This window comes from Sphingomonas sp. Leaf208, from assembly GCF_001421415.1.
In the GTDB taxonomy this organism is placed as follows: domain Bacteria; phylum Pseudomonadota; class Alphaproteobacteria; order Sphingomonadales; family Sphingomonadaceae; genus Sphingomonas.
This window is the reverse complement of record NZ_LMKH01000012.1, coordinates 458188-571553: the sequence shown is the minus strand read 5'-3', so window position 1 is coordinate 571553 and position 113366 is coordinate 458188. Positions and strand designations below refer to the sequence as shown.

The following is a 113366-nucleotide window of genomic DNA, read 5'->3' as shown; positions in this document are numbered from 1 at the left end:
AGAAATGCTGGACCTCGAGATCGCCGACCTTGGGGTCGTAGCCATAGGTGCCGTGGTTGCGCTGTTCCTGGTACAGAACGGTCGGCGTCACGGTCCAGTTGCTGTCGAGATCGACCTTCAGCGCCGCGCGGCCGCCATAGGTCTCGGTATCGTTGTAGTTCTTCTTCACGAACGCCGCATTGTCGACGACGACCCCGCCATTCGCCGACGTGCACGAGGTCGGGGTCGGTTCTGGAAGGTAGCTGCGGCACCCGGCGACGTTGTCGATGTAGCCAGCATCGCGTTGATAGAAGCCGACCACGCGTAGCGCTGCGGACTGCGACAGCGGCATGTTGAGCATGCCTTCGACCTTGCTGCCGATGCCGCCGGATCTGACGCTGTTCACCTCGCCATCTACGCGGCCGTAAAAGTCGCTCGTATCGGGCTTGTTGGTGATGATCCGGATCGTGCCTGCTTCGGACGACGCGCCGTACAGCGTGCCCTGTGGCCCGGCGAGGCTCTCAATCCGGGCGACGTCGTAGATGTGGACGTCGAGCGTGCCGCCGATCGTCGTCACCGGCTGCTCATCCAGGTAGGTGCCGACCGAGGGCAGGGGGCCCGAATGGTTGCCATCGCCACCCGATGCGACGCCGCGCATGTAGACGACGGTCGATCCTGGCTGCGCCGTCTGGAACGATACCGACGGCAGTAGCTGCGTATATTGGTTAAAGTTCGAGATGTTGAGATCGTCGAGCCGCTTGGTGCCGATCGCCTGGATGCTGATCGGGACGTTCTGGATGTTCTGATCGCGCTTCTGCGCGGTGACGACGATGTCGCCTTCATACTCGCCAGCGGTCTGCGCGGCAGGGGCGGTTTGCTCGGCAGGTGCTGGTGCCGCGGCAGGGCCGGTCTGAGCGTGAGCGGAAGACACTATCGCCGAAGAGGCCAAAAGCGAGCCGATCAACAACCGACGATCGAATATGTGCATGCGCGAGCCCCCAAGCGATTATGCGCAGAGACTGTGGTGCAGTGCAGCGAACGTCAAACGAAGCTGGCCTATTTTGCAGCTTTATTACGTGAGCGTGACGTTTTTACCACGGATCATGTGCGTATCAGGTCGCCAAGTGCGGTTTTCAGTGGGTCGAGCCACAATTCGTAGGGTCTCCAAGCATCGACGCCGTCACGATTGATCGGCCGACGCACCTGTTCGGAACTGGCGGTGCGGACCGCGCGCTCGGTCTCGTGGAAGGCAAGGCAGGCGGGCTCGAACTCAAGTCCACAGGCCGTAAGCAAGGCGCGGACTTCGACCTCGGTATTCTCGAGCAGGGCTTCGTGATCGACGCGGTGGACGCGGCCCGGCAGCACCGCGTCGACATGCGTCATCAGCCGGACATAGTCGCGGTAATAGCGGCCGAGATCGTCGAGCGAATAGCTGAACGTCTGCCCCCGCGCGTAATGCTGCTTGAAGTTCGAGAAGCAGCAGTCGAGCGGGTCGCGACGCGCGTCGATGATCCGCGCATTGGGCAGTGCGAGGTGGATCAACGCGGTATGCGCCCAGTTGTTGGGCAGCTTGTCGATGAAGAACGGGCGATCGGTGCGCCGCTGGATCGCGGCACGACGCAGATACTCCTCGCCGATCTCGCGAAGCGCATCCGCAGAGAGGGTGGCGATGCCCTGCGGATAGTCGGCGATGCGGCGGGCGAGCGCGGGCATGTCGGGTAGTTCGGTGGTGCCCTCGACGAGGCTATGGCTGGCGAGGATCTGCTCGATCAATGTCGAACCCGCACGCGGCATGCCAAGGACGAAGATCGGGTCGGGTGCCTCGCATCCCTGGCCGCGGCGCGCGTCCAGGAAATCGGGCGTCAGCAGCGCGATGCTGCGGTCGACGAATATGCGCGTTTCGTCGGCGTCGTACACGATCCGGGTCCGGCGCAGTGCGTTACCCGCCGCGTAATGCGCGAACGACTGCACAGGTTCTCGGCGATCCTCGAATGCCTTGCCGAGCGCGAAATCGAGATGGAAGCGATCCTCGTCATCCAGATCGTCCCGAGCGAGGCCAGCCTCCATCGATGCGATATCGGCATCGTCGAACCGTACCGTCTTGAGGTTGGCGAGGCTCCACCACGCGTCGCCGAGGGTCGGTAACAGCGCCAGCGCGCGGCGATAGGCGGCAATACCGTCGTCGCGACGCCCGACCGTCTTGAGCATGTGACCGTAGCTCAGCCACACGCGCGGCTGGCCCGGCGCATCGTGCAGCACTTTTTCATACAGCGCGATCGCGTCCTCGAACCCGCCGAGCCGCCCAAGGGCGGCCGCCTTCAGGTTCGCATGCCCGGGATTGTCCGGCTCGTCGGCGATCACCGCGTCGAGCAAGGTCAGCGCTTCGGGCGCGCGGTTCTGGCGGTAAAGCACAAGCGCAAGGTTCGCGCGCGCCGCGGTAAAGCCCGGCGCCAGTTCGACCGCGCGGCGCAGCAATGCCTCCGCATCGCCGTACCGCCCGATCCGCCCGGCCAGTTCGGCCAGCATCCGGATCGCCCGCGCATCGAACGGATCGCGCTTGAGATACGCCTTCAGCAGCGGTTCGGCGACGTGAAGCTGGTTGTCGTGGAGCGCGAGCGCGGCCTGCATCAGGTCGCTCGGCCAACGATGGTTCGGGGTGGCTGCCATTGCTCCAACTTTCAGTGCCCGCCATGTCGGCGTCAAGCGCGAAGGTAGGACGGAGGTTTTTCCACCGTCACGTCGTGTCGTCGGCAAAGACATCGCGGTCGCAGATTTCGTCTCGTGAGGATCAGTCGCGATGAAAGCTGGTGTCTATAAAGGGATGTTCGCGGCTTCTCGTCTTGAAACAGCAGTTCGCAGGCATGAGTGCCGAAGGCTTCATATGGAATGGATGTAATGACTTAAAGTCAAAGTCTTGTCTGTTCGTTACGTCGTGGAACGCAAAGGTGGGGACGCACTCGCGCCCCCACGTCCATTTCAATATTTTACACGAAGGCGCGTGTAGTAGAAGCCGCCGTTAAAGCCGAACGGGCCACCACCGCGCGGGTAGACCTGGCCGTCGGACGTGCCGCCGGTCAGGGGATAGATCTGCACCGTTCCGTTCGCCGCGAGGCGATCGGGGTGTTCGTCGGTAAAGTTCTGTGCGCCGATCGACAGAGTGAAATGCTCGGCGAAGACATAGCTTACTTCGAGATCGGTGACGAACTTGCCGCCGAAAACCTGGTTGGGCGTCGCCCCGGTCACGATGCCGTTGGTCAGGATGTTGGTGACGCCGTAATCCTGCGCCGCGGTGAACGAGCTATAGTAATTTTCGCGGACATTGAAGCTCAGATTATCCAGCGACCAATTGGCATTAAAGACGATACGGTGCTTCGGCGCCAGGTTTTCCGCATCGATCAGGATGGGGAAATTGATCACACGAGAATCGTAGTCGGTAACCTTGGTCTTGTTGTAGTTGTACGCCAGCGAGAAGTTCAACTGCGCATCACTGAGCTTCGTGCGGTAGGTGGCGACGACGTCGATGCCGCGGGTCTGCGTCTTGAAGCCATTGGTAAAATACTGGACCTGACCATCGACGCCAACGGCTTGCAGTGCCGGTTGCGCCGCGACCGCCGCTGCGGTGACGATAAAGGGCGAGGTAAGGCCGATGCGGTTGCGGAGGTCGATCTGGTAGCCGTCGACCGTGATCGTCATGCCCCGGACAGGCTCCAGGATGACCCCCAAGCCATAGTTGGTCGACTTTTCGGGCGTCAGAGGTTCGGCGCCGTAATATTGTGCGGGCGCGCTGTTGACCGGATAGGTGCCCGCCTGGAACGCATTGCCGCCGTTGAACGAGGTCGTGACGATCGAGACGTTCGATTGGCCCGGGGAAGGCGCATGGAAGCCGGTGCCGAAGCTGCCGCGAACCGAGAACCCTTCGACGAACTTGTAGAGTGCGTTGACCTTGCCGACCCAGGCATCGCCGAACGTGTTGTAATGCTCGTACCGCCCTGCCGCGCCGACCGTTAGCGCGTCGGTGAGATCGGTTTCGAGACCGACATAGGCGGCATAGGCTTTCTGGTCGAACTTGCCCGCGGTGGCCGGGCTGGTACCGGCATAGCCGCTCGCGCCGACGCCTTGCGCCGCGGTCGTACCGGAGGCGGTATACACGCCCGGCGCGGTCAGCGTGTAGAGCCGTTGCGCGACGGCATAGGGACCGGCCGCATAGGACTGCGTATCGCCCGCGGTCTGCTCGTAGGTTTCCTTGCGGAATTCACCACCGGCCGAGATCGTCAGCGGCGCCGCGAGCCCGAGGTCCGCCGCGTAGGTGAAGTCGGCGTTGAAGTTCACTTCCTTCTGGATCAGGTCGCCGAAATCGAAGCTCGTCTGGGTAGCCGGCCCGTAGGAAAAATTGGCCGAGTTATACATCGACAGCGACAGCTTGTTGCGGGCCAGCGTGCCCGACAGGTCATAGCTGAAATCGCCGCTGGTGCCCTTGTAGCCGAGCACGCCGTAGAGTTCCTGGCTCTTGCCGACGAAGCGCGGCGTGAAGCCGGCCGGATAGAGCTGGTTGAACTTGAAGGTGTTGCCGTCCCGTACGAAGCCCCCGGTCGGGCAGGTCGCGTTGCCGGTCGGGCAGGGGGTCAGGAAGAACGTGTTGTTGAACGCGCCGTTCGCACCCTGATTGCGGACCACCCCGGCTGAATCGACGGCGGTGCTGCTCACCGGCGCACGGTAGTTGAAGCTCTGGTTGCCTTTGTTCTGCGCGAAGTTGCCGAAGAAATAGAGTTTGCTGTCGGGGGTGACGTTGATCGCCGTGTTGAGCACCGACTTGAAGCCGTGCGAGGGCGAATTTCCCCAGATCTGCACGGGGCCGGGGAAATTGGGTAGCTGCGTCGCGAGCGCCGGGAAGTTCTGCGCGAAGTTCGCCGCGGATGGGCGGGTTCGACCACGGCTGGTCTGCCCCTCGTCGACATATTCGCCGGTCGCGTTGATGAAGCCCCAGTCGCCCTTCAGGCCCGCATTGCCCGCGATCTGGTAACTTTCGCCGTCTCCCGCATAATATTGCCCGGTGCGACCGACCAGTTCAATGCCCTGATCCTGGCGCAGGCCGTAGTTCAGAACGCCGGCGATCGCGTCCGAGCCATATTGCGCGGTGGCGCCTTCGCGCAGCACCTGGAGGTTGCCGATCGCCAGCGACGGAATTGCCGAGATGTCGGGGCCCTGCGCACCGCGGCCGAGCCCGGTATCGCTGCCGCCGTAGACCTGCACCAGTGCCGACCGGTTGTAGCGTTTGCCGTTCAGCATCACGAGGACCTGGTCACCCGACAGGCCACGAAGCGATGGCGAGCGAACGAAGGTCGATGCATCCGAGATCGAGTTCTGGCCGGCATAGAAGGACGGTACGATGTTCTTGAGCGCATCGATCATGTTGGCGGCAGGCTGCGTGGTCAGGTCATCCGCACTGATGATGTCGACGGGCGAGGGCGAGTTGGCCAGCGTACGGTCGGTACGTCGCGTACCGAGTACGAGGATCTCGCTCGTTGGTTCGGCCTCCACGGGCGCAACCCCTTGGGGAGTGGTGTCCTGAGGGGAGCCTGTAGCCGCGTCCTGTATGGTATCTCGTTCGGCTGCGAAGGCGGCGGGGCACGATAGTAGTGCAACCGCCAGTGCGACGGTCGAAGTCGTGTATCTGATCATCTAAAGCCCCCTTGGAAAACCTAGCTCTTCAAAAGTCTTCTCCAGATGTTCCCGTTCTCGATCGTCGATTGTGTTCGGCGTATCGAAACGCTTTTTGACCAGCCCTGCGAATGTCGTGACGGTGTCATTTCACTGCATCGTCATCGTGCACCAAACGGCCACAACGGACGTGTTCTAGCAATCGAAAACTTCGTACGTCGTCACGCATATGCAACAATGTTGCATTTTTGCCGCATTTTGGTGAGTTGGAGCCAGTGCTGGGCGGGGGCTGCGAAGCGCGATTCACCCAATGAACGAATGGCAGAAGTCAGAACGCCGGAAATCTTTAAGATGTCCGTGATCAAGTCCGACTAGAAGTTTTTTCTAGGGACGCCCTTGTCGACAGTGGATCCAAGGTTGGGGCCAGTGCCCAAGCACCGGCCCACCACACCATTACGTCAGACGACAGCGCCTTTGGCTCGCTTGCGACCCAAGATCGACCGTAAAGCGCTCAGCCCGGCGTCTTATCTCAAAATGCGACCTTGAACTGACCGCCGATGATCCGCGGCTCGTTGATCATGCCCGTCAGGTTGTTGAAGTCGATCGCGCTGATGCTGCGATACTGGTTGGTGATGTTGCGGACGAACGCGCCGACCTCATACCCTTGCGGCGACTTGTAGCCAACCTTGAGCCCGCCTTCGAGCGACGACTTGCCGGTGAACTCGACCGCTTCATATAGGAAGAAGTTGATGCGGCTGCGGTAGACCCAGTCGGTGTAGGCATAAACCTCGCCGCCATTGCCGAGCGGGATGCCGTAGCGCGCGGTCCAGTTGGCGATCCATCGCGGCGCCTGGGGAAGGTCGTTGCCGTCGATCACCGCGAACCCGCCGACGATCTGATCCAGCACGGTGCAGGTCGCGCACACGCCTACACCGATGCCCCGGTCGCGGATCTCGGTGAAGTTGTAGCTGCCGGCCGCGGTCAGCGTCAGTTCGGGGAGCGGCCGCGCCTCGAACTCGCCCTCGACGCCGTAGCCGATCGCCTTGTTCGCGCTGATCAGGCGTGCCGAATTGCTGCTGCCCCCGACCGCGGTGATCTGCAGGTCCTTGGTGCTGTACCAATAGGCGTCGAGCGAGAAGTTCACCTTCCGGTCGAGCAACGTGCCCTTGAAGCCGCTCTCGCCCGAGAACGTGGTCTGCTTGGGTGCGGTGCTCTGGACGCTGCCGAAGGTCACGCGGTCCTGGATCGCGGGGCCCTGATAGCCGGTCGCGAGCCGCGAATAGACGTTGATCGCCGGCGTCAGTTCGTAGGTCGCGCTCGCGTCCCAGGTGACGTTCGAGCCACGGACGATCGCGCGGGCCGGCAGCGTGTCGCTGATCCCGGTGCCGGGAATCGGCGCGGTGACGAGGTCGTTGCGATAGTCGTGCGAATAACGAACGCCCGCGCGCAACGTCAGCAGGTCGACGGGCTTGGCCTCGATCGAGGCGAACGCACCGTAATTCTCGTTGCGGTTGTCGTGGTAGATATCTTGGTCGAGGTCGGTCGCGCGCGAACCGGTACCGCCGAACGCATAGTCGTACTGGTGATACCGTAGCGTCTGGTGGAAATAATACAGCCCGCCCTGCAGGCGGATGCCATTCATGTCCTCGCTGGCGTAGCGCAGCTCCTGGCTGAACTCCTTGGGCTTGGTCAGGCCACCGGTGTTCGACGGGAACAGCCCGACGCCGATCGCGCCGATCGTTCCGCCGAGGAACGTGTAGTTGTTGCCGCCGTCGACATCGCCGGTGCTCTCGACCTTGGCCTGCTCATAGCCGGTGACCGAGTAGAAGGTGCCGATGCCGTCGAGATGATAGTCCAGCCGCAGGTTGGTGCCCCATTGCGTCAGGCTCTGGCTGGTATAGCCGTCGAGCGTGACGTGCTTGGGGTCGAAGCCGGTGTTGAAGTCGTTGGTGCCCGGCTTGAACAGCCCGGCGCGGAAGATGCGCGGTGAGCCCGTCAGGTCGCGGACATGGACGTTCAGCAAGGCGTTGAAGTCGCTGCTGGTATAGCCGAGTTGGAAGCGGCCGGCGACGTCGCGATAGCCTTCGAGCTTGCGGTCGGCATTGCCCGTCGTGGAATCGTTCTTGACCCAGTCGTCGCGCGACTGGACGATGCCTGAGGCGCGGAACGCGAAGCCGTTGCCGATCGGCAGGTTGAGCGCTGCCTCGCCGTTGATCGTGTTGTAGGTCGCCCAGGATCCGGTCGCATAGCCCGAGACCTTGTCCGGGTTCGGTTTGGCGGAATCGATTTTCACGACGCCCGCGGGCGTGTTGCGCCCGAACAACGTGCCCTGCGGCCCGCGCAGCACTTCGACGCTCTGCAGATCGAAGACCGGGAACGACTTCAGCATCGGGTTTTCGAGCGCGACGTCGTCATACACCACCGACACCGGCTGTGCCGCGTTGGGATCGAAATCGGTGTTGCCGAGACCGCGGATGTAGAAACGTGGGAAGGTGCGGCCGAACGACGATTCGACCTGGAGGCTTGGCGTCCGTCCGGCGAGGAAGCGGATGTCGAGGCCGCTCGAATTGAGCACATCGAGCTTGTCGCCGCTTATCGCGGTGACCGCGAGCGGCACGTCCTTCGACGATTCCCGGCGGCGGGTCGCGGTGACGACGATCTCGCCGACGCCTTCGCCGGTCACCGTATCGCCGGCCGCTTGACCAGCCGGTACCTGCTCCTGCGCGACGGCGGGTGTGGCAAAGGCGACTAACGGCGCGCTGGTGGCCAGCAAACGGGCGATGGCAGCGGTACGAACGGGCAAGCGAATCATGGATGGTCCCCCCTTGGGCTTCGAACATCCTCCTGCGTCGATCCGTGTGACCCGGATCCGTCACCAACCGGTAACATCACTGCAACGCGCGGCAATAGACACGATCAGGTGCGATGCATTTTTCCTGGCACCGCGACATCTTTGCCCCAATCTCTGTCCGTGCCCTGCAACCGTTGCGGATCGCGCATCGGCTTGTCCTGCCCGACTTCGGATTTTGGGAAGCCCCGCCCGATCCCAAAAGGCGTAAATACATAGCCGTCATCGCTCCGCGCGAGTTTTAACCCATCGCGGTCCTCATCCTAGTCGATGAAGTCGCTAAGCAGAAAGATGCTAGCCCTGCGCTGTCGTGCAGAGGCGGGCCGTGCAGAGGCGGGCCATGCAAAGGCGGACCGTGCAGATGCGGGCCGCCGCCCACGCCTGCCAGAACCGTGCGTCGCGATAATTCTTACGTCATGCGCCTGCAACGGGACGATCATGCTCCCTGCCAGACCCATGTCGGCTTGATACCGCTCCGGACGGATGCTTTACCGTTGCTCGGGTATAAGCGCCTTGCGTATCGGCTCTACCCAACGACCCTTGTCGATGTCGTACAGGATGAAGTCGCTGTCGAACTGCCAATACGCCCATGGGAAGCCATGCGCCTCGGCCTCGCGGCGGACGGTCGCCGTGTAACGGGCACGTGCCTCGATTGGCGTGCCGCTTTTCTCATACGCGCCGAACTCCCCCATCAGTACGGGACGGTCGTTCGCGCGCGACCATGCACCGACCTTGTCGTAATCGGCCTTGATCCTCGCCTCGTCGGCGGCTGTGAAGGGCACGTCCTTCAGTCCGGCGGTTTCCGACGACCAAGGTGCCCCTTGGTGGGTGAATCGGAAAGGCTCGTACGAGTGGAAGGTGACGAGAATGTTCCGGTCGGATTTGGGCAGTTCGAGTCCGGGCAGTTCTTCCAGATTGTTCCAGCGGGTCGGCCCCACTACCAACGTCCGACCCGGATTGGTCGCGCGTACAGCAGGGATGAGCCTGCTCAGCATCGCGTTCCACCGGGGACCATCCAGAGGCGCGTGCGGCTCGTTCAGCAATTCGAACAGAACGCTGTCCGGCGCGTCGCGATAGCGTGCCCCGATCTGCTGCCAGAACGCGATCAGCCTGGGTTCGCACGCGTCCGGCGCTTCCGAGCACAGGTTGAAGTCGTGCTCGTCGAGAATGACACTCAAACCGGCGGCGGTCGCGTCCTTGACGACACCATCGAGCGTTGCGAGCCACTTCGGATCGAGGCGGTTTCCGGCATCCATGTGCTTGAAGGACTGGAGCACGACCCGGACGAAATCGAACCCGCCCTGCTTGATGATCCGGAAATGACGCGGCTTGAACCGTGCCTTCTGGGGATCGTCCCACAGCGGATCGTATCCGATGATGTTGACGCCGCGGTGCAGGCGCGACGCGGTGCGCCATGCCGGCCTGGTCGCCGTCGCCGGACTGTCGGAAGTCCGTATCGACGCTTTTGCGACGCCGTCGTGCGAGTAAGCGACCGTCGGAGCGGCGAGGGCTACAGCCGCACCCAACACATATCTGAAGAGCACGGATGTCTTCCTTTCGATAACGTATCGCAAACTGCAGCGCCCTCTTGCGAAGGCAATGACAGGAAGCTGCAGCATTGACGACGGTGTCAGGCCTGCGCCTGGGTTAGAACTTCAGCCGTGTGGTCAGCGAGAATCGACGATCGTTCTTGAAGTAACTGCGCGGCGCGCGCAGCCCCTCGGCATTGATGACCGATTCCGTCTTCGTCGTGCTGTCGAGGAGATTTACCCCCTGGAAGCCGATCTTGAAGTTGTCGTTGACCGAGTACAGGATCGTCCCGTCGAGCTGTCCGAACGCACTGGCATAGATCGGCAGGAATGGCGCGATCTCGTCACGGATCGTCAGCAGATACCTCGATCGCCAGTTGTACGCGGCGCGCAACGACAATGGTCCCTTTTCATAGAATAGCGTGCCGTTGATCGTATGGCGCGAAAGCCCTTCGAGCGGCAGGCGAGAGACGTCGATCGTCGTGGTCGGCGAAGTGGCCTGTGCGCCGCGGCCCTGCGGGATGTTGGACGGGTCGACAAAGGTATAGTTGGCCTGCACGCCGAGCCCAGACAGCAGCCCCGGAAGGAAATCATAGGTCTGCTGATAGGCGAGTTCGAAACCCTTCACGTTGCTGTGGCTGTCCGCGTTCTGTGGCGCCACGAACAACACGTTCTGGGTGATGCCGTTGTTCGTGATCGAGCGGGTTTGCGCCACGTTCGCGACGATGACGTTCGACAGATCTTTGTAAAACGCTGCCGCGGTCAACGACCCGACCTTTGCGAAATACCATTCCGCGGTGAGATCGAACTGGTTCGCCTCGACGGGTTTCAGGAACGGATTGGAGTTCCGGCTGCCGCCTTCGAGCTGGAACACCGAAAGCCCGCTGGTCGGTGCGATCAGGGTCGTGCTCTGCAACTGCTCGAAGCCCGGCCGCGAGATCGCCTTCGAATAGGCGAAGCGCGAGATCAGGTTCGGCGTAATGCCAACCTTGAGGTTGAAGCTCGGCAGGAAGTGATCGAAGCGGTTGCGCGTCGTCTGGTTGATCGCGGTTCCATTGGAAAACGTCAGAACGTCCTGCTGCTGCGCCGATGTAAGGCCGCAGAACGGGCTCGTCTGTGCGGGCTGGCCACAGAAGGTCGCGACGCTGGCAGCGCTGCCGATGATCTGGTTGCGCGTCGGGAACGTGAAGAAGCCGTTCGCCTTGTCCGTCGTCTGGATGTAGCGGAGGCCGACGTTACCCGAGACCTTCAGGCCTCCGAACAGGTCGTTGCCCTGCGTACCGAAGTCGAGCCGGGCGTATGCAGCTTTGGTCTCTTCGGAATTGGTGTAAACCTCGCTCGGCAGGAAGCTGGTGCCGGCGACCACGCCGGCGCGCTGGCCGGCAGGCGTCCATCCGCCCGAATTCGCGCCCTTCTGGTTGCGCCAGATCGCATTGACCGCCTGTGCCTGTGCGGTGATGGCATCGTAGCTGGATGCCGGATTTCCGTTGATGTAATTTGCGCCGAGCCCGGACGGACCGTCGCCGCGGAACACATTATCGAAGCTGAACAGGCCGTAGCCGTTCGAGTTGGTGTCCGCAAAGGTGACGGGACCCGACCCATCCCAGACTTCGCTCAGCACGCCCCAGTTATACAGCGAATACCGCACCGTCTGGTCGCGGTCGGCATAGCGTGCACCGACCTTGGCCTTCTTCAGGAAGCTGTCGTCGCCGAAATCATACGTCGCGTCCGCCTTGAACGCCCATTCATGGCCCTTGTTGTCCTCGAAATGGTCCATCGCAGCACGATAATAGCTGTTCGCCGGATCCGCGAAATACGCCTGGCTGTTGGCGCCGTTAGGGGCGAGGAAGCTGATGTCAGGCGTGTTGCCGGTGAGGTCGAGCGCGACGTCCGAGAACGTCGATCCATAGACCGAAAGATCCGTTTGCTTCGTGGTCGATTTTACATACTGGCCATCGAAGTTGAAGGACAGCTTTTCGGTTGCCTGCCACTTCACGTTGCCGCCAAAATCATTGGTCACCGCACGTGTCTTCACGCCGCGATTCGAAAGCTGCGTAACCATGCCGCGTTGCTGTCCACCGGCCGGTACGTAACCGCGGTCGAGCGAAATCGTACCAGTTTCGAAAAGGCCGTCGTCGCCAAAGGTATAGTTGGTCCCCGGCCGCGGCGCGGTGGCGCGGTCGATGCCGTCGGACACGGTTTCCACGGTGCGCTCGCCCCAGGTCTGGCGTGCGTCGCTGCGCACGAACTGCAGCGTAGCGAGCAGCGACTTGTCGTTCGATTCGAACTGCAGCGCGCCTGCCGCACCGATGCGCTCGCGGTTGAACTCCTGCGTCCGTACGCCGGCGCCCACTGGCGCGTACGCCACCTGGCCCGGGGCAAGCCCTGCCAGGGTGTCGGTTTCGTTAACCCCGTCGCCGTTGATGTCCTGCGAACCGTTGAAGCGGGCCTGGTAGTTCGTGACCTGCAGGCCGTCTGCGCGGCTGAAGAGCTGCGAATACGACCCGCCGACGAGCACGCCAAAACGACCAATGCTCGTGTCGAAGTTCTTCGACGCAAGGCCTGAGATGGAGGGTGAGCCCTTCTTGGAAAAATCGCCGTAGTTCATGTCCGCGGACACGTAGACGACCGGTTCCTTGCTATCGAAAGGCTTGCGCGTGTTGAGGACGACCGTTCCGGCGATCCCGCCCTCGATCTGGTCGGCGGTCATGTTCTTGTAGACTTCGACCGAGCCAAGCAATTCGGGCGAGACGTCCTGGAAGTTGAGCGCGCGGCCGCCATTCACCGAGAAACTGTCGCGACCGTTGAATTCGGAGCGGACGTAGTTCAGTCCGCGAATGACGATCCCGGAACCTTCGACCGAGAAGTGATCGGAGTCGTTGCCGGCTGCGAAGCGGCTGATCGAGACGCCGGGAACGCGCTGGAGCGCCTCCGTTACCGAGCGGTCCGGCAGGGCGCCAATGTCTTCGGCAGTGATCGCGTCGACGACGGTGTCGGCATCGCGCTTGATACCCTGCGAGTTCGCCAGGCTGGCGCGGATGCCGGTAACGACGATTTCGTCACCGGTTGCTGCGTCGGTCTGGGCTGCAACGGGATCCTGCCCCGTAGCCGGCGTCCCCGTCTGCGCGTCGGGTGCGGCGGCGCCGGATACTACGGGATCGGTCGACCGCGATATGCCGCCGTCCTGGGAATTGGTCGTGGGCGCGGTCGGCTGCGTCACCGTCTGCGCGAAGCCTTGCACACCGGACGTGAGTGCCAACGCGGACACACCGATACCCAGCGAGCGGACGAAAGATAGGTGCGCGCTACGCGAGGCAATGACGTGCATTCAGTTTCTCCCCCGAGGTCGAGCTGCGAATGTGCGCCGACTCTCTTTCTCGCAAAGACGCGAGTGATGGTGCTCGGTAGCTCGCGTTCCGGCGGCGGGACAATGGTTGACGTGTGGTCTTGAGGTATAACTGTTTTGATTTTCATTCATATGTTGCCTACAGGTCACAGTCGCTGAGATCGGCATAACCGTACCGGCCAAACTGGAGAGGATATCGCTATCAATTCGGCTTCGCGCCCTCCTATCAAGGTAGTCGTCGTGGGCGGCGGTACCGCAGGCTGGATGACTGCCGCTGCGCTTGCGGCCGTTGCCGGCCGATCGGTCGCGGAGGTCCACCTCGTCGAGTCCGAAGAGATCGGCATCGTCGGTGTCGGCGAGGCTACGCTGCCGCATATCCGCGCCTTTAACACGCGCTTGGGTATCGACGAGGCGGAGTTCATGCGAGCGACCGGCGCGACGTTCAAGCTGGGCATCGAGTTCTGCGACTGGGCGCGGATCGGCGACAGCTATACCCATCCGTTCGGCGCCTTCGGACACGATGTCGACGGGGTAGGATTCCACCATTATCTCAGCCGAGCCGGACAGATTGCCACGCTTCCGGATTATTCGCTGCCGGTCGTCGCCGCCCGCCACGCGAAGTTCGCGCCGCCCCTGCACGATCCGCGGTCCCTGTTGTCGACGTTTGGCTACGCCTATCAGTTCGACGCGACGCGCTACGCTCCGTTTCTCCGCGCTCGGGCCGAGCGGCAGGGGGTGACGCGAACCGAAGGACGCGTGGTCGATGTCGAACGGAGCGCCACGGGTGATGTCGTGGCGGTCATGCTCGACGACGGCCAACGAATTACGGGCGACCTGTTCATCGACTGCTCGGGGTTCCGCTCGCTGCTGCTCGGACAGGCGATGGGCGAGCCGTTCGAAGACTGGTCGCATTGGCTGCCGTGCGACCGTGCAGTCGCGGTGCCCTGCGCCGACGCGGGAACGCTGAAGCCCTACACCACGGCAACCGCGATGCCTGCCGGCTGGCGATGGCGTATTCCGCTCCAGCACCGGGTCGGCAACGGCTATGTCTACTCCTCCGCGCATATCGACGACGGCGCCGCGCAGGACGCCTTGTTGCGGTCGATCGAAAGCACGCCGCTGGCGGACCCGCGCATGCTGCGTTTCAAGGCGGGCCGGAGAGCGCGCAGCTGGGTCGGGAACGTCATCGGTGTCGGGCTGGCCGGCGGCTTCCTGGAGCCACTGGAATCGACGAGCATCTATCTCATCCAGTTGGCGATCACCCAGTTGCTCGAGCTGTTCCCCGCGACGCCGATCTCGCCGATCGACCGCGATGCGTTCAACCGGGTGGTTGATCTGGAATATGACCGTATCCGCGACTTCCTGATCCTGCATTACCATGCGACGACGCGCGACGATTCACTGTTCTGGGATCATGTACGAACGATGGACGTACCCGACACGCTCGCGGAGAAGATGACGCTGTTCCGCCAGCGGGGGCGGGTGATGACCTACCGTGAAGGCGTCTTCCTAGAGCCGAGCTGGATTGCGGTGTATCTCGGGCAGGGCGTGGTGCCGAAGGGATATGACCAGCGTGCGGACCGGCCGTCCGATGCCGCGCTGGTCCAGGCGCTGGCACGGTTGCGCACCGAAACGCGGGACGCTGTCATGACCATGCCCGATCACGCCGCCTATATCGCGCAATCGGGGGCGGCGGCTGCATGAGCGACAAGCGCATCAGGACGATCGCGGTGGTCGGTGACGGCGTTGCTGGCTGGAGCGCCGCGGCTGCGTTGAAGGCGCGTGTCCCCGGTATCTCGGTCGCTTTGATACCGGTCGCGGAACTGCGTCCCGGCTTCGTCGATCTGTTCGGCGGCGCATCGCCGTCGATCGGGGAGTTCCACACGGACATCGGGTTGGACGAGCGCGATGTCCTGACGCGGACCGGCGCGGCCATCCGGCTCGGCACCCGGTTCTCAGGGTGGGGCGGGGCCGACTATATCCATGCCTATGGCTCCGCCGGCATGCCCGTCGATGGCGTACCCTTTGCCACGCTCTGGGCAGGCCTGGGCGGCACCGAGGCCTTCGATAGCTTTGCACCGGCGGCCGCGTTGGCGGCAGCGGGTCGGTTCGTACCGCCGCGCGCAGACATACTTGGCGGCTATGCCAACGGGCTACAGCTCGATCCGCCGGTCTATCGCCGGTTCATCGAAGCCTATGCCCGACATTTGGGCGTCGTGGTCACGGCCGGCGGAATGCGACACGCCGAGACAAACGGCGATCGCGTAACGGCACTTCACCTGGACGATGGAGGGCGTCTGGAGGCGGACCTCTACATCGACGCGACCAACGCCGATGCGCACCTTATCACCCAGTTCGGCGACGATTGGCAGGATTGGTCGCCGTGGTTGCCGTGCGACAGTTTCGTTCAGAGGCGCGGGACATCGGATGCCGAGCCTGGTGATCGGTTCCTGTCACCGCTTGAGCAGGTCGAAGCGATCGATGGCGGATGGCGCCTGACATCGTGCCTGCCCGGCAGAACCGATACGGCCATCGTCTATGCAAGCGGCGCTCGCCATGAACCGGGCGACGTTTCACGGTTCCGGAGCGGAAGGCGATCGCGCGCCTGGATCGGCAATGTCGTGGCGATCGGCGAGGCTGATTGCGTCGTCGAACCGCTCGAAGCCGCACCGCTCCACGTCTTGCATACGCAGATCGACCGACTGGTCGCGTCGCTGCCCGACCGCGATTTCGACGAGGTCGAGCTGGCTTATTATAACCGTGAGACGGGACAGGAGGCGGATCGCCTCCGCGATTTCCTGATCCTGCACTACACGACGTCCGATCGACCCGAGCCGTTTTGGCAGGCGGCGCGAGACGCCACGTTGCCGCCGGAGCTGGCCGAGGCGCTCACCCTGTTTCGCGAGCGCGGGCGTTTGCCGATCCGCGATGGCGAAAGCTTCGATCGCGATAGCTGGCACGCGGTGCTGCTTGGACAAGGTATCCTGCCCCGACGCGGGGACGTTTTGGCCGCTGCTGTCGATCCGAAACGTGCGCGCGCCACGATGGTCGATTTTCGAGCGCGGTTGTCGAAGGCGGTCGCCGCCGCGCCGACACACCGCGCGTATTTGGCAAGTCTGAGGACCAACGCATGAGCGAACACACCATCCGCGAGGTCGTCATCGTCGGCGGCGGCACCGCCGGCTGGATGGCAGCGGCGGCGCTCTCCAAGTTCCTCGGCGGCGGGCAGGGGCAGGGGCAGCCGCGTATCCGCCTGATCGAGAGCGAGGAAATCGGGACCGTCGGCGTCGGCGAGGCGACGATCCCGACGATCGCGACGTTCAATCAGATGCTGGGCATCGACGAGGATGATTTCGTCGCGAAGACGCAAGGCACGTTCAAGCTCGGCATCGAGTTCGTCGACTGGCGCAAAATCGGCGAACGCTATTTTCACCCCTTCGGCCAGTTCGGACACGATATCGAAGGGCTGAACTTCCATCAGTTCTTCCTCAAGCTCGCCAAGCAGGGCAAGTGCGCCGACATCTGGCATTATGCGCCGTGCGCGGTGGCGGCGGCGGCGGGGCGGTTCGCGCGGCAATCGCCTGATCCGCGGTCACCGTTCGGCACGTTGCCGTACGCGTTCCATTTCGACGCCGGGCTCTACGCGAGATATTTGCGCTCCTATGCCGAAGCACGCGGGGTCGAGCGTATCGAGGGGCGGATCGTCGATGTCGCATTGCGCGGCGAAGACGGGTTCGTTGAGGCGCTCACGCTCGAGGACGGACGTCGCATCGAAGGCGAGTTGTTCGTCGATTGCTCGGGATTCCGCGGTTTACTGATCGAAGGCGCGCTGAAGACCGGGTATGAGGATTGGCGCCACTGGCTGCCGTGCGACCGCGCCGTCGCGGTGCCCACGGCGAACGTCGGCGACCCCGTGCCGTTCACCCGCGCGACCGCCCGAAGCGCCGGCTGGCAGTGGCGCATCCCGCTCCAGCACCGCACCGGCAACGGCTATGTCTATTCGAGCGCGCATATCTCCGACGAAGACGCGCAGGCGACGCTGCTCTCTACCGTCGAAGGATCGCCGATCGCCGATCCTCGCCGCCTGTCATTCGTAACGGGGCGGCGAAAGCGGTTCTGGAATCGCAACGTGGTCGCGCTTGGCCTTTCCGGCGGCTTTCTGGAACCGCTCGAATCCACCTCGATCCACCTGATCCAGACCGGAATCGCCAAGCTTCTCGCGCTGTTTCCGGATCGACGGTTTCTGCAGGTCGAGGCGGGCGAGTATGACCGCCTAATGGGCAGCGCATATGACGGCGTGCGCGACTTCATCATCCTGCATTATCATGCGACGACGAGGGACGATTCACCGTTCTGGAACCATGTGCGGACGATGACCGTGCCGGACAGCCTGCGCCGGAAGACCGAACTGTTTCAGGCGAAGGGCCGCTTCTTCCGCTATGACGACGAACTGTTCTCGCTCGCGAGTTGGGTCGCGGTGATGTTGGGGCAGGGGGTTACGCCCGAAGGCTACGACCCGATCGTCGACGGGCTCGACGAACGAAAACTCGTGGAGGCGGTGGAGCGAATGCGGCTGGGTATCCGCCAGACGATCGCGCAGATGCCGTCGCAATCGGACTATATCCGCGCACACTGCGCCGCTATCTGATGCGCGGTGCCCAGTAGCGGACATAGTCGATCCGCATCCGCTGGGGCAGGGCCGGGTCGTCGATACCTTTCACGCCGCCCCAGTCGCCGCCGATGGCGAGGTTGAGGATCAGGTCATAGGGGCGGGTGAAGGGCCAGGCTTCGGTCCCACCCGGCCGATCGTTCGCGACGCGCATATACGCCTTGTCGTCGACGCCGATGGTGATCGAGTCTCGGCGCCAGTCGAGTTGATAGCGGTGATAGGCGGTACAGGCCGTCGATACATCGATCTGGCCGCCGCGCTGGGTTCCCTTGGCGTGATTGAATGCCGCGGTGTGGAGCGTGGCGTGGACGATGTTCGGTTGCCAGCCCACCATCTCCATGACGTCGATCTCGCCCGCGTCCGGCCATTTCCCGGTCCGCGGCAACAGCCATAGCGCAGGCCAGGTACCCCGCGCGCACGGTAGCATCGCGCGAATTTCGTAGAAGCCATAGGCATGCGATACGCGGCTCACGAGCTTGGCGGATGTGTAGGTCTGACCGCCCCAGTCGGGCTTGTCCGGCAGGCTTTCACGCCGTGCTTCGATCACGAGCGCGCCGTCTTCGATACGAGCATTTTCAGGGCGATCGGCAGCATAATATTGCCGTTCGTGATTGAACCAGCCGGTCTTGTTATTGGCCGTATCGAACCGCCACTTCGTCTGGTCGATGGCTTTCGTTGTGAACTCGTCCGCCCAACTCGGCCTGGTCGACGGCGCAGGCATGGGGGCGGCGACTTGATAATTGGTCGCCGCCAAAGTCTGCATCGGCAGGACAAGAAGGATCGTGGCGATCGTCACCTCAGCTGGTCGGGCACGCGGCGACCGGTCCATCGGCATGCGCCAGACGAACGTCGGAAATCGAGAGCGTCAGTTTCCCTGCAGTCGAGATGATGAGCGGCTCGGTGACCTTGTGTGGATCGACCCCGGCGGCGACGAAGCATTTGAGCGGAATCGCCATCGACTTCCACTCGCCGATCGGTGCCGCCTGCAAAATGCCGGTGATCGGCACCGCAGCGGTTTTGCCGGGGCTGGCCATTGAGAGAGCGACGGCGGACACGGGCTTCGCGTCCATCCGGAACTGGACGATCATGCTCAGCTCGCCATTGGCCTCACGGGCAATGTCGAGCGGTGCGTTGGCCTCGATTCTGACGTCCGCCTCGCGCGTGCCGGTCCAGGTAAAGCGTCGGGCGTCTTCCTGGGCATTGCGATCGATACCGGTGATCGTCAGCGCGCCAGCCGGGCTCCGGCCAGTGTTGCCGACGATGCGGGTCGATCCCCGGTCGCCTTCGCCGAGCGACAGGCTCCACGCCTCGGGTACGCGCCCCTTCGTGAAGAAGACGCCGCCTGCGTCTACCGCCATCCCCGCGGGACGGGTCTCGTCCAGCGTGCCGACCACGGCGCGATCCGCATAGGTCAGGCCGTAACCGAACTTGAACAGCGGGTCGTAATTCGGATCGCGCGCATTCAAGACATACTGGTCGGGACGCTTCGGCCAAGAGAAGGATAGCTTGCCCCGGAAGTCATGAACGGGTTTGCCGTCCTTGCCGGCAAACAGCACGTCGGCGACGCCCGCGCCTTCGCTTCCCGGCAGAAACGCCGCGACGAAGGCATCCGAAGCGTTGAGTTCGGCATTCACCCACATCGGGCGGCCCGACAGGAAAACGGCGACGACGGGGATTCCCGCCGCTTTCAGTTTGCGGAGCAGCGCGACATCGTTCTTGTCGCCCGGCGCGTATTCCAGGGTCGGTCGGTCGCCCATGAATTCGGCATAAGGGGTCTCGCCGAACACGACGATCGCTACGTCGGGTTTCGCGGAATACGCGCCCGTCGGGGAGTAGGTGGCAGTACCGCCGCCAGCGCGCACGGCCTGGTCGATGCCGCTCCAGATCGACGTCGCATTGGGGAAACCGCGCTTCGGCACGTCCGTCCCCTGCCAGGTAATCGACCAGCCGCCGGCCTGCTGCGTCACATCGTCGGCAGCGACACCCGCGACGAGGATATTCGCCTTGGGCTTGAGCGGCAGAACACCCCCGTTATTCTTGAGCAGCACGAGCGATTCCTGGACCGCCTGACGTCCGATGGCATGGCCTTCCGGCGATCCGATCAGGCCGAACTGTCCGGCATAGCGTCGCGTCGAGGGCTTACCCGCGGTGAAGGTACCGGCCAGCATCTTCACGCGCAGGATACGACGAACCGCGTCGTCGAGACGCGCAGGCACGATTTCGCCCGACTTGGCCTGCGCCAGCGTGTTGCGATACAGCGCCTTCCAATCGCCCGACATCATGAACATGTCGAGACCGGCGTTGATCGCCGCAGCGCAGCTTTCGTTGGTGCATCCGGCAATCTGGCCGTGTGCGTTCCAGTCGCCGACCACGAAGCCGTTGAAGCCCATCCGGCCCTTCAGCACGTCCGTCAGCAACGTCTTGTTGCCGTGCATCTTCTCGCCGTTCCAGCTCGAAAAGCTGGCCATCACGGTCAAGGTGCCCGCTTCGATCGCGGGCGGGTATCCAGCCGCATGAACGTCGCGCAGCACGGCCTCCGACACTTTGGTATCGCCCTGATCTCGTCCACCCGTGCCGCCGTCCCCGACGAAATGCTTGGTGGTCGCGATGACGTGCCCCGGCGTCATGAAATCTGGCGAACCGACCTTGCCCTGAATGCCGGTGACGACCGGGCCCGCATAACTGGCCACCACGGAGGGCTCTTCGGAATAGCTTTCGTACGTGCGCCCCCACCGATCGTCCTGCACGACCGCCAGCGTCGGTGCGAAGCTCCAGTCGAGACCGGCGGCGGCCGTCTCGCGTGCCGTGATGCGGCCGATCTTCTCCATCAGCGCGGGGTCTCGTGCCGCACCCAACCCGATATTGTGCGGAAACAAGGTCGCCCCGACGATGTTGTTGTTGCCGTGAACCGCGTCGGTGCCCCAGATCGTCGGGATCTTCGGCCGACCATCGTTGCGTTGCATCGAGGCGTCGTAGAACGCGTCGGCCAGCTTCAGCCATTCCGCCGGCGGTGCCAGTTCATCGTTGTTAGGCGCCGAATTGCCGCCGTTCAGCACCGAGCCGAGCTTGTATGTCTTGAGGTCCTCGGGCTTCACGGTCGCGATATCGGCCTGGATGATTTGCCCGACCTTGTCCTCGATCGACATGGCAGCAAGGATCTTGCCGATTTTAGCTTCGAGCGTTGGATCGAGCGCCGGCTTCGCAGCCACCTTCGGCCATGTCTCGGGATGCGCGACGGGGGAAAGCGAGGCCGGCGTGGTCTGCGCCATCGCGGTGGCGCCACCGAGCAACGCCAGGACGCTGGCAACCGAAAGCTTCGTCTTCATCATTCTCTCCCCGGTTCCCGCCTTGCGGGATTGGCAGCGTTTCAAACCACTCGGGAGGTCTCGTCAATCAATATTGATTTTGATTTTCACAAAATGCGCTCAGTCGCGTCCGACGTTCATCAGGATAGCGTCCGAGGGCAGCATGAGATCGCTGAATGGTAACAGCGCGGCGCCAACCGCCGGCGCGTCGGCGGCCATGGCAGCACGCCTGATCGGCGCAATCGACGGCATATCCGCGGCGTGCTCGGCGAGCGCATGCGTCAAGGCCACGACCAGGGCATCGATCAGCGGTTCGGGCAACCGGCCTCCCACCAGCACAGCCTGCGGATTGATGAGGCAATTGATCGCGATCATCGGATCGACCAGCATCTCGGCAGCTTCGGCGATCCACGAGTCGATGACGCTTTTGGTACGAGCGTCGTCCAGGCCGAGCGCGGCGAGTGTCCCGCTCAGGCACCCAGCGTCCGACAGGCGATCGTACAGAGCGGAAAGCGAAACGCGGCTTTCGATGGACTTTCCGCTCGAAGCAGGAACCCGGCTCAAAATGTACCCGACTTCACCACTTCTTGCGGACGCGCCTCTATAATAGCTTCCATCGATCACTAGGCCGCCGCCAAGACCCGCACCGATCAACAGGTAGAAGAAATTGTGGCAATTGCGGCCCGATCCAAACTCCAGCTCGCCCAGCGCGGCCGTTGCGGCATCGTTGTCGACATGCAGCGGCCAGGGCATCAGGTCCGACAGCAAGCCTGCGACGTCGAGATCATTACATACCGAATAGCCGGCCGGTTGATCGTGAAAGCCGGCCTTGCTGAACGGTTCGGGAACCGCGATGCCCGCGCCGACGATCCGGTCGACCATGACGCGAGGGTTTTCGCAGCAGGTCTTTACCGCCCCGGCGACGAATGTTCGCACCTGATCAGGAAGGGCATAGGCAATGTCCTGGGAAACGCGCGCGCGAACATTTCCGGCCAGATCGAGAATGACAAAGGTCAAATGGTCGCGGTCGATATTGACCCCGATGCCGAACGCACCGTCGGGATCTATCCCCAATTGCACGGCAGGCTGCCCGCGTCCCTGTTGTAGCCGTCCGACGATCCGGACCAGGCCCGCGGCGATCAGGCGGCGGGTGATCGTCGCGATGGTCGGCGGCGTCAGACCCGTCACCGCGACGAGCTCCTGCCGTGTGGTCACCTCTCGCAAGCGGATCGCCTGCAATACCACGCGCTGGTTATAGTCCGCTGCCCGTTCGAGGTTCGTGCCTGACAGACTGACCGTCAGCCTCGCGTGTCGCCGGTCGTTCAAGACCTTCGTCCCAGTCCACGCTGGAGAAACTCGCGCATGAGCGCCGTTCTCTCCGGACTGCTGGGGCCAAGGATACCGCGTGCATGTTCGGGCAGATGTTCCGCGTCGGCAGCGTCAGCATCGAACACATAGTGATCGAAAAACGCCCGCCAGTTCTGGCGTTCCACTGCCGGCCGGTTGCGAACGGCCAACATCGCATAGATCAGCGCTTCGAACGCGGACGCATCGTTCGGCGGGCTCCACCAGTAATTGACGAGCAGGTTGAGGCGTTCGGTCGAGCGAACGTGATGCCACCACATCGTCGGCACATAGATCGCGTCGCCGGGCGCCAGCACCGCCGATCGCGCAGTCTCCGCCGCCAGAGCATAGCGAGGAAAGCGCTCCAGGTCGGGCGCCAACGGGTCGACCATGCTGACGGGTTGACCGGAAATCGTGTTTTCCAAAGGCCCGACATACAGGTTGGCGACCTGTGCGGGGGGGAACAGGGTAAAGTGGCGATGGCCTACAGCCACGCAGGCGATATTGTCGGCAGTGTCGTAATGCGTCGATACCGTCACCGCATTCCCGATCCACAACCGGGGTGTCGCCGTCGGCTCGAGCAATGGCATGGGGTTGTCGGCGGCGAATGTCGGGAAGTGTTCCACCGCGGATGCAGCGCCACTGTAGATCGCCGGACCCGCACCCCTCGCAAGATCGCCGAGCAACATATCGGCTACGGCGCGAAACGGCGCTGTCCCGCGGTCGAAGTTGAAGCCGTTCATGTCCTCCCGGTAAAAGAACCTGCCGGCGATGGCGGGTGCGCCGACATAGGTCGACAGCGGCGCGCCCGAGTCATGGGACGCCAAATATGTGACCAGTTCACGGCCCGTACGGCTGCCAGCGATGGTTGCCGGCCAATCCGCCACGAGACCGCGGAGTACCGCTGGTTCACCCATCGGTACGACCTCAGTCTCGAAAATCTGCCGCGTGACGCCGTGCCATTCGCGAACCGGTTTGCCGATCGTCTCCATGCGGCCGCTTTGCCTTGGTTGTCCCGGAAACGAAAGGCTGGAGCGCGGCAACCGCACCGAAACGTTCAATAGGACGATCTGCCGCGCGAAACTGGGACTGATTCCATTGCCGCGGTTGGCGATTGCTGACAGCTTTACCGGCACCGGTTTTGATCGCTCGCGACAATAGCAAGAACGGGTCTGGATCCCTGTCTTCGCTAACGGTAATACTGTGGCCAGAGAGGGGCACCGATCATGAGGTTACCGGGGTTGAAGTCGAGCAGCGGATTATGCTCGGCAAACCTCGACAGACTTTATCGTTCGTCGCGCCAATCCGGTTCGTTGGCTTGGTCCCCTTAGCGGAAACCGTTGAGGGAGTGCCGGTATCCGATGAGGATGGCGTGGTCGGCGTCCAAACCACGGACTACACAATGCCCGACCATAGCCTCGGCCGTCGCTGGACCGGCACGCGTGCCGTGTCGGGGCTGGTTACGGTGCGCTACCGGCTAGTCGTCGCCGTAAGATCTCTTTTACGCCTCGGCGTTCGCTGCGATCCTGTCAGAAAGAGCTAGTGACAGAAAACATCGTGCGGATGGCTTGTGAAGATAGGCAAGCAGATCATCCGCGGCTTAGATCCAAAACGATCTGATGATCGAGCGCTCCGTTTATATCATCATATATCCTGGCTCCAGATTGCGGGTATAGGATTACGGATCGTGCGTGTTAGGCGCGCGGCAAAACGAATTACCGATCGATGTCGAACGTGCCGCCTCGCTGATGGAAAAAACAGCGTGAGAGAGGACACTCTTCGTCCAGCACGACGATCGGCCCTGCGCTGCAAGGATTGAGCAATGACCGGTCGCGATCGTTACACCCTGCCGATGCGGGCCCTGCACTGGACCCGCGCTGGCTTGATCATCGGGCTGATCGCGCTCGGATGGCTGATGACCTCGCTACCCGACAGCACCGCCGTCAAATTCGAGTGGATGTATCCCGTTCACAAGGAATTTGGGGTCCTCGCGTTCATCATTGGCCTCACAGCGCTGGTAGTGCGAACGCGTTCGACGCTGCCCCCGCATCCCGCCGAATTGAGCGGCTGGGAGAATATGCTGTCGACCATTGTCCAATATGCAATGTTGACGCTGGCGGTGGTCGTTCCGCTGATGGGTTACGCAATGTCCAGTTCGTTCACTCAGAGTGACGGCGTCCCGTTTTTCGGCATCAATTTGCCGGAGATTTTAGCTAAGAACGACGATGCCTTTGCAATATTTGAGTGGGTACACAAGACCCTGGCTTACACGATGCTCGCGCTCATCACGCTGCATATATTGGGCGTCGTCAAACATCGCTTTTTCGATCGTGAGCGCGACACCGATGTTCTTCATCGAATGTTGTAAGGGCTGCTGACCGGGTCATGAAACTCTTAGTGATTTGCAGGCGTAGGATCGCATTTTCTTCGTCGAACTCGCCCCGAACGATTGCTGCCCATCAAAACGATGCAAAACCTTTGACGAGAAGGAACGGGACGTCTGCAGCGGAAAGGCTCACCAGGCGATAGCGTCCCAAGGAGTGACGGACGAAATGCCAGCTGGAGGGGGCAAGCCGGCGCATGGCGGCGCTTGCCCCCTCCTGTATTCCGCTAGAACCGCATGGTCCCGCCGAATGCGAACGTGCGGCCGCTCACCGTGTTGGTCATCACGCGTTTGGCGGTGCCGTCGGCATATTGGACGATGGGCTCGTCGGTGATGTTGATCACGTCCAGCGACAGCTTGAACTGCCGCGTCAGATTGACATAGGCGGACGCGTCCAGGTTCGTCGTGCCCTTGATGTATTCGCCGATGTTGCCGTTGCCGCCATCGCCCCAGCGATAGCGCGACCGCGTCGCCAGGGAGCCGCGCACCCCCCAGTGATCGGTATCGTAATAGAGCGTCGCGTTGGACGAGAATTTCGACAGCGTCGGCAAGGGCAGGCGGACCGCTACCCCCGAGTAAAACACGTCGCTCGATCCCCTGGCGAGGGTCACGTTGCCGAGCACGCCGAGCTTGTCGAACGGCGCGGGCAGGAAGTCGAAGTCGCGCTTCGCCGCGATCTCGATGCCCTTGATCGACGCGCCTGGCCCGTTGATCGGACGGGTATAGTTCACCAGTACGGATGGGCTGACGCCGGGGGGCAGCAGCGCGGCGGGGTATCCCGTGGTGTCGTAGGCGACGAGCCGCGTCTCCGAGGTAATGTACGAGTCCATCTTCTTGTAGAAGGCGCCTATCGCCAGCGAGCCGCGCTGCCCGTCATAATATTCCAGCGAGGTCTCGACGGAGTCCGCCTTGAAGGGCGCAAGGTTGGGGTTGCCGGCAGCGACCGTGCCGCCGAACGTGGCGAGGTTGAGCGTGCCCGCCTCGCGCATGTCGTTCAACGCGGGGCGGCTCAAATTGCGGTTGCCGCTCAGGCGGAAGACCAGCGACCGGCTGATATCGAACGCTAGGTTCGCCGCGGGCAGGAAGCCGTCATAGCTGTTGGTCACGTCTACGGGCACGAGCACGCCGCCGACCAGCGCCGTTCCCGACGAACCAAGGTCCGTATGGTAATAGCGCACACCGAAATTGGCGCGCAGCCCAACGCTGCCGAGCTGGGTGTTGAGGTCGTATTGCAGATACGCGCCATAGGTTTTCTCGAGCAGGTCGTAGGCGGTGCCGGTGACGGTGCGGCTCGCATCCACGGTCGTGCTCTGGCCGAGTAGCGCGTAGGTCTCCGCCACGTCGCCGATAATGTATGGGGCGAGGGTGCTGTTCGACAGGACGCTGGTCGGTACGTCGGGGTTGCCCGGCTTGTCCTCGTAGTTCGGGTTGACCTTGCGCTGCCAGCCGCTGTTCGTGAAGCGCTTGAACCCGGCTCCCGCCTTGATCGTCGAACCCGAGCCGACGGTCCAGGCGAGTTCCGCCTTGCTGTTGTAGAATTCGCTCGTGATGCGATCGGCGCGGGTTTCGAGGCCCTGCAGGTCCCATTGCGAAGCGTCGGTCGTGTCGAAGCCGTAGCTGGTGCGTGGCGACCCCGTGTTCAGGCCTGAGAAGGAGTAGCTCTTGTCGACGGACTCCAGCAACACCTGGGCATAGTCTGAACCGAACGTCGATTTCGACCAGCCGCCGAGGAAATTGACCGTCAGGTTGCTGCTGAGATCGGTGTGGCCGTTCAGCGCCGCCTGCCAGAAAGTCGTCTGGTCATGTGTGACCTTCGATTCGGTCCGCATGTCGACATGATCGAACGATGCGCCGACGATGTCGTTGTAATCGTCGAAGGTCACACCGGTCAGCACCTGCGTGCCGGTGACGTTGTTGGCGGCGATGCCGTTCGTTCCTGCGGCGCCGATCACGCCCGAAGTGCGATCGTTATTCAGCTTGCCGTACAGCACGTCGAGCGACACGTCGGTGCGGTCGTCGGGATGATATTGCAAGGCGGTGGTCAGGCCCAGTCGCTCGCGCTTGTTGAAGAAGGTCGCATAGGTCTGCGCACGGCTGTTCCAGATCCTGTTGGCGCCGGTCGCACCCACCAGCAGCGCGCGGTCCGCCGCCGAGACGGTCGGCCCGACATTGCGGGCACCGAAATTGATCTGCGACCAGTTCCAGTTGCGATAGCCGAATTCGACCGTGTCAGCCGTGCTGTACGCGACCGATGCCAGGAAGCCGAAATCTCCCCAGCGGTCCGATATCAGCCCTACCAACCGCGGCGTGATATCCTTGGTATACTGGTTCGTCTGCCCCTTTGCGGACGCGACGACTGTGAGCCCGGCATAGTCGAACGGCTTGGCGGTGTGCAGCCCGACGGTACCGCCGATGCCGCCCTCATCCTGCTCGGCCGCATAGGATTTCTCGACCACGACTTTGTTGAAGAGCTCGGAGGCGAATATGCTGTAATCGAAAGAACGCGAACGGCTGACCGACGATCGGCTGTCGAGCCCCGACGAGGTGTTGGTGAGCACCTCCATGCCGTTGAGCTGGGTACGCGTGAAATCCGCGCCGAGCCCGCGCAGCGAGATTTGCCGGCCTTCGCCGCTGTCTCGCGTGATCGCGACGCCGGGAATGCGCTGCAGCGCTTCCGCAAGATTCTGGTCGGGAAAGGCGGAGATGTCCTGCGCCAGGATGACGTCCTGCGATCCGGTCGCCGCTTTCTTGATCTGCTGCGCCTTGGCGATGCTCTCGCGATAGCCCGTGACGACGATATCGGTGCCGTTCTCGAGTTGCACGTCGGACGCGCTCGTTACCTGTGGGGCCACGCCGCCAAGTGCCACGGCAGGGACGGACGCCCCCGCCGTGGCGAAGCGCATGTGACGGACCACCGTTACCGTACCGTCGACGATCCGGCCGTCCAGGTCGCTACCCGCTGTGAGCTGCGCGAGGGCTTCTTCGGCGGTCATCCGCCCGCGCAGGCGCTGGCCACGGACGCCCTTCAACAGCGACGGCGACGAGGCGAGCTGCAGACCAGTCCGGCGCGAAAAGGCCAACAGCGCATTGCCGAGGTCCTGCGCCGGCACATCGAACGTGAACTGGCGCGGCGTCGACGCCGCCTGCGCGACAGCAGGCGCGCTGACGAAGACGGACAGCGCGACGGAACTAAACAAAAGATGCGAGCATCGAATTTTGTGGAACATGTCTTCCCCCAGATGGTTTGCGGGAAAGACGAGCCTCGGGCGATAAACCCGACAATCTATTTAGTTTCATTTATGTTACACGGATGTTGCAATCCGGTTGCTTACTCACGGGTCTGCAAACGCGTCGGTTTACTTGTCCCACTTTTGCCGATCTCACCGAGATTGTCACAAACGCGGTCTAGGTCGGCGGGACCAGCAACCCGGATACTCCATGCCCGCCATACTGCACCAGATTAAGAGCTGTAAGGGAGTTCCTTCTGAGGATTGGCGCGCAATCGCTGCGACGTTGAGCCGATACGTGAGGGCGCGCACCAACCGCACCGACGTGGTCGAGGACGTCGTGCAGGAGACACTGTCGCGGCTGGTGCACCAGAGTCGCGTGCAGACCTTGGTGAGCGTTTATGCGTTGGGCTTCCGGATCGCTGCGAACTTGCTGATCGACCATCATCGCCGCGACAGCCGCTATGTCTCTGAACGCGAGGAAGAGCCCGTCAGCCATGCGCCGCTGCCCGATCGGGTACTGGTCGGTCGGCAGGAGGTCGCGATCTTGCGGCAAGCACTGGCGGCGATGCCACCGCTGCGCCGCGACGTGCTTGTCCGTCGGCGATTGCAGGGGCAGAGTTGTGCCGCGATAGCGAGGGAACTGGGGTTGAGCCCGAAGGCGGTAGAGAAGCACATAACGCGTGGCCTGGCAGACCTCCACAAGGCGATGCCGGGAGAAGTGTGCGCTTCTGGAAATGTGCGATGAACCGTGAGAGCCAGATCGCGGAGGAAGCAGCCGCCTGGATCGACCGTATCAACCAGCCGGTATTCGACGCCGCTGCGGGGCCAGCCTTCGATGCCTGGATGGCAGCGTCGGCACGTCATCGGGAGGTCTTTGCCGATCTGCAGGCGTTGTGGCAGTCCGAAGCGCTAGTCGAGGCGCTAAACCACGCTGAAAGCGCACCCGCCGCCGGGCTCGCGCCACTGGCATCGGGCGCGCGACCCCGGCGAACGTGGCGCACCCTCCCGCAGTTCGCGGCCGCGGCCTGCGCGCTGTTGCTCGCGATCGTACTGATCTTGCCAGCGTTGTCGACGACGACCTATCGTACCCTTGCCGGCAAGAGCAGATCCGTTGTCCTGGCGGACGGATCTCGCGTCGACATGAGCGGCGATACCGAGCTTCGCGTGCAGATCTTGCCGTGGAAACGCAACGCCGAGCTCGTGCGAGGCGAGGTGTATTTCGACGTTCGCCATGAAAGTGCCCGAGCGTTCCGGGTCGAGAGCGGCTCCACCACGGTGCGCGTCCTGGGCACGGCGTTCAACGTCGATCGCCAGGGTCCGACGCGGACCGCCGTCGCAGTGTATCGCGGCGCGGTGGAGGTCGGCGTGGCCGATCAGGCCGACCTCGTGCTGCGCAAGGGCGACGGCGCGCGCGTCGTGGACGGCCATGTCACGGCGCAACCGCGTATCGCGGTCAGCGCGCCCGACTGGAAGTCCGGATGGTTCGAGGCGTCCGATATTCCGCTCGGGGTGTTGATCGGCAAGGTGCAACGGTATTCGGCGCGGCCGATCCTGTTGCAGGATGCCGCCCTACAGGCGCTCCCGATCAGCGGACGCTTCCATGTTTCGGATACCGACCGCGTGCTGAAGGCGGTGGAGACTGCCTATCACGTCGACGTCGCTTATGGTCCGAAAACGATCGCCATCCGTCCCGCAGGCAACGCGGACCGATAGTCCCGTCATTTAGCCTGTCGGGTTTCGCCCGGCTGCTCCGTCTTCCCGGCATACGTGGTCGCGACCCGCGCCTGCCGTGAGGGAGTGTCCTTGTGCCTCAGTTCGATCGCCGCAATCTGGTCAAGGCTGGCTTCTCGCTCCCGTTGCTGGGAAGTGCCCCCCGCCTGCTCGCGCGTGCAACGTTCACGCGTGATCCGTTCACGCTCGGCGTCGCCTCGGGGGACCCCTTGCCCGACGGGTTCGTGATCTGGACGCGGCTGGCGCCCGAGCCGCAAACGCCCGATGGCGGCATGCCGCCGCACGATGTCGCGGTCCGCTGGGAAGTCGCCGAAGATCCCGGTTTTCAAAAAATCGTTCGTGCAGGCCCGGCGATGGCCGAAGCCGCGCTGGCACACTCGGTCCATGTCGAGATCGACGGGCTGCGGCCGCATCGCCCCTATTGGTATCGCTTCCTCGTCACGGGTGCCAGATCAAGCCCGGTCGGCACCGCGCGCACCGCCCCTGCGGCGGGCGCATCGCTCGACCGGCTGCGGCTGGCGATGCTGGGCTGCCAGGATTTCGAGACGGGGTTCTTCACCGCCTATGCGCATGTCGCGCGCGAGCCCGATCTCGACGCGGTGTTCCATTATGGCGACTATATCTACGAGATGGCCCCGCGCACCGAACCCAGCCCGCGTAAGCACCTCGGCGCCGAGACCTATACGCTGGATCAGTATCGCCGCCGTTACGCCCAATACAAAGCGGATCCCAACCTCCAGGCGGCGCACGCCGCGGTCGCGTTCATCATGTCGTTCGACGATCACGAGATTGACGACAATTGGGCAGGCGAATTCGACAAGGACGGCAACCGGCCCGATGTGTTCGCGTTGCGCAAGGCGGCCGCGATGCAGGCCTGGTACGAACACGTCCCCGTGCGCCGCGCGCAACGCCCCGGGGCGGGGGTTGCCTATCGCCGGCTCGACTACGGCAATCTCGTTCGCATGCACGTGCTCGACACGCGCTCGTTCCGCAGCGATCAGCTCTGCGAGCATCCCGGTATAGGTCGCGCGGAACTCGACGCCTGTATTCCCGTCGATCGGCCAGAGCGCACGATGATGGGGGCACCACAGGAGAGCTGGCTGAATCGCGGACTTGCCAACGACGCGCGCTGGAACTTCATCGCGCAACAAGTGCTGTTCATGCCGTACGACGCCCGCAAGGACGGCGCCTCCACGCCCGTCATCGGCAAGGACAATTGGAACGGCTATCCGCTGTCGCGCCAACGGCTCGTCGACGGCATCGCCCACCGGGGCCTGACCAACGTTGTGATCGGCAGCGGCGATCTGCACCAGCATGTCGTCGGATCGGTGCCGCGAAAAATGGAAGACGTCGGCGGTCCGGCGATCGCGACGGAATTTCTCGCGACGTCGATTTCGTCGGGCGGCACGGGCGGTGCGCATTATGCGGGAGAAAGTCGCGCGCTGGACAATAATCCGAACGTCAGCCTGCTCAACAACCAGCGCGGCTATCAGCTCTTCACCGTGACGCCGGATCGGTGGCTGGCCGAAGTGAAGGCGATGGATCAGGTCGATCGGCCGGGTGGCACGATTGCAACGATCGCCAAATTCGTCGTGGATCCCAAGCAGCCTGGTCCGCAACCAGCCTGACGATCTGGACGCCAAGTCCGATCATGCATCCCGGTGCTGTCATGCTGCCTTCACGATCGCCTCATAAGACGCTCCAGAACGGCAGATGGGGGCTTGGTGAACAGCAGAGGATCTCTCGGCGAATGGCCGTCGCCTGCGCATGTCCTGACGCTGGAATATCCGGACGCGGCGCTGGCGGGGGCGTTGCGTCGGTTCGTGCAAAGCCGGTTGGATCACCATGCCGATGGCGACGACGTGGTGAAGGAGACCTATTTACGGCTGTTCGCGTACCAGGCGACTGCGCGGGTCAACGACATGAAGGCGCTGTGTTTTGCGATCGCGCGCAACCTGCTGCTCGACTATCACCGCACCGCGCGGCGCTCAGCGCATGTCGAACTGGATGACGCGATCGTTTGCCAGCAGCCGACGGCCGACAGGGTGCTGGCCTTCCGTCGTGCCGTGGTGATCATGGCGGATGCACTCGAGCGTATGCCGCCGCTGCGCCGCGAGATTTTCCTGCGCAAGCGGCTCGACGGACTTAGGACAGACACGATCGCCACGAGTTTGGACATGAGCAAGGCGGCCGTCGAGAAGCACGTCGTCCGCGCCTTTCAGGACCTCCGCGGCGCGCTTGCCAAGCGCGGCTTCACGATGGAGGCGGGCGCGTGACCGTAGCCGGCGGTGCAACACCGGTGAGCGAAGCCGCGCTTGCCGGTGTACTGCAAAAAGTGGCGACACGGTGCGGCCGGTTGTCGGACGAGCAGGTTCGGTCCCTCAGGCGTCGGCGGCGATCGGCCACCGCGGCCGTCGCGACCGCCCCGGTCGCCATCGCCCTGCTGTTCATGGCCAGTGACGGGTTCGTCGGGACACCGACCGCGCCGCGGGTTGCAACGCGTATGTTTGCGACTCGAGCGGGGGAACGCACTACAGTGACGCTGGCGGACGGCTCGACCGTCTCGCTCAACGGCGCGACTAGGCTTCGAATTGTCTATGCCGATGGGCAGCGCCGTGCCGAGCTACTCGCGGGCCAGGCGTTCTTCGACGTGCGGCACGACGTGGCGCGCCCCTTCGTCGTGCGCGTCGGCGCCACCGAGACACGCGTCCTCGGCACCGCGTTCGACCTCGACCTGACCCGGACACAGGTTGCGCTGGCCGTCTATCGCGGCGCGGTCGGCTTCGATCCGGTAGGGGCGCCGCGCGGCGTCTTGGTCCGGGCGGGGTACCGCAGCGCCGTACGCGGCGGCGTGGCGGCAGCGCCGACGAAGTTCGATCCGGTGTTACCCGACTGGCGCAGCGGTTGGATCGACACGGCGGGCATGCGCCTCGACGATCTCATCGAAATTCTTGATCGCCAGGGGGGTATCAGGATCGCACGCCCGGCGGAACCGCTGGCGTCGACGACGGTGTTCGGTCGGTTCCGCACGGATCATCCGCGCCAGCTTCTGAACGCCATCGGCAGCGGGTTCGGCTTCACGGTCGTCGAGGGGCAGGGGGCGTTGACGCTTAAAACTGCGGACTGACGAAAAACACTGTCCGGATTTGGCGGCCTTTACCGTCTTCCCTCCGGGTGGCGTCTGACGGCGCCAAGACGGGGGAAAATGATGACGCGGTTTCACGGAACGTCGGCACTGGCCTTGGTAGCATTCGCTCTAGTTGCACCGACGATGGCGGATGCGCAATCGACGGGCGCACGGATGTTCACCATTCCCGCAGGCGATCTCGCTCAGGCATTGTCGGTCTATTCGAGCGTCACCGGCATGCAGGTTATCGCCGCCCCCGCGCTCATTCGCGGCCAACGGACCAAGGGCGTCAGCGGAAGGCTTACCACCTCGGCAGCGCTCGTCATGCTGCTACGCGGGACAGGGCTGCGTCCGGTCGAAAGCAACGGCGTGACGATCCTCCGCCGGGACCAGGCAGTGCCAACGCCGAGCCCCGTCGGTACGCGCGCTCCAGTCGTTGCAGCCGCTGCGACGCAAGCTACCACGCTCACGCGGGAAACGCCGGAGGCCACCCCAGACATCGTCGTCAACGGCTATCGGAGCAGCCTGCTGGCTGCCCAAGACCTGAAGCGTCGCGCGGTCGGGACCGAGGACAACATCGTCGCGTCCGACATCGCGGCATTTCCCGACATGAACCTCGCCGAGGCGCTGCAACGTGTTCCCGGCGTCGCGATCACCCGCGACACCGGCGAGGGCCGCCAAATCGCCTTGCGCGGTCTCGGCCCCGATTTCACCCGCACGCAGCTCAACGGCATGGAAGTGCTCGGCAACACCGCATCCGGCATGGACAATCGCGGCAACGTCAGTCGCAGCCGCGGCTTCGATTTCAGCCTGTTCGCCTCCGAGCTGTTCAACCGCGTGAGCGTCCAGAAGAGCTATGCCGCCAATCAGGACGAGGGCGGCATCGCCGGCACGGTGCAACTCTTCACCGCGAAGCCGTTCGACTATGACGGCCAGAAGATCGTGCTGTCCGTGAAGGGGCAAACCAACGACCAGACCAGCGGCGTCACCCCGCGGCTCGTCGGCCTGTTCTCGCAGCGTCAGGGCGATTTCGGTGCGCTCGTCTCGGTCGCCTATTCGAAGGTTCGCAACAACGAATATGGCTATCGCAACTGGAACTGGGGCAAGGTCACCTACGGCGCCAATAACATCGGCCCAGAGATCGACGCGCCGACGCGGGCGCTGCTGCGCGGCGGCACGATCTTCGCCCCTCAGGCGCAATCGCCGTCGACTTGGTACACCGATCGCGAGCGGATCGGCGTCACCAGCGCGCTGCAATATCATCCCGGCGACAATTTCAAGATCGACGTCGACCTGCTGTACGGACACCTCGCCGACAAGCGCGACGACTGGGCGATCGCGGCGGGCGGTTACAATGCGCTGACCGGCAATGTCAGCGGTACGCAGGTCATCCGGTCCGCGACGATCCAGGGCAATTCGCTCGTGGCCGCCAGCTATACCGGAATCGATCAACGTACCGAGCATCACCGCGTCGAGAACCAGACCGATTTCTACCAGGCGGTGGCGAATGTGAGCTGGGACGTCGGCGATCGGCTGAAGCTGACCGCGCTGGGCGGGTACCAGAAATCGAATTTCGTCCAGCCGACGTTCGACAAGATCTTCCTGCAGGCGCGCAACACCGCGTTCAGTTTCGACATGCAGCCGACGATCCCCGTGAACACCTACGGCTTCGACCTGACCAATCCGGCGAACTGGAACGTCCAGCGGCTGGTCACGCAGGAGAACATGATCAAGAGCGACTATCTCAACGGTCAGCTCCAGGCGGTCTACGACCTCACGCCGATCCTGAAGCTCGAGGTCGGTGGCGAGTACAAGCGCTTCACCAACAGCGGGTATCAGTATCTCACCAACATCTTCTACGGCACCGCGGCGACCAGCGACCGCGCGATACCCGATGCGCTGAAATACGTCATCAACCGCGACAGCCTGCTCCCGTATATCGGCGGCGACATTGCCGGAATCTACGCGCTGCTCGGCAACAACCGGGACCTGACCGCCGCCAACCTGACCGCGGGCAGCGACTTTCGTATTCGGGAGAAGACCTGGGCGGGCTTCACGCAGCTCGATCTCGATCTCGATACCGATATCGGGTCGATGCGGCTGCGCGGTAATGCCGGCGTCCGCTACTATCACACCGACCTGGTCTCGAGCGGGTCGCTGGCCACCGCGACCAATGGCGTGACCACGCTCCAGCCGGTTACTGTCGGGACCAGCAACGACGATTGGTTGCCCGCGCTCAACGTCGCGCTCGACATCACGCCGAAGCTGATCGCGCGTGCATCCGCCAGCCGCAACGTCAACCGTCCCGGCCTCCCCCAGCTTGCCGCGGCGGGAACGCTGACCGTGGCGCCGTTCGGTGGATCCGTCTCCGTCGGCAACCCCAATCTCCAGCCGTTCCGGTCGACTTCGGCGGAGGCCGGTCTTGAATATTACATGGATCGCAACGGCTTCGCGTCGGTCGGCTTCTTCTGGAAGGACCTGAACAGCTTCATCACGTCGGAGACGTCGCAGGTTCCCTATAGCGCGACGGGCTTCCCGGTCTCGCTGCTGCTGCCGGGCCAGGACGGTACGACGCCGTACAACTACACGCGCCCGATCAATGGGGACGGCGCCAGCATCAAGGGTATCGAAGCGGCGTTCCAGCACGATTTCACCTTCCTGCCCGCGCCGTTCGACGGGTTCGGCATCGTTGCGAACGGCACCTGGATCGATGGTGACCAGACCGCGGTCTACAATGGCGTCGTCAAGAGCATCCCGCTCTACAATTTGTCGAAATGGGCGGCCAACGCCACGCTCTATTACGAGACCGAACGCTTCGGTGCCCGCGTCTCGACCGCGTATCGCAGCCGGTATCTGACGGGGGCAGGCGGCAACGCCAATGTCGGTGACGGCATCCGCCCGACCAACAACGTCGATTTTCAGGTCCGCTACAGCCCGGTCAAGAACCTGCGCTTCGTCGTCGAGGGGATCAACGTCACCGACCGGCCGATCGAGCAGTTTACCGACCTCTCGACCGACCGGACGCTCGTCTACACCCGGAGCGGCCGCATCTTCACCTTCGGTGTGACGACCAGTTTCTGAACTCCACGTCCGCGCCGGCAACGGCGCGGACGGCGTGCTGCCATATCTAGGACAACGGACGGTGTGCTATGCGGCTTGAGCTTCGGCGGTGCATTGCGCCGCGCTGGGTGCGGAGCTGGCCCCATGCCGAAGTTCCGTCCGTGCCGCATCCATGTCGCGTCGGAACTCGGCAGAGCCATGCAGCATCGCGACCAGCACCGAGCCCGCCATGTAGCCCGCCTCGACCGCGCTTCGGCTATGCGATCCGCAGATGTAGCGGCTTTCGCCATATTGGCGTCCGCGCCGCAGGATCTGCGTAGCGCGGTCGGGCATCAGTTCGGCGAGGATCAGCGCGGCGGACCAGCCCGAAGTCGTGTGGCCTGAGGGGTAATCGCCATTGCTTGCGAGATGCTCGGTCTTCGGTTCGCAGATCGGCAGATCGTCCTTCAGATACGGACGCTTGACGGCAAAGCCATCCTTGGCGCGGCCGACCATTCTTTGGTCGCCCATCCACGCGAAGATGCGGGTGAGGGCAGGGGATGACCTCGCATCGAGCTTGCGGCCGATCGCACACGCGAAGACGGTGAAGCGATCGTCGGTCACATCGCGCGTCGCCATGTCGCCGCGTGGCGTGCCGAGCATCGCGCGGGTCTGGCGGAACGTCGCGCGGTCGTCGAGGTCCTGCGGCGATCCGGGTTTGGGCGGGGCGGGAAGGACCTGCATCAGGTCCGGCATCGACCGGTTCCGCAGATAATCCGTCGATGCGGTCGCACCGGTGGCCAGCGCCAGCACGGCAATGAGTGCAAGCGACCGCATCACTTGGGACCCGTGTCGAGATCGCCGCAGCCCTTGGGTCTGCGTACGGGATTGCAGCGCGCGACCAGACCACCGGGCAGGGCGACGTGATACCCTCCGGCCAGGCGCGGATCGGGCCAGAGATAATCGGTCGATACAAACTGCGCCCCGCCCGCCAGCGCGGTGTCGCGAGGGACGATGTCGTTGGCACGGGCCTCGCGCGTGTTCGCGTCGGCACGCGTGCGAACGATGAACCCCGCGGCGACGTCGCGGCGGATGCGATCGGCATCGCGGACCGGATCGTTGAGCGTCAGATAGGCGGCGGCGGGCGAGGCTTCGTCGGTGTTGATGAAGAACACGCGCCCTTCGAGCGAGCGCCGCTTGCCGCGATACACCGCGACCTTGGCGGGGGGCTCGTCCAGCGCGAACAGGAATTTCCCGCGCGATGCCTCCAGCAACGGCCAGTTGTCCGCAAGCACCGCCTCCCGCAGCGTGGGATAGCGTCCCTGCACGTCGTCGGGCACGATCAGCTTGCCGGGCGCCATCACGGACCGGATCTCCGCATCGAGCGCATCATACGCTGCCGCGTCGAACGGTAGCGCATCGATCCCGCCCCGCGCTGCGTTCTGCTCGTCCTTCGCGTTGAACATCAGCAGGATCGGCACATGCCGCGGATGCTTCGCCGACCAGTCGCGGATGATCGTCAGGCATTCGGTCAGCAGGACGCAGCTCGATGCGTTGTCGATGCCGGGGATGTGCAGCACCTTGAAGCCCGGCCGTTGGAGCTTCGGATCGTCCGAGCCTCGCGCGTAATGCCCGCCCTGTGGATCGTAGTTTACGTCGATCTCGAGTTGCCGCGCACCGGCGTCGAGCTGCTCGGTCAAGCTGCGATGCGAATAATCGAGCGCATCGGCCATCGCCGGATCGGCCGCACGCACCTTCGCCATCGTCGCGGCTGGCATCGGCTGCTTGTAGCTGTTGTGCGTGCCGATCACCGCCACGTCGTTGATCCGCAGCGGCGACGCCGTGTCGCGTGCTATTACCGGCTGACAAAGAAGGCCAAGGCTCAGCCCCGCCACGATCGATCGCTTCACAGATACTCTCCCGATCAGAATTTGAACAACACCGAACCCTGCACCGCGCGGCCGAGGATCGGTCGCGCCAGGATCACCGCACCGTCCGCCGCGCCGGGTACGAGCTGCTGCCCGCCGCCCTGGCCGAGGCCGAGCGCGTTCGACAAATTGGTGCCCTTCACCTGCACTGTGACGTTCTGCGTCACGTCCAGCTCCGCGGAGGCATTGAAAACCGAGAACGCCGGCAGCTTCACGAGGTTGGAATCGTCGTTGAACTTGTCGCCCTCATACCGCCATTCGCCCAGCACGCGCAGACGTCCGCCGATCAACGATACGCGCGGCCGGATGCTCGCCATTACCTTCGGCATGCTCGACGGGCGGTTGCCGTCGAACGACGTCGTGACGGGCGCCCCGGCGACGATCGTGTTGTAGGTATAGTTCTTGAACTTCGGCTCCTGGTACGTCGCGGTCGCCGAGACGTCGAACCAGCGCACCGGCTTCAGGTTCGCCTCAAGCTCGACGCCGGTCGTGCTGACGTCGCCATAGTTGATCTCCTGGACGATCCGCAGCGATGCCGGGTCGATATACGTGTTGGTGAACTGCACGTCCTTGAACGAATTGTAGAACAGCGTGGCGTACAGACTGCCCCAGGGCTTCTGGAATTTCACGCCCGCCTCGGCCTGTTCGATCGACTGGCTGCGGATGCCGGTCGGCAGCACGTTGTCGCGGTACTGGCCGATCTGCGGCAGGCGGTAGGTGCTGGTGTAGCGGCCGAAGATGCCGGCTTCGGGCATGAATTGCCAGTTGGCACCGATCGTGTAGCTGTGGTCGCTGAACTTCGGGTCGAAGCGGTTGAACACGTCTGAGCCGTAGAGGACGTTGTCGTCGGCCAGCGTATCGGGATTGCCGAGATTGAAGCTCTTCACGCCTTCCGAATAGCCGTGGATCCAGATCGTCTCGTAGCGAAAGCCGCCATCGACGCGCAGTTTCGGCGTGATCTGCCATTCGTCGGAGATGTAGAACGCGACGTCCTCATACCCGCCATAGGAATGCGCGAACCGGGCCTCGTACCGCTGGATGCCCGTGTCGGTGACGCGCCCGACGACCTGACCGCCCGCGTTGACTGCGACGTTATCGAGCAGGCGCGCATTCGGCGCGACCTCGGTCAGGCCGACGCCGTCGTTCCGATCGTGCGCCCAGTCGGCGGTTGTGCCGTACAGCCCGAGCTTCACGTCGTGGCGACCGATCCCGGTCTCGTACACGTGACCGAGTTCGATCAGGCCCATCGTCTCCTTGATCGGGTTCTGGATCGACTGGAAGGTGTTGACCCCGACCAGGCCGTTGCCGTTCGCATTGGCGCCGTACGCGCTGCCGTCATCGTTATAGACCAGCCGCACGTCGGTCGCGCCGCGGCCTGCGAACGCCTTGACCGCATTGGCGCGGACCGAGGATAATTGCGCGGCCTTCGTGTTGAGGCTGTTCAGTCCGCGCGCATTGCGATCGGTGGTGGAATCGCGATAGCGGAACCCGCCGCTGACCGTCGTGCCATCGTCGAACTCGGTATTGCCCTTCAGCGTGAACTGCAGGTCGCTGGTCTGGTTGAACAGGTTGAACTGCGCCTTGCGGATACCGTCGGGCGTCTTGATCTGGACGCGGCCGTCCTGCGGTCCGGTCAGCGTGTCGTCATGGCCGTTGAACGGCGCGAGCGGCTTCAGGTCGTCGCCGTTTCGCACCAGCGGGATCGCGTCGAAGAAGAAGTTGTTGTCCTCCATGTACTTAACGCCGAACGAGATGCTCCCTCGCGCGAAGTCCTTGGAGATCAGTACGCGACCCTGGCCACCGTTGTTCGCCGCCGGGCCTGGATCGCGGATGCCCTGGTCCTTGTTGTAATAGCCGCCGACCGAAAAGCGCCAGCCGTCCGCGATCGGTCCGCCGAGCCATGCGTCGCCGCGGATCTGGCCATAGTCGGATGTCGTCAGCTTGAGCAGGCCGCTCAGTTGCGGCGTGCCCTTGCGCGGGATGAAATTGACGAGGCCGCCGGGCGCGTTGGCAGCGAAGATCGAGGAGGGGCCACCGCGAACCGCCTCGATCCCCGAATAGGTCTCGTCGATGCGCAGGAACTGGTCGACGTTGATCCAGTTGATGCCGGGATCGTGCTGGATCGGCAGGCCGTCCTCGTACACCGCGAGCGACTCGTAGCCACCGCGCGGGATGCCGCGGACCCGGGTGTTGTTCGCGCCGACGCCGCCCGAGGAATCCGCCCAGACGCCCGGGATCTGCTGCATCGCCTCCGCCAGATTGCCGATCGCACGCTCGCGGAGGTCCTTCTCGCTGATCGTGGTGATCGAATAGCTCGCATCGACCTTCTTCTGTGCGACCGTGCCCAGGCGTCCGGTGACCAAGATCTCATCGCCTGCGTTCGTGGCGTCGTCGGTTTCTCTGAGCGTCGATTCCGCCAGGGGGGTCGACTGGGCATGAGCGACGGATGCAGGGGTCAGAATGACCAGCGATGCCGCGGTCGCCCGCAGCATGGTGATGGTACGCATAAACATGAACCCCTGTAGTGAATCGGATTGTAACCGATTTGTCCGGGGCGTTATGAGCATCCTCGATGACGGCTGAGCGTCACCTTTGTTTCGGACGCGTGACGCCACTATAATGAAGCTATGATGTAGCCTCACGAGAGGGGTCGAATACCTGCTACGGCACAAGGGTAATGAAGCGCCTCCTCGACAGCTTCTGTTCGTTTGAGCGGATATCTAAACGATGATCGCAGACGGTCAGAGCGCAAGAACAAGGACTGCCGGACAAGTTCACTAGATAGCTTGCGAGCGTCCGCTTCTGGGTATTCGTAACCAGACCGTTGTCGGTCGGCTAGCGCCCAGACCTCGATACCCTGGCAAGCAATCAGAGCCACTGGAAGACACCAAGAACGTCACAGGTGTCACCGACACTTACTGAGCGAGGTTAGGCACATCCTGGCTTGGAACTACGCAGGAAGCCTAAGGTTCGGAGCCGGTCCAGGTCCCCATCTCTTTCGAATGGTGTGTGCGCGTGCGTTTCGAATATCGAGTGCGTCGCGATTGATACTTTCTCGCCGGGTATCCACGTCACGCCTAAATCCGGTTGCCTCGACCGTTATCGATAAGAGATCATCTGCAAGCTTCTCTGTCGAGACGATCGTTGCGCGATGGGCGATCATGCGGGCGAACACCCTGCTCAAGGCACCTGCGAAATCGGCCACAGGGTCGTGATCCTTGGTCTGCGCGATGGGTGGCATCGAACGGCTATGCGGCTGCATCGCTCGTCAGCCGTAGCCAGTTGCCATGCGCGAACGCCGCCTTGTCAGCATCGTTCAGACCGCAGCCTGCAAGGAAGCGACGTGCGTCGCCGCCTTCGCGGTATTGGTAGGGATAGTCCGTCGAGAACAGCAGCCGGTCCGGGCCGACGACCGCCATCGCTCGCTGCAGATAGTGGGGCAGGAACATGCCACTGGCGGTCACGTACAGGTTGTGTCGCAGGTAGTGCGCGATCGGGTTGGACAGGTTCGCGACGCGGTCCATGACCGCCAGGCGTTCCGCGTAGAAGAGAACTAGTTCGCCCCAATGGCCGAGGATCACCTGGAGGTTCGGCAAGCGATCGAACATGCCTGCCAGAACGAGGCGTAGGAACTGGATGCCGGCGTCATAGTGCCAGCCCAGTCCCACGGTCGCGAAGGCGGCGTCCACGATCGGCGAGAAGCCGGCGTAATAGGCCTCGCGTACCGGCGCTGGTGGCGTGCGGGGGTGCAGCAGCACGGGCACACCCAGTGCTGCTGCACGATCGAGAACGGGCGCGAATGCCGGGTCGTCGAGGTGGCGCACGCCAACCCGGCCACAGAGCATCGTGCCCTTGAAGCCTAGCGTCGAAACGCAGCGCTCGAGCTCGATCGCTGCTTCGTCAGGCATGGACACCGGCAGGGTCGCCATCGCCTGGAACCTGGTCGGGTGCCGTGCGACCGCCTCCGCCAAGGCGTTGTTGGTGCGCCGTGCCAACTCCACGCTTTCCGAGCCGAGATCGTGCAGCGCGGGGGTGGTCAGCGACAGCACCTGAACGTCGAGGCCGGTTTCGTCCATCAGCGCGAGCCTTTCGTCTGCGAGGTCGACGAGGCGCCGTCCGAACGCGCCTTGATGGTAGCTGACGCTCGGATCGGCCGCTTCCAGCCCGATCGCCTGCCATGCGTGGTCGATCGCCGGTGTCAGGAAGTGTTCCTCGATGCCGATCAGCGTCGTTGCTGGCTCGGTCACCATGGGACCGTTTTCCCGTCGCGATCGAGGAAGGCGAGACCCGGCTTGCCCTGACGGCCGAGCAGCACGTCCATGATCAAGGGCACGCTATCGTCTACACCGAACGGCGCCTTTGGCCCGCCGAGCTGGGTTCGTATCCAGCCGGGTGCCATCAGCACCAGCGCGCGGCGATCCTCTGCATGGCGCGCCGCGTAGCTCCGTACGAGTTGATTGAGCGCCGCCTTGCTGCTGCGATAGACCTCGTGAAGGCCGTTGGTGTTGTTGGTGATGCTGCCCTGGCCCGAGGACATGACGCCGATCAGCCCATCGGCTGCGACCAGATTCCGGCAGGCCTCGATCACGCGCATGGGACCGAGCGCATTCGTCACGGGCACGCGCGTATATTCCTCGGTCGCGATCTCGCCGGCGATTTCGTCCTCCATGTTCGCAGTGCCGGCGTTGACGAACAGCAGGTCGAACACCCTGCTGGCGAGACGGTCGCGCAGCATGGCGATCTGTTGCGGTTGCGCGATATCGACGGTCTCGATCTCGATACGATCGGGATGCGCCTCGGCCAGATCGTGCAGTTCGGTTCGGGCGCCCGCGCGCACGGTGGCGACGACATGCCATCCGCGCTTCGCGAACTCACCGGCCAAACCGAGGCCCAGGCCGCGCGATGCGCCGATCAGCAGGATTGTGCCGGGATTGGAGGTGTCTTGGGTCATGGGATGCTCCGAAGTATGTCGGGGCAATATCTACTCGGCCGCGATCAATGCGCCAGACGCAGTGGATGCACAGTATCATTGCACCAGAAGCCTATCGTGTTGCAGCTGGATCGAGCATGGTCGCGGCTATGACCGACCTCGATCTGAACCTGCTTGATGCACTCGACGCACTTCTGTCCGAGGGGAGCGTGACCGGGGCCGCGCGAAAGCTGGGACTGAGCGCGTCGGCGATGAGCCGGACCTTGACGCGGCTTCGCAACGCTACTGGCGATCCGCTCCTCGTCAGAGCAGGACGTGGCCTGGTGCCAACGCCGCGGGCGATCGAGCTGCGCGATGTCGTTCACGCACTCGTGCGCGACGTTCGAACGGTCCTCAAGCCGTCAACTGGCGAGATCGACATGGCGGAACTCGACCGCGTCTTCACCATCCGCGCGAGCGAGGGTTTCGTCGAGATGTTCTGCGGTCCGTTGGTGGCCGGCATCGCATCGGCGGCGCCCCGTGTCCGCCTGCGCTTCGCGCCGAAGCCCGATAAGAACGCAGAGCCGCTACGCGCGGGGCAGATCGACCTAGAAGTCGGCGTAATCGGCGTTTCCGCGCCCGAAATGCGCACGCGGCTCATCTTCCGCGACCGGTTTGTCGGGGCGGCGAGAACGGGGCATCCGCTGCTCTCGGGCGCGATCACGCCAGAGCGCTACGCAGCCTGCCGGCATGTCGCCGCGTCCCGCCGTGGCGCGTTCATCGGCCCGGTCGATGCCGCGCTGGCCGAGCTGGGGCTGAGCCGCGATACGATGGTGGTCGTGCCGGGCTTCGCCGACGCCTTGCGGATCGCCGAGCAGTCGGACCTGATCGCGCTCGTGCCCGGTTTGGGTTTTCGTCGCAAAGCACCGGGTGTGGAAGGAATCTGCACGTTCCCGCTTCCCGTTGCTACCCCCGAGATTGCCGTGTCGGCGATCTGGCATCCACGGATGGACGCCGATCCCGCTCACCGGTGGCTGCGAGAGACCGTGATCGGGATTTGCCGGAAAATGGTGCCGGACAGCTGAGGTGGGGGGCTCTGCCGAAGTTCCATCCTCAAGCAGCGCCTCCGACTAACCCACCGGCGCTCAGGCGGTCACGATGCGAAGCTGGTCGAACGGGAGAGCGCATCCCATGCGGCGATCTCGGCCTTCATCGCATCGAGCTTCTGATGGACCACGCCCAGCGCGTCCTCGCCCAGGAACAGGCGTACCGGTGGGGTCTCGGCATCGACTATCGCGAGCAAAGCCTGTGCGGCCTTGGCCGGATCGCCGGGTTGATTGCCGCTCTTGGCCTGGCGGGCTGCGCGGATCGGATCCATCACGGCGTCGTAGTCGGAAATACTGCGCGGGGTGCGATCCATCGAGCGTCCTGCCCAATCCGTCCGGAACTGGCCGGGTGCCAAGGCCGTCACCCGAATGCCGAAATCCGCCACCTCCTTACCGAGCGCCTCGGAGATGCCTTCCAACGCGAACTTGCTACCGCAGTAGAAGCTGATCCCCGGCATCGTGATAAAGCCACCCATCGAGGTCACGTTGACGATGTGGCCGCTACGACGCTTGCGCATGCCGGGAAGCACGGCCTTCATCATCGCCACCGGCCCATACACGTTGGCCGCAAATTGACGCTGAAGATCGTCCATCGAAGATTCCTCCAACACGCCTTCGTGACCGTATCCGGCATTGTTCACCAACACTTCGACCGCACCGGCGTGCCGCTCCGCTTCGGCCACGGCGGCTGGAATCGCCGCGAAGTCGGTCACGTCGAGGATCAGGGGATATGCACGGCCCGCTGCGAGCGCAGCGAACGTGTTGGCGTCGCCCTCGTTCCGCACGGTGCCGATCACGCGGTGGCCGGCGCCCAACGCACCCTCGGCAAACGCGCGGCCGAGGCCGGAACTCACGCCGGTGATGAGGAAGGTCTTGGCGGTGATGGTTGCCACGGGCTAACTCCATTATACTGGGTTTGTATATCATGATATAGATAGCGATATGGCACGGGACAAGACACGGGAGAACATTGCGATCCGGGGTGAGCCCGTGCGCCAACGGGTGATCGACGCTGCGGAACGACTGCTGCGGAGTGGCAAGGCCGACTTCTCCATGCGCGACCTCGCCGCCGAAGCCGGCGTCAGCTTCGCCACGCCGTTCAATCATTTCGGAAGCAAGGGGGCGATCATGCACGCCTTATCCGAACGTCGGACGGACACGATGGCAATGCGCTTCGCCGAGGCGCGGCTTCCGACTGACGCTGCATCCCGCGTGCTGCTCGCTGTCGACACGGCGGTAGCGGTGATGCTGGAGGAACCCGGTGTGAACCGCGCCGTGATGAGCTGGATCGGCACGACCGGTGGTTCGGCGGGTCAGGCCTGGGCGCGCTCTACCGCATTGTGGACGCTCGCGCTGGGAGCGGGCGAGGGCATCCCGGAGAATCGCCGGACCTACGCGTTGGACTGCCTGCCGAGGCAACTCGCCCTAGGGTTTCGCGGCGCCCTGTCGTTCTGGAGCGCCGGCGAACTGCCTGACGAGGCGCTCGGCCCCGACGCGCGCGCCGTCGCAAGCACCCTGCTACTGGGCTTTACCGAGCGATAGATGTCATTTGGCTAGATCTTGGCATGTCTATGTCGCCCTCCATCAACCCGTTTTCCAAAATCATCTGTTCGGGTACGCTCAAGAGTGCACCGTCTGGACGTGTCGTAAACGCGAACTTTCGGGCGGCAGCTGTCGAGAAGCGGTGTCAGGTCGACTGCGGCGGCGGCCTCGGCTACCCGCATCGACATGTTTGAAAGGCTCGATCAACCCTTCGATCTCAATCTCGACCAAGACGGCGCCGAATTCTTTCCGCAGGCGCTGGACGAACCAGCGCTTGTTCGCCTCGAGACTGCTTTGGCCGCGCTTCCGATCGACACGCCCTGGCTCTACGCTACGCCTATCGTCCACGCATCGCTCCCTGCCGACCAGCCGCGACGACGCCGCGTGCTCCAGGTCGACTATTCCGCTGACGTTCTGCCACACCCGCTCGCATGGCGCGGCATATAGGCGCCGGCTCGAGCGGGTAACGTGTCCGAACGGTCCTGTTTGTATGTAGCCAAGTGACGCTGCGAAGCCCGACGGCTGAGCAGGTGTTTCGTGGCGAGAAGATCTTGAGTGGACTCCGTCGTGAGAAACCATGACGTCGCAAATCCAATCACGACTGAACTGGACAGGTGGGCCGACTAGGATCCAGTCGGGGCTGGGACCGGCGATCGTCCTTGCCGTTGATGCGGTATTGCGGGACGTTATGGTCGTGGCGGACGTGGAACTTGCCGAAACCGTCCTGCACGACGCCGGGCGACTGGAGCAGGATCTGGTTGAACTGCTGATTTCGCTACCCGGCTACGGCAATCGCGCGCTCACTGAAATCCGACGTGGACGACAATTCACGTACGGTATGAGCGTTCGCTATCGACGGGGCAACGCGCTTTAACGAGGTCGCTGGAAGTTGGCTTTTCGGCATTGCCTGCCGGAAAACGTAGCTCGGGAGTGCGCTGTCGGCAGGCTCTTTCGCGTCGATCGCTAACCGACGCGCGCCGAATTGACGCAACCCGTCATCGGGACCAGCAGGCCACTGCCCAGCTATCAGGCTCAAGTACCTCGATACATCCGAAACGCGGTGAAGCGAGGGCAACACTATGCCCGCGCTATGCGATCCGCGGGGATCGATCTCGCAGCGCTATGTCGCGGCTCGTAGATCATGAGCGCGGGCACGACGCTCGCGATACGAAAGGCAATAAGGCGACATGTCGTCTGAAACCATATCGGAACCCGATCCTACCGGGCTCTATACTGGGCTCGTCATCTATGTCGGCCAGGATCGCGCAGGGCATTGGCTCGTCCAGGACAGCAGGCGCAATCTCGAAGGGCGTTTCATCTCCTACGGCGCGGCGATGAGCTACGCCCAGGCCGAGCGCGACATCTATCATGCGAGCGTCGAGATCGCCAACGCGCCGCTGGTCCCAGTCATTTCGTTCGCCCCCGTCGGGCGCGACGAGCGCGCACTGCCGCGGGCGGCATGACAATGAACACGCAAACTCGCCCGAACCGTCTTCACCCCGCCCCAAGCCCGAAGATCGCGACCAAAACCGCGATGCCAGGGTCGAAAGCCGCGATTCATGATCCGCGTTGGCCGGTCGTCACTGCCGCCCTTGCAGCGTTGCGTGATGACGGGCGTCACGCGGTCCGCATCGTCGATGCCGATTGCGGCGCGGGCTCGTTCCTCCTGCAAGCGGTGCATCATGCCCGATCGCTCGGTTTCACGGCGATTGAAGGGCGCGGGGTCGACGGATCGCCTACGCTGATCGGTCGCGCCCGCGCGGCGGCGAGCCGTTGCACCAACCTCGCGATCGGCACGACGTTCGAGGTGGCGGACATGGTCACCGCCTTGCGGGAGGAGCACGACCTGCCAGCCGATCTCGTGATCTGTCACGGCATGGCGAAAGACCGGCGGCCGGAGGTGGCGTCGGCGTTGGGGAATGCAGCGCGGATAGTCATCGGCGACGACGTGACGTGGCATGCTGTCGGTACCGAAGCATGACGAAGCGTGACATCCTATGGCGGGGGATCGGCCTGGCATTGTGCGTGGGCGCGTGCAGCGTCGCGGTTGCAATGGACGGCTCGGCACGCGCGATGTTCGTATTCCCCTTCGCACTGCTGGGTCTGACACTGGCAATCAACGGCAAGCGGGTCATCATCGCACTTCGCGCCGAACGCCACGGTCATGCACGAACCGCCGAAGTGATCCACGCCGTCCGCGTCCGTCGCTATCGCCGCCGCCTCGACCAACCGCATCCCTGACCTCGAGCCTCAAGGATCATCATGATGTATTTCGATCGGCGGGACGGTGTCCTGTGTGCCGAAGGCGTGCCGTTGCCGGCCATAGCCGAAGCCGTCGGTACGCCCGTCCACGTCTATTCGGCAGCTGCGCTGCGCGACGCGGCCCGGCGTTTCACAGCGGCGCTGTCGATCCTGCCGCGGACGCGGACGGCGTTCGCGGTCAAGGCAAACCCGAACAGCGCGGTGCTGCATCTGCTGGCCGGCTGCGGCTTCGGTGCCGACATCGTCTCGGGCGGAGAGATGCGCCGCGCGCTCGGAGCCGGTATCGCCGCATCGGACATCGTCTTCTCCGGCGTCGGCAAGACCGACCGGGAGCTCGCCGACGCACTCGACGCCGGCATAGGGCAGTTCAACCTCGAGCTCGAGGAGGAGGGGCGGGTGCTCGCCGCGCTTGCCCAGGCGCGTGGCAAGCGGGCGGTCGCGGTATTGCGCGTCAATCCCGACGTCGATGGCGGCACCCATGCCAAGATCTCTACCGGCCGGCGCGAGAACAAGTTCGGCGTGGCGATCGCCGATGCGCCCGCAATGTACGATCGCCTGTCACGACTCGATGGCCTCGATCTGGTCGGGGTCGCGCTCCACATCGGCAGCCAGCTCCACGATCTTGCTCCGCTGGAGGCCGCGTACGAGCGCATCGGTTCGCTGGTGATCGACCTGCGCGCGCGGGGGCACGGCATAACCCGCGTCGATCTCGGCGGCGGCCTCGGCATCCCCTACCGTGTCGACAACGTGGTCCCGACGCTCGACGCCTATGCCGCCATAGTCGCTAGGGTGACGCGCGACTGGGACGTCGACCTTATCTTCGAGCCGGGGCGGGTCGTCGCAGGACTTGCCGGCGTCCTGATGACGCAAGTGATCTGGGTAAAGCCCGGGGCGGACCGCCCCTTCGTCATCGTCGATGCCGCGATGAACGACCTGGCTCGACCAGCGCTGTACGATGCCTTCCACCGCTTCGAAGCCGTCGCGCCGGACGGCGAACGCATGGTCGCGAACATTGCCGGACCGATCTGCGAAAGCGGCGACGTGTTCGCGCTCGCCCGCGACATCGACCGGGTTCGCCGCGGTGACCTCGCGGTCTTTCATGCGACCGGGGCGTACGGGGCCGCGATGGCGTCGAGCTACAATTGCCGCCCGCTCAGCCCACAGGTCTTGGTCGACGGCGACCATTTCGAGATCGTCGCCGACCGCTTTCTGCCCGAAGAGTTCGCAGCGTAGATCGCGTTCAGTCCGAACGGGAAGAGGGCAAGTTGCGGCACCGTGACGCTGCGACGGTAACGATCGCCGCGCTGGCCACGGAACGTCGTGGCCGCTGCTTCGCTGTGATGTCAGCGGGCGGCGTGCCCGGGGATGAGGACGGCGAGCATGACCCAGAAACCGAGCGATGCGATCACGGACGAACGTGGCGGCGGCCTGTCCCGTCCGGCTGCGCTCGCGGTCGTCATGGGGGTGCTCGGTGCCAGCGCGGTGCTCGGGCGCCGTAACGCGCCAGATCCGTCGCATCCCGGTATTCGTCGCTGGTACAAACGGCTCGACAAACCTGCCTATACGCCGCCCGATGCCGCGTTCGGCGCGGTATGGCCGGTGCTCGAAACTGGCCTCGCGGTCGGCGGCTATCGGTTGTTGCGCCGCCCCGCCGATGCGCCGCGCAACTTGGCGGTCGGACTTTGGTTGCTGAATACCGGCATGGTCGGCGGCTGGACCGAACTGTTCTTCCGACGCAAGGCGCTTGGTCCAAGCGCGGTCGCATCGGGCGCCATGATCGCGAGCGGTGCCGGCTATGTCGCGGCCGCGGCCAAGGTCGATCGCACTGCGGCGGCCACTGCGGTCCCGTTCGTAGCCTGGCTCGGATTCGCGACCGTGCTTGCCGAGCGCATCTGGGAGCGGAACCGGTCCGACGGCCCGGACAAGGCATGACTCGCCTGACGGTCTGGCATGATGGCGGATGTCCGCTGTGCCGACGCGAGATCGCGCTGATGCGCCGTCTCGATCGACGTGGCGCGATTGACTTCGTCGATGCCAGCGACGGCGAGACGAGCTGCCCGATCGACCGAAGCGCGATGCTGGCGCGGTTCCACGCGCGCGAAGGGGACCGGATGCTGTCCGGCGCCGCGGCCTTCGCAGCGATGTGGCGCGCCATCCCGCTGCTGCGACCGCTGGGGCTGGCAGCGCGCAACCCGGTCGTCCTGGCTGGTCTCGAACGGGTGTATCGGGCGTTTCTCCACGTCCGGCCGCGCTTGCAGTCCTTCGCCCGGAAAGTGGATCGCACCGCATGAGGCCGGTCGTTCCCGATACCGCGCGACCGGGCCAGGAAAGCGTCTGGGATTATCCACGTCCGGCGATCGCGCAGCGCAGCGTTCGTCATGTCTTGATCGAGCACCGCGGGGTGACGCTCGCCGACACGCGGCACAGCGTCCGCACGATCGAGACGAGCCATCCGCCCAGCTATTATATCCCGCCTTCGGATATCCTGATGTCGGCGCTCCGCCGCTCCACGCGGCAATCCTTCTGCGAATGGAAGGGCAACGCGGTGTATTACGACGTCGAGATCGCGGGCGATGTCCTGCGCGATGTCGCCTGGAGCTATCCATCGCCGACGCCCGCGTTTGCAGCTTTGCGCGACCACATAGCGTTCTATGCGGGCCCGTTCGACGGCTGCTTCGTCGACGGCGAACGCGTCATCCCACAACCCGGCGAGTTTTACGGCGGCTGGATCACCGCCGATCTCGCCGGACCGTTCAAGGGCGTGCCGGGTAGCCGCTACTGGTAGTCGCCGCGCGACGACCCGTATGCGCTTGCCCGCCAATATGGGCGTACTCGGTTCATCGCATTTCGATGTTGTTTACGCCTTTGGCATAGCCGGACGCGTTAGAGGGGTGTGCCGGCTCGCCATCAACCTTTGGCTCGTCACCAAGGCGGGTCGGCACACCCTGTTCAAGATCAGTGGGTCGGATCAACGCGTTACGATGCCTCGGCGATCAGCTTTGCGGCGGCGGGGGTGTTCCATTCATAGCCGCCGGTCATCCGCCAGACTTCCTTGCCCGCCGAATCGTACAGGATCGTGGTCGGCAGGTTCGCTTGGTAGGCGAGGCTGAGGCCGAGCTTCGGGTCGAGATACGGCTTGAGCGTCGTGAACTTCTTCTCGGTGAAGAACGGCGTCACCTTCTCCGCGCCCTGCATATCCTGGCTGACCGCGATCACCTGGACCTTGCCCTCCAGCGACTTGGCGGCGGCATCGAGCGTGGGCATTTCCGCTACGCACGGCGCGCACCAGGTCGCCCACATGTTGAGCAGCAGCGGCTTGCCCTTGAACGAGGCGAGCGTGACGGACTTGCCGTCTGGCGCGGTGAAGGCGACCGTCGGGCCGGTCTCGCCCTTGTGGCTGCGGTCGAGCTTTTCGGTGCTGGCGGCAGGGCCGGTGGCTTCGTCGGGCGTGGGGCCGGACGCGACCTCGTCGGCGGACACGGTGTTCGCGGCGACGACGTTTGCTTGCTCCGGCGCGGGCGATTTCCTATCGCAGCCGGCGACCAGCAGGCCCATCCCGACGAAACAGATGATTGGGCGCGAATTGAACACAGGACGCGAGAACATGGACGGTTCCAATTCGATGTGGGGCGGGCGGTTCGCCGAGGGGCCGGCAGCGGTCATGCGCGAGATAAACGCCTCCATTCCCTTCGACAAGCGGCTCTGGCAGCAGGATATTGCCGGCTCGAAGGCGCATGTCGCGATGCTCGGCAGGCAGGGCATCGTTTCGGCGGAGGACGCCGCAACGATCTCGGCGGGGCTCGACACGGTGGCGGCGCATTATGCCGAGCACGGCGTCGAGGAGGATCTGGTCCTCGAGGATATCCACATGCAGACCGAGGCGCGGCTCGCCGATTCGATCGGGCCCGTCGCCGGGCGGCTGCATACCGCGCGCTCGCGCAACGATCAGGTCGCGACCGATTTCCGGCTGTGGGTGCGCGATGCGATCGACCAGGCGCTGGCGGCGCTGGCGGGGTTCAAGACGGCACTTCTCGCGCGGGCTGAAGAGCATGCGGCGAGTGTCATGCCGGGCTTCACGCATTTGCAGTCCGCGCAGCCGGTGACGCTCGGCCATCATCTCATGGCGTATCACGCGATGATTTCGCGTGACGTCGGGCGGTTCGCGGATGCCCGCGCAAGGATGAACCGATCGCCGCTGGGCTCGGCTGCGTTGGCGGGCACGGGTTTCCCGATCGACCGCGCGATGACTGCCGAGGCGCTCGGCTTCGACGGGCCGATGACCAATTCGCTCGACGGCGTCAGCGACCGGGATTTCGCGATCGAGTATCTCACCGCCGCGACGCAGACCTCGCTGCATCTGTCGCGGCTCGCCGAGGAGTTCGTGCTGTGGGCGTCGCAGCCGTTCGGGTTCGTGGCGCTGAGCGATCAATGGTCGACCGGCAGCTCGATCATGCCGCAGAAGCGCAATCCCGATGCCGCCGAGCTGGTGCGCGGGCATGCCGGGCGGATCCTCGGCTGCATGACTGCGCTGATGGTGACGATGAAGGGCCTGCCGCTCGCCTATTCGAAGGACATGCAGGACGACAAGCCGCCGGTGTTCGAGGCGCACGACCTGCTCGCGCTGTCGATCGCGGCGATGACCGGCATGGTCGAGAGCGCGACGTTCCGCACCGATCGGATGCGCGGGCTGGCGGAGAGCGGCTTTGCGACCGCGACCGATCTGGCCGACTGGCTGGTGCGCGAGGCGGGGCTCCCGTTCCGCGAGGCGCATCATGTTACCGGGCGCGCGGTGAAGCTGGCCGAGGACCGGAAAGTCGCGCTCGATGCGCTGCCGATCGAGGACCTGAAGGCAATCGATGCGCGGATCGACGAACGCGTGTACGGCGTGCTTTCGGTCGATGCGTCGGTCGCCAGCCGGACCAGCTTCGGCGGCACTGCGCCGGACAATGTGCGCGCTGCGATCCGTACGGCGCGGGGGGAGGTAGCATGAAACGGCTTTTCGGCATCGTGGGATTGGCACTGGCCCTGTCGGGTTGCGGCGCAGCGGACGGACTCGTGCCGGCGGAGGGCAAGACGCTCCCGATCGCGCCTTACGGTGCGAAAACGCCGCCGACTCCCGAGCAGTTGCTGACCCCCACGACGCAGCAACGCCCGCAGCGCAGCGACGAGCTGCTCACCACGTCCCAGCCGCGCCGCAGCGACGAGTTCGACCTGCCGCCGCCGAATTGAAGACCTGAACCATGGATCACTTCGCCTATCGTGACGGTGTCATGCACGCCGAGGACGTCGCCCTGCCGGCGATCGCCGAGGCCGTCGGCACGCCCGTCTACGTCTATTCGACCGCCACCTTCCGCCGCCACGCACAGGTGTTTCGCGACGCGCTGAAGGGCGCCGGGCGCGTCCATCTGGCCTATGCGATCAAGGCGAACCCCAACGTCGCGGTGCTGCGCGTTCTCGCCGACGAGGGATACGGCGCCGACGTCGTCTCGGCCGGCGAGATGCAGCGCGCGCTGGCGGCGGGGATCCCGGCGTCGGACATCGTGTTCTCGGGCGTCGGCAAGACGCGGCGCGAACTGGCGCAGGCGCTCGATGCGGGGATCGGCCAGTTCAATCTGGAGCTGGAGGAGGAGGGCGAAGTCCTTGCCGCGCTCGCCCATGCGCGCCGCGAACGCGCGCCGGCGGTGCTGCGGGTGAACCCCGACGTCGATGCCGGCACGCACGCAAAGATCTCGACCGGGCGCAAGGAAAACAAGTTCGGCGTCGCGATTGACCAGGCAGTGGCGATGTTCGACCGCCTGTCGAAGCATGACGGCCTCGACCTGCGCGGTGTCGCGATCCACATCGGCAGCCAGCTGGCGGATCTCGCGCCGCTCGAGGCCGCCTATGCGCGGATCGGCGAGTTGGTCGCGGAACTGCGCGCGGCGGGGCACGCGATCAGCCGGGTCGATCTCGGCGGAGGGCTCGGCGTGCCGTACAAGCCCGACGACGTACTGCCGAGCCCGGCCGACTATGGCGCGATGGTCGCGCGTGCGACCGCCGACTGGGACGTCGAACTCATGTTCGAGCCAGGCCGCGTGATTGCGGGCAATGCCGGCGTGCTGCTGACCGAGGTGATCTGGGTGAAGCCCGGTGTCGTGAACCCGTATGTGATTGTCGATGCGGCGATGAACGACCTCGCGCGCGTCGCGATGTACGACGCGTATCACGACTTCGTCGCAGTCGAGCCGACCGGCGATCGGATGACCGCCAACATCGCAGGACCGGTGTGCGAGACCGGCGACACCTTCGCGATGGGCCGCGATATAGACGCGGTGAAGTCGGGCGATCTCGGCATTTTCCGCACTGCGGGCGCGTACGGCGCGACGATGGCCTCGACATACAATAGCCGCGCTTTGGTCCCCGAGGTGCTGGTCGACGGCGACCGGTTCGCGGTGGTCGCCGACCGCATCCACCCCGAGACGATCCTGGCCGCTGAGCGCGTGCCGGAATGGCTCAAGCGGTGATACTCCAGAGCCTGCCGCTGTTCGTGAGGCTGGCAGGGCGCCCGGTCATTCTGCTCGGCGAGGGCGAGGCGGCGGATGCGAAGCGGCGGTTGCTCGATCGTGCCGGCGCGGACGTCGTCGGCGAGGATGCTAGCGCTTCGCTCGCGATCGTTGCGATCGACGATGAGGACGAAGCGCTCGCGGCCGTAGCGCGATTGAAGGCGCGCGGCATCCTGGTCAACGCGGTCGATCGTTCGGCGCTGTGCGATTTCACGCTGCCCGCGATCGTCGACCGCGCGCCGGTGTTGATCGCGATCGGCACGAGCGGTGTGTCGGCCGGGTTGGCGGCGGCGTTGCGGCAGCGGCTGGAGGCATTGATCCCCGCCGATCTCGGCAAGCTCGCGCTGGCGTTGCAGGCTGCGCGGGGGGCCTTGCGGAAGCGCTGGCCCGATATGGGGGAGCGTCGCCGGGCACTCGCCACGGCGATGGGGGCGGGCGGTCTGCTCGATCCGCTGTCGCCGACACACGATGTGGAGGCATGGCTGGCCCCGACAGCCGAGCCCGCTGCAAAGCGCGACGTGGCTATAACGCTCGTTCTGCTGTCCGACGATCCCGAGGACCTGACGCTCCGCCAGGCGCGCGCGCTCGCCAGCGCCGACCGGGTCTATCACGGCGCTGATGTCCCCGCGGCGATCCTCGACCGCGCCCGTGCCGATGCCGCGCGGCTGTGCGCGGCGATGCCCGCCAATCCCGGCACCGGCCTGTCGGTCGAAGTCGAGATGGCACGATGAGCGGTTTCGCGTTCCGGATCGTCGATGGGAAAGCGACGCGCGTCGACGTCAAGGAAGCGCTCACCTGCACCGCCGACCTCGTCTGGGTGCATTTGTCGACCACCGCCGAGCATGCGCAGGCGTGGCTCCGCGACGAGGCGAAGCTGCTCGACTATGTCATCGACGCGCTCACCGCGACCGAGACCCGACCGCGCTGCGAGGCGGTTGGCGATGGCGCGTTCCTCAATTTGCGCGGGCGATCGAAGGAGGAGCTCGACACCTCCGACCTGCTCGCGTCGGTGCGAATCTGGGCGGTGAAGGGCCGCGTCTTTTCGGTCACGCGGAAGCCGCTGATCGCGGTCGCGGAGGTTGAGAAGATGGTCGAGCGCCACGAGGTGCGCGATCCGGGCGACCTGATCGCCGCGTTCGCCACCGCGATCACCACCGATCTCGATCCCGACGTGGCCACGCTCGGCGACGAACTCGACGATTGCGAGGAACAGCTCGACGCCAACCGCGTGTTCGAACTGCGCCGCGCGGTCAGCAAGGTGCGCGTCGCGGCTATCGGCTACAAACGCTTCCTCAGCCCGCAACGCGCGGCGCTAGAGAAGCTGGCGGCGCTACCCGGCGACTGGCTGGCGGACGACGACCGGTTGCATCTGGCGGCGGCGGCGGACCGCGCCGCGCGGATGGCGGAGGAGCTGGAAGCGATCCGCGAGCGCTCGGCGCTGGTCCACGAGACGCTGACCGACCTGCGTGCCGAACAGATCGACAACCGCTCGCTAATCATCTCGATCGCGGCGATGGTGTTCCTGCCGCTAACGTTCCTGACCGGCCTGTACGGCATGAACGTGAAGGGCCTTCCCTATGCCGAGGAGCCTTGGGCGTTCGATGCGATTGCCGGAGCCTGCGTACTGATCGCGGTGGGTGTCGTGGCGTATTTCTCGATGCGACACTGGTTCAAGCGCTAGCGCTACGTGGCGCTTGCAGTCCGCCAGGCTTGTGCGATCTCATCAAGCATGTCGGCAGAGTCGCGGAACGGTCGCGGATCGTGGCCGATCGAGGCGTTGACGATGGTCTTCCGCGCACCGGCATATAGTCGCGACAGTGTCTCCGACACTTGGCCGCCATTCTCAAAATCGAGTCCGGCCTCCAGCGCGAACAGGATCGCGGTCGCCCGCGTGACGCGCTCGCTCTTTATCGAGAACTTGCGGTTTTCGCAGGCCCAACCCGCCGCGCGCAGGGCCGCGACGAGTTCCTTGTAGAGCAGCTGCACCAGCGCCGGGCCGTCCGCGGTCGCGGTACGACCGACGGCATCGATCTGGCGATAAGTGGCGAACGGGTCGCGCGCGAGAGTGGAAGCGTAGGCCATCAGTCGCTCTTGTTCCACGCTGCGATCTGGTTGGTGAGGAAGGTCTGCGTCGATTTATACGCCGACACGCGGGAGTTCATGCTCGCATATTGCTGGGTCAGCCGCGTCGTCATCTGATCGGCTTGCGCGGTGATCTTGTCCTGTTCTTTGGCGACATCGCTCTGCGCAGCGGTGTAGCGTGCGGTCGATGCGCCAAGGCCGGCGGTCGTGCTCGTCGCATTCTTTGCCAGCGCGCCTAGGACAACGGACAGCCCGGCCGGGTTGCTCGTCGAGGGTGCAAACATCGCTTCGATCCCGGCGGGGTTGGTGCCGATCTGCTTCGCAAGCTGCGCGGTATCCACGCGGAGCGTGCCGTCGCGGTTGGTCGCAACGCCGATCTCGGCAAGCGTAGTCGGCACGCCTGGTGCCGCCCCGGTCGCCAGCGGCTTGAGCGTCAACGCCTTGAGCGAGCGCAACAGCGATGCCGCGGCGGGATCGGCGCGCAGCACGCCGGTCACCGGGTCGGTCTGTTCGTTGATGATCGCGAGGATCTGGTTGTAAGTCTCGACCACGTCGTTGACCGCCTGTGTCAGGCCATCGGTCGGCGGCGTGCTCGACAGCGTGACGGGCGCCTTGGATATTGTGCTCAACTGGAGCTTCACGCCGTCGACCAGATCGCTGATCGTGTTGCTCGATCGCTCGACAGGGATGCCATCGACCGTCAGCTGCGCGTTCAGCGCACTGCTGCTGAGCTGCGTGTTGCTCGCACCCGAACCGGGAGGTCCGACATCGATCGCGTTCGAATTGGCACCCTTCAGCGTGAAAGCCTGCGCATCGCCCGTCGCACCCTTGACCGAAAGGAACGCGCCGCCCTTGCCATCCGACACGACCGAGGCGGTGACGCCGCTCTTCGTCGCGTTGATGGACGCGGCGACCATGTCCATGGTGTCGTTGGCGCCGACGGTGATCGTGAAGGCGGTGCGCTTGCTGACGTCTGGATCCAGGCCTGCCCAAATCGCCCCATCCGCTCCCGCCTTGACGCTGTTGCCTTTTGCATCGGTGTAGATTGCAGTGCCGACCGTAAGCGTCAGATTGCCGGATCCCAGCGGCTTGGTGCGATCGATCGCGACCTTCGTCCCGGCAACCTGAGCGGTAGCGAGGCGGGTTACCGAGATCGTCGACGACAGTGTCGAAACCTTCGCGCCGCTGATCGCCGTGGCGGAAATCGAGCTGATGTCCGAACTGGTCGGCTGCGTCTGCAGCGTGCCGCCCTTCACCAGGCTATCGAGCGCACTGGAGAAGGTGGTGATCGCGCTTTTCAGCGAACTGATCCCAGAGATCTGCGACGTCAACGCAGTCGATTTCGCCGTCAAAGCGGCGGTCTTGGTCGCGAACTGCGCGGTGACCAGTGCGGGAACGAGCGTGCCGGTATCGATGCCCGAACCGGCATTCAACGACGCCAGCAGCGATTGCGTTGCTGCGTTCACGACGCTTTGCGCATTGGCGGGAGTCGCTGCGGGTGTGGGAGTTGGCGTGGCCGTCGTGCTGGTGGTCGATGTTACCATGGTAGAGTCCCTGCACGTGCGCGCTCATCTGTAAGAACGGCTGCGCGGCGCGAATGTTTAGGCCTGCTTCATGCCGTTTTCGTCGAACCTCGCATCCTTCGGTACGGTGACGAAGGGTTGAACCCCGCCAGCCGTACCGCCCGCCGCCGCGTTCAGCCCGAAGACGAAAGCGAGCACGGTCGCGATCGCGGTGTAGAGGTCATCGCGGACCTCCTGGCCTTCATTGCTCGTATAATAGACCGCGCGGGCGAGCGTCGGATATTCGAGGATCGGCACGCGGCCTTCGCCGGCCAGTTCGCGGATCGCCAGCGCGGTCGCGCCGCGTCCCTTGGCGACCACCACCGGCACCTGGTCCTTGCCGCGATCGTAGCGCAGCGCCACCGCGAAGTGCGTCGGGTTGGTCAGCACGACATGCGCCTCCGCGACCGATTTCCGCAGGCCGCCGCTCGCCATCGCGCGCATCTTGGCGCGCATCTGGCCCTTCGCCTCACCATTGCCTTCGGTCGACTTGTGCTCGTCCTTCACCTCCTGCTTGGACATCCGCATCTTGCCCAGGCGGCGGATGATCTGGATCGGCAGGTCGATGCCGGCGATCGCACACAGCCCGAACGCCATCGCGATCAGGATGCCCTTGAAGATCCCGCCGAGCGTCAATAGCGCTTGGTTGAGATCCGCGGACGAGGCGAGCCCTATCGTGGAATGCGCGGCGTTCCACAGCATCCAGCCGCCGATCGTGCCGAGCAGGATCACCTTCAGCAACGACTTGCCAAGTTCGATCCAGCCGTTCGCACCGAAGATGCGCTTGAGCCCCGCCGCCGGATCGACGCGGCTGTATTTGGGGGCGAGCAGGCCGCCGTTGAAGCCGAGCGAGCCGAGCCCCGCCTGGCTCAGGATCGCGGCGCCGATGCTGACGATGAATAGCGTGATGAGCGATGGCGCGAGCTTGCCGCCGGCTTCCATCAGCGGGCGCCAGGGGGAGAAATCCTCGACGTCAGCGTGGGTGAACTGGAAGCTGGAACTCATGATCGCCTTGCACGCCGAGATCAGCGTCGGCCCCGCGTAGATCAGCCACGCGACGCCGGCGAGCATGCTCAGCGCGGTCGCGAAATCGCGCGATTTGAGGATGTCGCCCTTTTCGACCGCATCCTTCTTGCGCTTTGCGGTTGGTGCTTCAGTCTTTTCGCCCGAATCCTCCGACATCAGCCGAGCACCAGGTTTTCGGTCGCGGCGATGCCTTCGCGGACGATGACGAGCATGTAGTCGCCCATCGTCGGGAACGCGATCGCCAGCGTGACGACGCCCACCGCGAGGCTGGCGGGGAGCCCGACCGCGAACAGGTTGAGGGAGGGCGCGGCGCGGCTCAGCATGCCGACGACGATGTTGAGGCAGAGCAGCAGGAAGCCGACCGGGAGCGCAAGCAGCAGGCCGGCGAGGAACGCATAGCCACCGAAGAACGCGATCGCCTTCAACCGCTCGACGCCGATCCACGCGGCGCCGGGGGGGAGCACGTCATAGCTTTTTACGAGCAGGTCGATCAGGATCAGGTGGCCGTCGACCGACAGGAACAGCAGCGTCAGCATGATCGAGAAGAACTGGCCGAGGGCAGGGGATGACTTGCCGTTTTGCGGATCGATCGAGGACGCGAAACCGAGCCCCATCGCGCCGCCGATGATCTCGGCGGCGATGACGGGCGCGGCGAACGCGATCTGGAGCACGAAGCCGAGTGCGAGCCCGACGAGCGCTTCGGCGGCGGCGGAGAGGATCGTGGAGACCGCAAAGATGTTCTGCGGCGGGACGATCGGGTGGGCGGCAAGCACGAGGAACCCAATCGCGCCCGACAGCGTGACTCGTACGGTCAGGGGGACCGACACGGACCCGAACACCGGCGCGGCGATGAACGTCGCACCGATGCGGATCATTACGAACACGAGCGCCCAAAGCTGGGGCTCGATCAAGAGGCCGAAGCCTAGCATCTCAGTTGCCGTTCGTGCCGAGTTGGGACCGAGCGAAGTCGAGGGCCCGTATCGAGGTACCTGTCCCTCGATACGCCTTCTCGACGAGCTCGAAGTCTACTCGGGACGAACGGAAATTGTGGCTCACTTAACCAGATCCGGAATACGCTCGAAGATCCCGATCGTGAAATCGCTCAGCAGCCCCAGGATCAGGCTCCCGAAGATCAGGATCGACACCGCAACCACGACCAGCTTGGGCACGAACGACAATGTCTGCTCGTTGATCGACGTCGCCGCCTGGATCATCCCCAGGATCAGCCCCGCCAGCAGCGCCGGGATCAGGATCGGCGCGCTGGCGAGCGCCAGCACCCACATCGTCTGGTTCGCGACGGTCAGGAAATATTGCGCGTCCATGCTCTCAGGTCGCGAACGAGTTGGCGAGGCTGCCCATCGTCAGCGCCCAGCCGTCGACCAGCACGAACAGGAGGAGCTTGAACGGCATCGAGATGATCGTCGGGCTCAGCATCGCCATGCCGAGCGACATCAGCACGGTCGCGACGACGAGATCGATGACGATGAAGGGCAGGAAGATTAGGAAGCCGATCTGGAACGCGGTCTTCAGCTCGGACGTGACGAACGCGGGGAGTAGCACCGAGAAGGGAATGTCGGTCGGCGTCGCGTAAGGGCCGGATTTCGCGATCTGCGCAAACATAGTGACGTCCTTGATCCGCGTCTGCTTGACCATGAACGCGTGCAGCGGGACGCCCGCCGTCGTGATCATCTGCGTGCCTGCCAGCTGCCCGGCGGCATAGGGCTGGATCGCGGTCGTGTTGATCTGGCTGATCGTCGGCGCCATGATGAAGAAACTGAGGAACAGAGACAGCCCGAGCAGCACCTGGTTCGGCGGTGTCTGCTGAAGCCCGAGCGCCTGGCGCAGGATCGCGAGCACGATGATGATCCGCGTGAAGCTGGTCATCATCAGCAGGATCCCCGGCAGGACCGTGAGCAGCCCCATGATGATGAGGACTTGCAGCGACAGCGACAGCGAGCCGCTCTGGCCGGTATTGCCCGCAGCCTGGCCGCCAAGCTGGCCAAGCGCGCGATCGACCGCGTCGCCGACGGCGGGGTTGGTCGGGGCGGGGACGCCTTGCGCAAAGGCGGGCATCGCGAGGAAGAGGGCGAGCAGGACGGCGAGGCCTATCCACAGCCATGCGTTTGCGCGCGGGCGCGGCGCAAAATTATGCAGCGCACCGGTCGTGGCTCCTGGATTCCCGGGTACGCGGGAAAACGGTTTGGCGGTCGATGCGGCGAACAGGGCGGGGCCCGAGCCTTTCCGCGTAACCGTCGGACGAGCGACCGCGCTCATGCGTCGACCTTGTCGATCAGGTGCACGCCGCCGCGACCGACCGAGACGAGCAGCCGGCGGCCCTCGAAATCGATCACCGCGAGGCGCAGGCCCGGCGAGATCATCATCGTTTCCTTGACGCCGATCAACCGCGTCGACGGCTTGCCCGGGATCCGGCTCTCGAACTTTCGCCACAGATACAGGCACCCGAACATCAGCCCGCACACCAGCGGGAGCAGGATGACGAGCTTGAGGATATAGGTCCAGAGCATCGTGGTTCAGCCGCGCTTGTCTGGAGACACGAGCTCGGTCATCCGCACGCCGAAGCGCTCGCCGACCGTCACGACTTCGCCGCGCCCGATCAGCGTGCCGTTGACGAATACATCAAGCAGCTCGTTCGCTTGGCGATCGAGTTCGATCACGCTGGCTTCGCCGAGCGCGAGCAGTTCGCGCAAGGTCAGGCTGGTCGAACCGATCTCGACGGTCAACTTGACATCAACATCCTGGAGCAGCCGGAAATTGGCGGCAACGGCAGCATCTACGGGGAAGCCTCCGGTCATGTCGTTCATGCTGCAAATCCTTCGTCGAAACTGGTAATCGAGGTGAGCTGGATGGCGGCGAAGCCGTTCGATGTGCCGACCGTGCCGCAGCCGAGGCGGTTGTTGCCGACCATCACCGGCACGTCGCCCGAGATGGTGATCGGGATCACGTCGCCGGGCTTCAGGTCCATCAGCATCGTCAGCTTGACGACCGGCTCGGCGAGCACCGAGCGGATCGGGAAGCGCACATTCATCGCCGCGCGAGTTAGTTCGGTGCGCCAGGCCGGATCGGGCTCGGCCGACTTGCCGACGACCTTCGCGGTCAGCGATGGCGCATGCGGCTTCAGCGCGGAGACGGGATAGACGAGGTCCAGGAACACGGGCTTGGCGGCGCCCGCGGCGACGCCGAAGCGCGTGACGATCATCGCGTCCTCGCCGTCGAGATCGGCGATCATCGCTGGGTTCACCTCGACGCGCGTCGGCAGGAAATCGAACCGCGCCATTGGCTCCCACGCGGTCTTCAGCGGCGCGGCGATCATCTGGCCGATCCGCGCGACCATCGCCTCGGCGGCGGGCGAGAATTCGGTCGGCAACGTGTGCGGCGCGGCGCCGGTGCCGCCGAAGAACATGTCGAGCATCTCGAGCACGAACTTGCCGTCCATGATGCACAGCGCCTGCGCCATCCCCGGAGTCATGATCAGCGGCAGCCACGCGGTCAGCGCATCGCTGCGCTCGGCGCGGTAATCGGTGAAGCGCTGGACCACCAACGGCTCGGCCCAGCAGCGGACCTCCTGGCGTAGCAACGGCTCGAACACGCCGCGCAAACCGCGTGCGAACCGTGCCGAGAGATGCTGCAACGAATGCAGGTCGCCGAACGGATTGAGCTTGGCCCCGCCAAGCACGCCCTGATGCAGCACGCCGTCCTTGGGCGCGCCGGAGCGATCCCGATCGCGTCGCTCGCGTGTCTTTGCTGAGGCCTCGTTAACCATGCCTCACTGAACAACGAAACTGGTAAAGTAAACGTTACCGATGCCGCCGAATCCTTCCTTCTGCTTGAGCGTATCGTTGATCGATTTGGCGAGGCGGACCTGCAATTGGCGCTTGCCGTCGCTGCTCATCACCTGCTCCTCGGTGGTGTCGCCGAGCGTCATCAGGATGGCCGAACGGACCGCGATATCGTTGGTTTTCAGGTTGGTGATGACGGTGTCGTCATACGGCGTCGACACCGCGATCCCGACCTGGACGAAGTGCACCGAATTCTGGAGATTGGACATGAAATCCTTCTCCATCGAGTAGTAGGTCGAGGCGTATTTGTCGCCCCCCTGCCCTTCCGGGGTCTTCATGCCGTGGTTTTCGGGCGCAGCGTCCCCGCCACCATGACCGCCGCCTTCGCCGCCCTCGGGAGCATGCTTCTGCTCGCTCTTGGGGAGGAGTTTGGGCCTGCCGTCGTCGACCTCGGCGTGGCCGCCACCGAACAGTCCGGCGCTGCTGGCATAGACGCCCGCACCGATGCCGCCGCCAACGAGCACCAGCAGCGCGACGCCGCCGATCAGCATCGTCTTCATCTTGCCCTTTTTCTTCGGGGCCGCGTCCGCAGTATCTTTCTTGTCGCTCATGTTAGCTTCCTTCGGGTCAAGCGATTCGGGTGTCTTCGGTGGGGTCTGCGATCACGGCGGATGCCGCGGTCGCGCGATTCGGGGCGTTCGTGGTTGCCGGTGCGCGCTGCTGGCTGGAACCGGCGTTGCTGCCCGTGTTGCCATCGCCGAGCATGGCTTGCCCGAGCTTCAGCCCTCGCGCTTCGGCCAGCTCGGCCAGCCGCGGCTGCGCATCGGCGAGCAAGGTCCGCGTCGCAGCCTGTTCGGCGTTGAAGTGGACGTGGACGGTGTCGCCATCCTTCCTCATCGACACGTCGATCGCGCCGAGCGCATCGGGGATCAGGCGGATCCGCGTGTCGGTCGCGTTGGCGCCGTCGCGGAGCATGTCGATGCGTTCGATCATCGCGTGCGGCCAGCGCTCCTGCCGCATGTCCAGCGCGGCATGCTGCGCCGTCGCGGGTGCGCTCTGCACGAGCGGTGCAGGGGCAGCCGAGCCGAGCACGGACTCGAGCGATCCCGTTTTAGCTTCGGTATCGTCCCGCGCCTTGGAGGCCACCTGGATCGCCGCGCCGAACACCTGAGCCGCCGACGCGACCGTGCCGGGTTGCGGCTGAACCGCACCGGGCTGCGCCACCGCAAGCGCGACCGGCGCCGTCGCCTCGGTCGCGGTCCAGCGCGGCGTGCCGACCACGGGGGGTGCCGCCGTCATTATCGGCACGGCGTCTGCCGAGGCGTCGGTCGGCACCGGACTGCGACCTGCCACCGTGCCATATCCAGCACTCGCCGGCATCGCGAACGGCACCGAGGAGCCCATCTGGACTGGCGACACCCTCTGCACCTCCGTCATGGCCGCACCGAGGGGCGCCTCAGCGATCGGCGGCGAAGGCGAGGCGAGTACCCCCATGAGCGGTTGGGTGATCTGGCCGCCTTGGCCCGAAGTCCTCGCCATAGGCTTCGCCGTGCTTCCGGCTTTCACGAACTCCGGGACCTGCGGGGTAAGGGGCGTCGTGTTCTGGGCAACCTCGCCCACATGCGCGGGCAGCGGCAGGCTCGCGACCGGCGGCGCGACTGCACTGCCGCCGTGCATTTTTGCAAGAAGGTACGCCGAATCCGGTAGCGCCTGATCGTGAGGGGTCCCGCCACGCAGGGCCGGGTCGGCCAAGGCTGGGCGGGGCGCGACGGCAGGCACCGGCTCAGCCATTGCCGCGCTCCCGCTCGACGGTAGGTTCGCCGAACGCTTCGGTGCGGCGCGGGCCGCGGCCCCAGTCGGTTCGTCCGGCGAGGCATTCCCGTTCGGAAGGTCGGGACTATCCTTTGCCCCGCGAGCCGCTTGCCTGTTCGCCGCCGGCTTGAACGCGGCTTCTGGGGATGCCGCAACGACGCCACCAGGGCTCGAGCGGGTAGGAGATGGCGTGGCTGACGCGACGACCTCGGGGCTCGCGATGTCGGTAACCGCGGGGGCGACGAGCAAGGGCTGCGTAACTTCCTCGTGTCGCGGTACTTCAATAGCAGACGCCTTGGCCGGCTCGGAATGTTCGGTAGGTACCAGATCGTCCGTTTCCACGCCTTGGTCGCTGCGGGAGGAGCGGGGAGGACGTGCGCCGAGCGTCTGCCGCCCGACGGTGAGGGCCGGACGTACGGGAACCGGCACCGCGACCGTCGCGGTTAGAAGCGCGGCGTCCGGTATTACCGGTGACGCTTCCGGCTTGGTCGCCACGGGTTGGGGCGTCATCGCGGCCTGCCACGAGACCGCGCCGACGCCGGCAAGAGCCGCGATCGGCAATCCGTTGCCGGTCGCGACCCAGTCCTGCCGGGTAGAGGACGGCGATTGGAGATCGGGCGGCACGTCCCCGGTCGTCGCAGAGGGGGGCGCATCGTCGCTGGCCTGCGCAAAGGACTCCGCGAAACTGACCGCCCCACCGCCTGCGACACTGCCCGCCTGTGGCGTCGTGGTCGCTCGCAGGGTTGGGGACGTCGGAGAAAGGGTCGCGGTCTGGATCATTCGGGCACTCGGGTTCGGGCGTGTGCCCGTCACTCAGCAAGGATCGTGCCGAACCTTCCGGAACGCCGGCGCATCTTCCATTTCGCGGATCGCCTTCAGCACCGCATCGGCGTCTGCGCGGGCGAGCAGCTTTTCCACCGCGCTCTGATCGCGCTTGGCGGCGCGAGTCGCTTCGGTCGCGCGTTCGACATGGCGCTCGGCAGCGCGGACGCGTTCGACCGCGGCGGTGGCGGATTGATGCAGGCGCTCGCGGTAATGCGCCGACGCCCCCAGCGACACCGCGGCGAGCGTCTCGTGGACCGGCGCGACCGCCTCGGCGAGCAGCGCGATACGGCCCGACAGCGTCTGTTCGTTGGCGAACTTGTCGTGCGCGCGCGCTTCGTCGGCGCGGGTCAGCCCGAGCTGGAGCGTGCGGACGCGGTGGATGCGCGCCAGCGTCTTGCCGCGGGCATCCGCCACCTCAGCCGCCGAACACGCCGGTCAGCTCGGCGACCGCGTCGTTCAAGGAGACGTTCTCGTCGGCGTCCTGGCGGATATATTCCATCACCGCGGGATGACACGCGATGGCAGCGTCGATCGCCGGATCGGCGCCGTGGCGATAGGCGCCCATCAGCACGAGATCGCGGTTTTCCTCATAGGTCGCGAGGTGGCGGCGGAGCGTCCGCGCGGCCTTCGCATGGGGCGCATCGACGATGTCGGTCATCACGCGGCTGACCGACGGGCCGATGTCGATCGCGGGATAGACACCGCGCTCGGCAAGGTGGCGGTTGAGGACGATGTGGCCATCGAGGATCGAACGCGCGGAATCGACCACCGGATCATTGCCGTCGTCGCCGTCCGCCAGCACCGTATAGATCGCGGTGATCGAGCCGCCGGTGTGGACGTCGACGCCGGCGCGCTCGATCAGATTCGGCAGCATCGCTATTGCGCTAGGCGGGTAGCCTCTGGCCGACGCTGGCTCACCGAGCGCGAGGCCGATCTCGCGACCGGCATGCGCGACGCGGGTCAGCGAATCCATGATGAGGAGGACCTTCTTGCCCTCGTCGCGGAAGGATTCGGCGATCGCGTGCGCCCGCAGCGCGCCGCGGATGCGGAGCACGGGCGAATGGTTGGCAGGGACGGCGACGACGACCGAGCGCTTGCGCGCTTCGCCGGCGACCTTGGTCTCGAGGAAGTCGGCGACTTCGCGGCTGCGCTCGCCGATCAGGCCGATCACGATGACGTCGGCCTGCGCGGCGCGGACGATCATGCCGAGCAGCACCGACTTGCCGACGCCCGAGCCGGCCATGATGCCGACGCGCTGGCCTTGGCCGATCGTCAGCAGGCCGTTGATCGCGCGCACGCCGACGTCGAGCGGTTCGAGCACGCGGCCACGATCGAGCGGCGACTGGAGCTTGCCTGCGAGCGGCCAGCGCCCGGCGCCGCGGATCGGGCCGAGGCCGTCGATCGGCTTGCCGGCGCCATCGACGACGCGACCGAGCATGGCAGCCCCGACTTCGGCTTCCCCCGGCGCGCCGATCGGCTTGACCGGTGCGCGCGGAAGGAGGGCCGCGGCGCCGCCGAGGTTCATCATCAACGTGCGGCCGTTGCGGAAGCCGATGACTTCCGCCTCGACGCTCGCCGCGCCTTCGCCGACCTGGCAGACGGTGCCGACGGGCAGCGTGAGGCCGACCGCTTCCATGAGTAGCCCGTCAAACGAGGCGAGGCGGCCGGAGACCTTTGGCTTGGCGACGAAATCGGCGTTGGAGAGGGTTTCAAGATAGTCGGCGGTAAAGCGGTTCAGCATTTGGGCACCGGCACGCGGTCGATCGCTTGCGCCAACTGGTCGAGCCACAATTCGGGACCGTCCTCGACGATCGTCGACGCGCTTTCGAGCACGAAGCTGCCGCGCGCGACGCCAGGGTCGCCGGCTGCGAAGATCGTCTTTGGCAGGCGGCCTTCCAGCAGCGCAACGTCGTCGGGGTGGACGCGGAGCAGCGCGGATTCGGCAGCGTCGGACAGGAGTTCGGCGGCTGTCTCGATGCGGCCGGCGAGGACGTCGGGGGCGATACCGACTTCACCGACAAGTTTCGAGACTAGGAACAAAACGGTTTGGCGGAGCTGGGCGGCGACATGCTCGCGGTCGATCCGGTCTCCGCCGAGCGCGGTGGCGAGGTCGCCGAGCAACGCGCCGTCGCGCATCGCCGTCTCCTGCGCGGCGGCGGCCGCAGCGGCGAGACCCTCCGCGTACCCCGCGGCATGCGCGTCGGCGAGCGGATCGATGAACGACGATTCGCTCACCGGGTCGAGCGGATCCCAGCCCGCGGTCGGGTTCACGTCCCTGTCCGCGGGGCTGAAATGCTTCGGGGCACTCGGCTCCGAAGTAAAGTTCGGGGACGCGACATGGGTCGGCCGCGCTGCCACACGCTCGCGGATATCCGCTGCGGCGAACCCGGAGGGCGGCGCGAATGCGCTCGCCAGAATGTGCGCGGTCGTCGTGTGGCGCGACGCGAAACCTGCGGTGAAGCCGTTAGACATAATCGTCTTCCCCCCCGCCCATCTGGATCGTGCCGTCCTTCGCGAGCCCGCGTGCGATCGCGATCATCGCCTTCTGTGCCTCGAGCACTTCGGCAAGCTTCATCGGTCCGCGCGCTTCCATCTCGTCGCGGATGCCGTCGGCGGCGCGCGCCGACATGCAGCCGAGGAAGCGGTTGCGGATAGTCTCGTCGACGCCCTTCAGCGACTTGGTCAGGATCTCGCTGTCGACGTTGCGGATCAGCGTGCCCAAATTCTTGTCGTCGAGTTCGAGCAAATTGTCGAAGACGAACATCGCCTCCTCGATCGCCTTGGCGACGTCGCGGTCAATCTTGAACAGCTTGGGCATCACGCGCTGTTCAGTCGCCTTGCGCGCGCCGGACAGGATCTTCGCCGCCTCGCGCGTGCCGCCCAGCGTCACGCCGGCGCCGGTCGAGCCGGTGCTGGTGCGGTTGGCGAGCAAGGTGCGCAGCGTATCGACCGCCTCGGGCGTGATCGGCCCAAGCCGCGCGATGCGGTGGAGGATATCGGGCTGGACCGCGTCGGGCAGCAGTTCGAGCACCTGGCCGCCGACCGATGCGTCGAGGTTGGCGATCAGCACTGCGGCGATCTGCGGATGCTCCTTCTCGATCATCGCCGCGATCTCGGGCGCGTCGAGCCAGTCGAGCAGCTCGAGTTCGCACGCGGCCTCGGCCGGCGTGATCCGCGCGAGCACGCTCTCGGCCTTTTCGCGACCAAGCGCGCGGTTCATCACCGCCTCGATCTTAGGGCGGGGGTCGAACCCGATCGCGGTCCGCTCCCGCGCGCGGTCGACGAAATCGTCGAGCACGTCCTCGACTTCCTGCTCGGACACGTCGGCGACCTTGAACATCGCTGCGCCGAGCTGGCGCACCTCTTCGGGCTCCAGCTTCTGGAGGATGGCCGCGGCCTCCTCCTCGCCGACGAGCATCATCAGCACCGCGGCGCGTTCGACGCCGGTGTAGGTTCGGATGGCGACTTCGCTCACTTCGCGTCCGCCTTGATCATGTCGCGCACGGCCAGCGCGGCGCGCGTCGGATTGTCGCGGGTGAAGCCGCGGACCGCGCCGATCCGGTCGTCATAGCCACGCGTGTTCTCGAGCTGGTCGAGGCTGACGGGCGGCGCGACGCCGATCCCGGCGGGCGCGCCCTCGCCATCGACTTCGCCGATCGGCTGGCCGAAGGCGGGACGCGTCGTGGCATCCTCGCGCTTCTTCATCAGCGCCTTGGCGATCGGGCGGACGCCGAGCAGCAGCACGAGCAGCGCGATGACGATCGCGGTGCCGTTGCGGGCGAGCACCGGCAGCCAGGCATTGTCGTACCAGGCGGGGCCGGCGGCGGTATCGGCGGTACTCGCGAACTTGCGGCTGATCACCGTGACGTTGTCGTTGCGCGCCTGGTCGAAGCCGACCGCGCTCTTCACGAGGTCGCTGATCTGGTTGATCTCCATCGCGGTGCGACGGCCCTTGTCGGGATCGCGCAGCAGCACGGCGACCGAGAGACGCTTGACCCCGCCCGGCGTCGCGCGCGTGACCGACACTTCGCGACCGAGGTCGTAGGCGCGCTGATACTGGTCGGACTGCTTCATCGCGTCGGGGGCAGGGCCGCCGGCGACCGGCTGCGCCGCAGGCGTACCGGGGTTGCCGGTCGCAGGCTGCGGGGCGGAGAGCGTGCTTGCGGCAGGTGGCGTGTTGCTCAGCGCACCCGGAATGCCGCCCGGAGCAGCGCCCGTGCCGTCCTTCTGGTTGCCGGTCCAGTTGCCCGTCTCGGCGCGCAGCACGCCCTGCTTCTCATAGCTTTCGCGCGTCGCCTGGCTCTCGTCGAGATTGACGTCGGCCTGGACTTCCGCGGTGAAATTGCCTGCGCCCACGAGCGGCGTAAGCAGTGCGATCAGCTGGGTGCGATACTTGTCCTCGACGCGGCGCTGGATATCGATCCGCGCGTCGCTCGCCGCCCCTGCGCCGTCGTTGCCGCCGGCCTTGGTGAGCAGCGCGCCCATCTGGTCGACGATCGTGACGGCCTCGGGCTTCATCCCCGGCACCGACGAGGCGACGAGATTGATGATCGAGCTGACCTGCGCATCGCTCAGCGAACGGCCACCCTGCAACTTCAGGATCACCGAGGCGGAGGGCGCGGCGTTGTCGCGGACGAACACCGACGCTTCGGGCATGGCCAGATGCACGCGCGCTTCGGCGACCGCGTCGATCTCCTCGATCGACTTCGCCATCTCGGACTCACGCGCCTGGCGGAGACGTTCGCCTTCGACCGCGCGCGACACGCCCATCGGCAACTGGTCGAGGATCGCATAGCCGCCGGGCGCCGCTTTCGGCAGGCCCTGACCCGCGAGCAGCATCTTGGCGCGGCTGTAATCGTCCTCGCCGACGGTCAGCGCGCCGGTGCCTTCGTCGATGTGGCTCTTGATGTTCGCGGTGGTCAGCGCGGAGGTAACGGCGGCCTTGTCCGAATCGGGCAGGCCGCTGAACAGCGTCTTCTGCGTCGGCGTCGACAGGCTCATCCAAGCGAGCGCTGCGGCGGCGATCAAGCCGACCATCAGTGCCATCGGCAGCGAACGACGGACCGCGGGCTGCGCAAACGCGCCCTTGATCTGCTGGAGGGGGTTGGCGAACCGTTCGGTCGCACCGGAGGTGGGGATGAGTGCGGTGCTCATATCAGACCGGCATGCTCATGATATCCTTGTAGGCGGACAGCAGCTTGTTGCGGACCTGCAACGTCGCCTCGAACCCGACCGACGCCTGCTGGCGGGCCAGCATCACTTTCGCGATGTCGACCGTCTCGCCGCGCTCATAGCTTTCGCTGAGCTTGGCGGCCTGGGTCTGGCCGTCGTTGACGCTTTTCAGCGCGGTTTCCATCGTGTCGGCAAAGCTGATCGGCTTGACCGTCTCGGTCGGCGCGACGTTCCCCGCCGCCCCAGCACGCGACAGCGCCTGGTTGCGTTCGAGGATCTGCGAGCGCAGCGCCATGACGCGGTCGACGCTCATCGCGCCGCCGCCAATGCCTGAGACGCCGCTCATGCCGAGGCTGCCCAGTTCTGCGCGCTGCCGATGTCGTCACCCTGTTCGCGCGCCTTGGCGAGGCGGTAGCGTAGCGTCCGTTCGGAAATGCCGAGGCGCTTGGCGGTCTCGATACGGCTGCCGTTGCACGCCTTGAGCGTCTCGCGGATCGCCGCGAACTCGCTCATCTGGACGATGTTGCCCAAGGTCTCGGGTTCGGCCGGCGTTGCGACTGGTGCGATCGGTGTCACCGAAGCGGTGCGCTGGAACGTCATCGTCACCGGGCGGTCGAACACGATGTGGTTCGCCTCGATCGTATCGCCACCGCAGAACAGCAGCGCGCGTTGAATCACGTTCTCCAGCTCGCGGACGTTGCCCGGCCAGTCGTGCAGCATCAGCTGCTCGATCGCGGCGTGGCTCGGCCAGGGAATGACGTTGCGGTTGCCGGCGTGACGCAGGATCAGCGTCGCGGCGAGCGCGGGGATATCCTGCGGGCGCTCGGCCAGCGACTTGGTCGCGAGCGGGAACACGGCAAGGCGGTAATAGAGATCGGCGCGGAACCGGCCGGCGGCGACTTCGGCGTGGAGGTCGCGGTTGGCGCAGGCGATCACGCGCACGTCGATCGGCTGCGGCACCGAGGCACCGAGCGGCACGACCTCGCGCTCCTGCAACACGCGGAGCAGTTTCGCCTGCAGTTGCAGCGGCATCTCGGCGATTTCGTCCAACAAGATCGTGCCGCCATTGGCTGCACGGAAAAACCCGTCGCCGCCCGCCGACGCGCCGGTGAACGCGCCCTTCTGGTGGCCGAACAGCAGCGCTTCGAGCATCGATTCGGGGAGCGCGGCGCAATTGATCGCGATGAACGGCTTGTCTTTCCGCGCGGAGCCGTTGTGGATGGCGCGGGCGAGCACTTCCTTGCCGGTGCCGGTCGGGCCGTTGATCAGCACGGTGATGTCGGCGGCGGCGACGCGCTCGGCAAGCGCGAGCAGCGCGAGTGATTCGGGGTCCGCGGCGGTCGGCATTTCCGGCCCGCCGATCAGCGCGCGCGCGAAGCCGTTGCCGACCGCGGTGTCCTCTGCGGCAAAGCTGATCCGTGCCGGCGAACCGTCACGCGACGGGGTCACTTCGCGCCCCTGGCAACCGATCACCACGGTGCGGGCGGGGGCGGTGATGCCCTCGCCATCCGCGACCAGGAACAGGTCGTTCGGCCCAGGCTGCGCGGTCTCGAAAGAGCCGACCCCGAACCCCTGCGCGCGCAGCGACGAGACGAGCGCGTATTTACGCGAAGTGACTGCCGCTGATGGAAAAATCGAACGCATGAAAGGGTCCCCCTGAACGAATCGGGGAATGCGCCATCATTGGTAAATTCGTGGTTAAACGCTGCCGGCACCGGCAGATTTTTTCCGGGCGCGTCCACGCGGACACACGCGGACATATACCGGGTGCGTTCGCGCGCGCGGAAGCGCTCACCTGCGTGTGCTAGCCCGCGCGCGAGGTCGAATTTTTTCCCTAAATCTCCGCGGAAGGCGGCCGTTACTCATCTCGACGGCACGGGACTTCGCCATGGGGGCGGCGCGGATCGTCTGACACTTTACGGAGTTTTCGCCATGACTGTTATCGGAAGCAACATCTCTGCGCTGAAGGCTGCCAACGCCTCGACCAGCGCCAGCAGCGCACTCGCCACGTCGATGGAGCGCCTGTCGACCGGCAAGCGCATCAACTCGGCGAAGGACGACGCCGCCGGCCTGGCGATCGCCAGCCGCATGACCAGCCAGATCAAGTCGATGGCCGTCGCGGTCCGCAACGCGAACGACGGCATCTCGATGACGCAGACTGCAGAAGGCGCGCTCGGCGAAGTCACCAGCATGCTGCAGCGCATGAAGGAACTGGCCACGCAGTCGGCTACCGGCACGCTCGGTTCGTCGGAGCGCAAGGCGCTTCAGGCCGAAACCGATCAGCTGACGTCGCAGATCAACGACATCTCGAAGACGACGAACTTCAACGGGCAGAACCTGCTCGACGGTTCGGTGAAGGACTTGAAGCTTCAGACCGGCACTAATTCGGGCGACAGCGTCGGCGTCACCATCGACGCGATATCCGCAGACAAGCTCGGCCTGTCCAACGCGAGCGGCAGCGTATCGGGTCGTATCACGGCTGATACCGCGTTTGCGGTTGGTGGTATTACGCTCAACGGCGTCAACGCCTTCGAAGGAACGGCAGCAAAAAATATCGGCAGCGCCGCCGATCTCGCCGCTGCGATCAACACCAACAGCGCCCGGACTGGCGTGACTGCCACTGCGTCGAACAGTGTGACGAGCGCAGTCATTCCCGGCAGCGTCGCAGCCGGCGCCGTCAAGATCGGCGGCAAGTCGGTTGGCGCAGCATCCTCCGTCGAGGATCTGGTCACGCAGATCAACAACAACGACTTCGGTGTTTCGGCGACGCTGAACGACGACAAGTCGATCACGCTGTCCAATTCGACCGGTAACGACATTGACTTGACGGGTAGCACGGCCGCTGTCGTGGGTACCGGCCAAGCCGCAGCAATGAAGGGCTTTGTCACGCTCGCGAGTGCTGACGGTTCCAACTTTAAGGTCGACGGCTCCAATCTGGCCGATGCAGGACTCAACGTATCCGATGGTGTCAGCGTCACCGGTTCTGTGATCCCGGGCACTACGACTGCTCTCGCGGGCAATCTGGAAATCAACGGCGTTAAAATCCTCGCCACCACGGCTGTGGCTACAGCCGCTGGCAATCAGACAGCGATCGCCGATGCGATTTCGGCGCAGTCGGACAAAACTGGCGTGAAGGCGCAGGTCGACGCTACTGGCAAGATCAACCTGTATTCGACGGACGGCAGCGCGGTCCGCATTGGAGGCGGCAGCGATCTGGCAACCCTCGGCCTGCAGGCGCAGGGCGGCGTGACCGGCATGGCAACCAAGCTCGATATCTCGACCCAGTCGGCGGCATCGAGCGCAATGGCGAAGATCGATGCGGCGCTGGACAAGGTATCGGCGACTCGCGGTAATCTGGGTGCGGTGCAGAACCGTCTCCAAGTGACGGTGAACAACCTGACCACCACGTCGACCAACTTGTCGGACGCCAAGAGCCGTATCGAAGACACCGATTTCTCGGCGGAAACGACGGCACTCGCCAAGGCGCAGATCCTGAGCCAGGCATCGACCGCGATGCTCAGCCAGGCGAACCAGAGCCAGCAGAGCGTCCTGAAGCTGCTTCAGTAATCCGGACCGGCACCGGCACCGCCCCCCCCAAGGGTGTCGGTGCCGATCGGACCCGCCTTGCTTCCCAGAAGCGGGGGGCGGAGAAAACCCCGGTGGCGAAAGCCGCCGGGGTTTTTGCGTATCTGGCTTTCGCGTCGTGCGCGGCGTGTGCAACCGTGTACCGAGGGCATGCCGGTATTCGATTTGCGGGCTCCCTTGCACGACGCTCTTGGCGGCAGCGACGAGAGAGAACACACGAACCAGTCGTCGCGACGACCCTTGCCTCCGTCAGACCTCGCCTGCCCCCCCTTATTGGAGGATAACGTCTCCAGTCTCGTGCCCAGGCTTGCTGGTCGGCGCTAGAACGAAAAGGACGACAGGATCAGGAGGCCGGTCTGGAGTTCTTCCCTGTATCGTACTTCGGTTTCGCCGTTCGTCAGAGGCTGGTTCGCCGCCACGCCCTCCCCGAGTATGCGGGTATTTGGATCGATGACGACCCCGAAGCCGAGATTGAAGCTTTCGTCGCCCTTGCCGCGGCGGAACCCGAACATGAGGCCCATCCCGATCGCTTCGATGACGTCCTCGGTGCCGGGTTGCAGGGCGATGAAGGGACCGAACCCCCATTCCTTCTCGGTGCCGCTATTGTCCAGGCCGAGAAAATCGACGTTGCTTGGGGGTGTGAACAGGTAATGCGATTCAAGCATGATGCGCGCGCGGCCGTTGTCCTCGTCATTGACCCGGACGATGCCGTTGACGAGCGATGCATCGCTGATCCGGTCGCTCGTCCCGACGTCGAGCGTGAACGAGATGCCGATGCCGAAATCGATTCCGCCGAACGTACCTCGCGGCGCGGAAGGTGGAATGATTGCCAGGAGAGCCGGAACGGCGGGCGCCGGCGGCACGACCGCACCGGCCACGCCGACCGCGCCGACCGCGGGGAGGGCCGGGGGCGGGCTCGGACCAACGCCACCGGCGGGCGCAGGAATTGGAGGCACAGCCGGAACTACGACCGCCAACGTGGCGGGAGACTGGATCGGTCGATAGACGGCCAGCGCGGGCACGACCGCAGCGACCGTGGCGGTTACGGGGATCGCGATCAAATTGGGTGTGGCGCCGTCGAGCGACGCGAGTTGCTTATCCACCCCCGCGCGCTGATCGAGCAGTTCGCGTCGCTTGGCATCACGCCATTCCTGCGCGAGCGTGTCAGATGATCTCTGAGCCTCGGCAAGGTGCGGTGTCGCCAAAGTACTGGCCATCGCGCAGACCGCATATATCGATTTCATGTCCATATCCCCGTCGATCAAAGATGATCTAGGGGTAAGGAAACGTCTATCCAGGATATCTCCGAAACGGAGTCATCGTCTAGCGAGAGCAAGTGGCCATTGACTCAGATTTGTCGCGCGAGGGCCTTTTTCAACTTCGCATGCGCCGACGCCTTAATCTGGCACACCCTTGCCGAGCCGACGCCGAAGACTTCGCCGATCTCTTCGAGGTTGAGTTCCTCGACATAGTATAGTTGGATCACCTGCGCCTCGCGTTCCGGCAAGGCGGTGATCGCGGCGATGAGCGCTTCGCGCATGTCGCTATCCGCCAACTGTTCGAACGCGTCCGGCGTGTCGTCGGCGAACCAGGGGAGGTCGTCCGCATACATCTCGTCGATCGAGTCGAAGCGGATCGAGTCGGCGGTGACGTAGTCGGTGCGGAGTTTCTCGATCGTCACGCCGATATGCTCTGCGATCATGTCTTCTCCGGGAGCCTTGCCCGTGCGGGCGGTGAGCGTCGAGATCGCCTCGGCATATTGGCGACGGCGACGCATCGTGCCGCGTGTCGATGTCGCCTGGCGGCGGAGTTCGTCGATCATGCTGCCGCGCAGGCGGGTGATCAAGTAGGTCTTGAACGGCATCCCGCGCTCGTCGAAATTCGCGGCGGCCTCGACGAGCGCGACCAGGCCGACCTGGATCAAATCCTCGACCTCGACGCTGCTGCTCATGCTGCCGTGGACGTGCCAGGCGATCCGGCGGACCAGCGGGAGATGCTGTTTGACGAGCTGGTCCGCGTCGCCGCCGGGGCGTTGATGCGGGCGGTAGGTCAAAGGCTGGGCGTCTGCAAAAGCGCCGCGCATTGGGAGCGCGCTCATGCTGCGAGCGCCTGTTGGGAAGCGCCGATGACCGCGACGACCTCGACCGCCTTCTCCTCGGGCACTTCGAAGAACGACATGACCGGCGTATCGGGCAGGCACGTCCGCACCAGCTTGCGGATCGCGATGCGGATGGTCGGTTGGACCACCAGCGCGAACGGTTTCGCCTCGGCGATCAGCGGTTCGGCGGCGCGTTGCAGCGCCTCGACGATGCGGCGGCCGAGATCGGGTTCGATGACGTGGCGGCGCGATTGATCGGCGCGCATCGCCTGGCCGAGCAGACCTTCCAATTGACCCTCCAACGTCATGACGCGCAGCGGTTCGCGCACGCCGCACAGTTTCTGGATGATGAGTGCGCCGAGTTCGGGACGGATCGTCTCGATGATCTCCTCGGCATCCTGCGTGCGCTGCGCCGCGACCGCGATGGCGCCGGCGATGCGCCGGAATTCCCTGAGCGGGACGTTCTCCGCGAGCAGACCTTTCAGGACCTGCGTCAGCGTCGTGATCGGCAGCGGTGCGAGCGCAGCCACCAGCTGTGCGGCGCGTTCCTTGAGACCGTCGAGCAGCGCCTGCACTTCGTCCTGGCCGAGCAGCTCGGACGCGTTCTGGCCGAGCAGGTGGTTCAGATGCGTCGCCATCACGGTGCCGGGATCGACCACGAGATAGCCCGCGCCGGTCGCGGCATCGGCGTCGCCCGCATCGACCCAGGTCGCGTCTAGCCCGAAGGTCGGATCCTTGACCTTCTTGCCGAACAGGTCGCCGAACGCCTGGCCGGTGTCGAGCGCGAGCATCTCGTCGGGCGACACGGTGTCCTCGCCGACGACGACGCCGTTGACCAGGATGCGGTAGACGTAGGGTGCCAAATTGATGTCGTCGCGAACGCGGACCTGCGGCACGACGAAGCCGAGTTCCTTCGACAGCTGCCGACGCACGCCGGTGATCCGGCCGATCAGCGGCGACCCGCGACGCTCGTCGGCGAGCGGCACCAAGCCGTAACCGATGTCGAGGTTGACCTGCATGCCATCCGTAACTTCCTCCCAGCCGATCTTCGACTGGTCGATCGTCTCGACGGGTACGACTACGACGGGGGCAGGACGGCGCTCGATCTGGCGCAGCTTCCACGCGGCGAACCCGGCGATCGCCGCGGCGGGCAGGATGACCATATGCGGCATACCGGGCAGGATGCCGAGCAGCGCGAGGATGACCGCGACCGGCGTCCAGGTGCGTGGGCTACCGAACTGGCCGCCGATCTGGCCGGCGAGATCCTTGTCGGAGGTGACGCGCGTGACGATCGAGGCGGCGGCGATCGACAGCATCAGGCTCGGCAGCTGCGCGACGAGCGCGTCGCCGATCGCGAGCAGGATGTAATTGTGCGCGGCATCCGCGATCGTCATGCCGTGGCTGACGGGTCCGAGGATCAGGCCGCCGATGATGTTGGCGGCGAGGATCAGCATCGCCGCGACCGCATCGCCCTTCACGAACTTCGACGAGCCGTCCATCGAGCCGTAGAAATCGGCTTCGGTCGAGACTTCGACGCGGCGCGCCTTGGCTTCGTCTGGCGTGATGAGGCCGGCGTTGAGGTCGGCGTCGATCGCCATCTGCTTGCCGGGGAGCGCGTCGAGCGTGAAGCGCGCGCTGACTTCGGAGACGCGGCCGGCGCCCTTGGTGACGACGATCATGTTGATGATCATCAAAATCGCGAAGACGAAGATGCCGACGACGTAATCGCCGCCGATCAGGAACGTGCCGAACGCCTCGATGACATGCCCCGCCGCGCTTTCGCCCTCGTGGCCATGGACCAGCACGATGCGGGTCGAGGCGACGTTGAGGCCTAGGCGGAAGAGGGTGGCGAACAGGAGAACGGTCGGGAAGGCGGAGAAATCGAGCGGCTTCTGCGCGTTGAGCGCGACCATCAGCACCGCGAGGCTGATCGCGATGTTCGCCACGAAGAAGATGTCGAGCATGAACGCCGGGATCGGCACGACCATGACGAGCACGAGCAGCAGGATCGCGAGCGGCAGGACCGACGCGCGGGCGTTGGAGAGAATGCGGTTCATGGCTTAGCCGCCCAACCGTGCGAGCATCATGTATGCTAGGCGCGCGGTGTCGGGTGTCGGGCGCAGGACGTTCACCGCGGCCTGCGTCGCCTTGCCGGTGAACCTGCCCATTGCAGTTGTTGCCCAGGCCAGCGCGTCGTCGACGCTTTCGTTGCCTCCAGTGATGACCGTGGAGCCATTCATGTCGAGCGCCTGCGCGGCGTAGTTGGCGGGCGTCGCGGTCGCGCTTGCCCCGGCGGCGGCACCGCCGAGCTTGTCGGCGAACCGGTCGTAGATCGCCGACAGCGTGCGTGGCTGATTGTTCGAATCGTAGAAGACGTTGTGGTTCGCGCGTGCCGCGGCGGGGAAGAGCGCCGCGCCGCTCGCCCGCGGGTTGGCCTGCATCGTCTTGAGGAACTTGGTCGCGCCGCCGAGACCCATAAAGTGCGCCATGTAGAGATCGGTGCCCGAGGCTGGGCGGTTCAGCGTGCCTTCGAGCGAGGCCTTGTTGTCCGACGCGTATTCGGCCGCCATCATCGACGACGCATTGGGATCGTTGCGCAGCGCGAGGATCGCTGCCTTGGTGCCGGTATCGCCGACCGAGAGGCGGCCGCTCGACGACTGGCCGATGCTGTTCGCGGCCCACGCCATGCCGTGCTCGGCGCCGTGCTTCTTGACGACGGAGAGCCAGCTCTGTTCGATGAACTGATAGAGGCCGGAGGCGCTCGACGTGCCGGCCTTGGCATTGGCGTTGAGCCCGCTCTCGAGCTTTGCCTGGCCCAGCAGATAGTCGAAATCCACGCCCGTCTTGCTGCTCGCAAGCGCGATCGCGGACTGGATCCGGCCGGTAGTGATAGGATTGACGGTCATGCCCGTGTGCTGTGCCCTTGGTTCAGGGGGTGCTCAGCAAGGGGCGTGCCAGTTTTGGTCCTTGGTTCCCGTAACGCCGTCATCCTGACGAAAGTCAGGACCAGGATGGCGGAGGGCTGCCCGTCGTGGCTCTGGGTCCTGACTTTCGTCAGGATGACGGAGTGGGGAAGGGTAAGTGCGCTACTTACGCGTACGCTGCCCGCAACCCAGGCCGATACCCGGCAACGGCACCGTCGCCGGTCAGGGTTTGCAGGCGGCGGCGAACATTTGCCGCCATCAAGTTGGTGTAGATCCGGCAGGTCTCGTTGAGCCGGTTGGCCTCGTCGGCCAGCTCGCGGATCTCGGTGCCCGCAGGCCCGGTGCCCAGTAACGCGACCTGTTCGATCCCGGCAAGCTTATCGGCGGTTGCGCGCTCGAGGCTGGCGACGTCGTTCGACTTCAGCGCGGCGATCTCGGCGTGCAGCGCGTCGATCACGCGGATCAGGGCATCACGCCGTTTCATTGGAATTCCAGGCGAGACTGAGCGCCATCAGCCGGTCGGCGATGGTTGCGGGAAGGATGGGGAAGGTGCCGCTGGCGATCGCCTTCTTGATCTCGGCGACGCGCGTCGCGTTGATCGGTGGCGACGATGCCATCGTCTTGGCGAGCGCGATCGATTCCGACAGGACGGTAGCCTGTTGCGCAGGCTGCTGTACCGGCGTCTGAACCGCATTTGTCTGAACGGGGGTCGCCGGCGTCGTGGCAGCAATGCGCGCGACGGAGCGATCTCCTGCTACTGACGGCTTTGCACCGATCGAGTCCACCATGTCCGCATCCTCTGGTTTGCGATGACATCAGGAGGAACGGCCGCACGGGAAAAACCTTTAGTAAAATTAATCTGTTGCCTGAATTTTAGTTTGACCACCCGGGAAGGGTGGCGCGACCCGCGTCCACGGCGATCGCCTGGACCGGCGTACGCGTGTCGTCGACCTTGACCATGAAGCGGCCGCCGGGGGCGGCGTCGCCCATCGCGACACCTTCGCGGCTGATCGAGAACCCTTCGGTCCCCGCCTCGATCACGATCGGATCGCCGCGCTTTATGACTGGCGCGACCTTCACGGCTGGCGCGAACGAGGCGGCGACCGCAGCGGGCGCGTTGGCCGGGCGGACCACCTGCACGAAGATCCGCCATGCCGGCCCCGCGCACGATACGACCACCGCGTCATGCTGTTCGGAGCGCCACGACAGCGACACCGTAGGGCAGGTCGCGAGCCGCAACCGCGCGTCGATCGGCGTGCGGGCGCCACCCTCGGCGCCCGTCGGTCGGCCGGTGAACGCGGCAACCGAGCGATCGAGTGCGGCGGTATCCTGGAAGCTCGCGGCCATGAGCAGGAACGGGATGATCATTGAGCGGTCCTTTGAACGTCACCCCGTGGGGGTTCGCCGACGAAGGCGACGGAGACGATGGCGGCGCGGCGGCCGGGCTTGGTAGCGGTGACGATCGCGACGCGGGACGGCGCGACCGCGGCGAGCGCAGCGGCAACAATGCGCGCGCGGTCGGCGGCAAGGATCGCAGTGCTACCCGTCACGCGGTCAATATCGGCGGACGTGCCGTCGGTGGAGCCGGTGACGGTGAGCATGACGCGAGGGTCGCGCGCCGCTTCCCGCGCCCAGGCGACGAGCGCGCCCGGCGTGGTCGGCAGGATCGCCGAACCGGGCGCAAAATCGAGGATCCCGGCGGCGGCGACGGGCATCGGCGTTGGCTCGGTATCGTTGGCGCCGAAGCCTTCGCGGATACCCTTGGCCAGGTCGCCCTTCGTCATACCGGCGCCGCCGATATGTTGGGTCGCCTGGAGCAGCACGAGGAAGCCGACGAGCAACAGCGCGAGGTCGGCGAGCGTGATCAGCCAGAGCGGCTTGCCGGTCGGCGTATCGGGATACTCGCTCGCGTTCACGCGACGGTGGCCAGAACAGGTGCGACGTAGCCGCGCGGCGTCTCGCGTTCGGCCAGCGCGACGAGCGGCGCTTCGATACGCGCGCGCTCGAACGCCTCGTTGCGCCCCTGCGTGCGGAGGCGGTTGGCGATCGGCATGAACAGCAGGTTTGCGAACAGCGCGCCGTACAGCGTAGCGAGCAGCGCCACCGCCATCGCGCCACCGATCGCGCCGGGATCGCTCATCGTCGCGAACATCTGCGCGAGGCCGATCAGCGTACCGACCATGCCCATTGCGGGTGCGACCTCGGCAGCACCGGCCCAGACGTCGGCGGCGGCGACGTGGCGTTCTATACGGGCGCGACGGCGATGCTGGACCAGCGTCGCGACGTCGGTCGCAGAGCTGCCGTCGACGATTGCGGCGATGGCGGCGGCGACGTCACCGTCGGTGATGACCGAGCGATCGAGTGCCATCACCCCGTGACGCTTGGCGATCCGCGAAAGCGCGGTGATCTGGAGCAGCAACGGATCGGCATCGAACCGGCCGCGGCCAAGCGTCGTGACCGCGGCCAGCGCGCGGACGAGGTCGCGGAAGGGCGTGCGAAGAACGACGGCGACAGCGGTGCCGCCACCGACGATGGCGAGCGCTGCGGGGTCGAGCAGTTGTGCGAGCGTGATCATGTGCGTGGGGCGATGCAAGGGACGGGCCAGATTAGCGGGCATCATGGCGGGCGCTTCGGCTACACTCAGGAGAGCCTCGTTCTGGCGATAGCGATCCACGTCGTCGATGGCTTCAGTTACGCCGAGCGGTGGACCTCGGATCAGGTCCGGGGTGATGGGGTGGGCAGGGAGCCGCAGCTCTCCGCCGAAAGCACCACCCCGGCGAAGGCCGGGGCCCAATTGGGGGACGCTGCTAACTGCGGATGCGCTTCGTTACTGCAACCTCTCCAATTGGGCCCCTTCCTTCGCCGGGGTGGTGGCAGTGGGTGAGGGACAGCGCCCGCTTCTTTGTTCTCCCGCGAAGGCGGGAGCCCAGACTGGGTCCCCGCCTTCGCGGGCAAACATAGGCAGCGTCAGAATCCTGTCTTTGGTCTCGTAACCAACCGGCAACCCCTTTGCCGCTCACCCCTGCAACACCGGCAACCTCTTGCCGTTCGCCTTGCCGCCGTCCGGCAAACCGCCATTCCCCACCCTGATCGCCAAAACTGGCACGGCCATTGCTTATGTCCGGTTGCGCAATGGTTGCGCCAGGAGACGGGCTTGTGTCAGGCGACACGCTTTTCGGGGTTCACGGGGCGGCACTCGAGGTGCGCTCGCAGCGCATGGGCGTGCTGGCGTCGAACATCGCCAACGCCTCGACGCCCGGCTTCAAGGCGCGCGACATCGATTTCCAGGCCGCGCTCGCGTCGGTCGAGAATGACGGCGGCACCAATGCCGCAACCAAGTTCCGCATCCCGACGCAGACCTCGATGGACGGCAACACCGTCGAGCTGAGCCAGGAGCAGACCGCGTTCGCCGAGAACGCCGTCCAGTATCAGACGACGCTGTCGTTCCTGAACGGGCGGATCGGCCAGATCACCCGCGCGCTGAAGGGAGATTAAGCCATGTCCAACCAGCCCATGACGATCTTCCAGGTCGCCGGCCGCGCGATGTCCGCGCAGCTCGTCCGGATGAACACCACCGCGTCGAACCTCGCCAATGCCGGCGGCACCGCGGGGTCCGCCGAGGCCGCCTACAAGACGATGAAGCCGGTGTTCCGCACCAGCTTCGATGCGGCGAGCGGCATGTCGACGGTCGACGTCGAGCGCGTCGTCACCGCCGGTGAGGCGCCGACCAAGCGCTACGACCCCGACAATCCGATGGCCGACAAGGATGGCAACATCTTCGAGGCGGCGGTCGATGAAACCCGCGAGATGGTCGACATGATGGAGACCGCCCGCAGCTACCAGAACAACATCGAAGTGATGAACACGGCCAAGTCGCTCATCATCGATACCCTCAAGCTAGGCCGCTGATCATGGCAACCTCCTTCGACACCACGCTCTCCAGCATTGGCATCAACCGTTCGTCGGCTGCCACGGCCACCAAGACGACGACGGCGGCGGCGGCGGGGTCGCTTAATCAGAATGACTTCCTGAAGCTGATGACCGCGCAGATGCAGAACCAGGACCCGTTCAACCCGGTCGACAACACCCAGATGGTCGCGCAGATGGCGCAGTTCTCTTCGCTCGCCGGCATCTCCGAGATGAACACGACGATGAAGGCGATCTCCGACAAGCTCGGCGCGACCAGCGCGAGCGATGCGATGGGCTATGTCGGCAAGACCGTCCTGACCGAGGGCAGCACCGCGTACGGTCGTACCGGCGGCGGGATCGCGGGCTCGGTCGAGCTGGCGGGCGCGGCGAGCGGCGTCAACGTCACGATCAGCGATGCGAACGGCGCCGCGCTCCGGACGATGGCGCTCGGGCCGCAGGCCAAGGGTACCGTCGGCTACGATTGGGACGGCAAGGACGCGGCCGGCGCGGATGCCGGCAGCGGCCCGTTCACCGTCAGCATCAACGCGCAGAACAACGGCACCACGGTCGCCGCGACCGGGCTGGTCTGGGCACCTGTCCAGTCGGTCTCGACCACCACCGGATCCACCATCCTCACCCTTCCCGGGATCGGCGAAGTGCCGGTCAGCGCAGTCCGCCAGATCGGCTGATCGCACCCTCGATTTCAAGGAGTTAAACGCATGTCCTTCTACACTTCGCTTTCCGGTCTCCAGGCATCGCAGACCGAGATGTCGACGATCTCGCACAATCTGGCGAACGTCTCGACCAACGGCTTCAAGAAGAGCCGCACCGATTTCGCCGACGTGATCGCATCCAGCGTGTCGGTCGCGCCGTCGCAGCAGATCGGCTCGGGCGTCATGGTCAAGGGCAACCGCCAGCAGTTCGCGCAAGGCAATCTGATCCAGTCGGCGAACGCGCTCGATCTCGCGGTGTCGGGCGACGGTTTCTTCGTGGTAAAGCCCGAGACCGCCTCATCGCAGGTCAACTTCACGCGTAACGGCGGCTTCCTGGTCGATGCCGATCGCTTCGTGGTTGATTCGAACGGCAGCCACCTCCAGGTCTATCCGGTCGACGGATCGGGCAGCGTTGTCGCCACCGGGCTCCAGTCCGCGATCAGCCTGCAGCTGCCCGAGACGAGCGGCACTGCGGCCCCCACCAAGACGGTCACGCTGGGCGTCAACCTCAACGCGAGCTCGAAGCTCCCGACCACCGCGACCTTCGATCGCTTCGATCCGTCGAGCTACAACCAGTCGGCGCAGACCACCGTCTACGACGCGTCGGGCAACGCGATGACGCTGACCAATTATTTCAAGCGCACCTCGGTATCGACTGATGCCAACACGCCGAGCACGTGGGAAGTCCACAGCTTCGTCGGCGACAAGGAACTGACGTCGGGCGGCGTTGCCGGCTCGACGATGACGTTCGACGGGACGGGCAAGCTGACCGCGCCGACCGCGCCGATCGCCTATGACGAATTCATCACCGCCGGTTCGGCGACCCCCCAGCAGATCGCCTTCAGCTTCGGCGGCGACGCCACCACGCAGAAGGCAAATGCGTTCGCAGTGAACTCGCGGAATCAGGACGGCAAGGCGGTCGGCCAGATCCAGGGCGTGACGATCGACGAGAAGGGCATCGTCAAGGCGAGCTTCTCGAACGGCGACACGCAGGCACTCGGCCAGGTGATGCTCGCCAATTTCTCGAACCCCGAGGGACTGCGCCAGCTCGGCAACAGCTATTGGTCGTCGACCGGCGTGTCGGGCACGGCAAAGCTGGGCGAGGCGGGCTCGAGCGGCTTCGGCAACCTGATGTCGGGGACGATCGAGCGGTCGAACGTCGACATCACCGAGGAACTGGTCAGCCTGATCGCGGCACAGCGCAATTTCCAGGCGAATTCGAAGGCCCTGGATACCGCCAGTCAGATTTCGCAGACCATCTTCAACATCCGCAGCTGATCGACAGCGGACGGGGGACCCTGAATGGACAAGCTGGTCTACACCTCGGCGACGGGCCTGCGCGCGCACATGGCGGCGCAGGCGGCAATTGCCAACAACATGGCGAACGCATCAACGACGGGGTTCCGCGCCGACCGCGTAGTGTTCGACCGGCTCGATCTGAAGGGCGACGGCACCACGCTGGAGGCGCGCGCGCCGACGTCGGAAGAAGTCACCGACGCGGACCGCGCACCCGGTGCGATCCAGTTGACCGGTCGTCCGCTCGACGTCGCGATTACCGGCACCACCGCATGGCTGGCGGTGCAGGCATCGGACGGGTCGGAAGCGTACACGCGGCGCGGTGATCTTGAGGTTGCGCCGTCGGGCGTGCTGCAGACCGGCGACGGGCATCCGGTGATCGGCTCGGGGGGGCCGATCACCCTGCCGCCCTACCAGTCGCTGTCGATCTCGGCCGACGGGGCGATCTCGATCATCCCGCAGGGTGGCGACGCGAAGAACCCGCAGGTCATCGACAAGCTCAAGCTCGCCGACACCAAGGGGTCCGATACGGTCAAGGGCCTCGACAACCTACTGCGGGTCAAGGGCGGGGGGACGTTGCCCGAGGATCTCAATGCCAAGGTGCAGGGCGGTGCGATCGAGGGATCGAACGTCAACATGACGCAGGCGCTGGTCGACATGATCGAAAACCAGCGCAGTTACGAAGTCCAGGCCAACATGTTGAAGTCCGCCAAGGACATGGATGAAAGCGGTGCATCGCTGATGCGCCTGCCGAGCTAGAAGGAACCGACGAATGTCATCCGCAGCCATGCATATCGCGCGTACCGGGCTCGACGCCCAGGATACCCGCATGCGCGTCATCTCGAACAATCTCGCCAACGTGAACACCACGGGCTTCAAGAAGGACCGGGCGGCGTTCGAGGCGCTCGCCTATCAGGTCGTGACGACGCCCGGCGCGCAGAGCACCGCGGAAACGAAATACGCCACCGGGCTCAACCTCGGCACCGGCGTCCGGCTCCAGGGCACCGCCCGGATCGACACGCAGGGCGCAATGCAGACCACGGGCAACAGCCTCGATCTCGCGCTCGATGGTGACGGTTATTTCCAGGTGCAGATGCCCGGCGGCACGCTCGGCTATACCCGAGCCGGTAACTTCTCGCGCTCGGCGGAAGGCCTGCTGGTTACCAGCGAAGGCTATCAGGTGCAGCCCGGCATCACGGTCCCCGAGGGTACGACCGCGATCACGGTCGGCTCCGACGGCACCGTGTCCGCGACCGTTCCCGGCCAGACCGAGGCGACGCAGATCGGCCAGATCCAGGTTGCGAACTTCCCGAACGGCGCAGGGCTCCAGGCGACCGGCGACAACTACCTCGTCGAGACCGCCGCCAGCGGTGCCGCCAATGTCGGCGTCGCGGGGCAGGACGGTCGCGGCAACATCAAGCAGGGCATGCTCGAGGCGTCGAACGTCAACGTCGTCGAGGAACTCGTCGACATGATCGAGACGCAGCGCGCGTACGAGGTCAATTCGAAGATGATCTCGGCGACCGACGACATGCTCAAATACGTCAACCAGAACATCTGATCGTGATGCGCAACGCTCCCATCGCCGCGCTCGCCGGCACGCTCCTCATCGCCGGGCTCGGCGCGTCCCCGGTGGACGCCAGCCTGTTCGGCAAGAAGGCACCGCCCGAGGATTTCTCGGTCGCGCGCCCCCTGCCGGTCGTGACGGTGCCGGTCGTCGCGACCGGCTCGATCTTCCAGGCGCAGGATGGCTACGCGGCCCTCTATGAAGGCTGGCGGGCGCGGAAGGTCGGCGATCCGCTGACGATCGTGCTGGTCGAGCGCACCGCCGCGTCGAAATCGTCGGGTTCGAAGCTCGACAGCAACGGCGGGGCGAGCATCACGCCGCCGACCACCGGCGCGCTCAACCTGTTCGGCAAGAGCGATGCGACGATCAGTGGTGGGCGCAATTTCAACGGCACCGGCGCCGCCGACCAGGCGAACTCGCTGTCGGGTGAAGTCAGCGTCACCGTCGCGCAGGTCTATCCCAACGGCACGATGCTGGTGCAGGGCCAGAAGCGCGTCACGCTCAACCGCGGCGATGAGTTCCTGAAGATCAAGGGCCTCGTCCGTACCGCCGACGTCGACGCGAACAACCGCGTGCTGTCGACGCGGGTCGCCGACGCGCAGATCTCGTACACCGGCAAGGGCGACGTCGCCCGCGCCGGCCGGCAGGGGTGGCTCGGCCGCTTCTTCTCCGTCGTCAGCCCGTTTTGATGCGCAACACCCAGCCGTCCGTTCTGAATAGAGACCGAGTAGTGCCGGAGGCGCGTATCGAGGGCTCGTATCGAAGGACAGGTTGGGGCGCGCTGCGGGTGCTTCGATACGTACCCTCGATACGCCGCTGCGCGCCTACTCGGTCGCTACTCAGCACGAACGGTAAAGGACTAACGATCGTGTCTCGTCTATTTGCAGGTCTCCTCACCGCCCTCCTCGCATCGCTCCTGATCGCCGCGCCGGCCTCGGCCGACCGGATCAAGGATCTCGGCGGGTTCCAGGGTATCCGTTCGAACCAGCTGACCGGCTACGGCATCGTCGTCGGCCTGCCAGGCACGGGCGACGACAATCTCGAATACACCGTGCAGTCGTTGAAGGCGGTTGCATCGCGCTTCGGTCTGCAGCTGCCGCCGTCCGCGAATCCGGGCATGAAGAACGCGGCGGTGGTGATGATCACCGCCGAACTGCCGCCGTTCGCGAAACCCGGCCAGCGTCTCGACATCACCGTCGCCTCGATGGGCAAGGCCAAGTCGCTCCGCGGCGGCAGCCTGATCATGACCCCGCTGCTCGGGGCCGATAACCAGATCTATGCGATGGCGCAGGGCAATCTCGCGGTCGGCGGGCTTGGTGCAGAGGGCGCGGACGGGTCGAAGATCGTCGTCAACGTACCGTCGACCGGCCGCATCCCCGAGGGTGCGACTGTCGAACGCGCGGTCGCGACCGGGTTCGACAGCGCGCCGACGCTCACGTTCAACCTCGCGCGTGCCGATTTCACCACCGCGCAGAATGTCGCCGGCGCGATCAATTCGAAATTGGGCTTCGGCAGCGCGCAGGCGATCGACGCGGTCTCGGTCGCAGTTCGCGCGCCGATCGGCGCCGATATCCGCGCGACGCTAATGTCGACGATCGAGAATCTCGACGTCGTCTCTGCCGAGCCGTCCGCCAAGGTGATTGTCAACGCGCGCACCGGCACCGTGGTCATCAACTCGGCGGTCCGCGTGGGGCCGGCGGCGATCACCCACGGCAAAATGACGGTGCGGATCGACGAGAAGCCACAGGTCAGCCAGCCAGCCCCGTTGAGCCAGGGGCAGACCGCGATCACCCCGAACAGCCGCGTCGCGGTCGAGGAGGAGCGTCGCCCGATGTTCCTGCTGAACCCCGGCCCCAAGCTCGCCGACATCGTCAAGGCGGTCAACGCGATCGGCGCTTCGCCGGCCGATCTGGTCGCTATCCTCGAGGCGCTGAAGGAAGCCGGCGCGCTCAAGGCCGAGTTGATCGTCCTGTGAGCCCGCTCAACGCCCCCCTCTCGCCGACGGCCGCTTCGACGACGGGCATCTCGTCCGACACCAGCCGCCTCAAGTCGAAGGACAATCTCGAAAAGGCCGGCAAGCAGTTCGAGGCGGTTTTCACCGGCATGATGCTGAAGAGCATGCGGCAGGCGAAACTTGCCGACCCGCTGTTCGATTCGAAGGCGATCGATACCTTCACCGACATGCAGGACGGGTTGGTCGCCAAATCGATGGCCGAGCACACGCCGCTCGGCATCGGCAAGGCGATGACCGATTTTCTGAGCAAATCGCAATCCGATCTTAACCAGACTGCTGCAGACTCGCCGCCATGAGCGATCTCCTCTCGATCGGCGCCTCGGGCGTTCGCGCCTACCAGACCGCGTTGTCGACGGTGTCGGAGAACATCGCGAACACCGGAACGGTCGGCTATACGCGGCGCACGACGACGCTGGCTGAGGTCTCCTCGGTCAATGGCGGGATCAACGCGCGCAACTCGGCGACCGGCAGCGGCGTGATCGTCGTCGGCGTGGGTCGCAGCGCCAACGCGTATCGATCGCAAGCGGTTCGCTCGGCGGGCACCGATCTCGGCAAGACCGAGACCAGCGTCGCCTGGATGAGCCGGATCGAATCGTCGCTCGGCGACAACAAGCTCGGCGATCGCCTCACCAGTTTCTTCAGTTCGGCGCAGACCCTGTCGGCCGACCCGACCTCCGTACCGGCGCGCGCGGTCATGCTCGAAGCGGCGAAGACTGCCGCCCAGGCCTTTGCCGCGACGGGCAAGGCACTCGATACCGCCGCGACCGAACTCGATTCGTCCGCGTCGCAGGCGGTCCAGTCGCTCAACTCGCTCGGTACCGCGCTTGCCAAGGTCAATGATGGGCTCGCGCGGACGCCGCCGGGATCGTCCAGCGCGGCGCAGCTCGCCGACCAGCGCGATCAATTGCTCGACCAGATGAGCACGCTGACCGACGTCAGCACCGCGTTCGATGACCTCGGGCGCGCGACGGTTCGGCTCGGTGGCACGACCGGCACGGTGTTCGTCGTCGGCAACCAGAGCGGACAGGCGTCGTTCGCGCGCAACGACGAAGGCGCGGTGCAGTTCGCGGTCATCCGCGATGGTGTCACGACCGATTTGTCACCAACGGGTGGCGCACTGGCCGGAATGGCCGAGGGCGCGCAGCGTATAGCCGCGGTGCGCGGGTCGCTCAATGGCATCGCCAGCGACTTCACCACCCAGGTCAACGCGGTCCAGGCGCAAGGCCGCGATCTCAGCGGGAACCCAGGCGCCGCTCTCTTCGAGACCGGCACCCGTCCCGCCGACATTTCCGTCTCGCTGACCGATCCGCGCGGGATCGCCGCGGCGGGCGCGACCGGCGCCGTGCGCGACGCGTCCAACCTCGCCGCCTTGCAGGCGCTTCGGACCAGCGGCGGGTTCGAAACGCGGACCACCACGCTGATCGCCGGCAACGCCGCCGCGCTCGAACAGCGCAAGACGGTTGCCGATGCGCAAGGCGCGATCCGCGACGGCGCGGTCGCGTCGCTGGCCTCTTCGTCGGGTGTCGACCTGGATAGCGAGGCGGTCGACCTGCTGCGCTTCCAGCAGGCCTATCAGGCGTCGAGCCGCGTGATCCAGACCGCGCGCGACACGTTCCAGACCATCCTCGATCTACGGTAACGCTCATGCAGATCGCCACCAGCCTTTTCTACGATCGTGCCGCGAGCACGATGGCGTCGCTTACCGGCAAGGCGGATGCGCTCCAGACGCAGATCGCGAGCACCAAGCGGTTCTCCGCGCCGTCGCAGGACAGCGTCGCGTATCAGCGGCTCGCCGGGCTCGCGCGCGATACCGCGAACGACAAGGCGTATGCCGCGAACCTCGATACCGCCGCATCGGTGCTGACGCAGGCCGATACCAGCCTGACCGCGATCACCGATCAGTTGCAGAGCGCGGCGGAGCTCACGACGCAGGCGCTGAACGGCACGCTCAACCCGGCGAACCGCAAGGCGATCGGGGTCCAGCTCGCCGGTATCGTCGCGACGCTCGCCAATCTCGCCAATGCCAAGGACGCCCGCGGTCAGGCGTTGTTCGGAGGCGCCGATGGAGCGCCTGCGGTCGCCGCGGATGGCACCTACGCGCTCGCCGGAAAGCCGGTATCGGGTATCCCGATCGGTGACGGCCAAAGCATCCAGGCGAACGAAACCGCCGCGCGCATCTTCACCGTCGGCGGCAAAGCCAACGCCGAAGGCGGCATTGATGGCGGTATCAACACCCTGGAAATGCTCGCCGCCATCGCGACCGCGCTGCAATCCGACGATTACACGCCGGGCGCGCTCGGTACCTCGCTGGAAGACATCAGTGCGGCATCCGATCAGGTGTCGATGGTCCAGTCGTCTCTTGGCGCTCGGGCGGCGCGAGTCGATCTGGAGGCGGCGCGGTTGAAGGATACCGGCGTGGACCGCGAAGAGACTCGCTCCGCGCTCGAGGACACCGACATCCCGACGGCGGTGGTCGAGTTGCAGAAGACGATGACGATACTGTCGGCGACGCAGGCCAGCTTCTCGAAGCTCTCGGCGCTGTCGCTCTTCGATTATCTTCGCTGACCGTATTTAATTGCGCAGGCGCGCATCTGGTAACCGGTTGGCTACCAAATCCGGTTAATTCTCTGGCGACGTAAGTGCCGCTGTCGGCCCTGGGGGAATTTCGAACACCATGTTTCCGGTCATCGGCATCGTCGTCCTGCTCGTCATGGTGTTCGGCGGATTCGCCTTCACCGGCGGCGCGCTCGGCCCCGTCATGGAGGCTATCCCGCACGAGATGCTGATCATCGGTGGCGCCGCCGCCGGCGCGCTGATCATCGGCAATTCGGGCAAGGAGCTGAAAGGTCTCGGCGCCGGCCTGGGCAAGGTCTTTAAGGGTCCGAAATACAAGAAGCAGGATTTTCTCGACGTCATCTTCCTCGTCAGCAGGTTGATGAAGATGCTGCGGATGGACGGGCCGATCGTTCTCGAGCCGCATGTCGAGGATCCGCAGTCTTCCGCCGTGTTCGCCGAATATCCGAAGCTCCTGAAGGACAAGGCGCTCATTAACCTCATCGCCGATACGCTGCGCCTGGTCGTGGTGTCGTCTGGTACGCTCGACGTGCATGCGGTCGAAGAGGTGATGGATCACTCGATCAAGAACCATCATCACGAGGAAGAGGCTGCGCACGGCACGCTCGCCAGTCTCGCCGACGCGCTGCCCGCGCTGGGCATCGTCGCCGCGGTGCTCGGCGTGGTGAAGACGATGGGCTCGATCGACAAGCCTCCGTCAATTCTAGGCGCGATGATCGGCTCGGCGCTGGTCGGGACGTTCATGGGCGTGCTGCTCGCCTACGGCATGGTCGCGCCGCTCGCGAACCGGCTGAAGCAGGTGCTCGATGCCGACGCCTCGATCTACGACGTGGTGAAGCAGATCATCATCGCCTCGCTACACGGTCATCCGCAGCCGCTGGTGATCGAGGCCGCGCGCTCGGGCATCGCGCACAAGAACCAGCCGGGCTTCGCCGAAGTCTTCGACGGGCTTCGTGGCAAGTAAGATGGGAGGCAAGTAACGTCATGGCCGCGCGCGCGCCCCACGGTACGAACCAGCCCCCCAAGGTCATCGTCAAGAAGATCTATATCGAGGCGCATGGCGGCCATCACGGCGGCGCGTGGAAAGTCGCGTACGCCGATTTCGTGACCGCGATGATGGCGTTCTTCCTGTTGCTGTGGATCGTCGGCGCGACCACCGAGAAGCAGCGCAAGGGCATCGCCGATTACTTCGCGCCGACCATCCTCAACACGCGCTCGCTGGGCATCGGCGGCGGCGGGCTGTTCGGCGGCGAATCGATCCTCGACAAGAATCGCATCGGGCCGAAGCCAGGACAGACCAGCATGGCTCAGCTTGCGATCCCGGATGCAGGGCTCGGCGGGCCGTCGGCGGGGACGGGGCCCAAGGGTTCGCTGAAGAGCCGCGATGCGCTGACCAAGGAAGACCAGAAGAACTTCGCGGCGTTGCGCAAGCGCGTGCTGGGCCAGATCTCCGGGAACGCTAGGCTGTCGCGGCTGCAGAATCATGTCCGCTTCGTGCCGACGCAGGACGGCATGCGAATCGATCTGGTCGACGACGCGGATTATTCGATGTTCGCCCTCGGCACGACCGCGCTCGATCCGGAAGCGTCGGCCTTGATCGGGATGATCGCGGGGTCGGTGCAGGGCATGCAGAACCCGATCATGATCCGCGGCCATACCGACAGCGTGCCGTATGGCGACCCGCGTGCGATGAACAACTGGATGCTGTCTTCGGGGCGCGCCGAGGCGACGCGGCGGCGGCTGTTGTCGGGTGGTACGCCCGAGCAACGGTTCGAGCGGATCGAGGGCGTCGCCGACCGCGAACCGCTGATCGTGAAAGATCCTGCCGACCCGCGCAATCGCCGCGTCGCGATCACGTTGCTTTACAGGCGTGGGATCTTCGCCAAGTAACGCCGCCGCGTTCCCACGGTACGCGCAACAAAAAAGGACCGGTGCCGCAAGGCGCCAGTCCTTTTTGTCGTCACTCGCTGCGTCGCTTATTCAGCGGCGGCGGCAGCGTCCGTCTTGCGCTTGCGGGTCGTCGTCTGCTGGGCAGGCGCCGAATCGGTCTTGCGCGGGCCGGGCTTGCGTCCGAGGCCGATCTTCTTCGCCATCGCACGACGGCTCTCCGAGTAGTTCTCGGCGACCATCGGGTAATCGGGCTTCAGTCCGTAGCGTTCGCGGTATTCGGCCGGCGTCATGCCGTGCGTCGCGAGGTGACGGCGCAAGGTCTTGTACGACTTGCCGTCGATCATCGAGATGATGTGATCCTTCGACGCGAGCGATTTGCGTGCCGTTACGGCAGGCGTGTATTCCGCGGCAGCTTCGACCGGAGCAGCTTCGATCGTGGTACCGAGCAACGTCGCGACGGTCTCATGCATCTTGCCGAGAAACGCGGGAACGTCATCAGCCGAACTCCGGGTATTCGGGTTGCCGAGCCATGCGATCGTCAGTTCTGTTGCCAGCTCGACGGCATTCAGGTCGGTGGTATCTTCGGCCATAGTATACTCCATTGTCCGCGGACGCCGTAACGGCGTGCGACATTGGGTTCAACCATCTAGATACGTTTTCAGCACATTAAAATTGTAAAAATCGACATTGGAAGCGCGAACGGGTGAATATCGGTTCATTTTGACTCCTCGCAATTCAAGTTTCCGAGCATGAACAAAGCAAGCACAGTGAAGATGTCATCGGGCGCTGACGGCTGGATTCCTGTCGTCGCGGCGGTCAGACCTCGGGTGACGGTCGCGTGCGTATCGTCGGCCGCGTCGATAGCTATCGCGCAACCTGTTCGGCACGCGTCGTAGCTGCGATGCATCCTATCGAGAGAGTTTCTGCATGCTTTCAGGTCCCGACGGCACGAACCGATCCGAACGCGCGACCCGATCCTCCGGCATGGGCGGGACCGCGAAGGCGCTGTCGAAGGCCGAAGCCTATTCGGGCAGCGACTGGCTTGCCAGGCTCGGCAAGGGCAGTGCGGACGACGACGCGCCGATGCTGAGAAGCGTCGGCGATCGCCTGATGCCGCTGCGGATCGCGATCATCGCGCTGATTCCCTGATGATGCTCCAGTCCGATCATGACCAATGTCGAGGGCGGCAATGGCGGCGACGGGAGCGCCGTACGACAGATCGGCTATCTCGCGATCCTGGCCGGAACGATCTTCGCGATCCGTCCCTCGGCGAGTCCGAAGTCGCTGGTCGCGTTCACCTGGCCGATGTTGCTCGCGCTCGCATAGTGCTGGATCAGCGTATCCTGGGCTCTCGACCCGGTTAACGCATTCCACCGTATATTCCTGACGACGCTGGTCGCGTGGATGGTGTTCAGTCTTGTCCGGCACGGCGGGGATCAACTGGACGTCGATCTGCTTCGCTATTCGCTGCTCGCCGCGATCCTGATCTCGTATCTCGTGGTCGTGATGGATCCGATGGTAGGCATTCATCTTGAGGGCGAAGAACAGGCGATGGCACTGATCGGCAACTGGCGCGGCTTCCTCGGCCACAAGAACTTCGCTGGCGCGGTGTGTGCGTTGTGCATCATCATGTTCCTGTTCGATGCGAAGCGGATCCGACCGATGATCCGCATTTTCGGGATCCTGGTGGCGGGATATTTCCTGTTCCGGTTGCAGTCGAAGACGTCGGGCGGCATGGTGGTGCTCGCCTCGGTCGGCGGCATCGTCTTCGAGACGGTCAGGATCCGCCTGCGTCGCTACATCATCCCGATCCTGATGATCGTTAGATCGGTTTTCTGGTTCCTGACCCGCGCCTATGCCGACATGGTCCAGTCCAACTTCCTCCAGCCAAAGGCATTTACTGGCTGTGGCCAGATCTGGGGGGCGCTGCTGAACTATGCCGGCGACCATCCCTTGCTCGGCGCAGGCTTCGGGTCGTTCTGGACATCGAGAGCAGCCGCCCGGTGTTCGAATGCGGCCATGGCTATGTCACCAAGATCACCGTCGGCCATTCGGGGTATATCGACCAGCTCGTGACGGTCGGTATTCCAGGCGTACTGCTGATGGTCTTCGCGATGGCGGTGTGGCCGTTGGGAAGGCTGCTCGCGAGCGCCGACGTCGCGAAGGGGCGGGGCGCGCTGATCTCGGCGATGCTGATGTTCTGCATCGGCCACAACATCATCGAGAGCGGCCTGTTCGAGCGCGACGGCATCGTCCGCACGATCTTCTTCTTCGTGATCGCGCTCGCGCATTATTGCACGATGGACGACAAGCGGACGGCGCCGGTCAAGCAGGCGGGCGACGACGTGATGCGCGAACTCCGCCGTCGCAAGCGCAAGCATCGCCCGGTGCTTACCGCCGGCGAATGACCGGGTGACGTGCCAGGATCGCCACCAGCCAGTGTGACAGGAACCGCGGCAGGCTTTCGCCGAGTTCGAGATGCGGATCACCGCTCATCGACGATGCTCCGTTCGTCCTGTTCCGCATGCGCGACCAGCGTCCCGATCAGGATCTCGTAATAGGCGGCGGCATTCGCCTCGATCTCGTCGTCGGCATCCGCCTGCGTCGCGCCGGCCTGTCCAGCCGCCGCCCGAGCCGCGCGGATCTGCCATTCGGCATGTCGCGCCAGGTCGCCACGTCGCGCGCGGCGATCGCCTGTTGCGCAAGGCCGATCAGGATGACGAACGCGCCCAGCACCGCGACCGCGACCGCCAGGTAATAGCCATGTGCCCAGATCGCGCGCAGCCAGAAGCCATAGATGACTGTGACGATCACCACGATCAGCGCCACCAGGCAGATCGCATCGATGAGCCGACCGATCCGCTTGGGCCACCGCGATTGGTTGAGGCCATGGTGAAGAGGGTCGGGCACGCCGCAATCCTGTCAGAGAAGATCCGGATCGGCAACCGACCGGAGGTGCTTCGCAAGCGACGCATTCGATACCCGCGCGACGCCGGGACGGATCGTTCAGATTTGTACAGTCGCGGATGATAAGGCGCAGGCTGCGGCGTCCCGCTCGCGATCGGTCAGCGCCAATGCCGTCGTCGCGCCGGTCTTTGCGGACAGGAACGCCGCCTCGAGGACGGCCATGACCGCCAGCGCTTCGATCGGCGCGACCGGGTTTTTCGCTGCGCCCCGAACCGCCGCCGCGATGCCCCGATAATAATGGCGCTGGTCGCCGGGTAGCGCGCGCTGTTCGCGTTGCCCGTCGGCGGCGTGGATCACGAGCGGGTCGGGATCCTCACCCCAGTTCGCGTCGCCCGGCCGCATTCCGCTTAGAAGCTGCGCCTCCTGGCGGTCGGCGCAGTGCTTCGTCATGCTGCCGGCGGTGCCGTGCACGGTGAACCGGTCGACGCCGCCTGCCACCAGCATACTCGCCTGGAGGATCACGCGGCGCTCGCCATAGGACAGGACGACGTGTGCCCAATCGTCGGTCATCGCACCCGGCCGCTGTGTCGCGATCGACGCCTGGACCGTGTCCGGCAGGCCGAACAGGAGCAATGCCTGATCGACGAGATGCGGACCGAGATCGTACCAGACGCCGCTGCCCGGCCCCGATCGCTCGCGCCAGCGGTCGCGGACGTCCGGCCGGAACCGGTCGAAATGCGATTCGAAATGCGTGACGTTGCCGACGATACCGGCGTCGATCGCGGCACGCACGGTGAGGAAATCACTGTCCCAGCGCCGGTTGTGGAAGACGGACAGCAGTACCCCCCGATCGTCCGCCAGCGCGACAAGCCCGCGTGCCTCGCCGAGGTCGAGCGTGAACGGCTTGTCGATCACGACATGCTTCCCCGCCGCGATCGCTGCCCTCGCGAGCGGTGCGTGCGTCTCGTTCGGCGTCGCGATCACGACGAGGTCTATGTTCTCAGCCGCGATCAGTGCGTGCGGATCGGCGTAGACTGCCATCCCCGGAAAGTCCGCCTGCACTTTCCCGGCATCGCTGGACGACACCGCGCAAAGCGCGAGCCCCGCGACTGACGCTATCAACGGGGCATGGAAGGTCTTGCCGGAGAACCCGTAGCCGATCAGCCCGACGCGCACGGGGCCGGCTTGCTCCTCTGTCATGCTCACCCCTCAGTCCATGCCCGCGCGGATCGCCGCCGCCGCCAGAAACGGTGCGCCCGCGACGAGCACGAGGCTGACCGCAGCGAGCAGTTTCACCGCGCCCGCACCGGCGGCCGGATCAAGCGACCCCGCGCCGAAGATCAGCAACGGGACCGCGAGCGGCAGCATGACGAGGCCCGTCACTGCCCCGCCGCCGCGAACGCCCGCAACTAGCGCACTGGTCGCGACCGCGAGCGCGGCGAGGCCGGGCGTGCCGATCAGCAGGCCGATTTCGACGCGCAGCAGCGTGTCGGCCGTCAGGTTGAGCAACCCCGCGGCGATCACCGCAGCGAGCATCAGCGGCGGGCCAAAGCTCAACCAGTGCGCGATCGTCTTCGCTAAGGCGACCAGCGCGAGCGACATCCCGCGGACGACGAACTGGTCGAATATGCCGGCTTCCAGATCGGGACCGACGAGGCGCTCGACCGGCAACAAGGCCGCAAGCAAGGCTGCGGTCCAGATCACCCCGCCGCCGATCCGCGCGAGCAACGCCGCGTCGGGCCCGATCGCGAATGGGAACAACGTCGCGACCAGCAGGAAGAACGCGACCACCAATGTCGCGCCGCCACTCGACACGCTGCGGCGTAGATCGCGGCGGATCAGCGCGATCACAACGCGATCTCCTGCGCGTGGGGAATCGCCAGCGACAGGTGCGTCGCGACCAGCGCGATCCCGCCGATGGCGCGGTGTTCGGCGATCAGCGTTTCCAGTCGAGCGATCGAAACCGTGTCGAGCCCGTTGGCGGGTTCGTCGAGCAGCCACACAGGCGCTCCGCTGGCGGCAACGCGCGCGATCGCCGCGCGGCGGCGTTGCCCGGTCGACAGCAGGCGGACCGGAATGCCCGCGAGCGCATCCAGATCGAGTGCGGATATAGCTTCGGCGATCCGGGTATCGGGGGCGAGCGCGGTGTCCAACGCAGCCCAGAAACGGAGCGCCGCGATCAGCGTGCGGTCCGAGTCGAGCGCGCTCGCCTCGGTTAGCAGCGCCTTGGCCGCGTCACAGGTCACGGCGCCTTCGAATGGCGCGAGCAGGCCGGCGGCGATGCGGATCAGGCTCGATTTTCCGACGCCATTGGGGCCGGTGACGATCGCCGCATCGCCCCGCCCGAGGTCGAACGAGACGCCCGAGAATAGCAATCTTCCGCCTCGTACGCACGCCACGTCGCGAAACGCGAGACTCACGTCGCGCTATCCTCCAGCGCGTGCATGTCGTCGTCGCTCAGGCCGAAATGATGGCCGATCTCGTGGATCGTCACATGCGCGACGAGATCGTCGAGGCGCACCCCGGTCTCGATCCATTCCTCCAGGATCGCGCGGCGGTACAGCACGATGCGATCGGGCATCGGCGCGACGTCCATCGACGATTTCTCGCCAAGCGGACGGCCGTGATACAGTCCCGACAGGTCGAGCGGGTGTTCGAGGCCCAGCGCCGCCAGCGTCTCGTCGTCGGCAAACTCCTCGACCGCGAAGACGATGTCGCCGAGATGTCCGGCGAACTGCACCGGTAGCTTGGCGATCGTCGCCCGCGCGATCGCCTCTATCGTGTCGGCGTCGGGGGCTTCCCCGGATATTGTCGCTTGCCCGCTCATGCCGCCAGCCATACGCGTCGGCGAACTGTTGCGGCAAGGGAGAGCCCGATGATCGAAGCGCTGAACGATACCGAGCGGGCCGAGGCGCTCGATGGGCTCGACGAGTGGGATTACGACGATGCGCGCGACGCGATCACGCGGACGATCGTGTTCGCCGATTTCGTCGAGGCGTTCGGCTTCATGACTCAGGTCGCGCTGATCGCCGAGCGCGCGAACCACCATCCGGAATGGAAGAACGTCTGGAACCGCGTCGAAATTTTGCTGACGACGCACGATGCGGGTGGCCTGTCCCCGCGCGATATCGAGATGGCCGAAGCGATCGACGCGATCGTCGGCGACGCCTGAGCTTCTGTCTTGCCCCTCCCTGAAAGGGAGGGGTTGGGGGTGGGTGGGCCGGCTTGAGCCACTAAAGGTTCGGGTATGCGGAAGCCGACCCACCCCCTGACCCCTCCCTTCCAGGGAGGGGGAATTTTTAGCCCTTCCGCATATCCCGCCGCATCCGCTTGCGCAGCGCACCCGGCATCCACCGCGCCGCGAACGCCATGCGGTGCGCGGTCTTCCCCACGAAAGTATGCACCTTGTCGCCGTGTACCGCGGCCCAGGCCGCCTCCGCGACCTTGTCCACGCCGGTCAGTTCTAGCCCGGCACCCGTCACCGTCTCGCGGATCGAATGGTTCGTGTTCCCCGCCGCCGAATCGAGCAGCGGCGTGTCGATGAAGCTCGGCACGATCGAGCGCACCTTGATGCCGTCCGCCGCCCATTCGCCGTCGAGCGCCTCAGTGATCGCGCGCACCCCGAACTTGGTCGCGGAATAGGGCGCGAGCCCCGCCGAGCCGTAGATCGCCGACGCCGACGCGGTGTTGAGCAGGCACGATCCCGGCGTCCGCTTCAGATACGCATGGCCGATCCGCGCGCCGTTCAGCGCGCCGACCAGGTTGATCGCGATCACCCGGTCGATCTCGGCGAAATCGGTCTCCGCGAGTGGTCCGCCCGATCCGATCCCGGCATTGTTGAACAGCACGTCGAGCCGTCCGCCGGTGGTCGCGACGAACGCATCGAGCGACGCCACCCACGCATCGCGGTCGCGCACGTCCATCTGATAGGTGCTGACCATCCCCGCGGGCAGCAGTGCGGCGGTCTCGGCAAGTCCTGCGACGTTGACGTCGGCGAGCCCGACCCGCCAGCCTTTCCGCGCGAACAGTATCGCGGTGGCGCGGCCGATCCCCGATCCGCCGCCGGTGATGAAAATGCCCTGCTGGCTCATACCCTCTCCATTTGATTTTCCGGTATGTTTCCCGCATCCTGCGCGCAGATGCCAGACAATTCCCCAGCGCTCGCTTTCGAACGCGTCACCAAAAGATACCCAGGCGCTGGGGGCACGACGATCGCCGTCGACGGCGTTTCGCTGGAGATCGCGCGCGGCAGTTTCGTCGCGCTCGTCGGCACGTCCGGTTCGGGCAAGTCGACGCTGCTGAAAACGCTCAACCGCCTGGTCGAGCCGAGCGAAGGCCGCGTGACGATCGACGGTGCCGACGTCGCCGCCGAGCCCGCGCCCGAACTGCGCCGCCGGATCGGCTACGTCTTCCAGAATATCGGCCTGTTCCCGCACATGACGATCGCCGAGAACATCGCGATCGGCCTGCGCATCGCAGGCCGCACGGACGAGGCGAAGGTCGGCGAACTGCTCGACCTCGTCGACCTGCCCCGCGACATCGCCGGCCGCATGCCCGACGCGCTCTCGGGCGGCCAGCGCCAGCGCGTCGGCATCGCCCGCGCGCTCGCACCCGGCGCGAAACTGCTGCTGCTCGACGAGGCGTTCGGCGCGCTCGACCCGGTCACGCGCGATGCGCTCGGCACGCGGATCCGCGAACTGCACGACCGACTCGGGCTGACCACCATCTTGGTCACGCACGATATGGCGGAGGCGCTGCTGCTCGCCGACCGCGTGCTGGTGATGAAGGCGGGGCGGATCGTCGCCGACGCCACGCCCGCGGACCTCGTCGCCGGCAAGGGTGGCGACGACGCGCAGGCACTGGTGCAGGTGCCGCGCGCGCAGGCCGAACGCTTGCAGGCGCTAGTCGCATGAGGGGGGTTGCATGAGCGCGTTCCTCGATGCGCTCGGCCGCGTGCCGCCGCTGCTCGCCAACCACGTCCTGCTTTCCGCGGCGGCGCTGCTGCTCGGCATCGCGATCAGCCTGCCGCTCGGCATCTGGTCCGCGCGCAACGCGACCGTGGCGCGCGTGTCGCTCGGCTTTGCGAGCCTGGTGCAGACGATCCCTAGCCTTGCGCTGCTCGCTTTATTCTACCCGCTGCTGCTCAGCCTCTCCGCGCTGGTCGGCGGCGGCATCCCCGCGCTCGGCTTCCTCCCGTCGCTGATCGCGCTGACGCTGTACGCGCTGCTACCGATCCTGCGGAATGCGGTCGCGGGGCTGCACGGCATCGATCCCGCCGTGATCCAGGCGGCAAACGCGGTCGGCATGACGCCCGCGCAGAAACTACGGCTGGTCGAGGCTCCGCTGGTCGCGCCCGTGCTGATCGCCGGCATCCGCACCGCGGCAGTCTGGACGATCGGCGCCGCGACGCTGTCGACGACGGTCGGCCAGCCGAGCCTCGGCGACATGATCTTTGCCGGACTCCAGACGCAGAACTGGGCGCTGGTGCTCGCCGGCTGCGTGTCGGCGGCCGCGCTTGCGCTGGCGGTCGACGCGCTGATCGGAGCGATCGAATACGGCATCCGCGCGCGCCGCCGCTGGCTCTGGATCGCAAGCGCGGTGGTGCTGGTGTTGGGCACCGCGGCGGCGACCGCCCCGCTCTGGCCCAAGGGCGGCGCGGACCGCACCGTCGTGGTCGGCGCAAAGAACTTCGCCGAGCAATACATCCTCGCGCGGCTGATCGGCGACCGGCTCGAACATGCGGGCTACACCGTCGAATATCGCGACGGCCTCGGATCGGCGGTCGTCTTCGGGGCGCTCTCCGGCGGCGATATCGACGTCTATGTCGATTATGCCGGGACGATCTGGGCGAACGAGATGAAGCGCAACGACGTCCCCGAACGCCCGGCGATGGTCGCCGCGATCACCGAATGGGCGAGGCGCGAGCATCGTGTCGGCTTGGTCGGTTCGCTCGGCTTCGAGAACGCCTACGCCTTCGCGATGAAGGGCGACGCGGCCAAGTCCAAGCGCATCGTCAGCCTCGACGATCTGGTGAAGGCCGCCCCCGGTATGACGCTCGGCAGCGATCTCGAATTCCTCGAACGCCCCGAATGGGCCGCGGTGAAGCGCGCCTATCCGCTCCGCTTCGCCAAGACGACGCCGTACAGCCCGACCTTCATGTACCGCGCGCTGGAGAGCGGCAATGTCGACGTCATCTCCGCCTTCTCGTCCGATGGCCGGATCGCCGCGGATGGGCTCACCGTGCTCACCGACCCGCGGCGTGCGATCCCGGGCTACGACGCAATCCTGATGGTCGCGCCGAAGCGGGCAGGGGACGCCAAGTTCCTCGCCGCGCTGAAGCCGATGGTCGGCCGCATCCCGGTCGAGGCGATGCGCGCCGCGAACTACCGGGTCGACCGCGATACTGACAAGGAAACGCCCGAGGCCGCGGCGAAATGGCTCGCCGCGAAGACCGGGCTTCAGGAATAGGCGCGGTAGAAGAACACGATCGTCGTCGCGATCGTCACCAGCAGCGTCCACACGCGGATCACCTGGGGCGACAGCAACAACCCGAGTTTCGCGCCGAAATGCCCGCCGACGATCCCGCCGATCAGCATCGGTACGCATAGCGCCCACACCACCATCCCGGTCGCGATGAAGATGATCGTCGCGGCGAGGTTCGCGACCGCCAGCATCAGCGTCCGCGGCGGCGCGAGCGTGGCGGGTGTCGCGCCCGATAACAGCCCCCACGCGGCGGTCAGCATCAATCCGACGCCGCCGCCGAAATACCCGCCATAAATTCCCAGCAACGCCTGCACCGCGACCAACGACTTCGGTCCAATCTCGACTCGCGACCGCAGCCACAGCGACGCGCGCGTGCCGAACGCGATCGCCAGCGTTGCGAACAGCAGTAGCCACGGCACGATCAGGTCGAAAGCGCGTGCCGACGTAGCGACCAGCAACAGGCTGCCGACCAGCCCGCCGACGAAGGTGACTCCCGCCATCGTCTTCATGCCGACGCCCGAGATCGGCTGTAGCCCATGCCGGTACGCCCACGCGCTCGCCATCGCGCCCGGCTGGAGCGAGACGTTGCTGGTCGCGTTGGCGAAGGTCGACGGCACGCCGAGCCCGATCAGCGTCGGCATCGTCGCGAAGCTGCCGCCGCCCGCGAGCGCGTTCATCGCGCCGCCGAGAACCCCAGCCCCTGCCGCCAGCGCGACCGCAGTCCACTCAAGCAAAAGCGTCGGACTCGGCGGCGGCCTCGCGATCGATCTGCGCGCGGCTCTTCTTCTCCGACGCGGTCTTCAGCTGACCGCACGCCGCATCGATGTCGCGCCCGCGCGGCGTCCGCACCGGCGCCGAGATCCCCGCACCGAACACGATGCTCGAGAACGACTTGATCCGCTCGGGCGTCGAGCACTCGTATTGCGCACCCGGCCACGGATTGAACGGAATGAGGTTCACCTTCGCCGGCAGCTCGTACTTCCGCAGCAGCCGCACCAGCTCGCGCGCGTCGTCGTCGGAGTCGTTCTTGTCCTTGAGCATCACATATTCGAACGTGATACGCCGCGCGTTGTTGGTGCCCGGATAGTCCGCGCACGCCTGCAACAGCTCCTCGATGCCGTACTTCCGATTGAGCGGCACGATCTCGTCGCGCACTTCCTTGGTCACCGCGTGTAGCGATACCGCCAGGTTCACGCCGATCTCGGCCCCCGCGCGCGCCATCATCGGCACCACGCCCGACGTCGACAAGGTGATCCGGCGGCGGCTGAGCGCGAGCCCCGCGCCGTCCATCACCAGCTTCAGCGCATCGCGGACATTCTCGAAATTATAGAGCGGCTCGCCCATCCCCATCATCACGATGTTGGTGAGCATCCGCCCCTCGGGCTGGCTCGGCCATTCGCCCAGCGAATCGCGTGCGAGCATCACCTGGCCGACGATCTCGGCCGGGGTCAGGTTGCGCACCAGCCGCATCGTGCCGGTGTGGCAGAAGGTGCAATTCAGCGTGCAGCCGACCTGGCTCGACACGCACAACGTGCCGCGATCCGCGTCGGGGATGAACACCATCTCGTAATCCTGCGCGTCGTCCGACCGCAGCAGCCATTTCCGCGTCCCGTCGGTCGATACCTGCGCCTCGACCACGTTCGGCCGGCTGATCACGAAGCGCTGCTCCAGCCAAGGGTGCATCGTCTTCGAGATATCGGTCATCGCCGAGAACTCGGTCGCGCCGCGATTATAGATCCAGTGCCACAGCTGCTTGGCGCGCAGCTTGGCCTGCTTCTCCTCGAGCTGCGACGTCTCCAGCGCCATCCGCAGATCGGCGAGCGACAGCCCGAGCAGGTCGATCCGCCCATCGCTGCGCGGCACGAAGCTGCGGGGAACGGGCACGGGATCGATGTGCCCCGGAATGGGCATGAGGTTCGCGGCGGTCTGCATGCGCGAGCCCGTAGCGGAATTTTCGTGATTTTTCTACTGGCTGCGAGAGAGGGCGTGGAGTCAGCGCAGTCCGGCGGAAGATAACTCAAAACAACCACCACCCCGGCGAAGGCCGGGGCCCAATTGGAAAGGTCGTTGTAACGGAGAACTGAGTGTCGTCACACCCGTCCCCCAATTGGGCCCCGGCCTTCGCCGGGGTGGTACCGGTGGGCGGGGCTCGCGCGATATTTCACCCCCCACTACACGCCAGCACGGCCGCATCGATAGCCGTCGCCGCCCCCGACAACGCATACACATCGACGAACGGCCGCCCACCAACACCAACCGCCTCCACGCTCATGCTTCGCCCCGACCGCATCGCCGCCACGATCGCCCGATCGCTAGGCGCATCACCAGCCCACGCATCCAACCCGTTCGCCACCAACGCGAATCGCCGCTCTCCGACCGTCAGCGTCACCCCCGCCGACCGATCCCGCTCGCGACTGAGCCGCACATGCAAGGACGCGCGCAAACCGCGCTTAGGCCACGTCGCAACGCTGGCAAACCCCGAAGCACGCCCCCCCGCCATCACCGGCCGCGCAATCGCGTAACACCGCGCTGGCGTAGCGTCCCGGAACGCACCCCACCCTTGGTAGACGCCAATCGTGTCACGCGCCGCCGCGGGAGCCGCGCCCGCAAGCAACCCCACCGCCAACGCCCTGGAAGGGAGGGGCAGGGGGTGGGTAGGTCGGCTCGAGCTTCATCGGTTCGAACACGCGGAAGCCGACCCACCCCCAACCCCTCCCTTCCAGGGAGGGGCGCAGAAGTCCGCAACCCCCATCGGAGTCCTTCCCCCCGGCTCCAACTCACGCCGGAGCGAATCCCGTACCCAAATGCGGCACCGTAGCGCATCCGTTCTCGACCAGCGTAACCGACCCTTGCGGCAACCCCTTCGCAACCGGCGCGCCGAGCACAGGATCGACCGCCGCACCGGTCATCACGCCGAGCATCACCCGACTCGAGATCCCGTGCATGATCACCAGCCGATCGCCCGGATCCTCCGCCGTATCCGCCAGCCACCCACCGACTCGTGCCGCGATCTCCGCATAGGTCTCGCCATCGGGCGAAGGCTTCAACGTCCCACCCGGCAGCATCACCGGCCCGACCTCGTCGATAACGTCCGCATAATAGCGGCCGCCCCACGACCCCATGTCGATCTCCACCAGCCGCGGATCGGTCCGCGCGTCATGCCAGTCCACTTCCAGGTGCTCGCAGATCACTGCGAGCGTCTGCAAGGCCCGCCCGGTCGGCGACGCCCACAACGCCAGCGCAGGTTTCACCCCCAGCAACTCCCGCAACGCCCGTCCAAGCTCGTCCGCCTGCGCGAAGCCCGCCCGCGTCAACGGCGTATGCGCCGCATCCCCCTGCAACCGGTGCGCCGCGTTGAACACGGTTTCGCCGTGCCGCGCGACGAAATCGCGACCCTTCCGAGAGGGCGGACTATCGCTTGATCGGGCGTCTGTTTCACCCTGCCGTTGGCTTGGAATCATAGCCTGCGTTTCAACCCCCTGTGGCGCAAAAGCAACGGATTTCCGCGTTTATCTGGGGTTCATGCAACGCGGCGCGGACTGGTCCATTGGAGCGGTCCGCCCCGCGTACTGGGGCGCCAGATCAGTAAAGGAGTAACCCCAATGCGTACGCTTATCGCCGTTTCGCTGCTCGCCACCACCGCAGTGGCCGCACCCGCCCTCGCGCAAACCAACCCGACCTTCACCGGCCCCCGCGTCGAGGCCACGCTCGGCTACGATCACACCGGCGCCGGCAGCAGCGTGTCCAACGACAACGGGCGCGACGACCAGAAGATCGACGGCCTGCTGTACGGCGGCGGCATCGGCTACGACATCGCGACGTCGGACAACATCGTGCTCGGCGCCGAAGCCGAACTGACCGGCTCTACCGCGAAGAGCGACCGCAACGACTACACCAGCGACTTCGGCTATGGCCGCGTTAAGCAGGGCCGCGACATCTATGTCGGCGCCCGCGCGGGCTATGTCGTCGCACCGACGACGATGCTGTACGTCAAGGGTGGCTACACCAACTCGAAGCTCAAGGTGCTCGCGGGCGATACCAGCCAGACCACCGATACGAACTTCAAGCTCGGCGGCTGGCGCGTCGGTGCTGGCGCCGAGCACGCGATGGGACCGAACAGCTATGCCAAGATCGAATATCGCTATTCGAACTATGAGCGCGGCAACATCGACTATGCGACCGGCGGCACCAGCAGCCGCTTCGACGTCGATACCGACCGCCATCAGGTCGTGGCGAGCTACGGCTTCCGCTTCTGATCGCTTTAACGCGACGTTTACCGTGATCAAAGAAGGGTCGGGGCGCTTGCTCCGACCCTTTGTTGTTGGGTAAGCCATCTGCGGATTGCCCCCAGCCCCGAGTCCGGCTGCGGTGGCGGGGGGAATTACGATGAAGGCGACGATCGAACGCGCAACGCTCCTCAAGGGGCTGAGCCATGTCCAGTCCGTGGTGGAGCGGCGCAACACCATCCCCATCCTGTCGAACGTGCTGATCGAGGCGACTGCCGAGGGCACGCTCAAGCTGATGGCGACCGATCTTGATCTCCAGATCAACGAATCGATCGCAGCCGCCGTCGACCAGCCCGGCGCGACCACCGTGTCCGCGCACACGCTGTTCGATATCGCCCGCAAGCTCCCCGAGGGCTCACAGGTCCAGCTCGCCGCGTCGGAAGGCCGGATGAGCATCGTCGCAGGCCGCGCGCGCTTCTCGCTCGGCACGCTGCCGCGCGATGATTTCCCGGTGATCGCGGAAGGCGAACTGCCGACCCAGTTCGAGCTGCCCGCCGAGACGCTCAAGCAGATCATCGATAAGACGCGCTTCGCGATCTCGACCGAAGAGACGCGCTATTACCTCAACGGCATCTTCCTGCACGTCGCGGACGGCGACAGCTCGAACCCGGTGCTGAAGGCCGCCGCGACCGACGGCCACCGTCTCGCCCGCGTCACGCTGCCGCGTCCCGAAGGTGCCGAATCAATGCCCGACGTGATCGTGCCGCGCAAATGCATCGGCGAACTGCGGAAACTGCTCGACGAGGTCGATGGTTCGGTCGGCGTCTCGCTGTCGCCGACCAAGATTCGCTTCGACCTCGGCCAGGCGATCCTGACCTCGAAGCTGATCGACGGCACCTTCCCCGATTACAGCCGCGTGATCCCGACCGGCAACGACAAGATCCTCAAGATCGACCCGAAGAGCTTCATGGAAGGCGTCGACCGCGTCTCCACGATCGCGACCGAGAAGACGCGCGCGGTGAAGATGGCGCTCGACCGCGACAAGATCACGCTGTCGGTGACCTCGCCCGAAAACGGCACCGCCGCGGAGGAAGTCCCCGGCGATTACGTCGCGCTCCCGTTCGAGATCGGCTTCAACAGCCGCTATCTGATGGACATCCTCGCACAGATCGACGGCGACATGGTCGAGGTGCACCTGGCGGATGCCGCCGCCCCGACGCTAATCCGCGAGAACGACAAGTCGCCCGCGCTGTACGTGCTGATGCCGATGCGGGTGTGATTCGGTCTGCCTGTCGCGCCATGGTATAGCGGCGCGACAGGCAGGAGCCGGATCATGGACTCGATCAACATCGCGGATTTGAAAGACGAGCTAGGCACGCTCATCGACCGGCTCGAAGCTGGCGAGGCCGTGCAGATCACGCGCAACGGCCAACCCTTTGCCCGCGTAACGCCCGAGGCACCGCCGCTCCCGCGCCGCAAGCCCATCGACGTTGACGCCTTGGAGGCGTTGGCGAAGTCGCTGCCTTACGATCCGACATCTGCACGTGACCTTGTCCGGCAGATGCGTGACGACTCGCGGTATTGACCCTCTATTGCGACACGGCGGTGATGGTGTCGGCCTTCACCGCCGAGGCGCAAAGCGAGGGTGTACGCGCGTGGCTATCGCGACGGACTGATACTCTGGCGGCGAGCCATTGGGTCGTCACCGAGTTCTCCGGTGCGCTTGCGATGAAACGGCGGTTGGGCGTCATCGACACCGTTGGTTGGAGCGGTGTGATGAAGGCGTGGCAACGGTTTTGCGCCGGGGAACTTCACGTGGAGTCAGTCACCGAAACCGATTTTGCGTTGGCGGCAACGTTGCTCGATCGCGGTGATCTGAAGCTGCGCTCCGGAGACGCCCTTCATCTCGCGATCGTCGTCGCGCGCGGTTGGTCCTTAGCGACGCTCGATCACGACCTTGCGCAAGCGGCCACGCAAATGCGCGTCGACGTAGATACCGTCCTCGATTGACTCCTCGCCCGGTGCTCAATACTAACAGCAATGTCAGTAAGGAGTCGACTCGATGGCGAAGCTTCCTCCGTTTCCCGGTACGACCGGTCGTCGCGATTGGCGTACGGCGTTCGATGCGATCAAGAAATTGCTCGCGAATGGCGACGACACGACACAGGTGTTCCGGATCATGCGCGCGCTCAACGTCGGCAATGCGCCGATGAACTACGCGCGACTGATCGCTTCCGAGCAGGGCGGGCGGATCGCCTATGACCGCGTCGAACTGGCGCAGCGTTTCTCCGACCCCGCGTTCGTCGCGAGCTTCGCGCCCGGCACGGTCGGGGCGGCGTATCGCACTTTCCTTGAGACGACGGGCTATTCCGCGGACGGACTGGTCGAGGTCTCGCGGCTCGTGCCGTCCGAGGACGATCTGGCGCATCCCTATGCGTGGTTCGGCCGGCGGGTGCGCGACACGCACGACATCTGGCACGTGCTGACCGGCTACAAGGCGGACGAAAGCATGGGCGAGGCGGCGCTCGTCGCGTTCAGCTATGCGCAGGTCGGCGGGCTCGGCTGGGCGCTGATTGGCTCGGCGGCGGCGCTGAAGAGCATGCGCGTCACTGGCAGCAAGCTGTTCGCCAAGGCGGTCTGGGAAGGCTATCGCAACGGCCGCAAAGCAAAGTGGGTGTCGGGCGAGGATTATCTCGAACTGCTCCACGAACCGCTGGAGGCCGCGCGCGAACGGCTCGGGATCGTCACGCCCGTCGCGTATCTGCGAGCGCAGCGCGAACTCGGACCGGCGCTCGCATCGTATCTCAGCACGCAGAAGGCCGCGACCGCGGCGGCGGCAGCCGCACCCGCGATCGCGCCGGAGCGGATCGCCGCCTGACGCGCTGCTCGATAGTGGACCGGGCGTATTGCTGGCGCAGATTGGTCAGATCGGTCCCTTACTCCGTTCGTGCTGAGCGAAGTCGAAGCACCGGTGCTTGAACCGCGCCTTCGACTTCGCCCGCGGCGAACGGAAAAGGGCGATGCAATTGGCTCTGAAAGTCCTCTAAGGCCAAGGCAATGCTGTCGCGCCTCGTCCTTACCGATTTTCGCAATCACGCCGACCTGACGCTGATGCCGGGACCAGGCTTCGTCGTGCTGACCGGCGAGAATGGAGCGGGCAAGACGAATATCCTGGAGGCGGTGTCGCTGCTCGCCCCCGGCCGCGGGCTGCGACGCGCGGCACTCGGCGAGATGGCAAGACAAGGCGGGGCAGGCGGATTCGGCGGCTTGCGGGAGGGGTTAGGGGAGGGCGCGACGTACGTACTGGCGTCCGGCGTCGAGGAAAACGCGCCCCTCCCCCGACCCCTCCCGCAAGCGGGAGGGGAGTTAGAAGCGGAACAGGACGCACCCGCAGCTGGCGAAGTCGACGTCGCAACCGGTACGCTCGCCTCCGCCCCCGAACGCCGCATCGTCCGCATCCAGGGCGCCACCACCACCGCCAACGCACTCGCCGAGTGGCTCACGATCCTGTGGCTCACCCCCGCAATGGACCGCCTCTTCGTCGCCCCCGCAGGCGAACGCCGCGGCTTCCTCGACCGCCTCACACTCGCGCTCGCCCCGAGCCATGCGCACCACGCCGCCCGCTACGACGCCGCGATGCGCGCGCGAAACCGCCTGCTTGCCAACGAAGGCCGCCCCGACGGCGACTGGCTCTCCGCGCTCGAAGCGCAGATGGCCGAGCACGGCGCCGCCGTCGATGCCGCCCGGCGCGAGACGGTCACCCTGCTCGGCACGAGGCTCGCGCATCAGGACGACGGCCCGTTCCCCCGCGCCGGCCTGACACTCGAAGGCTGGGGCGGCGACACCTCCCGCCTGCAAGCCGACCTCGCCCAAGGCCGCGCGCGCGACGCCGCCGCCGGGCGCACGCTCAGCGGGCCCCACCGCGTCGACCTGATCGTCACCCATCTCGACAAGGCGCGAGCCGCCTCGCTCGCCTCGACCGGCGAGCAGAAGGCGCTCCTGCTCGGCATCGTCCTCGCGCATGCTGATCTCGTCGCCGAGCGAACCGGCCAGCCCCCCGTCCTGCTCCTCGACGAGGTCGCCGCACACCTCGACCCATCCCGCCGCGCGGCGCTGTTCGCGCGGCTCGCAGGTCGTGGCCAGGTGTGGATGACCGGCACCGAAGACGCGCTGTTCGACGCGATCGGCACGCAGGCAACGCGCATCGCGGTCGGGCGTTAGGCTGAACGCGCGCTGTCGAGTAGGCTCACCGCGCGTTCAAGCGGGCGCGGGCAAAGCTCCGTCCATCGAAGACACGGAGAGATCATGATGACCCGGAATTTCACGCGCGCAGCCCTTGGCGTCCTGATGGTTGCAGCAACCACCGCCCCCGTTTTCGCGCAAGTCCGTGACGGCGGACGCCCGGAGGGGCGCTACGACATGAGCCGCGCGCCATGGTTGCGCCCCGGCTATCGCCTTCAAGGCGCAGGCGTACCGGTGCTATTCCCCGAACTGCGCAATACGCGGCGCGGCATTGCGTTCGTGATGCCGAACTTCGATGCGAACGGCGATGGCCGGATCAGCCCCCGGGAGGCCGACGACGCCAATCGTGAATTCGCGCGCATTGCAGGCCCCCGCCGCGACCGGTTCGACTGGGATGCCTATGGCCGTGACCCGCGCGGCTATCGCGGCGATCGCGGCGGCACCACCGTGGTCGAAACCACCACGACGTGGGACCGCGGCGCGATGCGCAACTACGGCTTCCGCCAGACCCCGCGCGGCGCCACGCTGACGCTGCAGGAGGATGTGCTGTTCCGCACCGATAGCGCCGTGCTGCGCCCCGACGCGATCGAGAAGCTGCGGCCGCTTGCCCGCTATTTGCGCGGGAACCCCGGTGTCCGCGTGGCGATCGACGGCTTCACGGACTCACGCGGCACCGATGCGCATAACCAGGACTTGTCCGAGCGGCGCGCGGCAAGCGTTCGCCAGGCGTTCGACGACATGGACGTCGTCCGCGCCCGCTTCAGCGTCGTCGGCCACGGCGAGAACCAGCCCGTCGCGACCAACGCAACGCCGGCTGGCATGCGCCTCAACCGCCGCGTCGAAGTGACCCTACTAGGCCAGCGCGCCGACCGCTTCTGAAGCCGGTCTCCCTCGCCCCTCTGGGGAGAGGGAAGGGGCCCGCCGCGCTTGCCGTGGGAAGGGAGAGGGGAGTGGGGCTCGGGCGCGCACCCCAACTCCCCCTCACCCTCCCGTCGCCTCCGGCTCCTCCATCCCTCTCCCCAAGGGGAGAGGGACATGTCTGACGCGTCCTTGATGAGCACCACCCCGGCGAAGGCCGGGGCCCAGCTGGGGGACGGTGCTAACGAAGCGCGGCACGTCGTTATCTGAACCTTTCCAACTGGGCCCCGGCCTCCGCCGGGGTGGCGGCTATGCCGCAGGTGGCTCGCCCGAACCGCTGTCCTACACAGCCCACCCCTGTCACCATCCCCGCATGGCGATCCCAACCTCCTCGAAACCAGCCCGCCCGACCCTCGAAGTGCACACGCGCCGCAAAACGCTCCCAGCGTTTGCACTTCGTGCACTTCCGGCGCGGCACGCCTCGCCCCTACAGGCCATTTCGCTTCCGTTTCGGCCCTCGAATGCCTATATACTCGGCATGGCATCCAACCCCGAAACCAACAATCCTAACCTCCCGAACATGGGCGACTATGGCGCGGACTCGATCAAGGTCCTGAAGGGCCTCGACGCGGTCCGCAAACGCCCCGGCATGTACATCGGCGACACCGACGACGGGTCCGGCCTCCACCACATGGTGTTCGAGGTCAGCGACAACGCGATCGACGAGGCGCTCGCCGGGCATTGCGACCGCATCGACATCGTCCTCAATGCCGACGGATCGGTCTCCGTCACCGACAACGGCCGCGGCATCCCGACCGGCATCCACACCGAGGAAGGCGTGTCCGCAGCCGAGGTCATCATGACCCAGCTCCACGCCGGCGGTAAGTTCGAGAACACCAACGACGAGAACGCGTACAAGGTCTCGGGTGGCCTGCACGGCGTCGGCGTCTCGGTCGTCAACGCGCTCAGCGAATGGCTCGACCTGACAATCTGGCGCAACGGCGAGGAGCATTACATGCGCTTCGCGTTCGGCGATGCGGTCGCGCCATTGAAGGTCGTCGGACCCGCTACGGAGGGTCAAAAAGGTACTCGCGTGACGTTCTTCCCGTCGCCCGCCACCTTCAAGATCACCGATTTCGACTTCGACAAGCTCGAACATCGTTACCGTGAGCTCGCGTTCCTCAACTCGGGCGTCCGCCTGTTCCTCAGCGACGCGCGGCACGAGGAAATGAAGACCGTCGAGCTCTATTACGAGGGCGGCATCGCCGCGTTCGTGAAGTATCACGATCGCGCCAAGGTCCCGTTAATGCCCGAGCCGGTCGCGATC

110 protein-coding genes and 2 pseudogenes (2 of these 112 only partly in view) are annotated in these 113366 nt (G+C 65.2%); 56 read left to right on the top strand and 56 right to left on the bottom strand.

All coding sequences use genetic code 11. The features are described from left to right. From ASE69_RS08755 to ASE69_RS08730, 6 genes are all read right to left on the bottom strand, one after another. Positions 1-910, bottom strand: partial view of a TonB-dependent receptor gene (locus ASE69_RS08755; RefSeq protein ID WP_414882957.1) — the beginning only. It extends 1589 nt beyond the left edge of the window; the window shows 910 of its 2499 coding nt (coding positions 1-910); its start codon is at positions 908-910; its stop codon lies off the left edge, out of view. Positions 911-1080: 170 nt separating this feature from the next. Beyond that, a complete protein-coding gene (locus ASE69_RS08750; protein ID WP_235518289.1) occupies positions 1081-2646 on the bottom strand; it encodes a tetratricopeptide repeat-containing sulfotransferase family protein in 1566 nt (521 codons plus the stop codon). 309 nt (positions 2647-2955) lie between these two features. Continuing rightward, complete coding sequence (locus ASE69_RS08745) at positions 2956-5658, bottom strand: TonB-dependent receptor plug domain-containing protein (RefSeq protein ID WP_056485184.1); 2703 nt, start codon at positions 5656-5658, stop codon at positions 2956-2958. A 508-nt stretch (positions 5659-6166) separates the two neighbouring features. Next, on the bottom strand, positions 6167-8449 hold the full coding sequence (locus ASE69_RS08740) for a TonB-dependent receptor (protein WP_082452985.1): 2283 nt from the start codon (positions 8447-8449) through the stop codon (positions 6167-6169). A 524-nt stretch (positions 8450-8973) separates the two neighbouring features. Beyond that, positions 8974-10029: a glycoside hydrolase family 5 protein gene (locus tag ASE69_RS08735; protein WP_235518278.1), complete on the bottom strand. Its 1056-nt coding sequence runs from the start codon at positions 10027-10029 to the stop codon at positions 8974-8976. Positions 10030-10132: 103 nt separating this feature from the next. Beyond that, positions 10133-13342, bottom strand: coding sequence for a TonB-dependent receptor (locus tag ASE69_RS08730; RefSeq protein ID WP_056485182.1), 3210 nt, complete (start codon positions 13340-13342; stop codon positions 10133-10135). 258 nt (positions 13343-13600) lie between these two features. On the opposite strand from ASE69_RS08730, the gene ASE69_RS08725 reads away from it, so the two are divergent. The 3 genes from ASE69_RS08725 to ASE69_RS08715 are packed head-to-tail and all read left to right on the top strand — an operon-like array spanning position 13601 to position 18008. Further along, entirely contained in the window at positions 13601-15064 is a 1464-nt protein-coding gene (locus ASE69_RS08725; protein ID WP_268795487.1) for a tryptophan halogenase family protein, read from the top strand. Continuing rightward, positions 15061-16494: a tryptophan 7-halogenase gene (locus tag ASE69_RS08720; RefSeq protein ID WP_056485180.1), complete on the top strand. Its 1434-nt coding sequence runs from the start codon at positions 15061-15063 to the stop codon at positions 16492-16494. The genes ASE69_RS08725 and ASE69_RS08720 overlap by 4 nt, the downstream gene beginning before the upstream one ends. Then, positions 16491-18008, top strand: coding sequence for a tryptophan halogenase family protein (locus tag ASE69_RS08715; RefSeq protein ID WP_056485178.1), 1518 nt, complete (start codon positions 16491-16493; stop codon positions 18006-18008). Before ASE69_RS08720 ends, ASE69_RS08715 begins: the two co-directional genes overlap by 4 nt. Here ASE69_RS08715 and ASE69_RS08710 read toward each other — a convergent pair. The 4 genes from ASE69_RS08710 to ASE69_RS08695 all read right to left on the bottom strand — a co-directional run bounded on the left by ASE69_RS08710 (position 18001) and on the right by ASE69_RS08695 (position 23670). Then, positions 18001-18864, bottom strand: coding sequence for a family 16 glycosylhydrolase (locus tag ASE69_RS08710; RefSeq protein WP_235518276.1), 864 nt, complete (start codon positions 18862-18864; stop codon positions 18001-18003). The two genes, ASE69_RS08715 and ASE69_RS08710, sit on opposite strands and share 8 nt — an antisense overlap. Beyond that, positions 18827-21355 carry a glycoside hydrolase family 3 protein gene (locus tag ASE69_RS08705; protein ID WP_056485337.1) on the bottom strand — a complete coding sequence of 843 codons (2529 nt, stop codon included), beginning with the start codon at positions 21353-21355 and terminating at the stop codon, positions 18827-18829. The genes ASE69_RS08710 and ASE69_RS08705 overlap by 38 nt, the downstream gene beginning before the upstream one ends. Positions 21356-21454: 99 nt before the next feature. Beyond that, positions 21455-22660, bottom strand: a complete 1206-nt coding sequence (locus ASE69_RS08700) for an ROK family transcriptional regulator (RefSeq protein ID WP_056485176.1) — start codon at positions 22658-22660, stop codon at positions 21455-21457. Further along, the gene (locus tag ASE69_RS08695; protein ID WP_082452983.1) at positions 22657-23670 is read right to left on the bottom strand and encodes a cupin-like domain-containing protein; all 1014 of its coding nucleotides are present in this window, start codon (positions 23668-23670) and stop codon (positions 22657-22659) included. Before ASE69_RS08695 ends, ASE69_RS08700 begins: the two co-directional genes overlap by 4 nt. Positions 23671-24500: 830 nt before the next feature. On the opposite strand from ASE69_RS08695, the gene ASE69_RS08685 reads away from it, so the two are divergent. Continuing rightward, positions 24501-25046, top strand: coding sequence for a cytochrome b (locus ASE69_RS08685; protein ID WP_056485172.1), 546 nt, complete (start codon positions 24501-24503; stop codon positions 25044-25046). Between the two features lie 242 nt (positions 25047-25288). Here ASE69_RS08685 and ASE69_RS08680 read toward each other — a convergent pair whose 3' ends face one another. Further along, positions 25289-28258 (bottom strand): TonB-dependent receptor, encoded by a 2970-nt coding sequence (locus ASE69_RS08680; protein ID WP_162236863.1) that lies wholly within the window; start codon positions 28256-28258, stop codon positions 25289-25291. A gap of 241 nt (positions 28259-28499) precedes the next feature. On the opposite strand from ASE69_RS08680, the gene ASE69_RS08675 reads away from it, so the two are divergent. The 6 genes from ASE69_RS08675 to ASE69_RS08650 all read left to right on the top strand — a co-directional run bounded on the left by ASE69_RS08675 (position 28500) and on the right by ASE69_RS08650 (position 36230). Beyond that, on the top strand, positions 28500-29036 hold the full coding sequence (locus ASE69_RS08675; protein ID WP_056485168.1) for an RNA polymerase sigma factor: 537 nt from the start codon (positions 28500-28502) through the stop codon (positions 29034-29036). After that, complete coding sequence (locus ASE69_RS08670; RefSeq protein WP_056485166.1) at positions 29033-30004, top strand: FecR family protein; 972 nt, start codon at positions 29033-29035, stop codon at positions 30002-30004. The genes ASE69_RS08675 and ASE69_RS08670 overlap by 4 nt, the downstream gene beginning before the upstream one ends. A gap of 92 nt (positions 30005-30096) precedes the next feature. Then, positions 30097-31650, top strand: a complete 1554-nt coding sequence (locus ASE69_RS08665; protein WP_056485164.1) for an alkaline phosphatase D family protein — start codon at positions 30097-30099, stop codon at positions 31648-31650. A gap of 96 nt (positions 31651-31746) precedes the next feature. Next, positions 31747-32298, top strand: a complete 552-nt coding sequence (locus tag ASE69_RS08660) for an RNA polymerase sigma factor (RefSeq protein ID WP_162236861.1) — start codon at positions 31747-31749, stop codon at positions 32296-32298. Then, positions 32295-33149, top strand: a complete 855-nt coding sequence (locus tag ASE69_RS08655) for a FecR family protein (protein ID WP_082452981.1) — start codon at positions 32295-32297, stop codon at positions 33147-33149. The genes ASE69_RS08660 and ASE69_RS08655 overlap by 4 nt, the downstream gene beginning before the upstream one ends. 81 nt (positions 33150-33230) lie before the next feature. Next, positions 33231-36230, top strand: a complete 3000-nt coding sequence (locus ASE69_RS08650) for a TonB-dependent receptor (RefSeq protein ID WP_056485333.1) — start codon at positions 33231-33233, stop codon at positions 36228-36230. 66 nt (positions 36231-36296) lie between these two features. On the opposite strand, the gene ASE69_RS21285 is transcribed toward ASE69_RS08650, so the two are convergent. From ASE69_RS21285 to ASE69_RS08630, 5 genes are all read right to left on the bottom strand, one after another. Next, positions 36297-37025: an acid phosphatase gene (locus tag ASE69_RS21285; protein WP_082452980.1), complete on the bottom strand. Its 729-nt coding sequence runs from the start codon at positions 37023-37025 to the stop codon at positions 36297-36299. Continuing rightward, positions 37025-38098 carry a Ca2+-dependent phosphoinositide-specific phospholipase C gene (locus ASE69_RS21280; protein ID WP_200924144.1) on the bottom strand — a complete coding sequence of 358 codons (1074 nt, stop codon included), beginning with the start codon at positions 38096-38098 and terminating at the stop codon, positions 37025-37027. Before ASE69_RS21280 ends, ASE69_RS21285 begins: the two co-directional genes overlap by 1 nt. 14 nt (positions 38099-38112) lie before the next feature. Continuing rightward, complete coding sequence (locus tag ASE69_RS08640) at positions 38113-40623, bottom strand: TonB-dependent receptor (protein ID WP_056485158.1); 2511 nt, start codon at positions 40621-40623, stop codon at positions 38113-38115. 741 nt (positions 40624-41364) lie between these two features. Beyond that, positions 41365-42366, bottom strand: coding sequence for an amidohydrolase family protein (locus tag ASE69_RS08635; RefSeq protein ID WP_056485157.1), 1002 nt, complete (start codon positions 42364-42366; stop codon positions 41365-41367). Then, positions 42360-43067, bottom strand: a complete 708-nt coding sequence (locus ASE69_RS08630) for an SDR family oxidoreductase (RefSeq protein ID WP_056485156.1) — start codon at positions 43065-43067, stop codon at positions 42360-42362. Before ASE69_RS08630 ends, ASE69_RS08635 begins: the two co-directional genes overlap by 7 nt. Positions 43068-43132: 65 nt before the next feature. Here ASE69_RS08630 and ASE69_RS08625 point away from each other — a divergent pair, with 65 nt between their 5' ends. Then, on the top strand, positions 43133-44110 hold the full coding sequence (locus tag ASE69_RS08625) for a LysR family transcriptional regulator (protein WP_235518274.1): 978 nt from the start codon (positions 43133-43135) through the stop codon (positions 44108-44110). Positions 44111-44178: 68 nt separating this feature from the next. On the opposite strand, the gene ASE69_RS08620 is transcribed toward ASE69_RS08625, so the two are convergent. Beyond that, positions 44179-45024: an oxidoreductase gene (locus tag ASE69_RS08620; RefSeq protein ID WP_056485154.1), complete on the bottom strand. Its 846-nt coding sequence runs from the start codon at positions 45022-45024 to the stop codon at positions 44179-44181. A gap of 49 nt (positions 45025-45073) precedes the next feature. Between ASE69_RS08620 and ASE69_RS08615 the strand changes: the two genes are divergently transcribed. The 10 genes from ASE69_RS08615 to ASE69_RS08570 all read left to right on the top strand — a co-directional run bounded on the left by ASE69_RS08615 (position 45074) and on the right by ASE69_RS08570 (position 50720). Beyond that, positions 45074-45673 (top strand): TetR/AcrR family transcriptional regulator, encoded by a 600-nt coding sequence (locus ASE69_RS08615; RefSeq protein ID WP_056485152.1) that lies wholly within the window; start codon positions 45074-45076, stop codon positions 45671-45673. Positions 45674-45859: 186 nt separating this feature from the next. Then, positions 45860-46120, top strand: coding sequence for a hypothetical protein (locus tag ASE69_RS08610; RefSeq protein WP_056485151.1), 261 nt, complete (start codon positions 45860-45862; stop codon positions 46118-46120). A 130-nt stretch (positions 46121-46250) separates the two neighbouring features. Beyond that, on the top strand, positions 46251-46547 hold the full coding sequence (locus ASE69_RS22400) for a hypothetical protein (protein ID WP_162236856.1): 297 nt from the start codon (positions 46251-46253) through the stop codon (positions 46545-46547). Between the two features lie 313 nt (positions 46548-46860). Then, on the top strand, positions 46861-47136 hold the full coding sequence (locus tag ASE69_RS08600; protein WP_056485148.1) for a hypothetical protein: 276 nt from the start codon (positions 46861-46863) through the stop codon (positions 47134-47136). A 2-nt stretch (positions 47137-47138) separates the two neighbouring features. Beyond that, positions 47139-47654, top strand: a complete 516-nt coding sequence (locus ASE69_RS08595) for a methyltransferase domain-containing protein (protein WP_056485146.1) — start codon at positions 47139-47141, stop codon at positions 47652-47654. Next, a complete protein-coding gene (locus ASE69_RS08590; protein ID WP_056061665.1) occupies positions 47651-47914 on the top strand; it encodes a hypothetical protein in 264 nt (87 codons plus the stop codon). The genes ASE69_RS08595 and ASE69_RS08590 overlap by 4 nt, the downstream gene beginning before the upstream one ends. Positions 47915-47935: 21 nt before the next feature. After that, on the top strand, positions 47936-49168 hold the full coding sequence (lysA, locus tag ASE69_RS08585; RefSeq protein ID WP_056485144.1) for a diaminopimelate decarboxylase: 1233 nt from the start codon (positions 47936-47938) through the stop codon (positions 49166-49168). Between the two features lie 147 nt (positions 49169-49315). Next, the gene (locus ASE69_RS08580) at positions 49316-49867 is read left to right on the top strand and encodes a TspO/MBR family protein (RefSeq protein WP_056485329.1); all 552 of its coding nucleotides are present in this window, start codon (positions 49316-49318) and stop codon (positions 49865-49867) included. Continuing rightward, positions 49864-50226 carry a thiol-disulfide oxidoreductase DCC family protein gene (locus tag ASE69_RS08575; protein ID WP_056485142.1) on the top strand — a complete coding sequence of 121 codons (363 nt, stop codon included), beginning with the start codon at positions 49864-49866 and terminating at the stop codon, positions 50224-50226. Before ASE69_RS08580 ends, ASE69_RS08575 begins: the two co-directional genes overlap by 4 nt. After that, positions 50223-50720, top strand: coding sequence for a DUF427 domain-containing protein (locus tag ASE69_RS08570; protein ID WP_056485140.1), 498 nt, complete (start codon positions 50223-50225; stop codon positions 50718-50720). The genes ASE69_RS08575 and ASE69_RS08570 overlap by 4 nt, the downstream gene beginning before the upstream one ends. 191 nt (positions 50721-50911) lie before the next feature. On the opposite strand, the gene ASE69_RS08565 is transcribed toward ASE69_RS08570, so the two are convergent. Then, positions 50912-51541 (bottom strand): TlpA family protein disulfide reductase, encoded by a 630-nt coding sequence (locus ASE69_RS08565; protein WP_056485138.1) that lies wholly within the window; start codon positions 51539-51541, stop codon positions 50912-50914. Positions 51542-51557: 16 nt separating this feature from the next. Here ASE69_RS08565 and argH point away from each other — a divergent pair, with 16 nt between their 5' ends. Genes argH through ASE69_RS08540 form a run of 5 tightly spaced genes read left to right on the top strand, consistent with a single transcriptional unit; the run spans position 51558 to position 56158 of the window. Further along, positions 51558-52925, top strand: coding sequence for an argininosuccinate lyase (gene argH / locus ASE69_RS08560; protein ID WP_082453002.1), 1368 nt, complete (start codon positions 51558-51560; stop codon positions 52923-52925). Next, on the top strand, positions 52922-53164 hold the full coding sequence (locus ASE69_RS08555; protein WP_056061645.1) for a hypothetical protein: 243 nt from the start codon (positions 52922-52924) through the stop codon (positions 53162-53164). Before argH ends, ASE69_RS08555 begins: the two co-directional genes overlap by 4 nt. 11 nt (positions 53165-53175) lie before the next feature. After that, complete coding sequence (gene lysA, locus ASE69_RS08550; RefSeq protein WP_056485136.1) at positions 53176-54438, top strand: diaminopimelate decarboxylase; 1263 nt, start codon at positions 53176-53178, stop codon at positions 54436-54438. Next, positions 54435-55208, top strand: a complete 774-nt coding sequence (locus tag ASE69_RS08545; RefSeq protein ID WP_056485325.1) for a bifunctional precorrin-2 dehydrogenase/sirohydrochlorin ferrochelatase — start codon at positions 54435-54437, stop codon at positions 55206-55208. The genes lysA (ASE69_RS08550) and ASE69_RS08545 overlap by 4 nt, the downstream gene beginning before the upstream one ends. Further along, complete coding sequence (locus ASE69_RS08540; protein WP_056485134.1) at positions 55205-56158, top strand: zinc transporter ZntB; 954 nt, start codon at positions 55205-55207, stop codon at positions 56156-56158. The genes ASE69_RS08545 and ASE69_RS08540 overlap by 4 nt, the downstream gene beginning before the upstream one ends. A gap of 2 nt (positions 56159-56160) precedes the next feature. On the opposite strand, the gene ASE69_RS08535 is transcribed toward ASE69_RS08540, so the two are convergent. The 18 genes from ASE69_RS08535 to ASE69_RS08450 all read right to left on the bottom strand — a co-directional run bounded on the left by ASE69_RS08535 (position 56161) and on the right by ASE69_RS08450 (position 72397). Next, a complete protein-coding gene (locus ASE69_RS08535; RefSeq protein ID WP_056485133.1) occupies positions 56161-56559 on the bottom strand; it encodes a flagellar protein FliS in 399 nt (132 codons plus the stop codon). Then, positions 56559-58103: a flagellar filament capping protein FliD gene (gene fliD / locus ASE69_RS08530; RefSeq protein ID WP_056485132.1), complete on the bottom strand. Its 1545-nt coding sequence runs from the start codon at positions 58101-58103 to the stop codon at positions 56559-56561. The genes ASE69_RS08535 and fliD overlap by 1 nt, the downstream gene beginning before the upstream one ends. Before the next feature lie 57 nt (positions 58104-58160). Continuing rightward, positions 58161-59303 carry a flagellar type III secretion system protein FlhB gene (flhB, locus tag ASE69_RS08525; RefSeq protein ID WP_056485131.1) on the bottom strand — a complete coding sequence of 381 codons (1143 nt, stop codon included), beginning with the start codon at positions 59301-59303 and terminating at the stop codon, positions 58161-58163. After that, positions 59303-60076 (bottom strand): flagellar biosynthetic protein FliR, encoded by a 774-nt coding sequence (gene fliR / locus ASE69_RS08520; RefSeq protein WP_056485129.1) that lies wholly within the window; start codon positions 60074-60076, stop codon positions 59303-59305. The genes flhB and fliR overlap by 1 nt, the downstream gene beginning before the upstream one ends. Positions 60077-60199: 123 nt before the next feature. Then, positions 60200-60469 (bottom strand): flagellar biosynthesis protein FliQ, encoded by a 270-nt coding sequence (fliQ, locus tag ASE69_RS08515; protein ID WP_055874447.1) that lies wholly within the window; start codon positions 60467-60469, stop codon positions 60200-60202. Between the two features lie 4 nt (positions 60470-60473). Beyond that, entirely contained in the window at positions 60474-61421 is a 948-nt protein-coding gene (gene fliP / locus ASE69_RS08510; RefSeq protein ID WP_082452976.1) for a flagellar type III secretion system pore protein FliP, read from the bottom strand. Next, entirely contained in the window at positions 61418-61672 is a 255-nt protein-coding gene (locus ASE69_RS08505; RefSeq protein WP_056054129.1) for a flagellar biosynthetic protein FliO, read from the bottom strand. The genes fliP and ASE69_RS08505 overlap by 4 nt, the downstream gene beginning before the upstream one ends. A 6-nt stretch (positions 61673-61678) precedes the next feature. Then, on the bottom strand, positions 61679-61969 hold the full coding sequence (gene fliN, locus ASE69_RS08500; RefSeq protein WP_056485127.1) for a flagellar motor switch protein FliN: 291 nt from the start codon (positions 61967-61969) through the stop codon (positions 61679-61681). After that, positions 61966-62928 (bottom strand): flagellar motor switch protein FliM, encoded by a 963-nt coding sequence (locus ASE69_RS08495; protein ID WP_056485125.1) that lies wholly within the window; start codon positions 62926-62928, stop codon positions 61966-61968. Before ASE69_RS08495 ends, fliN begins: the two co-directional genes overlap by 4 nt. 3 nt (positions 62929-62931) lie before the next feature. Continuing rightward, on the bottom strand, positions 62932-63555 hold the full coding sequence (gene fliL, locus ASE69_RS08490; protein ID WP_056485123.1) for a flagellar basal body-associated protein FliL: 624 nt from the start codon (positions 63553-63555) through the stop codon (positions 62932-62934). Positions 63556-63571: 16 nt separating this feature from the next. Further along, the gene (locus ASE69_RS08485) at positions 63572-65569 is read right to left on the bottom strand and encodes a flagellar hook-length control protein FliK (protein WP_156362233.1); all 1998 of its coding nucleotides are present in this window, start codon (positions 65567-65569) and stop codon (positions 63572-63574) included. After that, on the bottom strand, positions 65570-65995 hold the full coding sequence (locus ASE69_RS08480; protein WP_056485119.1) for a hypothetical protein: 426 nt from the start codon (positions 65993-65995) through the stop codon (positions 65570-65572). Between the two features lies 1 nt (position 65996). Beyond that, the gene (locus tag ASE69_RS08475; RefSeq protein WP_056485117.1) at positions 65997-67322 is read right to left on the bottom strand and encodes a FliI/YscN family ATPase; all 1326 of its coding nucleotides are present in this window, start codon (positions 67320-67322) and stop codon (positions 65997-65999) included. Then, the gene (locus ASE69_RS08470; RefSeq protein ID WP_056485115.1) at positions 67316-68053 is read right to left on the bottom strand and encodes a FliH/SctL family protein; all 738 of its coding nucleotides are present in this window, start codon (positions 68051-68053) and stop codon (positions 67316-67318) included. The genes ASE69_RS08475 and ASE69_RS08470 overlap by 7 nt, the downstream gene beginning before the upstream one ends. Beyond that, positions 68046-69056 (bottom strand): flagellar motor switch protein FliG, encoded by a 1011-nt coding sequence (gene fliG / locus ASE69_RS08465; RefSeq protein ID WP_056485113.1) that lies wholly within the window; start codon positions 69054-69056, stop codon positions 68046-68048. Before fliG ends, ASE69_RS08470 begins: the two co-directional genes overlap by 8 nt. Further along, positions 69053-70735, bottom strand: a complete 1683-nt coding sequence (fliF, locus tag ASE69_RS08460; RefSeq protein ID WP_056485111.1) for a flagellar basal-body MS-ring/collar protein FliF — start codon at positions 70733-70735, stop codon at positions 69053-69055. Before fliF ends, fliG begins: the two co-directional genes overlap by 4 nt. Before the next feature lies 1 nt (position 70736). Then, the gene (gene fliE, locus ASE69_RS08455; RefSeq protein ID WP_056485109.1) at positions 70737-71099 is read right to left on the bottom strand and encodes a flagellar hook-basal body complex protein FliE; all 363 of its coding nucleotides are present in this window, start codon (positions 71097-71099) and stop codon (positions 70737-70739) included. Further along, positions 71096-72397 (bottom strand): sigma-54 interaction domain-containing protein, encoded by a 1302-nt coding sequence (locus ASE69_RS08450; RefSeq protein ID WP_056485107.1) that lies wholly within the window; start codon positions 72395-72397, stop codon positions 71096-71098. Before ASE69_RS08450 ends, fliE begins: the two co-directional genes overlap by 4 nt. A gap of 288 nt (positions 72398-72685) precedes the next feature. Between ASE69_RS08450 and ASE69_RS22895 the strand changes: the two are divergent. Together ASE69_RS22895 and ASE69_RS22890 are read left to right on the top strand one after the other, a co-directional pair. Continuing rightward, positions 72686-73093 (top strand): annotated as a pseudogene (locus ASE69_RS22895) (flagellin protein FlaA); the annotation flags it as partial. Positions 73094-74065: 972 nt separating this feature from the next. Beyond that, positions 74066-74320, top strand: a pseudogene (locus tag ASE69_RS22890) (flagellin); the annotation flags it as partial. A gap of 338 nt (positions 74321-74658) precedes the next feature. On the opposite strand, the gene ASE69_RS08440 reads toward ASE69_RS22890, so the two are convergent. The 9 genes from ASE69_RS08440 to ASE69_RS08400 all read right to left on the bottom strand — a co-directional run bounded on the left by ASE69_RS08440 (position 74659) and on the right by ASE69_RS08400 (position 81935). Then, a complete protein-coding gene (locus ASE69_RS08440) occupies positions 74659-75582 on the bottom strand; it encodes a hypothetical protein (RefSeq protein WP_156362232.1) in 924 nt (307 codons plus the stop codon). 104 nt (positions 75583-75686) lie between these two features. Then, a complete protein-coding gene (locus ASE69_RS08435; RefSeq protein WP_056485101.1) occupies positions 75687-76436 on the bottom strand; it encodes a FliA/WhiG family RNA polymerase sigma factor in 750 nt (249 codons plus the stop codon). Further along, complete coding sequence (gene flhA, locus ASE69_RS08430; protein ID WP_056485099.1) at positions 76433-78493, bottom strand: flagellar biosynthesis protein FlhA; 2061 nt, start codon at positions 78491-78493, stop codon at positions 76433-76435. Before flhA ends, ASE69_RS08435 begins: the two co-directional genes overlap by 4 nt. A 3-nt stretch (positions 78494-78496) precedes the next feature. Further along, positions 78497-79342 (bottom strand): hypothetical protein, encoded by an 846-nt coding sequence (locus tag ASE69_RS08425; protein WP_056485097.1) that lies wholly within the window; start codon positions 79340-79342, stop codon positions 78497-78499. 184 nt (positions 79343-79526) lie between these two features. Beyond that, the gene (locus ASE69_RS08420) at positions 79527-79844 is read right to left on the bottom strand and encodes a hypothetical protein (RefSeq protein WP_055881695.1); all 318 of its coding nucleotides are present in this window, start codon (positions 79842-79844) and stop codon (positions 79527-79529) included. After that, positions 79831-80148, bottom strand: a complete 318-nt coding sequence (gene flgM / locus ASE69_RS08415) for a flagellar biosynthesis anti-sigma factor FlgM (RefSeq protein WP_056485095.1) — start codon at positions 80146-80148, stop codon at positions 79831-79833. The genes ASE69_RS08420 and flgM overlap by 14 nt, the downstream gene beginning before the upstream one ends. Positions 80149-80233: 85 nt before the next feature. Beyond that, positions 80234-80728: a flagella basal body P-ring formation protein FlgA gene (locus tag ASE69_RS08410; RefSeq protein ID WP_056485093.1), complete on the bottom strand. Its 495-nt coding sequence runs from the start codon at positions 80726-80728 to the stop codon at positions 80234-80236. Next, entirely contained in the window at positions 80725-81276 is a 552-nt protein-coding gene (locus tag ASE69_RS08405) for a hypothetical protein (protein WP_056485091.1), read from the bottom strand. The genes ASE69_RS08410 and ASE69_RS08405 overlap by 4 nt, the downstream gene beginning before the upstream one ends. Beyond that, complete coding sequence (locus ASE69_RS08400) at positions 81273-81935, bottom strand: motility protein A (RefSeq protein ID WP_082452975.1); 663 nt, start codon at positions 81933-81935, stop codon at positions 81273-81275. Before ASE69_RS08400 ends, ASE69_RS08405 begins: the two co-directional genes overlap by 4 nt. A 641-nt stretch (positions 81936-82576) precedes the next feature. Between ASE69_RS08400 and ASE69_RS08390 the strand changes: the two genes are divergently transcribed. The 13 genes from ASE69_RS08390 (at position 82577) to ASE69_RS08330 (ending at position 93323) form a co-directional block, all read left to right on the top strand. After that, the gene (locus ASE69_RS08390; RefSeq protein WP_056485319.1) at positions 82577-82855 is read left to right on the top strand and encodes a flagellar basal body rod protein FlgB; all 279 of its coding nucleotides are present in this window, start codon (positions 82577-82579) and stop codon (positions 82853-82855) included. A 3-nt stretch (positions 82856-82858) separates the two neighbouring features. Continuing rightward, the gene (gene flgC, locus ASE69_RS08385; protein WP_056485088.1) at positions 82859-83269 is read left to right on the top strand and encodes a flagellar basal body rod protein FlgC; all 411 of its coding nucleotides are present in this window, start codon (positions 82859-82861) and stop codon (positions 83267-83269) included. A gap of 2 nt (positions 83270-83271) precedes the next feature. Further along, positions 83272-83958, top strand: a complete 687-nt coding sequence (locus ASE69_RS08380) for a flagellar hook assembly protein FlgD (RefSeq protein WP_056485086.1) — start codon at positions 83272-83274, stop codon at positions 83956-83958. Between the two features lie 30 nt (positions 83959-83988). Beyond that, positions 83989-85260, top strand: a complete 1272-nt coding sequence (locus ASE69_RS08375; protein ID WP_056485084.1) for a flagellar hook protein FlgE — start codon at positions 83989-83991, stop codon at positions 85258-85260. Positions 85261-85284: 24 nt separating this feature from the next. After that, the gene (gene flgF, locus ASE69_RS08370; RefSeq protein WP_056485082.1) at positions 85285-86037 is read left to right on the top strand and encodes a flagellar basal-body rod protein FlgF; all 753 of its coding nucleotides are present in this window, start codon (positions 85285-85287) and stop codon (positions 86035-86037) included. 13 nt (positions 86038-86050) lie between these two features. Further along, positions 86051-86839, top strand: a complete 789-nt coding sequence (flgG, locus tag ASE69_RS08365) for a flagellar basal-body rod protein FlgG (RefSeq protein WP_056485080.1) — start codon at positions 86051-86053, stop codon at positions 86837-86839. A gap of 5 nt (positions 86840-86844) precedes the next feature. After that, on the top strand, positions 86845-87534 hold the full coding sequence (locus ASE69_RS08360) for a flagellar basal body L-ring protein FlgH (protein ID WP_082452973.1): 690 nt from the start codon (positions 86845-86847) through the stop codon (positions 87532-87534). Positions 87535-87713: 179 nt separating this feature from the next. Further along, the gene (locus ASE69_RS08355) at positions 87714-88820 is read left to right on the top strand and encodes a flagellar basal body P-ring protein FlgI (protein ID WP_056485079.1); all 1107 of its coding nucleotides are present in this window, start codon (positions 87714-87716) and stop codon (positions 88818-88820) included. Beyond that, positions 88817-89155, top strand: a complete 339-nt coding sequence (locus ASE69_RS08350) for a rod-binding protein (protein WP_056485078.1) — start codon at positions 88817-88819, stop codon at positions 89153-89155. Before ASE69_RS08355 ends, ASE69_RS08350 begins: the two co-directional genes overlap by 4 nt. Then, on the top strand, positions 89152-90498 hold the full coding sequence (gene flgK / locus ASE69_RS08345; protein ID WP_056485077.1) for a flagellar hook-associated protein FlgK: 1347 nt from the start codon (positions 89152-89154) through the stop codon (positions 90496-90498). Before ASE69_RS08350 ends, flgK begins: the two co-directional genes overlap by 4 nt. Before the next feature lie 5 nt (positions 90499-90503). Beyond that, a complete protein-coding gene (locus ASE69_RS08340; protein WP_056485075.1) occupies positions 90504-91424 on the top strand; it encodes a flagellin in 921 nt (306 codons plus the stop codon). 109 nt (positions 91425-91533) lie between these two features. Further along, the gene (gene motA, locus ASE69_RS08335; RefSeq protein ID WP_056485073.1) at positions 91534-92397 is read left to right on the top strand and encodes a flagellar motor stator protein MotA; all 864 of its coding nucleotides are present in this window, start codon (positions 91534-91536) and stop codon (positions 92395-92397) included. Positions 92398-92417: 20 nt separating this feature from the next. Next, a complete protein-coding gene (locus ASE69_RS08330) occupies positions 92418-93323 on the top strand; it encodes a flagellar motor protein MotB (RefSeq protein ID WP_056485071.1) in 906 nt (301 codons plus the stop codon). A gap of 86 nt (positions 93324-93409) precedes the next feature. Here ASE69_RS08330 and ASE69_RS08325 read toward each other — a convergent pair whose 3' ends face one another. Continuing rightward, positions 93410-93913 carry a MucR family transcriptional regulator gene (locus ASE69_RS08325; protein WP_056485069.1) on the bottom strand — a complete coding sequence of 168 codons (504 nt, stop codon included), beginning with the start codon at positions 93911-93913 and terminating at the stop codon, positions 93410-93412. A gap of 337 nt (positions 93914-94250) precedes the next feature. On the opposite strand from ASE69_RS08325, the gene ASE69_RS08320 reads away from it, so the two are divergent. The 4 genes from ASE69_RS08320 (at position 94251) to ASE69_RS08310 (ending at position 95731) form a co-directional block, all read left to right on the top strand. Continuing rightward, positions 94251-94472, top strand: a complete 222-nt coding sequence (locus ASE69_RS08320; RefSeq protein ID WP_056485067.1) for a hypothetical protein — start codon at positions 94251-94253, stop codon at positions 94470-94472. Positions 94473-94490: 18 nt separating this feature from the next. Continuing rightward, positions 94491-94649, top strand: coding sequence for a hypothetical protein (locus tag ASE69_RS21975; protein ID WP_156362231.1), 159 nt, complete (start codon positions 94491-94493; stop codon positions 94647-94649). A gap of 78 nt (positions 94650-94727) precedes the next feature. Further along, positions 94728-95399, top strand: coding sequence for an O-antigen ligase family protein (locus ASE69_RS08315; RefSeq protein WP_056485066.1), 672 nt, complete (start codon positions 94728-94730; stop codon positions 95397-95399). Then, entirely contained in the window at positions 95327-95731 is a 405-nt protein-coding gene (locus ASE69_RS08310; protein WP_156362230.1) for an O-antigen ligase family protein, read from the top strand. The genes ASE69_RS08315 and ASE69_RS08310 overlap by 73 nt, the downstream gene beginning before the upstream one ends. A gap of 136 nt (positions 95732-95867) precedes the next feature. Here ASE69_RS08310 and ASE69_RS08305 read toward each other — a convergent pair whose 3' ends face one another. From ASE69_RS08305 to ASE69_RS08285, 5 genes are all read right to left on the bottom strand, one after another. Beyond that, positions 95868-96233, bottom strand: a complete 366-nt coding sequence (locus ASE69_RS08305) for a hypothetical protein (protein WP_056485064.1) — start codon at positions 96231-96233, stop codon at positions 95868-95870. A gap of 96 nt (positions 96234-96329) precedes the next feature. Next, positions 96330-97430 (bottom strand): oxidoreductase, encoded by a 1101-nt coding sequence (locus ASE69_RS08300; RefSeq protein WP_056485063.1) that lies wholly within the window; start codon positions 97428-97430, stop codon positions 96330-96332. Positions 97431-97439: 9 nt separating this feature from the next. Then, positions 97440-98081, bottom strand: a complete 642-nt coding sequence (locus ASE69_RS08295; RefSeq protein ID WP_056485061.1) for a heme exporter protein CcmB — start codon at positions 98079-98081, stop codon at positions 97440-97442. Continuing rightward, positions 98078-98650, bottom strand: a complete 573-nt coding sequence (ccmA, locus tag ASE69_RS08290) for a heme ABC exporter ATP-binding protein CcmA (protein WP_056485059.1) — start codon at positions 98648-98650, stop codon at positions 98078-98080. Before ccmA ends, ASE69_RS08295 begins: the two co-directional genes overlap by 4 nt. Continuing rightward, the gene (locus ASE69_RS08285) at positions 98647-99057 is read right to left on the bottom strand and encodes a metallopeptidase family protein (protein WP_056485315.1); all 411 of its coding nucleotides are present in this window, start codon (positions 99055-99057) and stop codon (positions 98647-98649) included. The genes ccmA and ASE69_RS08285 overlap by 4 nt, the downstream gene beginning before the upstream one ends. 48 nt (positions 99058-99105) lie before the next feature. Here ASE69_RS08285 and ASE69_RS08280 point away from each other — a divergent pair, with 48 nt between their 5' ends. Beyond that, a complete protein-coding gene (locus ASE69_RS08280) occupies positions 99106-99402 on the top strand; it encodes a 4a-hydroxytetrahydrobiopterin dehydratase (RefSeq protein WP_055881974.1) in 297 nt (98 codons plus the stop codon). Between the two features lie 127 nt (positions 99403-99529). Here ASE69_RS08280 and ASE69_RS08275 read toward each other — a convergent pair whose 3' ends face one another. Continuing rightward, positions 99530-100321: an SDR family oxidoreductase gene (locus ASE69_RS08275; RefSeq protein WP_056485057.1), complete on the bottom strand. Its 792-nt coding sequence runs from the start codon at positions 100319-100321 to the stop codon at positions 99530-99532. 48 nt (positions 100322-100369) lie between these two features. On the opposite strand from ASE69_RS08275, the gene ASE69_RS08270 reads away from it, so the two are divergent. Both ASE69_RS08270 and ASE69_RS08265 read left to right on the top strand, forming a co-directional pair. After that, a complete protein-coding gene (locus tag ASE69_RS08270) occupies positions 100370-101143 on the top strand; it encodes an ATP-binding cassette domain-containing protein (protein WP_056485312.1) in 774 nt (257 codons plus the stop codon). A gap of 10 nt (positions 101144-101153) precedes the next feature. Next, entirely contained in the window at positions 101154-102698 is a 1545-nt protein-coding gene (locus tag ASE69_RS08265) for an ABC transporter permease/substrate-binding protein (protein ID WP_056485055.1), read from the top strand. Here the strand turns inward: ASE69_RS08265 and ASE69_RS08260 are convergent. From ASE69_RS08260 to ASE69_RS08245, 4 genes are all read right to left on the bottom strand, one after another. Next, on the bottom strand, positions 102689-103447 hold the full coding sequence (locus ASE69_RS08260; RefSeq protein WP_056485053.1) for a sulfite exporter TauE/SafE family protein: 759 nt from the start codon (positions 103445-103447) through the stop codon (positions 102689-102691). The genes ASE69_RS08265 and ASE69_RS08260 overlap by 10 nt on opposite strands. Further along, complete coding sequence (gene rlmN / locus ASE69_RS08255; RefSeq protein WP_056061442.1) at positions 103440-104645, bottom strand: 23S rRNA (adenine(2503)-C(2))-methyltransferase RlmN; 1206 nt, start codon at positions 104643-104645, stop codon at positions 103440-103442. Before rlmN ends, ASE69_RS08260 begins: the two co-directional genes overlap by 8 nt. 229 nt (positions 104646-104874) lie before the next feature. Next, on the bottom strand, positions 104875-105333 hold the full coding sequence (locus ASE69_RS08250) for an invasion associated locus B family protein (protein WP_414882956.1): 459 nt from the start codon (positions 105331-105333) through the stop codon (positions 104875-104877). Positions 105334-105490: 157 nt separating this feature from the next. After that, on the bottom strand, positions 105491-106174 hold the full coding sequence (locus ASE69_RS08245; protein WP_056485049.1) for a histidine phosphatase family protein: 684 nt from the start codon (positions 106172-106174) through the stop codon (positions 105491-105493). A 141-nt stretch (positions 106175-106315) separates the two neighbouring features. Between ASE69_RS08245 and ASE69_RS08240 the strand changes: the two genes are divergently transcribed. The 8 genes from ASE69_RS08240 to gyrB all read left to right on the top strand — a co-directional run. Further along, positions 106316-106969, top strand: a complete 654-nt coding sequence (locus ASE69_RS08240; protein ID WP_056485047.1) for an outer membrane protein — start codon at positions 106316-106318, stop codon at positions 106967-106969. A 130-nt stretch (positions 106970-107099) separates the two neighbouring features. Continuing rightward, positions 107100-108218 (top strand): DNA polymerase III subunit beta, encoded by a 1119-nt coding sequence (gene dnaN / locus ASE69_RS08235; protein ID WP_056017955.1) that lies wholly within the window; start codon positions 107100-107102, stop codon positions 108216-108218. A 54-nt stretch (positions 108219-108272) separates the two neighbouring features. Continuing rightward, positions 108273-108524 carry a type II toxin-antitoxin system Phd/YefM family antitoxin gene (locus ASE69_RS08230; protein WP_056485045.1) on the top strand — a complete coding sequence of 84 codons (252 nt, stop codon included), beginning with the start codon at positions 108273-108275 and terminating at the stop codon, positions 108522-108524. Continuing rightward, entirely contained in the window at positions 108521-108949 is a 429-nt protein-coding gene (locus tag ASE69_RS08225; protein WP_268795486.1) for a type II toxin-antitoxin system VapC family toxin, read from the top strand. The genes ASE69_RS08230 and ASE69_RS08225 overlap by 4 nt, the downstream gene beginning before the upstream one ends. Before the next feature lie 52 nt (positions 108950-109001). Continuing rightward, the gene (locus ASE69_RS08220) at positions 109002-109817 is read left to right on the top strand and encodes a Coq4 family protein (RefSeq protein ID WP_056485041.1); all 816 of its coding nucleotides are present in this window, start codon (positions 109002-109004) and stop codon (positions 109815-109817) included. A gap of 179 nt (positions 109818-109996) precedes the next feature. Then, a complete protein-coding gene (locus ASE69_RS08215; protein ID WP_056485039.1) occupies positions 109997-111160 on the top strand; it encodes a DNA replication/repair protein RecF in 1164 nt (387 codons plus the stop codon). A gap of 84 nt (positions 111161-111244) precedes the next feature. After that, positions 111245-112060 (top strand): OmpA family protein, encoded by an 816-nt coding sequence (locus ASE69_RS08210; RefSeq protein WP_056485037.1) that lies wholly within the window; start codon positions 111245-111247, stop codon positions 112058-112060. Between the two features lie 517 nt (positions 112061-112577). Next, positions 112578-113366 carry the 5' end (the start) of a DNA topoisomerase (ATP-hydrolyzing) subunit B gene (gene gyrB / locus ASE69_RS08205; protein WP_056485035.1) on the top strand. It continues 1743 nt past the right edge of the window, so only the first 789 of its 2532 coding nucleotides appear in the window; its start codon is at positions 112578-112580; the stop codon falls past the right edge of the window.

Excerpts from the sequence above, each read along its gene's own strand:
- ASE69_RS08750 (WP_235518289.1), bottom strand. The coding sequence starts at position 2,646 with ATGGCAGCCACCCCGAACCATCGTTGGCCGAGCGACCTGATGCAGGCC.
- ASE69_RS08745 (WP_056485184.1), bottom strand. The coding sequence starts at position 5,658 with ATGATCAGATACACGACTTCGACCGTCGCACTGGCGGTTGCACTACTA.
- ASE69_RS08740 (WP_082452985.1), bottom strand. The coding sequence starts at position 8,449 with ATGATTCGCTTGCCCGTTCGTACCGCTGCCATCGCCCGTTTGCTGGCC.
- ASE69_RS08730 (WP_056485182.1), bottom strand. The coding sequence starts at position 13,342 with ATGCACGTCATTGCCTCGCGTAGCGCGCACCTATCTTTCGTCCGCTCG.
- ASE69_RS08720 (WP_056485180.1), top strand. The coding sequence starts at position 15,061 with ATGAGCGACAAGCGCATCAGGACGATCGCGGTGGTCGGTGACGGCGTT.
- ASE69_RS08715 (WP_056485178.1), top strand. The coding sequence starts at position 16,491 with ATGAGCGAACACACCATCCGCGAGGTCGTCATCGTCGGCGGCGGCACC.
- ASE69_RS08710 (WP_235518276.1), bottom strand. The coding sequence starts at position 18,864 with ATGCCGATGGACCGGTCGCCGCGTGCCCGACCAGCTGAGGTGACGATC.
- ASE69_RS08705 (WP_056485337.1), bottom strand. The coding sequence starts at position 21,355 with ATGAAGACGAAGCTTTCGGTTGCCAGCGTCCTGGCGTTGCTCGGTGGC.
- ASE69_RS08695 (WP_082452983.1), bottom strand. The coding sequence starts at position 23,670 with ATGGAGACGATCGGCAAACCGGTTCGCGAATGGCACGGCGTCACGCGG.
- ASE69_RS08685 (WP_056485172.1), top strand. The coding sequence starts at position 24,501 with ATGACCGGTCGCGATCGTTACACCCTGCCGATGCGGGCCCTGCACTGG.
- ASE69_RS08675 (WP_056485168.1), top strand. The coding sequence starts at position 28,500 with ATGCCCGCCATACTGCACCAGATTAAGAGCTGTAAGGGAGTTCCTTCT.
- ASE69_RS08670 (WP_056485166.1), top strand. The coding sequence starts at position 29,033 with ATGAACCGTGAGAGCCAGATCGCGGAGGAAGCAGCCGCCTGGATCGAC.
- ASE69_RS08650 (WP_056485333.1), top strand. The coding sequence starts at position 33,231 with ATGACGCGGTTTCACGGAACGTCGGCACTGGCCTTGGTAGCATTCGCT.
- ASE69_RS21285 (WP_082452980.1), bottom strand. The coding sequence starts at position 37,025 with ATGCGGTCGCTTGCACTCATTGCCGTGCTGGCGCTGGCCACCGGTGCG.
- ASE69_RS08640 (WP_056485158.1), bottom strand. The coding sequence starts at position 40,623 with ATGCGTACCATCACCATGCTGCGGGCGACCGCGGCATCGCTGGTCATT.
- ASE69_RS08635 (WP_056485157.1), bottom strand. The coding sequence starts at position 42,366 with ATGGTGACCGAGCCAGCAACGACGCTGATCGGCATCGAGGAACACTTC.
- ASE69_RS08630 (WP_056485156.1), bottom strand. The coding sequence starts at position 43,067 with ATGACCCAAGACACCTCCAATCCCGGCACAATCCTGCTGATCGGCGCA.
- ASE69_RS08625 (WP_235518274.1), top strand. The coding sequence starts at position 43,133 with ATGCACAGTATCATTGCACCAGAAGCCTATCGTGTTGCAGCTGGATCG.
- ASE69_RS08615 (WP_056485152.1), top strand. The coding sequence starts at position 45,074 with ATGGCACGGGACAAGACACGGGAGAACATTGCGATCCGGGGTGAGCCC.
- ASE69_RS08610 (WP_056485151.1), top strand. The coding sequence starts at position 45,860 with ATGTTTGAAAGGCTCGATCAACCCTTCGATCTCAATCTCGACCAAGAC.
- ASE69_RS22400 (WP_162236856.1), top strand. The coding sequence starts at position 46,251 with ATGACGTCGCAAATCCAATCACGACTGAACTGGACAGGTGGGCCGACT.
- ASE69_RS08600 (WP_056485148.1), top strand. The coding sequence starts at position 46,861 with ATGTCGTCTGAAACCATATCGGAACCCGATCCTACCGGGCTCTATACT.
- ASE69_RS08595 (WP_056485146.1), top strand. The coding sequence starts at position 47,139 with ATGAACACGCAAACTCGCCCGAACCGTCTTCACCCCGCCCCAAGCCCG.
- ASE69_RS08590 (WP_056061665.1), top strand. The coding sequence starts at position 47,651 with ATGACGAAGCGTGACATCCTATGGCGGGGGATCGGCCTGGCATTGTGC.
- lysA (WP_056485144.1), top strand. The coding sequence starts at position 47,936 with ATGATGTATTTCGATCGGCGGGACGGTGTCCTGTGTGCCGAAGGCGTG.
- ASE69_RS08580 (WP_056485329.1), top strand. The coding sequence starts at position 49,316 with ATGACCCAGAAACCGAGCGATGCGATCACGGACGAACGTGGCGGCGGC.
- ASE69_RS08575 (WP_056485142.1), top strand. The coding sequence starts at position 49,864 with ATGACTCGCCTGACGGTCTGGCATGATGGCGGATGTCCGCTGTGCCGA.
- ASE69_RS08570 (WP_056485140.1), top strand. The coding sequence starts at position 50,223 with ATGAGGCCGGTCGTTCCCGATACCGCGCGACCGGGCCAGGAAAGCGTC.
- ASE69_RS08565 (WP_056485138.1), bottom strand. The coding sequence starts at position 51,541 with ATGTTCTCGCGTCCTGTGTTCAATTCGCGCCCAATCATCTGTTTCGTC.
- argH (WP_082453002.1), top strand. The coding sequence starts at position 51,558 with ATGTGGGGCGGGCGGTTCGCCGAGGGGCCGGCAGCGGTCATGCGCGAG.
- ASE69_RS08555 (WP_056061645.1), top strand. The coding sequence starts at position 52,922 with ATGAAACGGCTTTTCGGCATCGTGGGATTGGCACTGGCCCTGTCGGGT.
- lysA (WP_056485136.1), top strand. The coding sequence starts at position 53,176 with ATGGATCACTTCGCCTATCGTGACGGTGTCATGCACGCCGAGGACGTC.
- ASE69_RS08540 (WP_056485134.1), top strand. The coding sequence starts at position 55,205 with ATGAGCGGTTTCGCGTTCCGGATCGTCGATGGGAAAGCGACGCGCGTC.
- ASE69_RS08535 (WP_056485133.1), bottom strand. The coding sequence starts at position 56,559 with ATGGCCTACGCTTCCACTCTCGCGCGCGACCCGTTCGCCACTTATCGC.
- fliD (WP_056485132.1), bottom strand. The coding sequence starts at position 58,103 with ATGGTAACATCGACCACCAGCACGACGGCCACGCCAACTCCCACACCC.
- flhB (WP_056485131.1), bottom strand. The coding sequence starts at position 59,303 with ATGTCGGAGGATTCGGGCGAAAAGACTGAAGCACCAACCGCAAAGCGC.
- fliR (WP_056485129.1), bottom strand. The coding sequence starts at position 60,076 with ATGCTAGGCTTCGGCCTCTTGATCGAGCCCCAGCTTTGGGCGCTCGTG.
- fliQ (WP_055874447.1), bottom strand. The coding sequence starts at position 60,469 with ATGGACGCGCAATATTTCCTGACCGTCGCGAACCAGACGATGTGGGTG.
- fliP (WP_082452976.1), bottom strand. The coding sequence starts at position 61,421 with ATGAGCGCGGTCGCTCGTCCGACGGTTACGCGGAAAGGCTCGGGCCCC.
- ASE69_RS08505 (WP_056054129.1), bottom strand. The coding sequence starts at position 61,672 with ATGCTCTGGACCTATATCCTCAAGCTCGTCATCCTGCTCCCGCTGGTG.
- fliN (WP_056485127.1), bottom strand. The coding sequence starts at position 61,969 with ATGAACGACATGACCGGAGGCTTCCCCGTAGATGCTGCCGTTGCCGCC.
- ASE69_RS08495 (WP_056485125.1), bottom strand. The coding sequence starts at position 62,928 with ATGGTTAACGAGGCCTCAGCAAAGACACGCGAGCGACGCGATCGGGAT.
- fliL (WP_056485123.1), bottom strand. The coding sequence starts at position 63,555 with ATGAGCGACAAGAAAGATACTGCGGACGCGGCCCCGAAGAAAAAGGGC.
- ASE69_RS08475 (WP_056485117.1), bottom strand. The coding sequence starts at position 67,322 with ATGCTGAACCGCTTTACCGCCGACTATCTTGAAACCCTCTCCAACGCC.
- ASE69_RS08470 (WP_056485115.1), bottom strand. The coding sequence starts at position 68,053 with ATGTCTAACGGCTTCACCGCAGGTTTCGCGTCGCGCCACACGACGACC.
- fliF (WP_056485111.1), bottom strand. The coding sequence starts at position 70,735 with ATGAGCACCGCACTCATCCCCACCTCCGGTGCGACCGAACGGTTCGCC.
- fliE (WP_056485109.1), bottom strand. The coding sequence starts at position 71,099 with ATGAGCGGCGTCTCAGGCATTGGCGGCGGCGCGATGAGCGTCGACCGC.
- ASE69_RS08450 (WP_056485107.1), bottom strand. The coding sequence starts at position 72,397 with ATGCGTTCGATTTTTCCATCAGCGGCAGTCACTTCGCGTAAATACGCG.
- ASE69_RS08440 (WP_156362232.1), bottom strand. The coding sequence starts at position 75,582 with ATGAAATCGATATATGCGGTCTGCGCGATGGCCAGTACTTTGGCGACA.
- ASE69_RS08435 (WP_056485101.1), bottom strand. The coding sequence starts at position 76,436 with ATGAGCGCGCTCCCAATGCGCGGCGCTTTTGCAGACGCCCAGCCTTTG.
- flhA (WP_056485099.1), bottom strand. The coding sequence starts at position 78,493 with ATGAACCGCATTCTCTCCAACGCCCGCGCGTCGGTCCTGCCGCTCGCG.
- ASE69_RS08425 (WP_056485097.1), bottom strand. The coding sequence starts at position 79,342 with ATGACCGTCAATCCTATCACTACCGGCCGGATCCAGTCCGCGATCGCG.
- ASE69_RS08420 (WP_055881695.1), bottom strand. The coding sequence starts at position 79,844 with ATGAAACGGCGTGATGCCCTGATCCGCGTGATCGACGCGCTGCACGCC.
- flgM (WP_056485095.1), bottom strand. The coding sequence starts at position 80,148 with ATGGTGGACTCGATCGGTGCAAAGCCGTCAGTAGCAGGAGATCGCTCC.
- ASE69_RS08410 (WP_056485093.1), bottom strand. The coding sequence starts at position 80,728 with ATGATCATCCCGTTCCTGCTCATGGCCGCGAGCTTCCAGGATACCGCC.
- ASE69_RS08400 (WP_082452975.1), bottom strand. The coding sequence starts at position 81,935 with ATGATCACGCTCGCACAACTGCTCGACCCCGCAGCGCTCGCCATCGTC.
- ASE69_RS08390 (WP_056485319.1), top strand. The coding sequence starts at position 82,577 with ATGGGCGTGCTGGCGTCGAACATCGCCAACGCCTCGACGCCCGGCTTC.
- flgC (WP_056485088.1), top strand. The coding sequence starts at position 82,859 with ATGTCCAACCAGCCCATGACGATCTTCCAGGTCGCCGGCCGCGCGATG.
- ASE69_RS08380 (WP_056485086.1), top strand. The coding sequence starts at position 83,272 with ATGGCAACCTCCTTCGACACCACGCTCTCCAGCATTGGCATCAACCGT.
- ASE69_RS08375 (WP_056485084.1), top strand. The coding sequence starts at position 83,989 with ATGTCCTTCTACACTTCGCTTTCCGGTCTCCAGGCATCGCAGACCGAG.
- flgF (WP_056485082.1), top strand. The coding sequence starts at position 85,285 with ATGGACAAGCTGGTCTACACCTCGGCGACGGGCCTGCGCGCGCACATG.
- flgG (WP_056485080.1), top strand. The coding sequence starts at position 86,051 with ATGTCATCCGCAGCCATGCATATCGCGCGTACCGGGCTCGACGCCCAG.
- ASE69_RS08360 (WP_082452973.1), top strand. The coding sequence starts at position 86,845 with ATGCGCAACGCTCCCATCGCCGCGCTCGCCGGCACGCTCCTCATCGCC.
- flgK (WP_056485077.1), top strand. The coding sequence starts at position 89,152 with ATGAGCGATCTCCTCTCGATCGGCGCCTCGGGCGTTCGCGCCTACCAG.
- ASE69_RS08340 (WP_056485075.1), top strand. The coding sequence starts at position 90,504 with ATGCAGATCGCCACCAGCCTTTTCTACGATCGTGCCGCGAGCACGATG.
- motA (WP_056485073.1), top strand. The coding sequence starts at position 91,534 with ATGTTTCCGGTCATCGGCATCGTCGTCCTGCTCGTCATGGTGTTCGGC.
- ASE69_RS08330 (WP_056485071.1), top strand. The coding sequence starts at position 92,418 with ATGGCCGCGCGCGCGCCCCACGGTACGAACCAGCCCCCCAAGGTCATC.
- ASE69_RS08325 (WP_056485069.1), bottom strand. The coding sequence starts at position 93,913 with ATGGCCGAAGATACCACCGACCTGAATGCCGTCGAGCTGGCAACAGAA.
- ASE69_RS08320 (WP_056485067.1), top strand. The coding sequence starts at position 94,251 with ATGCTTTCAGGTCCCGACGGCACGAACCGATCCGAACGCGCGACCCGA.
- ASE69_RS21975 (WP_156362231.1), top strand. The coding sequence starts at position 94,491 with ATGACCAATGTCGAGGGCGGCAATGGCGGCGACGGGAGCGCCGTACGA.
- ASE69_RS08315 (WP_056485066.1), top strand. The coding sequence starts at position 94,728 with ATGGTGTTCAGTCTTGTCCGGCACGGCGGGGATCAACTGGACGTCGAT.
- ASE69_RS08300 (WP_056485063.1), bottom strand. The coding sequence starts at position 97,430 with ATGACAGAGGAGCAAGCCGGCCCCGTGCGCGTCGGGCTGATCGGCTAC.
- ASE69_RS08285 (WP_056485315.1), bottom strand. The coding sequence starts at position 99,057 with ATGAGCGGGCAAGCGACAATATCCGGGGAAGCCCCCGACGCCGACACG.
- ASE69_RS08280 (WP_055881974.1), top strand. The coding sequence starts at position 99,106 with ATGATCGAAGCGCTGAACGATACCGAGCGGGCCGAGGCGCTCGATGGG.
- ASE69_RS08275 (WP_056485057.1), bottom strand. The coding sequence starts at position 100,321 with ATGAGCCAGCAGGGCATTTTCATCACCGGCGGCGGATCGGGGATCGGC.
- ASE69_RS08270 (WP_056485312.1), top strand. The coding sequence starts at position 100,370 with ATGCCAGACAATTCCCCAGCGCTCGCTTTCGAACGCGTCACCAAAAGA.
- ASE69_RS08265 (WP_056485055.1), top strand. The coding sequence starts at position 101,154 with ATGAGCGCGTTCCTCGATGCGCTCGGCCGCGTGCCGCCGCTGCTCGCC.
- rlmN (WP_056061442.1), bottom strand. The coding sequence starts at position 104,645 with ATGCAGACCGCCGCGAACCTCATGCCCATTCCGGGGCACATCGATCCC.
- ASE69_RS08245 (WP_056485049.1), bottom strand. The coding sequence starts at position 106,174 with ATGATTCCAAGCCAACGGCAGGGTGAAACAGACGCCCGATCAAGCGAT.
- ASE69_RS08240 (WP_056485047.1), top strand. The coding sequence starts at position 106,316 with ATGCGTACGCTTATCGCCGTTTCGCTGCTCGCCACCACCGCAGTGGCC.
- dnaN (WP_056017955.1), top strand. The coding sequence starts at position 107,100 with ATGAAGGCGACGATCGAACGCGCAACGCTCCTCAAGGGGCTGAGCCAT.
- ASE69_RS08230 (WP_056485045.1), top strand. The coding sequence starts at position 108,273 with ATGGACTCGATCAACATCGCGGATTTGAAAGACGAGCTAGGCACGCTC.
- ASE69_RS08220 (WP_056485041.1), top strand. The coding sequence starts at position 109,002 with ATGGCGAAGCTTCCTCCGTTTCCCGGTACGACCGGTCGTCGCGATTGG.
- ASE69_RS08215 (WP_056485039.1), top strand. The coding sequence starts at position 109,997 with ATGCTGTCGCGCCTCGTCCTTACCGATTTTCGCAATCACGCCGACCTG.
- ASE69_RS08210 (WP_056485037.1), top strand. The coding sequence starts at position 111,245 with ATGATGACCCGGAATTTCACGCGCGCAGCCCTTGGCGTCCTGATGGTT.